General features: G+C 73.1%; 104 protein-coding genes and 8 tRNA genes (2 of these 112 cut by a window edge). 82 read left to right on the top strand and 30 right to left on the bottom strand.

What is annotated here, in order from left to right; translation table 11 throughout:
* Window positions 1-238, top strand: partial view of a helix-turn-helix domain-containing protein gene (locus K2224_RS23865; protein ID WP_221909896.1) — the 3' end only. It extends 326 nt beyond the left edge of the window; only the last 238 of its 564 coding nucleotides appear in the window; its start codon lies beyond the left edge, outside the window; its stop codon occupies window positions 236-238.
* Between the two features lie 275 nt (window positions 239-513).
* Here the strand turns inward: K2224_RS23865 and K2224_RS23860 are convergent, their stop codons facing one another.
* The 3 genes from K2224_RS23860 to K2224_RS23850 all read right to left on the bottom strand — a co-directional run bounded on the left by K2224_RS23860 (window position 514) and on the right by K2224_RS23850 (window position 3,652).
* Entirely contained in the window at window positions 514-1,224 is a 711-nt protein-coding gene (locus K2224_RS23860; RefSeq protein WP_221908549.1) for a gamma-glutamyl-gamma-aminobutyrate hydrolase family protein, read from the bottom strand.
* A gap of 37 nt (window positions 1,225-1,261) precedes the next feature.
* Window positions 1,262-2,734, bottom strand: a complete 1,473-nt coding sequence (gene eat, locus K2224_RS23855; protein ID WP_221908548.1) for an ethanolamine permease — start codon at window positions 2,732-2,734, stop codon at window positions 1,262-1,264.
* Window positions 2,735-2,920: 186 nt separating this feature from the next.
* Window positions 2,921-3,652 carry a FadR/GntR family transcriptional regulator gene (locus tag K2224_RS23850; RefSeq protein ID WP_221908547.1) on the bottom strand — a complete coding sequence of 244 codons (732 nt, stop codon included), beginning with the start codon at window positions 3,650-3,652 and terminating at the stop codon, window positions 2,921-2,923.
* 73 nt (window positions 3,653-3,725) lie between these two features.
* On the opposite strand from K2224_RS23850, the gene K2224_RS23845 reads away from it, so the two are divergent.
* The 4 genes from K2224_RS23845 to K2224_RS23830 all read left to right on the top strand — a co-directional run bounded on the left by K2224_RS23845 (window position 3,726) and on the right by K2224_RS23830 (window position 8,675).
* Window positions 3,726-5,093 (top strand): glutamine synthetase family protein, encoded by a 1,368-nt coding sequence (locus tag K2224_RS23845; RefSeq protein ID WP_221908546.1) that lies wholly within the window; start codon window positions 3,726-3,728, stop codon window positions 5,091-5,093.
* A gap of 9 nt (window positions 5,094-5,102) precedes the next feature.
* The gene (locus K2224_RS23840) at window positions 5,103-6,476 is read left to right on the top strand and encodes an aldehyde dehydrogenase (protein WP_221908545.1); all 1,374 of its coding nucleotides are present in this window, start codon (window positions 5,103-5,105) and stop codon (window positions 6,474-6,476) included.
* 35 nt (window positions 6,477-6,511) lie between these two features.
* Window positions 6,512-7,312 carry a 3-oxoacyl-ACP reductase gene (locus K2224_RS23835; RefSeq protein ID WP_221908544.1) on the top strand — a complete coding sequence of 267 codons (801 nt, stop codon included), beginning with the start codon at window positions 6,512-6,514 and terminating at the stop codon, window positions 7,310-7,312.
* 76 nt (window positions 7,313-7,388) lie between these two features.
* A complete protein-coding gene (locus tag K2224_RS23830) occupies window positions 7,389-8,675 on the top strand; it encodes a haloacid dehalogenase-like hydrolase (RefSeq protein WP_221908543.1) in 1,287 nt (428 codons plus the stop codon).
* Between the two features lie 52 nt (window positions 8,676-8,727).
* Here K2224_RS23830 and K2224_RS23825 read toward each other — a convergent pair whose 3' ends face one another.
* Window positions 8,728-9,951: an amino acid deaminase/aldolase gene (locus tag K2224_RS23825; RefSeq protein ID WP_221908542.1), complete on the bottom strand. Its 1,224-nt coding sequence runs from the start codon at window positions 9,949-9,951 to the stop codon at window positions 8,728-8,730.
* A 215-nt stretch (window positions 9,952-10,166) separates the two neighbouring features.
* Here K2224_RS23825 and K2224_RS23820 point away from each other — a divergent pair, with 215 nt between their 5' ends.
* The 4 genes from K2224_RS23820 (at window position 10,167) to K2224_RS23805 (ending at window position 14,466) form a co-directional block, all read left to right on the top strand.
* A complete protein-coding gene (locus K2224_RS23820; RefSeq protein WP_221908541.1) occupies window positions 10,167-11,507 on the top strand; it encodes a hypothetical protein in 1,341 nt (446 codons plus the stop codon).
* On the top strand, window positions 11,504-12,676 hold the full coding sequence (mycP, locus tag K2224_RS23815; protein ID WP_221908540.1) for a type VII secretion-associated serine protease mycosin: 1,173 nt from the start codon (window positions 11,504-11,506) through the stop codon (window positions 12,674-12,676). The genes K2224_RS23820 and mycP overlap by 4 nt, the downstream gene beginning before the upstream one ends.
* A 170-nt stretch (window positions 12,677-12,846) precedes the next feature.
* Entirely contained in the window at window positions 12,847-13,578 is a 732-nt protein-coding gene (locus K2224_RS23810) for an SseB family protein (protein ID WP_221908539.1), read from the top strand.
* A gap of 120 nt (window positions 13,579-13,698) precedes the next feature.
* A complete protein-coding gene (locus tag K2224_RS23805; RefSeq protein WP_221908538.1) occupies window positions 13,699-14,466 on the top strand; it encodes an MIP family channel protein in 768 nt (255 codons plus the stop codon).
* Window positions 14,467-14,564: 98 nt separating this feature from the next.
* On the opposite strand, the gene K2224_RS23800 is transcribed toward K2224_RS23805, so the two are convergent.
* Window positions 14,565-14,954 (bottom strand): DUF1844 domain-containing protein, encoded by a 390-nt coding sequence (locus K2224_RS23800; protein ID WP_018540167.1) that lies wholly within the window; start codon window positions 14,952-14,954, stop codon window positions 14,565-14,567.
* Between the two features lie 354 nt (window positions 14,955-15,308).
* On the opposite strand from K2224_RS23800, the gene infC reads away from it, so the two are divergent.
* From infC to K2224_RS23755, 9 genes are all read left to right on the top strand, one after another.
* Window positions 15,309-15,992, top strand: a complete 684-nt coding sequence (infC, locus tag K2224_RS23795) for a translation initiation factor IF-3 (protein WP_221908537.1) — start codon at window positions 15,309-15,311, stop codon at window positions 15,990-15,992.
* Window positions 15,993-16,115: 123 nt separating this feature from the next.
* Complete coding sequence (rpmI, locus tag K2224_RS23790) at window positions 16,116-16,310, top strand: 50S ribosomal protein L35 (RefSeq protein ID WP_016576627.1); 195 nt, start codon at window positions 16,116-16,118, stop codon at window positions 16,308-16,310.
* 106 nt (window positions 16,311-16,416) lie between these two features.
* On the top strand, window positions 16,417-16,803 hold the full coding sequence (gene rplT, locus K2224_RS23785; RefSeq protein ID WP_221908536.1) for a 50S ribosomal protein L20: 387 nt from the start codon (window positions 16,417-16,419) through the stop codon (window positions 16,801-16,803).
* 133 nt (window positions 16,804-16,936) lie between these two features.
* Window positions 16,937-17,800, top strand: coding sequence for an RNA methyltransferase (locus K2224_RS23780; RefSeq protein ID WP_221908535.1), 864 nt, complete (start codon window positions 16,937-16,939; stop codon window positions 17,798-17,800).
* Between the two features lie 74 nt (window positions 17,801-17,874).
* Window positions 17,875-18,990 carry a PAS domain-containing sensor histidine kinase gene (locus K2224_RS23775; RefSeq protein ID WP_221908534.1) on the top strand — a complete coding sequence of 372 codons (1,116 nt, stop codon included), beginning with the start codon at window positions 17,875-17,877 and terminating at the stop codon, window positions 18,988-18,990.
* 155 nt (window positions 18,991-19,145) lie between these two features.
* On the top strand, window positions 19,146-20,276 hold the full coding sequence (gene pheS, locus K2224_RS23770; protein WP_221908533.1) for a phenylalanine--tRNA ligase subunit alpha: 1,131 nt from the start codon (window positions 19,146-19,148) through the stop codon (window positions 20,274-20,276).
* On the top strand, window positions 20,276-22,801 hold the full coding sequence (gene pheT / locus K2224_RS23765; protein ID WP_221908532.1) for a phenylalanine--tRNA ligase subunit beta: 2,526 nt from the start codon (window positions 20,276-20,278) through the stop codon (window positions 22,799-22,801). Before pheS ends, pheT begins: the two co-directional genes overlap by 1 nt.
* A gap of 169 nt (window positions 22,802-22,970) precedes the next feature.
* Window positions 22,971-24,308, top strand: coding sequence for a transcriptional regulator (locus tag K2224_RS23760; protein WP_221908531.1), 1,338 nt, complete (start codon window positions 22,971-22,973; stop codon window positions 24,306-24,308).
* Between the two features lie 48 nt (window positions 24,309-24,356).
* Window positions 24,357-24,887 carry an NUDIX domain-containing protein gene (locus tag K2224_RS23755; protein ID WP_221908530.1) on the top strand — a complete coding sequence of 177 codons (531 nt, stop codon included), beginning with the start codon at window positions 24,357-24,359 and terminating at the stop codon, window positions 24,885-24,887.
* Window positions 24,888-24,899: 12 nt separating this feature from the next.
* Here the strand turns inward: K2224_RS23755 and K2224_RS23750 are convergent, their stop codons facing one another.
* Together K2224_RS23750 and K2224_RS23745 are read right to left on the bottom strand one after the other, a co-directional pair.
* Window positions 24,900-25,157 carry a hypothetical protein gene (locus tag K2224_RS23750; protein ID WP_221908529.1) on the bottom strand — a complete coding sequence of 86 codons (258 nt, stop codon included), beginning with the start codon at window positions 25,155-25,157 and terminating at the stop codon, window positions 24,900-24,902.
* A 341-nt stretch (window positions 25,158-25,498) separates the two neighbouring features.
* Window positions 25,499-26,368: a 3-hydroxybutyryl-CoA dehydrogenase gene (locus K2224_RS23745; RefSeq protein ID WP_221908528.1), complete on the bottom strand. Its 870-nt coding sequence runs from the start codon at window positions 26,366-26,368 to the stop codon at window positions 25,499-25,501.
* A gap of 159 nt (window positions 26,369-26,527) precedes the next feature.
* Between K2224_RS23745 and K2224_RS23740 the strand changes: the two genes are divergently transcribed.
* Window positions 26,528-27,745: a glycoside hydrolase family 10 protein gene (locus K2224_RS23740; protein WP_221908527.1), complete on the top strand. Its 1,218-nt coding sequence runs from the start codon at window positions 26,528-26,530 to the stop codon at window positions 27,743-27,745.
* A 63-nt stretch (window positions 27,746-27,808) separates the two neighbouring features.
* Here K2224_RS23740 and K2224_RS23735 read toward each other — a convergent pair whose 3' ends face one another.
* Together K2224_RS23735 and K2224_RS23730 are read right to left on the bottom strand one after the other, a co-directional pair.
* Window positions 27,809-28,018, bottom strand: coding sequence for a DUF1918 domain-containing protein (locus K2224_RS23735; RefSeq protein WP_221908526.1), 210 nt, complete (start codon window positions 28,016-28,018; stop codon window positions 27,809-27,811).
* Between the two features lie 200 nt (window positions 28,019-28,218).
* The gene (locus tag K2224_RS23730; protein WP_221908525.1) at window positions 28,219-29,169 is read right to left on the bottom strand and encodes a DMT family transporter; all 951 of its coding nucleotides are present in this window, start codon (window positions 29,167-29,169) and stop codon (window positions 28,219-28,221) included.
* Between K2224_RS23730 and K2224_RS23725 the strand changes: the two genes are divergently transcribed.
* Both K2224_RS23725 and K2224_RS23720 read left to right on the top strand, forming a co-directional pair.
* Window positions 29,168-30,634 carry a PLP-dependent aminotransferase family protein gene (locus K2224_RS23725; RefSeq protein WP_221908524.1) on the top strand — a complete coding sequence of 489 codons (1,467 nt, stop codon included), beginning with the start codon at window positions 29,168-29,170 and terminating at the stop codon, window positions 30,632-30,634. The genes K2224_RS23730 and K2224_RS23725 overlap by 2 nt on opposite strands.
* Before the next feature lie 69 nt (window positions 30,635-30,703).
* On the top strand, window positions 30,704-31,156 hold the full coding sequence (locus tag K2224_RS23720; protein ID WP_221908523.1) for a GNAT family N-acetyltransferase: 453 nt from the start codon (window positions 30,704-30,706) through the stop codon (window positions 31,154-31,156).
* 15 nt (window positions 31,157-31,171) lie between these two features.
* Here K2224_RS23720 and K2224_RS23715 read toward each other — a convergent pair whose 3' ends face one another.
* On the bottom strand, window positions 31,172-31,936 hold the full coding sequence (locus K2224_RS23715; RefSeq protein ID WP_221908522.1) for a helix-turn-helix transcriptional regulator: 765 nt from the start codon (window positions 31,934-31,936) through the stop codon (window positions 31,172-31,174).
* A 96-nt stretch (window positions 31,937-32,032) separates the two neighbouring features.
* Complete coding sequence (locus K2224_RS23710; RefSeq protein WP_221908521.1) at window positions 32,033-33,163, bottom strand: class I SAM-dependent methyltransferase; 1,131 nt, start codon at window positions 33,161-33,163, stop codon at window positions 32,033-32,035.
* 133 nt (window positions 33,164-33,296) lie between these two features.
* On the opposite strand from K2224_RS23710, the gene K2224_RS23705 reads away from it, so the two are divergent.
* The 10 genes from K2224_RS23705 to pstS all read left to right on the top strand — a co-directional run bounded on the left by K2224_RS23705 (window position 33,297) and on the right by pstS (window position 43,171).
* A complete protein-coding gene (locus K2224_RS23705; protein ID WP_221908520.1) occupies window positions 33,297-33,488 on the top strand; it encodes a DUF1059 domain-containing protein in 192 nt (63 codons plus the stop codon).
* A 190-nt stretch (window positions 33,489-33,678) separates the two neighbouring features.
* Entirely contained in the window at window positions 33,679-35,259 is a 1,581-nt protein-coding gene (locus tag K2224_RS23700; RefSeq protein WP_221908519.1) for a N,N-dimethylformamidase beta subunit family domain-containing protein, read from the top strand.
* Between the two features lie 67 nt (window positions 35,260-35,326).
* The gene (locus K2224_RS23695; RefSeq protein WP_221908518.1) at window positions 35,327-35,971 is read left to right on the top strand and encodes a TetR/AcrR family transcriptional regulator; all 645 of its coding nucleotides are present in this window, start codon (window positions 35,327-35,329) and stop codon (window positions 35,969-35,971) included.
* Window positions 35,968-36,681 carry a VC0807 family protein gene (locus tag K2224_RS23690; protein ID WP_221908517.1) on the top strand — a complete coding sequence of 238 codons (714 nt, stop codon included), beginning with the start codon at window positions 35,968-35,970 and terminating at the stop codon, window positions 36,679-36,681. The genes K2224_RS23695 and K2224_RS23690 overlap by 4 nt, the downstream gene beginning before the upstream one ends.
* Before the next feature lie 124 nt (window positions 36,682-36,805).
* A complete protein-coding gene (gene argC, locus K2224_RS23685; protein WP_221908516.1) occupies window positions 36,806-37,834 on the top strand; it encodes an N-acetyl-gamma-glutamyl-phosphate reductase in 1,029 nt (342 codons plus the stop codon).
* On the top strand, window positions 37,831-38,985 hold the full coding sequence (gene argJ / locus K2224_RS23680; protein ID WP_221908515.1) for a bifunctional glutamate N-acetyltransferase/amino-acid acetyltransferase ArgJ: 1,155 nt from the start codon (window positions 37,831-37,833) through the stop codon (window positions 38,983-38,985). Before argC ends, argJ begins: the two co-directional genes overlap by 4 nt.
* 64 nt (window positions 38,986-39,049) lie before the next feature.
* The gene (gene argB, locus K2224_RS23675; protein ID WP_221908514.1) at window positions 39,050-40,009 is read left to right on the top strand and encodes an acetylglutamate kinase; all 960 of its coding nucleotides are present in this window, start codon (window positions 39,050-39,052) and stop codon (window positions 40,007-40,009) included.
* Window positions 40,006-41,262, top strand: coding sequence for an acetylornithine transaminase (locus K2224_RS23670; protein WP_313904790.1), 1,257 nt, complete (start codon window positions 40,006-40,008; stop codon window positions 41,260-41,262). Before argB ends, K2224_RS23670 begins: the two co-directional genes overlap by 4 nt.
* Before the next feature lie 19 nt (window positions 41,263-41,281).
* Window positions 41,282-41,839: an arginine repressor gene (locus K2224_RS23665; protein ID WP_221908513.1), complete on the top strand. Its 558-nt coding sequence runs from the start codon at window positions 41,282-41,284 to the stop codon at window positions 41,837-41,839.
* Between the two features lie 186 nt (window positions 41,840-42,025).
* Window positions 42,026-43,171: a phosphate ABC transporter substrate-binding protein PstS gene (gene pstS / locus K2224_RS23660; RefSeq protein ID WP_221908512.1), complete on the top strand. Its 1,146-nt coding sequence runs from the start codon at window positions 42,026-42,028 to the stop codon at window positions 43,169-43,171.
* Window positions 43,172-43,239: 68 nt separating this feature from the next.
* On the opposite strand, the gene K2224_RS23655 is transcribed toward pstS, so the two are convergent.
* A tRNA-Pro gene (locus K2224_RS23655) sits at window positions 43,240-43,313 on the bottom strand.
* Window positions 43,314-43,458: 145 nt separating this feature from the next.
* On the opposite strand from K2224_RS23655, the gene K2224_RS23650 reads away from it, so the two are divergent.
* The 6 genes from K2224_RS23650 (at window position 43,459) to K2224_RS23625 (ending at window position 51,200) form a co-directional block, all read left to right on the top strand.
* Window positions 43,459-43,854 (top strand): DUF488 domain-containing protein, encoded by a 396-nt coding sequence (locus K2224_RS23650; protein WP_260692934.1) that lies wholly within the window; start codon window positions 43,459-43,461, stop codon window positions 43,852-43,854.
* Between the two features lie 84 nt (window positions 43,855-43,938).
* Window positions 43,939-45,156, top strand: coding sequence for an argininosuccinate synthase (locus K2224_RS23645; protein ID WP_221908511.1), 1,218 nt, complete (start codon window positions 43,939-43,941; stop codon window positions 45,154-45,156).
* A 61-nt stretch (window positions 45,157-45,217) separates the two neighbouring features.
* Window positions 45,218-46,648, top strand: coding sequence for an argininosuccinate lyase (gene argH, locus K2224_RS23640; protein ID WP_221908510.1), 1,431 nt, complete (start codon window positions 45,218-45,220; stop codon window positions 46,646-46,648).
* A gap of 124 nt (window positions 46,649-46,772) precedes the next feature.
* Entirely contained in the window at window positions 46,773-47,324 is a 552-nt protein-coding gene (locus K2224_RS23635) for a TetR/AcrR family transcriptional regulator (protein ID WP_221908509.1), read from the top strand.
* The gene (locus K2224_RS23630; protein WP_260692933.1) at window positions 47,321-48,964 is read left to right on the top strand and encodes an MFS transporter; all 1,644 of its coding nucleotides are present in this window, start codon (window positions 47,321-47,323) and stop codon (window positions 48,962-48,964) included. Before K2224_RS23635 ends, K2224_RS23630 begins: the two co-directional genes overlap by 4 nt.
* 265 nt (window positions 48,965-49,229) lie before the next feature.
* Window positions 49,230-51,200, top strand: a complete 1,971-nt coding sequence (locus K2224_RS23625) for a bifunctional UDP-sugar hydrolase/5'-nucleotidase (protein ID WP_221908508.1) — start codon at window positions 49,230-49,232, stop codon at window positions 51,198-51,200.
* Between the two features lie 96 nt (window positions 51,201-51,296).
* Here K2224_RS23625 and K2224_RS23620 read toward each other — a convergent pair whose 3' ends face one another.
* Window positions 51,297-51,965: a 1-acyl-sn-glycerol-3-phosphate acyltransferase gene (locus tag K2224_RS23620; RefSeq protein ID WP_221908507.1), complete on the bottom strand. Its 669-nt coding sequence runs from the start codon at window positions 51,963-51,965 to the stop codon at window positions 51,297-51,299.
* A gap of 317 nt (window positions 51,966-52,282) precedes the next feature.
* Between K2224_RS23620 and K2224_RS23615 the strand changes: the two genes are divergently transcribed.
* Entirely contained in the window at window positions 52,283-53,446 is a 1,164-nt protein-coding gene (locus K2224_RS23615; RefSeq protein ID WP_221908506.1) for a glycerophosphodiester phosphodiesterase, read from the top strand.
* Window positions 53,447-53,658: 212 nt separating this feature from the next.
* Window positions 53,659-54,147: a GNAT family N-acetyltransferase gene (locus tag K2224_RS23610; RefSeq protein ID WP_221908505.1), complete on the top strand. Its 489-nt coding sequence runs from the start codon at window positions 53,659-53,661 to the stop codon at window positions 54,145-54,147.
* A 52-nt stretch (window positions 54,148-54,199) separates the two neighbouring features.
* Here the strand turns inward: K2224_RS23610 and K2224_RS23605 are convergent, their stop codons facing one another.
* On the bottom strand, window positions 54,200-54,661 hold the full coding sequence (locus K2224_RS23605) for a hypothetical protein (RefSeq protein ID WP_221908504.1): 462 nt from the start codon (window positions 54,659-54,661) through the stop codon (window positions 54,200-54,202).
* On the bottom strand, window positions 54,654-55,022 hold the full coding sequence (locus K2224_RS23600) for a hypothetical protein (RefSeq protein WP_221908503.1): 369 nt from the start codon (window positions 55,020-55,022) through the stop codon (window positions 54,654-54,656). Before K2224_RS23600 ends, K2224_RS23605 begins: the two co-directional genes overlap by 8 nt.
* A gap of 642 nt (window positions 55,023-55,664) precedes the next feature.
* On the opposite strand from K2224_RS23600, the gene K2224_RS23595 reads away from it, so the two are divergent.
* The 8 genes from K2224_RS23595 (at window position 55,665) to K2224_RS23560 (ending at window position 67,335) form a co-directional block, all read left to right on the top strand.
* Complete coding sequence (locus tag K2224_RS23595) at window positions 55,665-56,717, top strand: methionine ABC transporter ATP-binding protein (RefSeq protein ID WP_221908502.1); 1,053 nt, start codon at window positions 55,665-55,667, stop codon at window positions 56,715-56,717.
* Window positions 56,714-57,448: a methionine ABC transporter permease gene (locus tag K2224_RS23590; RefSeq protein WP_221908501.1), complete on the top strand. Its 735-nt coding sequence runs from the start codon at window positions 56,714-56,716 to the stop codon at window positions 57,446-57,448. The genes K2224_RS23595 and K2224_RS23590 overlap by 4 nt, the downstream gene beginning before the upstream one ends.
* Before the next feature lie 101 nt (window positions 57,449-57,549).
* Window positions 57,550-58,398 carry a MetQ/NlpA family ABC transporter substrate-binding protein gene (locus K2224_RS23585; protein ID WP_221908500.1) on the top strand — a complete coding sequence of 283 codons (849 nt, stop codon included), beginning with the start codon at window positions 57,550-57,552 and terminating at the stop codon, window positions 58,396-58,398.
* Between the two features lie 213 nt (window positions 58,399-58,611).
* Complete coding sequence (locus K2224_RS23580) at window positions 58,612-59,247, top strand: GNAT family N-acetyltransferase (RefSeq protein ID WP_221908499.1); 636 nt, start codon at window positions 58,612-58,614, stop codon at window positions 59,245-59,247.
* Between the two features lie 172 nt (window positions 59,248-59,419).
* Window positions 59,420-60,649 (top strand): precorrin-6y C5,15-methyltransferase (decarboxylating) subunit CbiE, encoded by a 1,230-nt coding sequence (gene cbiE / locus K2224_RS23575; protein WP_221908498.1) that lies wholly within the window; start codon window positions 59,420-59,422, stop codon window positions 60,647-60,649.
* A gap of 235 nt (window positions 60,650-60,884) precedes the next feature.
* The gene (cobT, locus tag K2224_RS23570; protein WP_221908497.1) at window positions 60,885-64,901 is read left to right on the top strand and encodes a nicotinate-nucleotide--dimethylbenzimidazole phosphoribosyltransferase; all 4,017 of its coding nucleotides are present in this window, start codon (window positions 60,885-60,887) and stop codon (window positions 64,899-64,901) included.
* Window positions 64,902-65,075: 174 nt separating this feature from the next.
* Window positions 65,076-66,314, top strand: a complete 1,239-nt coding sequence (gene cobA, locus K2224_RS23565) for a uroporphyrinogen-III C-methyltransferase (protein ID WP_221908496.1) — start codon at window positions 65,076-65,078, stop codon at window positions 66,312-66,314.
* Window positions 66,315-66,381: 67 nt separating this feature from the next.
* On the top strand, window positions 66,382-67,335 hold the full coding sequence (locus tag K2224_RS23560; RefSeq protein ID WP_221908495.1) for an RNA methyltransferase: 954 nt from the start codon (window positions 66,382-66,384) through the stop codon (window positions 67,333-67,335).
* 146 nt (window positions 67,336-67,481) lie between these two features.
* Here K2224_RS23560 and K2224_RS23555 read toward each other — a convergent pair whose 3' ends face one another.
* A complete protein-coding gene (locus tag K2224_RS23555; protein ID WP_221908494.1) occupies window positions 67,482-68,834 on the bottom strand; it encodes a serine/threonine protein kinase in 1,353 nt (450 codons plus the stop codon).
* 610 nt (window positions 68,835-69,444) lie between these two features.
* Here K2224_RS23555 and K2224_RS23550 point away from each other — a divergent pair.
* The gene (locus tag K2224_RS23550; RefSeq protein ID WP_221908493.1) at window positions 69,445-69,654 is read left to right on the top strand and encodes a hypothetical protein; all 210 of its coding nucleotides are present in this window, start codon (window positions 69,445-69,447) and stop codon (window positions 69,652-69,654) included.
* A 223-nt stretch (window positions 69,655-69,877) separates the two neighbouring features.
* Here K2224_RS23550 and K2224_RS23545 read toward each other — a convergent pair.
* From K2224_RS23545 to K2224_RS23525, 5 genes are all read right to left on the bottom strand, one after another.
* A tRNA-Val gene (locus K2224_RS23545) sits at window positions 69,878-69,949 on the bottom strand.
* Between the two features lie 40 nt (window positions 69,950-69,989).
* Window positions 69,990-70,061 (bottom strand) — tRNA-Val (locus K2224_RS23540).
* Window positions 70,062-70,085: 24 nt separating this feature from the next.
* Window positions 70,086-70,157: transfer RNA gene (locus K2224_RS23535), tRNA-Val, on the bottom strand.
* A 1-nt stretch (window position 70,158) separates the two neighbouring features.
* A tRNA-Cys gene (locus K2224_RS23530) sits at window positions 70,159-70,232 on the bottom strand.
* Between the two features lie 40 nt (window positions 70,233-70,272).
* Window positions 70,273-70,345: transfer RNA gene (locus K2224_RS23525), tRNA-Gly, on the bottom strand.
* Between the two features lie 177 nt (window positions 70,346-70,522).
* On the opposite strand from K2224_RS23525, the gene K2224_RS23520 reads away from it, so the two are divergent.
* From K2224_RS23520 to K2224_RS23510, 3 genes are read left to right on the top strand one after another with little or no spacing between them, the layout of a single operon-like run.
* Window positions 70,523-71,593 carry a chorismate-binding protein gene (locus K2224_RS23520; RefSeq protein ID WP_221908492.1) on the top strand — a complete coding sequence of 357 codons (1,071 nt, stop codon included), beginning with the start codon at window positions 70,523-70,525 and terminating at the stop codon, window positions 71,591-71,593.
* On the top strand, window positions 71,590-72,414 hold the full coding sequence (locus tag K2224_RS23515; protein WP_221908491.1) for an aminotransferase class IV: 825 nt from the start codon (window positions 71,590-71,592) through the stop codon (window positions 72,412-72,414). Before K2224_RS23520 ends, K2224_RS23515 begins: the two co-directional genes overlap by 4 nt.
* A gap of 37 nt (window positions 72,415-72,451) precedes the next feature.
* Window positions 72,452-73,282: an N-acetyltransferase gene (locus tag K2224_RS23510; RefSeq protein WP_221908490.1), complete on the top strand. Its 831-nt coding sequence runs from the start codon at window positions 72,452-72,454 to the stop codon at window positions 73,280-73,282.
* Window positions 73,283-73,344: 62 nt separating this feature from the next.
* Here the strand turns inward: K2224_RS23510 and K2224_RS23505 are convergent, their stop codons facing one another.
* Complete coding sequence (locus K2224_RS23505) at window positions 73,345-73,896, bottom strand: DsbA family protein (protein ID WP_221908489.1); 552 nt, start codon at window positions 73,894-73,896, stop codon at window positions 73,345-73,347.
* A 173-nt stretch (window positions 73,897-74,069) separates the two neighbouring features.
* On the opposite strand from K2224_RS23505, the gene K2224_RS23500 reads away from it, so the two are divergent.
* On the top strand, window positions 74,070-74,516 hold the full coding sequence (locus K2224_RS23500; protein ID WP_221908488.1) for a hypothetical protein: 447 nt from the start codon (window positions 74,070-74,072) through the stop codon (window positions 74,514-74,516).
* A gap of 68 nt (window positions 74,517-74,584) precedes the next feature.
* Complete coding sequence (locus K2224_RS23495) at window positions 74,585-74,740, top strand: hypothetical protein (protein ID WP_018540225.1); 156 nt, start codon at window positions 74,585-74,587, stop codon at window positions 74,738-74,740.
* A 77-nt stretch (window positions 74,741-74,817) separates the two neighbouring features.
* Here K2224_RS23495 and K2224_RS23490 read toward each other — a convergent pair whose 3' ends face one another.
* Together K2224_RS23490 and K2224_RS23485 are read right to left on the bottom strand one after the other, a co-directional pair.
* Window positions 74,818-75,384: a CGNR zinc finger domain-containing protein gene (locus tag K2224_RS23490; protein WP_221908487.1), complete on the bottom strand. Its 567-nt coding sequence runs from the start codon at window positions 75,382-75,384 to the stop codon at window positions 74,818-74,820.
* A 224-nt stretch (window positions 75,385-75,608) separates the two neighbouring features.
* Window positions 75,609-76,022 (bottom strand): SsgA family sporulation/cell division regulator, encoded by a 414-nt coding sequence (locus tag K2224_RS23485; RefSeq protein WP_003959770.1) that lies wholly within the window; start codon window positions 76,020-76,022, stop codon window positions 75,609-75,611.
* A gap of 377 nt (window positions 76,023-76,399) precedes the next feature.
* Here K2224_RS23485 and K2224_RS23480 point away from each other — a divergent pair.
* The 3 genes from K2224_RS23480 to K2224_RS23470 all read left to right on the top strand — a co-directional run bounded on the left by K2224_RS23480 (window position 76,400) and on the right by K2224_RS23470 (window position 77,181).
* Window positions 76,400-76,471: transfer RNA gene (locus K2224_RS23480), tRNA-Val, on the top strand.
* An 86-nt stretch (window positions 76,472-76,557) separates the two neighbouring features.
* Window positions 76,558-77,028 (top strand): SRPBCC family protein, encoded by a 471-nt coding sequence (locus tag K2224_RS23475; RefSeq protein WP_221908486.1) that lies wholly within the window; start codon window positions 76,558-76,560, stop codon window positions 77,026-77,028.
* Between the two features lie 81 nt (window positions 77,029-77,109).
* Window positions 77,110-77,181 (top strand) — tRNA-Val (locus tag K2224_RS23470).
* 137 nt (window positions 77,182-77,318) lie between these two features.
* Here K2224_RS23470 and K2224_RS23465 read toward each other — a convergent pair.
* Window positions 77,319-78,044 (bottom strand): exonuclease domain-containing protein, encoded by a 726-nt coding sequence (locus K2224_RS23465; RefSeq protein WP_221909892.1) that lies wholly within the window; start codon window positions 78,042-78,044, stop codon window positions 77,319-77,321.
* 226 nt (window positions 78,045-78,270) lie between these two features.
* Between K2224_RS23465 and K2224_RS23460 the strand changes: the two genes are divergently transcribed.
* The 6 genes from K2224_RS23460 to K2224_RS23435 all read left to right on the top strand — a co-directional run bounded on the left by K2224_RS23460 (window position 78,271) and on the right by K2224_RS23435 (window position 85,027).
* Window positions 78,271-78,858: a DUF4365 domain-containing protein gene (locus tag K2224_RS23460; protein ID WP_221908485.1), complete on the top strand. Its 588-nt coding sequence runs from the start codon at window positions 78,271-78,273 to the stop codon at window positions 78,856-78,858.
* Entirely contained in the window at window positions 78,858-80,114 is a 1,257-nt protein-coding gene (locus K2224_RS23455; RefSeq protein ID WP_221908484.1) for a hypothetical protein, read from the top strand. Before K2224_RS23460 ends, K2224_RS23455 begins: the two co-directional genes overlap by 1 nt.
* A 103-nt stretch (window positions 80,115-80,217) precedes the next feature.
* Window positions 80,218-82,200: a threonine--tRNA ligase gene (gene thrS / locus K2224_RS23450; RefSeq protein ID WP_221908483.1), complete on the top strand. Its 1,983-nt coding sequence runs from the start codon at window positions 80,218-80,220 to the stop codon at window positions 82,198-82,200.
* 174 nt (window positions 82,201-82,374) lie between these two features.
* On the top strand, window positions 82,375-82,932 hold the full coding sequence (locus tag K2224_RS23445) for an HIT domain-containing protein (protein WP_221908482.1): 558 nt from the start codon (window positions 82,375-82,377) through the stop codon (window positions 82,930-82,932).
* A 116-nt stretch (window positions 82,933-83,048) separates the two neighbouring features.
* A complete protein-coding gene (locus K2224_RS23440) occupies window positions 83,049-83,831 on the top strand; it encodes a polysaccharide deacetylase family protein (RefSeq protein ID WP_221909891.1) in 783 nt (260 codons plus the stop codon).
* The gene (locus K2224_RS23435) at window positions 83,831-85,027 is read left to right on the top strand and encodes a YncE family protein (RefSeq protein WP_221908481.1); all 1,197 of its coding nucleotides are present in this window, start codon (window positions 83,831-83,833) and stop codon (window positions 85,025-85,027) included. The genes K2224_RS23440 and K2224_RS23435 overlap by 1 nt, the downstream gene beginning before the upstream one ends.
* Before the next feature lie 116 nt (window positions 85,028-85,143).
* Here the strand turns inward: K2224_RS23435 and K2224_RS23430 are convergent, their stop codons facing one another.
* Window positions 85,144-86,802 carry a hypothetical protein gene (locus K2224_RS23430; protein WP_221908480.1) on the bottom strand — a complete coding sequence of 553 codons (1,659 nt, stop codon included), beginning with the start codon at window positions 86,800-86,802 and terminating at the stop codon, window positions 85,144-85,146.
* A 184-nt stretch (window positions 86,803-86,986) separates the two neighbouring features.
* A complete protein-coding gene (locus tag K2224_RS23425; RefSeq protein ID WP_221908479.1) occupies window positions 86,987-89,185 on the bottom strand; it encodes an elongation factor G-like protein EF-G2 in 2,199 nt (732 codons plus the stop codon).
* 236 nt (window positions 89,186-89,421) lie between these two features.
* Here K2224_RS23425 and pgsA point away from each other — a divergent pair, with 236 nt between their 5' ends.
* From pgsA to K2224_RS23350, 15 genes are all read left to right on the top strand, one after another.
* Complete coding sequence (gene pgsA, locus K2224_RS23420) at window positions 89,422-90,075, top strand: phosphatidylinositol phosphate synthase (RefSeq protein ID WP_221908478.1); 654 nt, start codon at window positions 89,422-89,424, stop codon at window positions 90,073-90,075.
* Window positions 90,075-91,013, top strand: coding sequence for a phosphatidylinositol mannoside acyltransferase (locus tag K2224_RS23415; RefSeq protein ID WP_221908477.1), 939 nt, complete (start codon window positions 90,075-90,077; stop codon window positions 91,011-91,013). Before pgsA ends, K2224_RS23415 begins: the two co-directional genes overlap by 1 nt.
* A complete protein-coding gene (locus K2224_RS23410; protein ID WP_221908476.1) occupies window positions 91,010-92,170 on the top strand; it encodes a glycosyltransferase family 4 protein in 1,161 nt (386 codons plus the stop codon). The genes K2224_RS23415 and K2224_RS23410 overlap by 4 nt, the downstream gene beginning before the upstream one ends.
* 704 nt (window positions 92,171-92,874) lie before the next feature.
* Complete coding sequence (locus K2224_RS23405; protein WP_221908475.1) at window positions 92,875-93,420, top strand: hypothetical protein; 546 nt, start codon at window positions 92,875-92,877, stop codon at window positions 93,418-93,420.
* Window positions 93,421-93,566: 146 nt separating this feature from the next.
* Window positions 93,567-94,478 (top strand): pyridoxal 5'-phosphate synthase lyase subunit PdxS, encoded by a 912-nt coding sequence (gene pdxS / locus K2224_RS23400; RefSeq protein ID WP_018539801.1) that lies wholly within the window; start codon window positions 93,567-93,569, stop codon window positions 94,476-94,478.
* 14 nt (window positions 94,479-94,492) lie between these two features.
* A complete protein-coding gene (gene pdxT, locus K2224_RS23395; protein WP_221908474.1) occupies window positions 94,493-95,086 on the top strand; it encodes a pyridoxal 5'-phosphate synthase glutaminase subunit PdxT in 594 nt (197 codons plus the stop codon).
* Between the two features lie 63 nt (window positions 95,087-95,149).
* Window positions 95,150-95,902, top strand: a complete 753-nt coding sequence (locus tag K2224_RS23390) for a YebC/PmpR family DNA-binding transcriptional regulator (RefSeq protein ID WP_221908473.1) — start codon at window positions 95,150-95,152, stop codon at window positions 95,900-95,902.
* A 133-nt stretch (window positions 95,903-96,035) separates the two neighbouring features.
* Window positions 96,036-96,587 (top strand): crossover junction endodeoxyribonuclease RuvC, encoded by a 552-nt coding sequence (ruvC, locus tag K2224_RS23385; protein ID WP_221908472.1) that lies wholly within the window; start codon window positions 96,036-96,038, stop codon window positions 96,585-96,587.
* A complete protein-coding gene (gene ruvA, locus K2224_RS23380) occupies window positions 96,584-97,204 on the top strand; it encodes a Holliday junction branch migration protein RuvA (RefSeq protein ID WP_221908471.1) in 621 nt (206 codons plus the stop codon). Before ruvC ends, ruvA begins: the two co-directional genes overlap by 4 nt.
* 76 nt (window positions 97,205-97,280) lie before the next feature.
* Window positions 97,281-98,369 carry a Holliday junction branch migration DNA helicase RuvB gene (gene ruvB, locus K2224_RS23375; RefSeq protein WP_221908470.1) on the top strand — a complete coding sequence of 363 codons (1,089 nt, stop codon included), beginning with the start codon at window positions 97,281-97,283 and terminating at the stop codon, window positions 98,367-98,369.
* Between the two features lie 212 nt (window positions 98,370-98,581).
* Complete coding sequence (gene yajC, locus K2224_RS23370) at window positions 98,582-99,085, top strand: preprotein translocase subunit YajC (RefSeq protein ID WP_398199433.1); 504 nt, start codon at window positions 98,582-98,584, stop codon at window positions 99,083-99,085.
* Window positions 99,086-99,238: 153 nt separating this feature from the next.
* The gene (gene secD, locus K2224_RS23365) at window positions 99,239-100,987 is read left to right on the top strand and encodes a protein translocase subunit SecD (protein WP_221908468.1); all 1,749 of its coding nucleotides are present in this window, start codon (window positions 99,239-99,241) and stop codon (window positions 100,985-100,987) included.
* 1 nt (window position 100,988) lies between these two features.
* Complete coding sequence (secF, locus tag K2224_RS23360) at window positions 100,989-102,104, top strand: protein translocase subunit SecF (protein ID WP_221908467.1); 1,116 nt, start codon at window positions 100,989-100,991, stop codon at window positions 102,102-102,104.
* Window positions 102,101-102,649, top strand: a complete 549-nt coding sequence (locus tag K2224_RS23355; RefSeq protein WP_221908466.1) for an adenine phosphoribosyltransferase — start codon at window positions 102,101-102,103, stop codon at window positions 102,647-102,649. Before secF ends, K2224_RS23355 begins: the two co-directional genes overlap by 4 nt.
* Window positions 102,650-102,832: 183 nt before the next feature.
* Entirely contained in the window at window positions 102,833-105,373 is a 2,541-nt protein-coding gene (locus K2224_RS23350; RefSeq protein ID WP_221908465.1) for a bifunctional (p)ppGpp synthetase/guanosine-3',5'-bis(diphosphate) 3'-pyrophosphohydrolase, read from the top strand.
* A gap of 103 nt (window positions 105,374-105,476) precedes the next feature.
* On the opposite strand, the gene K2224_RS23345 is transcribed toward K2224_RS23350, so the two are convergent.
* Window positions 105,477-106,706: a DUF349 domain-containing protein gene (locus tag K2224_RS23345; protein ID WP_221908464.1), complete on the bottom strand. Its 1,230-nt coding sequence runs from the start codon at window positions 106,704-106,706 to the stop codon at window positions 105,477-105,479.
* Between the two features lie 239 nt (window positions 106,707-106,945).
* Window positions 106,946-107,767, bottom strand: coding sequence for a peptidylprolyl isomerase (locus K2224_RS23340; protein WP_221908463.1), 822 nt, complete (start codon window positions 107,765-107,767; stop codon window positions 106,946-106,948).
* A 231-nt stretch (window positions 107,768-107,998) separates the two neighbouring features.
* On the opposite strand from K2224_RS23340, the gene K2224_RS23335 reads away from it, so the two are divergent.
* The 4 genes from K2224_RS23335 to K2224_RS23320 all read left to right on the top strand — a co-directional run bounded on the left by K2224_RS23335 (window position 107,999) and on the right by K2224_RS23320 (window position 112,321).
* Window positions 107,999-108,715 (top strand): MBL fold metallo-hydrolase, encoded by a 717-nt coding sequence (locus K2224_RS23335; protein WP_221908462.1) that lies wholly within the window; start codon window positions 107,999-108,001, stop codon window positions 108,713-108,715.
* Window positions 108,716-108,727: 12 nt separating this feature from the next.
* A complete protein-coding gene (hisS, locus tag K2224_RS23330; protein ID WP_221908461.1) occupies window positions 108,728-109,990 on the top strand; it encodes a histidine--tRNA ligase in 1,263 nt (420 codons plus the stop codon).
* A gap of 209 nt (window positions 109,991-110,199) precedes the next feature.
* Entirely contained in the window at window positions 110,200-110,841 is a 642-nt protein-coding gene (locus K2224_RS23325; RefSeq protein WP_221908460.1) for a vitamin K epoxide reductase family protein, read from the top strand.
* A 121-nt stretch (window positions 110,842-110,962) separates the two neighbouring features.
* Complete coding sequence (locus K2224_RS23320; RefSeq protein WP_221908459.1) at window positions 110,963-112,321, top strand: replication-associated recombination protein A; 1,359 nt, start codon at window positions 110,963-110,965, stop codon at window positions 112,319-112,321.
* A gap of 22 nt (window positions 112,322-112,343) precedes the next feature.
* Here K2224_RS23320 and K2224_RS23315 read toward each other — a convergent pair whose 3' ends face one another.
* Window positions 112,344-113,138: a DUF2470 domain-containing protein gene (locus tag K2224_RS23315; protein WP_221909890.1), complete on the bottom strand. Its 795-nt coding sequence runs from the start codon at window positions 113,136-113,138 to the stop codon at window positions 112,344-112,346.
* A gap of 182 nt (window positions 113,139-113,320) precedes the next feature.
* Between K2224_RS23315 and rpsD the strand changes: the two genes are divergently transcribed.
* Window positions 113,321-113,481, top strand: the 5' portion of a protein-coding gene (gene rpsD / locus K2224_RS23310; RefSeq protein WP_221908458.1) for a 30S ribosomal protein S4. The gene runs 451 nt beyond the window's last position; 161 of the gene's 612 nt are visible here — the first part of the coding sequence; it begins with the start codon at window positions 113,321-113,323; its stop codon lies off the right edge, out of view.

The following is a 113,481-nucleotide window of genomic DNA, read 5'->3' as shown; positions in this document are numbered from 1 at the left end:
GCTGCACGCCCTGGAGTTCACCGGCCCGCACGGCTGGCAGCGGGAATTCCGGCACCCGCACGACGAGTTGATGTACGTCGTGGCGGGCGCGGTGGAGGCCGAGGCGGACGGCCGCCGCTATGAGCTCGCCCCGGGCGACACCCTCTACTGCTCCGGCGGGATCACCCACCGCTGGCGCGCACTGGCCCCGGACAGCCGGGTGCTGCTGGTGGGCGTGGCGGACGACTTCCGGGGCTGAGGGCCTGCGGCGCCGCGCGGGCTCGGCCGCCGTGCGCGGCCGGCGCGTCGGCGCGCGCGTCGTCCGTCCAGGCGGCGTCCGGGAAGACGGCCTCGTCGGAGTCGGATGCGGGGACGAGGGCGGCGAGCAGCTGCCGGGCTTCCTCGGCCTGCTCCACGGAGCGGGGCAGCATGCGCGCGGCGGAGCGCTCCGACCGGGACGGGTGACCGCGGGCCGGGGGCTGTGGGGAGAGGGCGCGGGGAGGGCGAGCCGCTCGCCGCCGGGCCGTCAGGGAATCACACGCCGGCCGGGGACGCCGCGCGGGCCGCGGCCACCAGGGCGTCCATCACCCGGGTGTCGTCGCCGGCCTCGGGGTGCCACTGCACCGCCAGCGCGAAGGCCGTGGCGCCCGGCAGCTCCACCGCCTCGACGGTGCCGTCCTCGGCGTAGGCCGAGGCCACCAGCCCACTGCCGAGCCGGTCCACGGCCTGGTGGTGGTAGGTCGGCACGGCCACCGGCTCCGGCAGCGCCGCGCCCAGCAGCGTGCCGGGCACCGGCTTGATCTCGTGCCGGGCGAAGACCCCGGGCGGGCCGGAGTGTCCGTCCAGGTGTTGGACGAGACTCCCGCCGAGTGCCACGTTCAGCAGTTGCAGTCCCCGGCAGATGCCCAGCAGCGGCACCCCGGCGGTCAACGCCGCCTCGATCAGGGCCAGTTCCCAGGCGTCCCGGTCGAGCGCGGGTGGGCCGGTGCGGGGGTGCGGCTCGGCACCGTAGCGCGCCGGGGCGATGTCGGCGCCCCCGGCGATCACCAGTCCGTCGAGCCGGGCGACGGTCGCCGCGGCGGTCTCCGGGTCGCCGGGCGGCAGCAGCGCGGCCAGCCCGCCCGAGCGCCGCACCAGGCGCGGATAGCCGGCCGGCAGCAGCGCGGCGGGCAGCGTCCACACCCCCCAACGGGCCTCTTCCTGGTAGGTGCTGATGCCGATGAGGGGTGGTTGCGGCTGGGACATCGGGTGGTCCTCCATGCGGTGCGGTGCGGTCCGGTGGTCAGTCGCGGGCGAGTTCGGCCTCGGCGGCGGCCAGCGCCGCGAACTCCTCCTCGGGCGCCGCGGCCACCAGCCGGTGACGGGAGTAGAAGGCGAAGTAGGCCAGGGCGACCCCGTAGACGCCGAGCGCGATGAACGCGGCCTCCTTGTCGACCAGGAACGTCGCCACCAGCGCCGAGCATGCCAGGACGAGGGCGACGGCGGAGGTCAGCATGCCGCCCGGCGTGCGGTACGGGCGGTGCAGACCGGGTTCGCGGCGGCGCAGCACGAGGTGCGAAAGGGCCATCAGCGCATAGGAGATGGTGGCCCCGAAGACCGCGACATTGAGCATCCGGGCGCCGTCGCCGGTCGCCGCGGCGAGCCCGAAGCCCAGCGCGCCGGGGACCAGCAGCCCCAGGTAGGGCGCCTTGCGACGGCTGGTCAGGGAGAGGAAGCGGGGCAGGTAGCCGGCCCGGGAGAGCGCGAACAGCTGCCGGGAGCCGGCGAAGATCAGGGAGAAGAAGGACGCCACCAGCCCGGCCAGCCCGGCGTAGTTGACGATCCGGCCGACCGTGGTCGGTGTGCCGTGCGGCTGGAGCGCCTGCACCAGCGGGTCGCCGACGGACTGGATGGCGGCCGAGCCGCGCGCCCCGGTCGCCGCGACGAAGGTGATCAGCGCGAGCAGCAGCAGGACGCCCATCGCCGCGGCCATCGCGCGGGGCAGCGAGCGGGCCGGGTCCTTGGTCTCCTCGGCGGCCAGCGGGACGCCCTCCACGCCGAGGAAGAACCACATCCCGAACGGGAACGCCGCCCAGATGCCCAGCACCCCGAACGGCAGCCACGAACTCGCCCCGAAGGCCCCGGACTTGACCGGGATGTCGTTGAGCGCGTCCACATGGAAGTCGCTGAGCGCGGCGACCGCGAAGACCAGCAGCGCGGCGACCGCGATCGCGGTGACGACCAGGCTGAACCGCAGTGCCTCGCCCACGCCCCACAGGTGGATGCCTATGAAGAGCGCGAAACAGGCGAGGTAGACGGGCCAGCCGGAGTGCAGCCCGAACAGCCCCAGCGACTCGACGTAGTCGCCGATGAAGATCGAGATCGCGGCCGGCGCCAGTACGTACTCGATCAGGATCGCGGTGCCGGTCAGGAAGCCGCCCCAGGTGCCCAGTGCCCGCCGGGCGAAGCCGTAGCCGCCGCCGGCGGTGGGCAGGATCGAGGCCAGTTCGGCCAGTGCGAAGACCAGGCAGGTGTACATCAGGCCCATCAGGACCGCGGCGATCGCCAGGCCGCCGAAGCCGCCCTGCGCCAGCCCGTTGTTCCAGCCCGAGAAGTCGCCGGAGACGACATAGGCCACCCCGAGGCCGGTCAGCAGCAGTGGGCCGGCGCTGCCCCGGCGCAGCGTCCGGCGCTCCAGATAGGCGTCGCCGTCCGGTGGGCCGTCACCGGGGGACGCGGCGTTCGCTGCGGTCTGCGCATGGGTGCTGTCGGCCATGTGCCGCTCCTGCCTTGCGGGGACAACCGGAGTAAAGGTTTAGCCGCATACCTTTGCCGTCCGGGTGGCTCAGCGCAAGACCCGGGCGCAAAACCCGGGTGTAAAACACTGGTTACGGGAAGGTGCAGAGCGGACGGCCCGGGACGTGCGGGGCGCCGGGCGGCAGGCGGAGTTCGACGACGGGGCCTATGCGACCGGGCCGGCCAGGAAGCCGCGCAGCAGCGCCGCGGTGCCGCAGCAGTGCTCCCGCATCACCTCGCGGGCCCCGTCGGCGTCGCCCTCCAGTACCGCCTCCACCAGCGCGGCGTGCTGGTTCTGCGAGTGCTCCAGGTTGCGCACCAGCAGCGGGATGCAGTCCAGCAGCTCGTTGACGCGGGCCCGGACGGCGGCGTACTGGGCGGCCAGCGACGGCGATCCGGACAGCTCGGCCAGGGTCAGGTGGAGCAGCGTGTCGCGCCGGCGGTAGTCGGCCAGCGGCGCGTCCTGGGTCGCCGCCAGCGCCTCGCGCAGCCGCTCGGCCTGCTCGTCCGACAGCCCGTGTGCGGCGCACAGCCCGGCCGCGCCGACCTCCAGCACCTCGCGGAAGCGGAGGACGTCCTCCACGTCGGTCCGGTCCACCCGGCGGAGCAGCTCCGCCTCGTCGGGGCCCTCGGTGCGGATCCGCACGAAGGTGCCGCCGTAGCGGCCGCGCCGGCTCTCCACCAGACCCTCGTCCTGGAGGACCTTGAGCACCTCGCGCAGGGTGACCCGGCTGATCTGCAGCCGCTCCGCCAACTCCCGCTCGGCGGGCAGCCGTTCGCCCTGCGGCACCAGCCCGAGCCGGACGATCTGGAGTATCTGCTCCAGGGCCTCCTCGAAGCCGTTGCCCGCCCGGACCGGCCGGAGCACCGGCGCCAGTCGGTCGGCCGCACCGTTCATCGGAACCCCTTCCCAATCAATGGTTCGTGTGCATACCTTATGACCTCCGGATGCAGCGACAGGAGGCACCACCGTGGCAGACCGCAGGCCCCCGCTCTCCGTCGAGGAGCTCACCGCCCTCGTCGACAACGGGGAGATCGACACTGTCGTCCTCGCCTTCACCGATATGCAAGGCAGGCTCCAGGGCAAGCGGTTCGCCGCCCGCTACTTCCTCGACACCGTCCTCGAACACGGCACGGAGGGCTGCAACTACCTCCTCGCCGTCGACGTCGACCTCAACACCGTCGACGGCTATGCGATGTCCTCGTGGGAGCGCGGCTACGGCGACTTCGCCATGCACGGCGACCCCGCCACCCTCCGCCGCACCCCCTGGAACCCGGGCACCGCCCTGATCACCGCCGACCTCGCCTGGCACGACGGCTCCCCGGTCGCCGCCTCGCCCCGGCAGATCCTGCGCCGCCAGCTCGACCGGCTGGCCGAGCGTGGCTGGACCGCCCATGCCGGCACCGAGCTGGAGTTCATGCTCTTCAAGGACTCCTACGAGGACGCCTGGTCACGCGGCTACCGCCAGATGACCCCGGCCAACCAGTGGAACGGCGACTACTCCGTCCTCGGCACCGGCCGGGTCGAGCCCGTCCTGCGCCGGATCCGCAACGAGATGGGCGCGGCCGGCATGACCGTCGAGTCCGCCAAGGGCGAGTGCAACCTCGGCCAGCACGAGATCGTGTTCGTCTACGACGAGGCGCTCACCACCTGCGACCAGCACAGCATCTACAAGACCGGCGCCAAGGAGATCGCCGCCCAGGAGGGCATGGCGCTCACCTTCATGGCCAAGTACGACGAGCGCGAGGGCAACTCCTGTCACATCCACCTCTCGCTCCAGGACGAGCAGGGCCGGCCGGTCCTGGCCGACGACAGCGCCCCCTACGGCATGTCGCGGACCATGCGCCACTTCCTCGCCGGCCAGCTCGCCGCGATGCGTGACTTCACGCTGCTCTACGCCCCCAACATCAACTCCTACAAGCGGTTCCGCCCCGGCTCCTTCGCGCCCACCGCCGTCGCCTGGGGCCCGGACAACCGCACCTGCGCCCTGCGGGTCGTCGGCCACGGCCGCTCCCACCGCCTGGAGAACCGCCTGCCCGGCGGCGATGTGAACCCCTATCTCGCGGTCGCCGGCATGGTCGCGGCCGGCCTCTACGGCATAGAGCACGAGCTGGAGCTCCCCGGCGCCACCACCGGCAACGCCTACACGGGGGATGCCGCACACGTCCCCACCACGCTGCGCGAGGCCGCCGAGCTGTGGGAGCGCAGCCCGATCGCCCGCGCCGCCTTCGGCGACGAGGTCGTCGACCACTACCGCCACATGGCCCGCGTCGAACAGGACGCCTACGACGCCGCCGTCACGGACTGGGAGCGGTACCGCTCCTTCGAGCGCATGTGAGGAACGCCCGTGTTGCAAGAGCTGACCATCCTCAACCCGGCGACCGAGGAGGTGGTGGCCACCGTCCCCACCACCTCGCCCGACGAGGTCGACGCGGCGGTCCGCCGGGCCGCGGCCGCCCAGGAGCGCTGGGCCGCGGTGGCCCCCGGCGACCGGGCCCGGCTGCTGCGCCGCTTCGCCGACGTCGTCGACGCGGCGGTCGAGCCGCTCGCCGAACTGGAACTGCGCGAGGCCGGCCACCCGTTGGGCAACGCCCGCTGGGAGGCGGGCAACGTCCGCGACCTGCTGCACTACGCGGCCGGGGGAGTGGAGCGCCTGACCGGCAGCCAGATCCCGGTGCCCGGCGGCCTGAACATCACCGTCCAGGAGCCGCTCGGCGTGGTCGCCGTCATCGCCCCCTGGAACTTCCCGATGCCGATCGCCGCGTGGGGCACCGCCCCCGCCCTGGCGGCCGGCAACGCCGTCCTCCTCAAGCCCGCCGAGACCACCCCGCTCACCGCGCTCCGGCTCGCCGAACTCGCCCTGGAGGCCGGGCTCCCCGAGGGCCTCTTCCAGGTCCTGCCGGGCGAGGGCCCGGTCACCGGCAGCGCACTGGTCGACCACCCCGGCGTCGCCAAGGTCGTCTTCACCGGCTCCACCGCGACCGGCCGCCGGATCGCCGCCCAGTGCGCCGCGCAGACCAAGCGGCTCACCCTCGAACTCGGCGGCAAGAGCCCCAACATCGTCTTCGCCGACGCCGACATCGAGGCCGCCGCGGCCGCCGCACCCGGATCGTTCCTCGACAACACCGGCCAGGACTGCTGCGCCCGCAGCCGCATCCTCGTCCAACGGAGCGTCTACGACCGGTTCCTGGAGCTGCTGGAGCCCGCCGTCAAGGCGTTCACCGCCGGCGACCCGGCCGACCCCGCCACCCGGATGGGCCCGCTGATCTCGGCCGCCCAGCGCGACCGGGTCCGCTCCTACGTCCCCGAGGACGCGCCGGCCGCCATCCGCGGCGAGGCCCCGTCCGGCAAGGGCTTCTGGTACCCGGCCACCGTCCTGGAAGGCCGCCCCGAGGACCGCACCGCCGTCGAGGAGATCTTCGGCCCGGTCGCCGTCGCCATCCCCTTCGACGACGAGGCCGACGCGATCCGGCTCGCCAACGCCACCGAATACGGCCTGGCCGGTTCCCTGTGGACCCGTGACGTGGGCCGGGCCCTGCGCGTCGCGCGGGCCGTCGCGGCCGGCAACCTCTCCGTCAACTCCCACAGCGCGGTGCGCTACTGGACCCCGTTCGGCGGCTTCAAGCAGTCCGGCCTCGGCCGCGAACTGGGCCCGGACGCGCTGGCCGCCTTCACCGAGACCAAGAACATCTTCATCGGCACCGAGCCGGCCGGCTCGTGACCCCGCACCGCAACAACCAGCACCGAGGAGAGCAAGTGACCGACCAGACCGCCGTGTGCCGCCGCCTCGTCGGCCGTACCGCCGTGATCACCGGAGCCGGCAGCGGCATCGGCCTGGCCACCGCCCGCCGACTGGCCTCCGAAGGCGCGAACGTCGTCTGCGCCGACATCGACGAGGCGGCCGGCAAGGCCGCCGCCGAGGAGGTCGGCGGCACCTTCGTCAAGGTCGACGTGACCGACTCCGACCAGGTCGAGGCGCTCTACCGGACCGCCTTCGAGACCTACGGCTCGATCGACGTCACCTTCAACAACGCCGGTATCTCGCCCCCCGACGACGACTCCATCCTCACCACCGGCCTGGACGCCTGGAAGCGCGTCCAGGAGGTCAACCTCACCTCGGTCTACCTCTGCTGCAAGCACGCCCTGCCCTACATGCAGCGCCAGTTCGCGCAGACCGGGCGCGGCGGCTCCATCGTCAACACCGCCTCCTTCGTGGCCGTGATGGGCGCCGCCACCTCGCAGATCAGCTACACGGCTTCCAAGGGCGGCGTGCTGGCGATGTCCCGCGAGCTGGGCGTGCAGTTCGCCCGCGAGGGCATCCGCGTCAACGCGCTCTGCCCGGGCCCCGTCAACACCCCGCTGCTGAAGGAGCTGTTCGCCAAGGACCCCGAGCGCGCCGCGCGCCGCCTGGTGCACGTCCCGGTCGGCCGGTTCGCCGAGCCCGAGGAGATCGCCGCCGCGGTCGCCTTCCTCGCCAGCGACGACTCCTCGTTCGTCAACGCCGCCGAATTCCTCGTCGACGGAGGCATCGCGGGCGCCTACGTCACCCCCCTGTAAGGTCCATGATCAACAGCGGGGCCGGCGCCACCGGGTGCCGGTCCCGCCGTGCTTCCCCCTTGACCACGGAGGACACATGACCGCGCCCCTCAGGCGGCTGCTCGCCCTCGGCCTCGCCGGCACCGCCGCCCTCACCGCCCTCACGGCCACCACGCCGGCCACCGCCGCCGCCCCCGGCAATGCGCCGAGCCGCGCCCGCTGCCCGCAGCTCTCCAAGGACCTGCCCTGGTACGGCGACAACCGCGCCAAGCTCCAGAAGATGATCGACGAACGCGGCACCTGTTCGGGGCACGGCGGCCCCCGCCCGGTCGCCGCCTTCGACTGGGACAACACCGTCGTCAAGAACGACATCTCCGACGCCACGCTGGCCTGGATGCTCCGGCACGACAAGCTGCCCCGGCCCACCAGCTGGCGGGACACCAGCCCCTGGCTCAGCCCCGCCGCCGACCGCGCGCTGACCCGGGCCTGCGGCACCGGCACCCCCGGCCGCCCGCTGCCCACCTCCCACAACACCGCCTGCGCCGACGAGATCATGGAGATCCGCGGCACGGCGAAGACCATGAGCGGCGCCGAGGCGTTCGCCGGCGACTGGAACCACCGCCGCACGGTCCCCGACTACGCCTGGATACCGCAGCTGTTCGCCGGCCTGAAGCCCGCCACCCTCACCGCGTACGCCAAGCGCGCCCGCGCCGAGAACCTCGCCGCGCCCGTCGGCGCCGTGCAGACCGTCGGCACCCACAAGCTGGCCGGCTACGTCCGCTACTACGACCAGCAGAAGGACCTGATCCGCACGCTCAAGCGGGCCGGCTTCGACGTCTACATCGTCTCCGCGTCCTCCGAGACCGTCGCCGAGGCGTGGTCCGGCGGCGTCGGGGTGGACGCCCGGCACACCCTCGGCATCCGCAGCCGCGTCCGCGACGGCCGGCTCACCACCACCATCGCCGGCTGCGGCGACGTCAAGGACGGCCGCGGCGAGGTCATCCCGTACATCGACGGCAAGCGCTGCTGGATCAATCAGGAGATCTTTGGCATCAAGGGCGCCGAGGCGTGGCGGAAGCAGGATCCGGCGCACCGCATCGCCCTCGGCGGCGGCGACGCCAACACCGACGTCACCTTCGTCGGCGACGCCACCGGCGCCCACCTGGCCATCAACCGCAACAAGGACGAGCTGATGTGCCGCGGCTACGACAACGCCGACGGCCGCTGGGTGGTCAACCCGATGTTCATCGACCCGCTGCCCCGGAAGTCCGGTGTCTACCCCTGCGCCACCAAGGGCTACACCCACACCGACGGCACGCTCGGCCCGGTCCGCCGCCCCGACGGCACCGTCGTCGCCGACCAGCGGGACCGGATCCACGGCTGACCCGGGCCTGTCGGACACCGAACGAGGGCCGCACCGCCGCCCCGTGACACCGTCACAGGAAGGTGCGGCCCTCGCCCCGGTACGTGGGCACCGTCGCCACCACCCGGTCGCCCTCGACCAGGTGCAGCTCCGCGAACCGCTCGCACAGCTCACCGGCCTTGGCGTGCCGGAACCACACCTTGTCGCCGACCGCCAGCCCGTCCGCCGCCGACCCCAGCAGCGGCGTCTGCACCTCGCCCGGCCCCTCCTGCGGGTCGTACCGCAGCCCCGCCGGCAGCCACGGCTCCGGCAGCCGGTCCGCACCGGCCACCCCCGACGCCGGATAGCCGCCGCCCAGCACCGTGACGACACCCGGCCCCGGCCGCCGCACCACCGGCTGGGCGAACAGCGCCGCCGGACGCCCGCGGAACGACCGGAAGTTGTCGAACAGCCGCGGGACGTACAGCCCCGAACCGGCCGCGATCTCCGTCACCGCCGCCTCCGCCGCGGTGTGCTGCACGCTCCCCGTCCCGCCGCCGTTGACGAACTCCAGCCGCGGTGCCACCGCCCGTACCGCCCGCACCGCCTCCCAGCGCCGCTGCGCCAGCTCCTTCCGGGCCGCCGCCTGCATCACCCGGATCGCCCGTGAGGACACCGGCTTCCCGGCGACCTCGTCGCCCACCCCCGCCACATGCCCCTCGTAGGCCATCAGCCCCACCAGCCGGAAACCGGGGCGCCCCACCACCGTCCGGGCCAGCGCGGCGAGCGCCTCCGGATCCCGCAGCGGCGACCGCCGCGCCCCGACCCGGACCTTCCCGCCCAGCAGCCGGTACGAGGTGTCCAGCTCCAGGCAGACTTGCACCTCCTCGCCGCGGCCCGGGCCGGCCGCCCGCGCGGCGTCGATCAGATCCAGCTGCGCGGGGTCGTCGACCGTCACCGTCACCGCCGCCGCCGGTGCGGCGTCCCCGGTCAGCTCCGCGAAGCCGTCCCGGTCCGCCGACGGATAGGCCAGCAGCACGTCCGGGAAGCCCGAGCGGGCCAGCCACAGCGACTCGGCGAGCGTGAAGCTCATGATCCCCGCGAAGCCCTCCCGGGCCAGCACCCGCTCCAGCAGCGCCCGGCAGCGCACCGACTTGCTGGCCACCCGGATCGGCTTCCCCTTCGAGCGGCGCACCAGATCGGCGGCGTTGGCGTCGAAGGCCGCCAGATCCACGACGGCCAGCGGCGCGTCGAGATCGGCGGTGGCCCGGTCGTAGGAGGCTTTGTCGGCATACGTGCCGGCGGAGTGCTGCGACATGGCCGCAGCCTGCCAGACGGTGCTACCGCGGGGTAAGGGGACGAACCGCGCCGGAAGCGGCGCCGGGGCGTCCAGGGGTTGGAGCACCGGGCGCGCCAGCCCTTACAGTGGCTCGACACCGCAACCAGCAGGTCAGCGGCGTGATGTCCGGATACGAGCCACCCTGCCCCGATTGCTTGTCGGGTCCGGGGCACACCGTGCGAGGGGGAGCGCTGGTGAGCGCCGACGCCGATTACGCCGATGCTCCGCGCATCCCACCCATACCCCCGCGCCCGCCCCGCCGCCCGCCCGGGCCCCCCGCCGACCTGGACCCGGAGACCACCGTCCTGCGCCCGGTCCCCGCCGACCCCGACGTCCCGCCGCCCGCGTCGCCGGCCGCCCCCTCGGCCACGCCCCCCGCCGCCCGTCGGCCGCTCCCCGCCGAGGGCCCCCGGACACCCCCCGCGAGCCCGGTCACCCCGCCGGCCCCCGCCGCCCCACCGGCCCCGAGCGCCCCGCCCGCGCCCCCGGCCCCGCCGGCCGCCCCGCCCCGCCCGCGCACGGAACCGCCGGCCGCCCCGCCGCCCCCCGCCGGCGCCCCCCGGTCGTTCCGCGACACCGCCGCCTTCCACCTCGCCAACAGCGGGGCCCAGTGGGACGCGCCCCATGACCGCGCCGCCAGCCCCCCGGCCCCGGCCGCTCCCACGCCCCCGGCCGCCCCCGCGACCCGGCCCGCCCCGGGCCGGCCCCCGGCCCCCGGCCGCCCCGCCGCGGCCGGCGCCGCCCCGCGCCGTTCGCCGGCCGACCGCCTGCCGGGCACCCGGGTCGTCGCCGCGGCCGCCTGCCTCGTCCTCGGCATCGGGCTGATGGTCGGCGCGGCCGCCGGCAGCTGGCTCACCGACGCCCCCGCCAAGGCCGTACCGACGCCCGAGGCCGCCTTCGCCAAGGGCCAGGACGCCTGGCGCAACACCCCCGTCGACACCCTCTTCCCCCGCACCGTCCAGGGCCTGGCCGCCGGCCCCGGCGGCGCCGACCGCAGCTGGATCCGGATCGCCGTCGCCCCCGACACCGACTGCGCCGCCGCCTACGAGGGCCCGCTCGCCAAGGAACTCGCCCCGGCCGGCTGCGCCCGTCTGCTGCGCGCCACCTACGTCGACGCCACCCGCACCGACGTCATCACCGTCGGCGCCCAGACCACCAAGGCCGACCGGGCCGGGATGATGAACCTCAACGCCCGCTTCAGCACCAACAACCTCGCCACCCGCAAGACCCTGATGCCGCTGCCGCTGGCCGCCCAGGGCACCCCCGCCGAGGACTTCGGCCCCGCCCAGCGCGCCAGCTGGACGGTGCGGATACTCACCGACATACCCGTCGTGGTCTACGCCGTCTCCGGTTTCGTCGACGGCCGCGAGATCACCGACCCGCAGCCCGCCGACGCCGCCGTCCAGCCCGGCACCGCCACCGCCCCCGCCGAATCCGGCCTCGGCCATGACGCCAAGGGCCTCGCGGACAAGATCAGCGCCACCTTCCGCACGGCGTCCGGCATCCCCACCCAACCCACGGAGGACCCGCAGTGATCAGGACCGCGCTGCGGGCCGCGACCCTCGCCCTGACCTCCGCCGCGCTGGCCGTCCTGCCCGCCCTGCCGGCCCGCGCGGACGCCATCCGCGCCCAGCAGTGGGGGCTGGCGGCCATCCACGCCCAGGAGGCATGGCAGACCACCAAGGGCGCCGGGATCACCGTCGCCGTCCTGGACACCGGAGTGGACGCCGACCACCCCGACCTCAAGGGCCAGGTGCTGCCCGAGAAGGACCTGATCGGCTTCGGCGCCCGCCCCGGCGACGACACCTGGGCCCAGCACGGCACCGGCATGGCCAGCGTCATCGCCGGCCACGGCCACGGCGCCGGCCGCTCCGACGGCATCCTCGGCGTCGCCCCCGAGGCCAGGATCCTGCCGGTCCGGGTGATCCTGGAGGACCACGACCCCGACCGGCGGCGGGCCCGCGACCAGCGGCCGGGCGCCCTCGCCGACGGCATCCGCTGGGCGGCCGACCACGGCGCCGACGTGATCAACATGTCGCTGGGCGACGACAGCGAGACCGCCCACCCCGACCCCCGTGAGGACGCCGCCATCCAGTACGCCCTCGGCAAGGGCATCCCCGTGGTCGCCTCGGCCGGCAACGGCGGCGAGAAGGGCGACCACGTCTCGTACCCCGCCGCCTACCCCGGCGTGATCGCCGCCACCGCCGTCACCCACCTGGACACCCGCGCCTCCTTCTCCACCCGCCACTGGTACGCCACGGTCAGCGCCCCCGGCGACGACATCCTCATGGCCGACCACGGCACCGGCTACGTCTCCGGCCTGGGCACCAGCCCCGCCGCCGCCTTCACCTCCGGCGCCATCGCCCTGATCCGCTCCGCCCACCGCGACCTCGGCCCCGCCCAGATCCGCACCCTGCTCACCAGCACCGCCCAGCACCGGCCCCAGGGCGGCCGCGACGACGACTACGGCGCCGGCCTCATCGACCCCGCCGCCGCCCTCAAGGCCGCCGCACACCTGGCCCCCACCCCCCAGAAGCCGGCCCCCGCCGCCTACCCCCACCGCTACTTCGGCCCCGGCCCGGCCCCCGACCCCGACGACGGCACCCCCGTCAACTGGCTCCCCTGGACCCTCGCCGCCACCGGCCTCACCCTCACCACCACCGCCTACTTCCTCTGGCGAAACCGCCCCACCAACCAGCACTGACCCACTCACCCAAGCCCCCACCCACCGGCTTTCCACCCACTCCCGGCACCGCACCCGACAGCCCCGCGCAGCGGCCCCGCGCCGCAGGCGCAAAAACGGCGGCGAACCCCTACGGCGGGGAGGCCGACGACGTGGGAAGCAAGCCAAGCGCAGCGGATACGCTCGGGCCCGTGCAGAAGAACATCCCGAACCCCGGCTTCGCCGACGACAACGGCTCCGCCGACCCCGCCCTCGCCGCGGCGCTCGCGGCGTACGCGACGGACCCCGGCACCGAACCGGACCTGCTCGCCGCCCTGGCGGACGCCCGCCTGCTCGTCCCGGTCGTCGCGGTCCTCGGCGAGGTCGAGACCGGCCCCGACGGGCTGCGCCGGGAGAAGACCAGCGACATGGCGGTGCCCACCCTCACCGCACCCGACGGCCGCCGCGCCCTCCCCGCCTTCACCTCCATGGACAGCCTGCGGCGCTGGCGGCCGGACGCCCGCCCGGTCGCGGTGCCGCTCCGCCAGGCGCTGCTGGCCGCCGCACACGAGCAGGCCGACACCGTCGTCCTCGACCTGGCCGGCCCGGTCACCTACCAGCTCACCGGCGCCGCCCTGCGCGCCCTCGCGGAGGGCCGGACCACCGCCGACCCGCTCGCCGACCCGGCCGTCACCGAAGCGCTGCGCACCCTCCTCGCGGCCGAGCCCGCGGTCCTGGTCGCCCGGCTGACGCCGTCCGCGGAGACCGACGGCACCCTCGCCCTCGGCCTGGCCGCCGACGCCGTCCCCGCCGAGACCGCCCAGCGTCTGGCCCAGGCCCTCGCCACCGACGAGACCCTGCGCGCCCGCCTCGTCCGCGGCCTCGACCTGGCCCTCCTCCCGCCCGGTGCCGACACCACCGGAGCCCCCCTCTACCAGCGCTGACCCCCGGGGACCCGAGCCCGTGGACTCCTCGTCGCCCGGTCGCCGCCCGCGTCGACGGGCGGCTTCGCCCTCCGGGCCGCACAATGCCAGGAGAGCTCAAGATCCACGCGAGGAGAGCCCATGGAGACCACGGAGACCCGCACGGTCGTGTCCGAGTTCCTCGGCACGCTGCTCCTGGTGTTCTTCGCCGTCGGCGCCGCGGTGCTGGCCGGCGAGTACATCGGCACCTTCGGCATCGCGCTGTCCTTCGGCTTCGTCATGCTGGCGCTTGCCTACGCGCTCGGCCCGATCTCGGGCTGCCACATCAACCCCGCGGTGACGCTCGGCATGCTGGTGGCCCGGCGCATCACGGTCCGCACGGCGGTCGAGTACTGGATCGCCCAGATCCTCGGCGGCATCGTCGGCGCGGCCCTGCTCTTCCTGGTCGCCAAGCAGGTGCCGGGCCTCCAGACCCACGCGGCCTTCGGCACGAACGGCTGGGGCGACCGCTCGGCGGTCCACATCAACCTCGGCGGCGCGTTCGTGGCCGAGATCGTGATGACCTTCCTGTTCGTCTTCGTGGTGCTCAGCGTGACCCACAAAGTGGCCGTGGTGGGCTTCGCCGGCCTGGCGATCGGTCTGGCCCTGGCCACCGTCCACCTCATCGGCATCCCGCTGGACGGCACCTCGGTGAACCCGGCCCGGAGCCTGGGCCCCGCCATCTTCGCGGGCGGCGCGGCCATCACCCAGGTGTGGCTGTTCCTCGTCGCGCCACTGATCGGCGGAGCGCTGGCTGCGGTGGTGCACCAGATCACCCACCCGCCCCAGGAGCCGGTGGTGATCGCCGACCGGGCGGCCCGCGGCGAGCCGAAGACCCCCGACGAGCCGGCCCCCGGCGGCCGCGTCTGAGGAGCACCGGAGCCGGCCCCGTACGCGGACGGGCCCCGGCCGGAACGCATCCGGCCGGGGCCCGTCGTGCTCTGCCGCGACTGCCCGCGCGGCGGTCGTCAGCCGTAGACCGGCCCGGTGAACTTCTCCCCGGGGCCCTGGCCCGGCTCGTCCGGCACCACCGACGCCTCACGGAAGGCGAGCTGCAGCGACTTCAGCCCGTCCCGCAGCGGTGCCGCGTGGTAGGAGCCGATCTCGGTGGCGCTGGCGGTGACCAGCCCGGCCAGCGCGTGGATGAGCTTGCGGGCCTCGTCCAGGTCCTTGTGGTCCGCGCCGTCCTCGGCGAGTCCGAGGTTGACCGCCGCCGAGCTCATCAGGTGCACCGCGACCGTGGTGATCACCTCGACCGCCGGCACCTCCGCGATGTCCCGGGTCATGGTCTCGAAGTCGGGCCGGGCCGCGCCGCCGGTCTCGGGGGCGGCCGGCTGCTGGGGGGTCTGCTCGCTCATGTGCTGGGGCTTCACTTCCTGGTGGCGGTCTCGCCCCCAGCCTATGGCCACCGTCCGGCGGGCCCGCGCCCGGGAGCGCGCCGCCCCGCCGCCGCCCCGCCGCGGGCCCCGGGCCGGTGCGGGCCGACGCGCGGAGTGGGGCCGCCCTCTTGACTCGTGTATCCTGGTGTTCCGACCGGCCGGACACGCATGTGACCGGCCCACAAGTGGAGGCTCCGATCTCCCACCCGACCAATCTCTGATTGGCGGGTCAACGGTCCGGCTGCGCCCCGCGGAGACTTCGCGGCGGTGCTCCTGAGCCACGTGGAGCCCCGCCTGTGTCCCGTCCGGGGCGTTTTTCGTGCGCCGGCGCGGTTGGTCACACCGAACAGACGTTACGCGGCAGTCCGCCAGGCCGTCGCGTGGTGCTACCGAGGAGGATCCATCAGCGCCGAGCCCCGCATCAACGACCGGATTCGCGTCCCCGAGGTGCGACTCGTCGGTCCCAGTGGCGAGCAGGTCGGCATTGTGCCGCTTGCCAAGGCCCTGGAGCTTGCGCAGGAGTACGACCTCGACCTGGTCGAGGTGGCGGCGAACGCCCGCCCGCCGGTCTGCAAGCTCATGGACTACGGAAAGTTCAAGTACGAGTCGGCCATGAAGGCCCGTGAGGCGCGCAAGAACCAGGCGCACACGGTCATCAAGGAGATGAAGCTCCGGCCGAAGATCGACCCGCACGACTACGACACCAAGAAGGGTCACGTCGTCCGGTTCCTCAAGCAGGGTGACAAGGTCAAGATCACGATCATGTTCCGTGGTCGCGAGCAGTCCCGCCCCGAGCTGGGCTTCCGACTGCTCCAGCGGCTCGCGGAGGACGTCCAGGACCTCGGCTTCATCGAGTCGAACCCGAAGCAGGACGGCCGGAACATGATCATGGTCCTCGGTCCGCACAAGAAGAAGACCGAGGCGATGGCCGAGGCCCGCGAGGCGCAGGCCGCCCGCAAGGCGGAGCGCCAGGGTGTGGCTCCCGCGGAGCCCACTGAGGAGCACGCCGAGGCGTGAGCTCTTGGGTGAGCTGCCCCGGATCCAGGCCGGGGCGCCAGCCCCGGAACAACCGACACATCTGACGCTCCCGCATGCCGGTCTCCGCCGGTGGGGGCGCCACTGACGAGGAGAGAACGGCGCATGCCGAAGAACAAGACGCACAGCGGTGCCAGCAAGCGCTTCAAGGTCACCGGCTCCGGCAAGGTGCTGCGCGAGCGCGCCGGCAAGCGCCACCTGCTCGAGCACAAGTCGTCCCGCGTGACGCGCCGCCTCACCGGCAACGCCGAGATGGCCCCGGGCGACGCCGCGAAGATCAAGAAGCTTCTCGGCAAGTGAGCCGGGGCGCTCCGCCGCACGGGCGGAGCGCGCCGACCCGACCGGGACCCACGTCGATTCGGGCCGTGTGACGAACAACCACGGCCCCGCTACAAGGAGTTAACAAGTGGCACGCGTCAAGCGGGCAGTCAACGCCCACAAGAAGCGCCGGGCGATCCTGGAGCAGGCCAGCGGCTACCGCGGTCAGCGCTCCCGCCTGTACCGCAAGGCCAAGGAGCAGGTGACCCACTCCTTCGTCTACAACTACAACGACCGCAAGAAGCGCAAGGGCGACTTCCGTCAGCTGTGGATCCAGCGCATCAACGCCGCTGCCCGCGCCAACGGCATGACCTACAACCGCTTCATCCAGGGTCTGAAGGCCGCCAACATCGAGGTGGACCGCAAGATCCTCGCCGACCTCGCCGTGAACGACGCCGGTGCGTTCGCCGCGCTGGTCGAGGCCGCGCAGAAGGCGCTGCCGAGCGACGTCAACGCCCCGAAGGCCGCCGCCTGAAGCGCAGCCTGACAGCGTTGTGACGTCGTGACGACGTCGTGATTGCGGACCCGCGGGCCCCGGCCTGCGGGTCCGCCGCGTTTGCGGACCCTTCCCCGAGCCCTCACCGAACGAAAGAAGCGAGCCGCCGTCCATGGGCACCCCCGAGCTGATCTCCCCGCGTTCCCCGCGAGTCGCCGACGCCCGGCGGCTGGCCCGGCGCCACTTCCGGGGCAAGGAACGCCGGTTCATCGCCGAGGGGCCGCAGGCCGTCCGGGAGGCCGTCGCGCACCGGACCGGCGGATCGCCCACCCTCGTCGAGCTGTTCGCCACCGTCGAGGCCGCCGAGCGGTACGCGGAGATCGTCGAGGCGGCCCGGGCGGCGGGCGCGCGGGTGCACCTCGCCGACGACCGGACCGTCGCGGACATCTCCCAGACCGTCACCCCGCAGGGGCTGGTGGGCGTCTGCCGGTTCCTGGATTCGCCGTTCGACGAGATCCTCGCCGCCCGCCCGCAGCTGGTCGCGGTGCTGGCCAACGTCCGCGACCCCGGCAACGCCGGCACGGTGCTGCGCTGCGCGGACGCCGCGGGCGCCGACGCGGTGGTGCTGACCGACGCCTCGGTGGACCTCTACAACCCCAAGTCGGTGCGGGCGTCGGTGGGTTCGCTGTTCCATCTGCCGGTGGCGGTGGGCGTGCCGGTGGAGCAGGTGGTGAGCGGGCTCCGGGGCGCCGGGGTGCGGATCCTGGCCGCGGACGGGGCCGGTGACCGCGATCTGGACGCCGAGCTGGACGCCGGCTCCATGGGCGGGCCGAGCGCCTGGGTCTTCGGCAACGAGGCGTGGGGGCTGCCCGAGGAGACCAGGGCGCTGGCCGACGCCGTCGTCCGGGTGCCCATCCACGGCAGGGCCGAGAGCCTCAACCTCGCGACCGCGGCCGCCGTGTGCCTGTACGCCTCCGCGCGCGCCCAGCGCACGCCGGGAGGGTGCCGCTCGACGTCACCCGCCGGAGGGGCGTAGGCGCGATCCCGGCGGTGGGTCCGGGCCGAGCTAGTAGTGTTGCCAGCTCCGGCCCGGAAGGGGGTAACACGGCGATGACGGCGAGGACTTCGGCACGTACTGCCACCGCTGGTGGCTGCCCGTCCGAGGCGGCCGGCGCGGAGCTGGGACTGACCCCCGACGACCTCCCGGACGGCCTGGTCGTCGCCGACGAGCACGGCCGGGTGATCTGCTTCAACGCCGCCGCCGCCCGGATCACCGGCATCGAGCCGCCGGCCGCGCTGGGCCGCCCGGTCGGGGACGCACTGCCGCTTCAGGACCTCGAAGGGCGCCGCTGGTGGCAGCTGACCGACCCGTACGGGGGACTCGCCATCCGCCGCGGCCAACCGGAGCGGAATCTGCTGCTGGGTGGGCGGGAGGTGCTGGTCTCCGCGCGGTACGTCCGCAGCCGGCCCACCGGTCCGGTGCGCCGGCTGGTGATCGCGCTGCGCGGCACCGAGGCCCGGCGGCGCACCGAGCTGAGTCACGCGGAGCTGATCGCCACCGTCGCCCACGAGCTGCGGTCGCCGCTGACCTCCGTCAAGGGCTTCACCGCGACCCTCCTCCAGAAGTGGGAACGTTTCACCGACGACCAGAAGCGGCTGATGCTGGAGACGGTGGACGCCGACGCCAACCGCGTCACCCGGCTGATCGCCGAGCTGCTGGACATCTCCCGGATCGACTCCGGGCGGCTGGAGGTCCGCCGGCAGCGGGTCGACATGATCGCCGCGGTCCGGCGGCACGTGCAGGCGCAGACCACCGCGGGCCAGCGGCCGGACCGCTTCCTGATCCGGATGCGGGAGCCGCTGCCCGATCTGTGGGCGGACCCGGACAAAGTGGACCAGGTGCTGGGGAACCTCCTGGAAAACGCGGTGCGCCACGGTGAGGGAACGGTCACCATCGAGGTGGGACCGGCGAAGGACACCGGCGGCGGAGAGGGGACGAGCGTCACCGTGAGCGACGAGGGTCCCGGCATCCCGGAGGAGTCGATGAGCCGTGTGTTCACCCGTTTCTGGCGGGGCAGCAAGCGCGGCGGCACCGGGCTGGGCCTCTATATCGTCAAGGGCATCGTCGAGGCCCACGGCGGCACGATCACGGTCGGCCGGGCCCCGGCCGGCGGCGCGCAGTTCCGATTCAGCCTGCCCGTCGCGGCTCCGGCCTTCATGGCCTGACGGAGATGGCGGCGGGCGCCCCGTAGGGGCTCGGACCTGCCGCGTCGGCCGTCCCCCTTAGACTTGACCTTTGGCACCTTTGGCGCACCAGCATCGCGGGCGAGCCGAGGCGACGCGAGCCAAGCCAAGCCAGTCCACCGGAAGCACGGGAAGAGATGTCCGCACCCAATAAGTCGTACGACCCTGTCGAGGTCGAAGCCCTGAAACCGGAAGAGATCGCCCGACGGGTCGACGAGGCGCTGGCCGCCATCGCCGCCGCGGGTGACCTCGACGCGCTCGCCCAGGCGAAGATCGCGCACACCGGTGGCACCTCGCCGCTCGCCCTCGCCAACCGCGAGATCGGCGCCCTCCCCCCGCAGGCCAAGGCGGACGCCGGCAAGCGCGTCGGCCAGGCCCGCGGCCGGGTGAGCCAGGCGCTCAAGGCCCGGCAGGAAGAGCTGGAGGCGGAGCGCGACGCCCGCGTCCTGGTCGAGGAGGCGGTGGACGTCACGCTGCCCTACGACCGGGTCGCGCCCGGCGCCCGGCACCCGCTGACCACCTTCATGGAGCGGGTCGCCGACGTGTTCGTCGCGATGGGCTACGAGGTCGCCGAGGGCCCCGAGGTCGAGGCCGAGTGGTTCAACTTCGACGCGCTGAACTTCGTGCCCGACCACCCGGCGCGCCAGATGCAGGACACCTTCTTCGTGAAGGCCAACGGCGCCCGGGCCGACTCGGCCGAGTCGGGCGTGGTGCTGCGCACCCACACCTCGCCGGTGCAGGCCCGCACGCTGGTCGACCGCGAGCCGCCGGTCTACGTCGTCTGCCCGGGGCGGGTCTACCGCACCGACGAGCTGGACGCCACGCACTCCCCGGTCTTCCACCAGATCGAGCTGCTCGCCGTCGACGAGGGCCTGACCATGGCGGACCTCAAGGGCACCCTGGACCACATGGTCCGGGCGCTGTTCGGTCCGGACATGAAGACCCGGCTGCGGCCCAACTACTTCCCGTTCACCGAGCCGTCCGCCGAGATGGACATGGTCTGCTACGTCTGCCGCGGCGCGTCCGTGGGCGACCCCGACCGGCCCTGCCGCACCTGCTCCAGCGAGGGCTGGATCGAGCTGGGCGGCTGCGGCATGGTCAACCCCAAGGTGCTGATCGCCTGCGGTGTCGACCCCGAGAAGTACAGCGGCTTCGCCTTCGGGTTCGGAATCGACCGGATGCTGATGTTCCGGCACAACGTGGAAGACATGCGCGACATGTTCGAGGGCGACGTCCGGTTCACCCGGCCGTTCGGGATGGAGATCTGATGCGGGTCCCGCTTTCTTGGCTGCGGGAATACGTCGACCTGCCGGCGACGACGACCGGCCGGGACGTACAGGAGAAGCTCATCGAGGTCGGCCTGGAGGTCGAGACCGTCGAGCGGCTCGGCGAGGGTCTGAGCGGCCCGCTGGTCGTCGGCCAGGTGCTGACCATCGAGGAGCTGGAGGGCTTCAAGAAGCCGATCCGCTTCTGCACGGTCGACGTCGGCCGGGCCAACGGCACCGGTGAGCCGCAGGAGATCGTCTGCGGTGCGCGGAACTTCGCGGTTGGCGACAAGGTCGTGGTCGTGCTCCCGGGCGCCGTGCTGCCCGGCGACTTCAAGATCGCCGCCCGTAAGACCTACGGCAAGAAGTCGCACGGCATGATCTGCTCCGGCGACGAGCTGGGCATGGGCGACGACGGCACGCACGGCATCATCGTGCTGCCGCCGGAGTACGAGGTCGGCACCGACGCGATCGAGCTGCTGGAGCTGCGCGACGAGGTGCTGGACATCGCCGTCACCCCGGACCGCGGCTACTGCCTGTCGATGCGCGGTGTGGCCCGCGAGGCGGCCATCGCGTTCGGGCTGCCGCTGCGCGACCCGGCGCTGCTGGACGTGGAGCCGCCGAACGCCGGCGGCTACCCGGTCCAGGTCGCCGACCCGATCGGCTGCGACCGCTTCACCGCGCGCACGGTGACCGGCCTGGAGCCGGAGGCCCGCACCCCGATCTGGATGCAGCGCCGGCTGCAGAAGGCCGGCATGCGGCCGGTCTCGCTCGCCGTGGACGTCACCAACTACGTGATGCTGGAGCTGGGACAGCCGCTGCACGCCTACGACCGCGCCACCGTCGAGGGCCCGATCGGCGTGCGCCGTGCCGCCCCCGGCGAGGAGCTGGTCACCCTGGACGGCACCAAGCGGGTGCTGGACGGCGAGGACCTGGTCATCACCGACGACCGCGGCCCGATCGGGCTGGCCGGTGTGATGGGCGGCGCCAACACCGAGATCGCCGCGCCGGCCGTCGACCCGGAGACCGGGCGGCTGCGCGGCACCACCGACGTGGTGATCGAGGCCGCGCACTTCGACGCGATCGCCATCGCCCGGACCGCCCGCCGCCACCGGCTGTCCTCCGAGGCCGCCAAGCGTTTCGAGCGCGGGGTCGATCCCGAGGCGGCCTCCGCGGCGGCCCAGCGGACCGTTGACCTGCTGGTGCTGCTCGCCGGCGGCACCGCCGAGGACGGCGTCACCGAGGTCGTCTCGCCGCGCGGGCCGCGGACGATCACCATCCCGGCGGACCACCCGGACAAGGTCGCCGGTGTGACCTACGGGCGGGAGACCGTCGTGCGCCGCCTTCAGCAGGTCGGCTGCGACGTCTACGGGCAGGACGAGCTGGTGGTCACGGTGCCGTCGTGGCGCCCCGACCTCGGCGACCCCAACGACCTGGCCGAGGAGGTCATCCGGCTGGAGGGCTACGAGAACCTGCCCTCCACGCTGCCGCTGCCGCCCGCCGGCCGTGGGCTGACGGAGCGTCAGCGCCTGCACCGCCGGGTCGGCCGGGCGCTGGCCGGCGCCGGCTACGTCGAGACGCTGAACTACCCGTTCACCGGCTCGGCCGTCCTGGACCAGCTCGGCATCGAGGCGGACGACCCGCGGCGGGACGCGGTCACCCTGGTGAACCCGCTCTCCGACGAGGAGCCGGACCTCCGCACCACCCTCGTCCCGGGGCTGCTGGCCGCGCTGCGCCGCAACTACGGGCGCGGCAACCACGACCTGGCGCTCTTCGAGACCGGTCCGGTGTTCCGGGCGACCGGCCAGGAGCAGCCGGCCCGCCGCCTGGTGGTCGACCGCCGGCCGACCGACGACGAGATCGCCTCGCTGGACGCCTCGCTGCCGCAGCAGCCGCGACGGGCCGCCGTGGTCCTCGCCGGTGCGCGTGAGCAGGCCGGCTGGTGGGGCGCGGGGTACCCGTCCGGGTGGGCCGACGCCATCGAGGCCGGCCGGGTCGTCGCCCGTGAGGCCGGCGTCGAGCTGATCGTCCGCCAGGACCAGCACGCCCCGTGGCACCCCGGCCGGTGCGCGGCGCTGCTCGCGCTGATCGACGGCGAGGAGGTGCTCGTCGGCAACGCCGGTGAGCTGCACCCGCGGGTCGTCAAGGCGATGGGCCTGCCGGAGCGCACCAGCGCGATGGAGATCGACCTGGACCGCCTGGAGCGGGCCGGGGCCGGTGCGCTGAAGGCGCCGCGGATCTCCACCTTCCCGGTCGCCACGCAGGACGTCGCGCTGGTCGTCGACGCCTCGGTGGCGGCGGCGGACGTCGAGGCCGCCCTGCGGGACGGCGCCGGCGAACTCCTGGAGTCGCTGCGGCTGTTCGACATCTTCACCGGCGAGCAGGTGGGCGCCGGCAGGAAGTCGCTGGCCTACGCCCTGCGGTTCCGCGCGCCGGACCGGACGCTGACGGCCGACGAGGCCACCGCGGCCCGGGACGCGGCGGTCGCCGTCGCGGTCGAGCGGGTGGGCGCCGTGCTGCGCGGCTGACCCGCGCGGCCCCGTGCCGGCTGTCGGGCCCCTGTCCACACTGGTGGGCGGGGGCCCGTCCCGTTTTCCGCCCCGTTTCCGGCCGCGGCCCCGGCCCGATTCGCACGGGGTGTGAACTCCCCCTGATTACGCTGGACTTACGGAGTCCGTACGTCCTTGGGGGCGAGGCATGGAGCCCAACACGCTGCTCGATGCGATCCTGGACGAGTCCGGCGTCTCGCACGCCGGACTCGCCGCGCGGATCAACCAGCTCGGACGGCGGCGCGGGCTCGCGCTGCGCTACGAGCACACCGCCGTGGCGCGGTGGCTCAAGGGGCAGCGGCCGCGGGGGCAGGTGCCGGACCTGATCTGCGAGATCCTCGGCGAGCGGCTGCACCGGCCGGTGAGCCTGGCCGACATCGGGCTCAGCGGGCCGGGGGCGCGGCAGGCGCCGGGGACCCCGTTGTCGGGGTTCGTGGAGCGGGCCACCGCGCTGTGGCGGTCCGACGAGCAGCAGCGGCCGCACGTGGTCGCGGCCCCCGCGCTCACCGGCACCTCGGCGATCATCCCCGTATGGGAGTGGGAGAACCCGCCGGAGGACTTCGACGTCTCGCGCGACGGGCTGACCCGGGTCGGGATGGCCGACATCGAGATGCTGCGGACGGCGCGGACCCACTACGAGCAGATGTACCGGAAGGCGGGTGGTATCGCTACCAGAGCACGCATCGTGCGGTTCCTCAACACCGAGGCGGCGCCGCTGCTGCGGGGCAGCTACAGCGACGCGACGGGACGTCAGCTGCACCGGGCGACCGGTGGGCTGGTGGCCGTGGCGGGCATCTGCGCGTACGACTCGGACGCTCTCGGGCTGGCCCAGCGCTACTTCCATCAGGCGCTGCGGCTGGCAAAGGCCAGCGGGGACCGCGGACTCGGCGCGTACATCATCGCGCTGTTGGTCAACCAGTCCCTCTTCGTACGGGAACACCGCCAGGCGGTCGCCTTCGCGGAGGCGGCCCTGCGCGCCGCGGGCGGACAGCTCACCCCGGCGCTCTCCGCCGACCTCTACGCCATGCAGGCCAAGGCGTACGCGCGGCTGGGCGACGGCACCGGCGCACTGGACCGCATCCGGCGGGCCGAGGCCGCGGCGGAGCGGATCCGCCCGGGGCTGGAGCCCGACGAGACCGGCTATGTGCAGCCGGGCCTGGTGAACGTACAAGTGGCGGAGGCGCTGCTCAGCCTCGGGGACCTGCGGGCCGCCCGGGAGCAGGCGGACGCCGCCGTGGACACCCCCGCACACGACCGCGGCCGGGTTCACCGGCTGGCCATGCTCACCCATATCGAGCTGCGCCAAGGGGATGCGGACCGGGCCGTGGCCAACGCCGCGGAGATGACGGAGCAGGCCCGGGGCATGGAGTCGCAACGCCTGCGGGACCGGCTGCGGGCGGTGCGCGAGCATCTGGCGGAGACCGGGAGCTCCGCGACGGACGAGGCTGCCGATCTCATCGACGAGGTGCTGCGCGTTCCGCTGTGACCGGGCTCGTGTCACCTTGCCGGCCCTCAAGCGGAAGGTGGCAGTTACGTGCGTTGGAACAATCTCAGCGAAAAGCCGGTCTACGCGAACCCCTGGTTCCGGGTCAATCTGGCCGATGTGGAACTCCCCGACGGCCGTCACCTGGATCACTTCCTGATCCGGATGCGGCCGGTGGCGGTGGCCACCGCGGTCAACGAGGCCAATGAGGTGCTGCTGCTGTGGCGGCACCGGTTCATCACCGACAGCTGGGGCTGGGAGCTGGCCGCCGGCGTGGTGGAGGACGGGGAGGATCCGGCCGCCGCGGCCGCGCGGGAGATGGAGGAGGAGACCGGGTGGCGACCCGGACCCCTCCAACACCTCCTCTCGGTGGAGCCGTCCAACGGCCTCACCGACGCGCGGCACCACATCTACTGGTCCGACCGGGCCGAGTACCTCGGCGCCCCGCAGGACGACTTCGAGTCGGACCGGCGGGAGTGGGTCGACCTCAAGCTGGTGCCCGACATGGTGGCGAGGGGGGAGGTGCCGGCCGCGAACATGGCCGCGGCCCTGCTGATGCTCCACCACATCCGGCTCGGCTGAGGCCGGCCGGCCTCAGTGCCCGGACGCCTGCCACAAGGCGGCCGCCCCCGCGGCGAGCCCGGCGAGTGCGGCGAGCGAGGGCAGCGGCCAGCGGCGGCTCTCCAACCGCGTGAGGCGGGCCTGGAGTTCGTCGGCGTCCCGCGTGTTCTGCTCGCAGCGCTGGGCCTGTAGCCGCAGCTGGCCGTCGACCTTGGCGGTGCGCACGTCGAGTAGGCGCCGCAGCTCCGCTAAGTCGGCGGCGAGAATGTCGGGGTCCCGGTGGGCGGTCACGTTCCGCTCCTCTTTCCTTCTCCTGGTGACGGTCGGGTGGATACCTCGACCAGTCAACTGCGCAGGGGTGTAAGGCGGGAGTGTGTGCGCCGGGGAGATACGGGTCAGTGGTTCACACCCCGTGCGAAGTGACGCAACGTGAGCGTTTCGCACGGGGTGTGAAGCGGGCGCGCCGAGTTGGCGCATTCACACGCTGTCATCAACGGGCGGAAGGGAGTTGACTCTAAGTACGGGGGCCGAAGCCGCCGGCGGTCGGGCGCCCGCCGGCCGGGTCCGCCCGCCGAACCATCCCCGAGCGGCGGGCGGACGGCCCCCGTTTCCCCCACCGCGGGGGAGGCGGCTCAGTAGGAGTAGAACCCCGACCCGCTCTTGCGGCCCAGCCGCCCCGCGTCCACCATCCGCTGGAGCAGCGGGGGAGCGGCGTACAGCGGCTCCTTGTACTCCTCGTACATCGACGCGGCGACCGAGGCGACGGTGTCCAGGCCGATCAGGTCGGAGAGCTTGAGCGGGCCCATCGGGTGGGCGCAGCCCATCTCCATGCCGTTGTCGATGTCCTCGCGGCTGGCCATGCCGGACTCGAACATCCGGATCGCGGAGAGCAGGTACGGGATGAGCAGGGCGTTCACCACGAAGCCGGAGCGGTCCTGGGCGCGGATGGCGTGCTTGCCGAGCACGTCCTGGACCAGCGACTCGGCGCGCTTGAGGGTCTCCTCGCCGGTGGTGAGTGCCGGGATCAGCTCGACGAGCTTCTGCACCGGCGCCGGGTTGAAGAAGTGGATGCCGATGACCTGGTCGGGCCGGGAGGTGGCGACCGCCAGCTTCACCAGGGGGATGGACGAGGTGTTGGACGCCAGGATCGCGTCCGGGCGGACCACCACCTGGTCGAGCACCTGGAAGATCTCGGTCTTGACCTGCTCGTTCTCCACCACGGCCTCGATGACGAGATCACGGTCGGCGAACTCGCCGAGGTCGGTGGTGAAGCTGAGCCGGCCGAGCGTGGTGTCGCGTTCGGCCACGGTGATCTTGCCGCGTTCGGCGGCCTTGCCGAGGGAGTTGGTCAGGCGGGTGCGCCCCAGCTCCAGTGCCTCGCCGGTGGTCTCCGCAACCTTGACGTCCAGCCCGGCGCGGGCGCACACCTCGGCGATGCCCGCGCCCATCTGGCCGCAGCCGACCACTCCGACGCGTGCAATGTCGGCGAATGAGTCCGTCACCTCGTGCCTTTCGCTGATCTTCAGGACCGGCGGTACGCCGTAAGGGTCCGACGCCCGCCTCGGCCCCGACGTTACTCCGCGAGGTGCTGGGACGAGGGCGCCGGGGCGGGCATTCTGAGCCTGCAACTCGGGACGAAACGGACGAGATGGGGGCTTTTCATGCACGGGATCACACGCCGCGCGTTCGGTGCGGCGACGCTGGGCGCGGCCGCCTGCCTGCTGGGCGCGGGCGCCCCGGAAGCGGTCGGCGCGCCCTCCGGGCGGGAGCTGCGCGGGATGTGGCTGGGGACGGTGGGCAACCTCGACTGGCCGTCCAGACCCGGCCTGGACCGCGGAACCCAACAGCGGGAACTGGCCAGGCTCCTGGACGTCGCCGTCGGCAGACGGCTGAACGCGGTGTTCTTCCAGGTGCGTCCGACGGCGGACGCGCTCTGGCCGTCGCCGTACGAACCCTGGGCCCAGTGCCTGACCGGCGTCCAGGGCCGCGATCCGGGCTGGGACCCGCTGGGCTTCGCGGTGCACGAGGCGCACCGGCGCGGACTGGCGCTGCACGCGTGGTTCAACCCGTACCGGGTGGCCAACCACACCGACCCCGGCCGGCTGGTGCCCTCGCACCCCGCCCGCCGCCACCCGGACTGGGTGCTGCCCTACGGCGGCAAGCTCTACTACAACCCCGGGCTGCCGGTGGTCCGGCGCTTCGTGCAGGACGCGATGCTGGACGCGGTGCGCCGCTACCCCGTCGACGGGGTGCACTTCGACGACTACTTCTACCCGTACCCGGTCGCCGGCCAGGCGTTCCACGACGACGCCGCCTACGAGGCGTACGGCGCGGACTTCGCCGGCCGCGCCGACTGGCGGCGGGACAACGTGGACCTGCTGATCCGGGAGATGGGGCGGCGGTTGCTGGCGGTGGACCGGCGGGTGCGCTTCGGCGTCAGCCCGTTCGCGGTCTGGCGCAACGCCGCGAGCGACCCGCGCGGCTCCCGGACCCAGGCGGGGGTGCAGACGTACGACGACCTCTACGCGGACACCCGGCGCTGGGTGCGGGAGGGCTGGATCGACTACATCGTGCCGCAGGTGTACTGGCCGCTGGGCTTCGCCGCCGCCGACTACGCGGAGCTGGTGCCCTGGTGGGCGCACACCGTGGCGGGCACCGGGGTCGACCTCTACATCGGGGAGGCGCTCTACAAGGTGGGCCGTACCGCGCGGCCCACCGCCTGGCGGGACCCGGCCGAACTCTCCCGCCATGTCTCCTTCGCCCGCCGCCACCGGGAGGTCGGCGGACACGTCTACTTCTCGGCCAAGGACGTGGTGCGGGACCCGCTGGGCGCGCTGTCCCGGGTCGCCGCTGACCACTACGGCGGCGCGCGGCGCTGATCGCGGCCGGTTCCGGGCAGGGGAGCGGCGGTGGCGGGCGGTCCGCCACCGCCGCGGGGTCCGTCAGCTGATGGTGTGGGGTCGGGTCGACTTGGGGTGCTGGACGACGCAGTCCGGGCCGGGCCACATGATCGTTTCGTGGCCGTCCTCGGCGCGGATGCGATAGGGCGGTTCGCCGTTGGTCCCCAGTACTTCCACGATCTCGACCATGTGATCGCCATGGCCGACGGTTCTGCCGTGCACCAGCAGCCGGTCGCCCGTATTCGCGTGCATCTGGGCTCCTCCCGCCTCGGGTGGCCGCCGACCGGGGCGGCCGACGCGGCGGCCGGGCGGTGGGACGGCCAGTGGACTGCGGGCCCGGGAACGGCCCGGACGGCTCTCCTGCCGTCGCCGCCAGTGTATGTCCGCACGCCCGGGGCGCACCCGGTGAGCCGGGCGGCACCCCGGGTCCGGGGCGTCCGCCGCCCGCGCGGTCAGGTCCGGGCCCGCTGGGTGACCACGATGCACCCCAGGACCGCCACCGCGGTCAGCGGCGCGGCCGGCGGCAGCCGCTCGCCGAGCAGCACCACCGACCAGACCAGGGTCAGCAGCGGCTGGGCGAGCTGCAACTGGCTGGCCCGGGAGACGCCGATGACGGCCATCCCGCGGTACCAGACCACCATGCCCAGGAACGTCGAGCCGGCCGCCAGCCACAGCAGTCCGGCCACCGCGTGGCCGGTCAGCCGCGGCGGCTCGGCGGACAGCGCCCACACCGCGCCCGGCAGGGTCACCGGCAACGCCAGCAGCAGCGCCCAGCCGATCACCTGCCAGCCCGGCATGTGGCGGGCCAGCCGGCCGCCCTCGGCGTAGCCCGCCGCGCACACCAGCAGCGCCGCGAAGAGACACAGGTCGCCGGTGCCCGGCGCGCCGCCGCTCTGCTGCACCGCGAAGGCGAGCACGGCCGCGGCGCCGACCAGCGCGGCGATCCAGAACGTACGGGACGGCCGGACCCCGGTGCGGACCACCGAGAAGGCGGCGGTGGCCAGCGGCAGCAGGCCGATCACCACCGCGGCGTGCGAGGTGGTGGAGGTCTTCAGCGCGAGGGTGGTCAGCAGCGGGAAGCCCAGCACCACGCCGCCGGCGACCACCGCGAGGCCGGCCCAGTGGCGGCGCTCGGGCACCCGGACCCGGCAGGCCGCCAGGCAGCCGCCGGCCAGGGCCGCGGCCAGCACGCTGCGCAGCATCACCACCGTCCAGGCGCCCATGCCCTCAAGGGCCCAGGCGGTCGCCGGGAAGGTCAGCGAGAAGGCGGCGACGCCGAGGGCGGCGAGGAGGGAGCCGGAGGCGCGGGCCGGGCGCGGTACGGCGGGGCCGGCGGCCGGAGCGGGCTCGGGGTCGGTGACCGCTATCGACGAGGAGGCGATAGCGCTATCGTTGGCTCTCATGCAAGAGCGTAGCAGTGGGTCAGGGTTGGCAGTGATCCTGCGAGAAGAGCTGAAGCGCTACTCTCCCGGAGAGAAGCTGCCATCGAGTCGTGCCCTGATCGAGCGGCACCGGGTCAGTCCGGTGACGGTCTCCCGGGCGCTGGCCGAGCTGGCCGCGGAGGGGCTGGTCGTCACCCGCCCCGGCGCCGGGGCGTTCCGGGCCGAGCCGAACCTGACGGCGCCGCGCCCGGCCGACACCTCCTGGCAGGAGATCGCGCTGAGCGCCGAACCGGCCGGCGACCAGGTGCCGCGCAGCGTCGACGCCTCCGGCGTGCTGGCCACCCTCGCCGTCCCCGGGCCCGGCGTCATCGAACTCAACGGTGGCTATCTCCCGTCCGCCCTCCAGCCCGAACGCGCCCTGGCCGCCGCGCTCGCCCGGGCCGGCCGGCGGCCCGGCGCCTGGAGCCGCCCGCCGGTCGACGGGGTGCCCGAGCTGCGCGCCTGGTTCGCGCGGGAGATCGGCGGCCCCGGCGGCCCGCTCTCCGCCAGCGACGTGCTGATCACCGCGGGCGGCCAGAGCGCCCTGACCGCCGCGCTGCGCGCCCTCGCCGCGCCCGGCGCCCCGGTCCTCGTCGAGTCGCCGACCTACCCCGGCACGCTGGCGGTCGCCCGGGCCGCGGGGCTCCGCCCGGTGCCGGTCCCGATGGACGCCGACGGGGTGCGCACCGATCTGCTCGCCGACGCCTTCCGGGCCAGCGGCGCCCGGCTGTTCGTCTGCCAGCCGCTGTTCCAGAACCCCTCCGGCGCGGTGCTGGCCGCCGGGCGCCGCCGGGAGGTGTTGCGGGTGGCCCGCGCGGCCGGCGCCTTCGTCGTCGAGGACGACTTCGCCCGGCTGCTGGGCCACGCCGACGCCCCGCCGCTGCCGCCGACCCTGCTCGCCGACGACCCGGACGGCACCGTGGTGCACGTCCGCTCGCTGACCAAGGCGACCTCGCCGAGCCTGCGGGTGGGCGCCCTGGCCGCCCGCGGCCCGGTGCTGGACCGGCTGCGCGCCATCCAGGTCGTCGACAGCTTCTTCGTCCCCGGCCCGCTCCAGGAGGCCGCGCTGGAGCTCGTCGGCTCGCCCGCCTGGAAGCGCCATCTGCGGGCGATCGCCGGGGAGTTGACGTCCCGTCGGCAGACCGTGCGGGCCGCCCTGCGGTGCGAGCTGCCGGCCCTCGACCCGGCGGCGCCCGGGCAGCACCCGGCGCTCGGCGGCTACCACCTCTGGCTGCGGCTGCCGGACGGCACCGACGAGGCGGCGCTGACCGCCGCCGCCCTGCGCGCGGGCGTCGCGGTGGCCGCCGGCCGCCCCTACTTCGCCGCCGAGCCGCCGGCCGCCCACCTCCGGCTGAGCTTCGCCTCGGCCGCCGGCGCCGCCGAACTGGCCGAGGGCGTCCGCCGGCTCCGGACCGCCTGCGACGAACTGGGCGTACCGGTGGCCTGACCCGGACGGAAGCGGCCGGGCCCGGCAACGCGTTCGACGCGGGCCCGCCCCTTCTGCCAGTCTCCCCGCATGACCGCCCGCGCCCTCGACGGCTACGAGATCTCCACCGACCCGGCCCGCCTGGACTCCGACCTGGTCCACGACTGGCTCGCCCGCGACTCCTACTGGGCGCTGGGCCGCACCCGCGCACACCACGACCGCGCCGTCGCCGGCTCGCTCAACTTCGGCCTGTACGAGGAGGGTTCGGGCCGCCAGGTCGGCTACGCCCGGGTCGTCACCGACCACGTCACCTTCGCCTGGCTCTGCGACGTCTACATCGCCCCCGGCGACCGCGGCAAGGGCCTGGGCACCGCCCTCGTCGAGGCCGTCGCCGAGCACCTCGCGCCGCACGGGCTGGCCCGGATCACCCTCGCGACCAAGGACGCCCACGGCGTCTACGAGAAGATCGGCTTCCGGCCGCTGACGGCGCCCGAGCAGTGGATGACGCTGGGGCTGCTCGACCCGGGCCCGGTCGGCCCCTGACCGGCGGGCGCCGGCCTACGGCGGGCCGCCGTCCGGTGGCCCGGCGTCCCGCGTCAGCCAGGCGTTGGCCGCCGCGACCCGGCCGCTCACCCGCAGCTTGGCGTAGGCGTGCTCCAGGTGCTTGTCGACCGTCCGGGGGCTGATCGCCAGCCGGTGCGCGATCTGCTGGTTCGTCAGGCCGTCGGCGAGCAGGCACAGCACCGCCGACTCGCGGCGGGTGACCAGTTCCCCGGCCGGTGCCGGGGCCGGCGGGGCGAGGCGGCCCAGGACCCGGCTGAGGCGGGAGCGCAGCAGTGTGGCGGCGGCCACGTCGGCGTCGGTGAAGTCGCTCGCCCGGTGGTCGCGGCTGACCACCACGGTGACCCGCCGCGGCACGTCCGCGGTGTAGCCCGCCGGGAAGGACATCGCCAGCTGCCGCTCGGCGCCGAAGGGCCGGTAGACGTCGGTGTAGAAGGGCAGCGCGTGGAACTCGCCGGTGGTCTGCAGGGACGAGCGGCGCAGCGGGGTGCCGCTGCCGATGCGGGTGTGCCGGACGAAGGAGTCGCAGTGCCACCCGCGGTCGAAGGCGTCCAGCACGTCCTGGGTCAGCAGGTCGTCCGGGAGGGTGCGCAGCGGATGGGCCGGGTCCGGCCGCGGCGACCAGATGACGCTGTCGCCGGGCAGCGCGCCGAGCAGCAACGGCAGCAGCGCCGGAACCAGTGCGTCCTCGTCCACGGCGTCGATCAGGAGGTCCACGACGGAGAGGATGCGTCGCAGTCCGGCCTCCGCGGCCGCGCTCATACCTCCAGCGTGCCCAGCGCCCCGGTGCGGGTCAAGGCGGGGGCCGCGGGGCCGCCCGGCCGGCCGGGGGAAGACCGGCCGGGGGCGTCGGGCGGGTCAGCGCCCGACGGCATAGACACGGTTGACCGGGCTCTGGGCCGCGAGCCGCCAGTGGTGCAGCCCGGCCGCTTCCGCGAGTTCCCGCAGCACCCGTTCGCCCGCGTGGTTCCCCAGCGCCTGCGGGCCGTGCTGGGCCGGCGCGGTCGGCAGACAGACGGCCACCGAGGCGGCGGTCAGCGTCCGGCCGACCGGGTTGATGTTCTCCTCGTCCCGCGCGGAGGCTCCCCCGGACTGCGTCCGGGAGGTACCCCCAGGCTCCACGACCATGCAGGTGCCGCCGTCGGCCAGGGCGTGCTCGGCGTGCCGGAGCGCGGCGCCCGGGTCGCCGATGTCGTGCAGGCAGCCGAAGAAGGTGATCAGGTCGAAGTCCTCGCCGGGGAAGTCGTCGGCGCCCGCGACCTCGAACGACACCCGGTCGGCCACGCCCTGCTCCGCCGCGATCCCGCGGGCCGCCACGACGGACGGCCGGTGGAAGTCGAAGCCGGTGAAGCGGGAGTTGGGGAACGCCCGCGCCATCAGCGCCGTGGAGTAGCCGAAGCCGCACCCGACGTCCGCCACCGTGCCGCCGCGCTCCAGCTTCTCCACCACGCCGTCCAGTGCGGCCAGCCACTCCGGCACCAGCGCCGCCGTGTAGCCGGGGCGGAAGAACTTCGCGGTGCCCTCGAACAGCGCCGGCGCGTGTTCCTCCCAGCCGATGCCCTCACCCGTGCGGAACGCCTCCAGGAGGCTGTCCTCGGTGGCGTACAGCGCCTGGAGCACGGTGAAGAAGCCGGCCGCGTAGCTGGGGAGTCCGGGGTCGGCGAGGACCGCGGCGTGCTCGTCCGGCAGCAGGTAGGTGTCGCCGTCCGACGCGTGGACGACGTACGCCCCGGCCACCTGGGCCGCCAGCCATCCCCGGACGTACCGCTCGACCAGGCCGGTGCGGGCGGCCAGTTCGGCGGAGGTCAGCGGGCCGGCGCCGGCCATCGCCCGGTACAGCCCGAGCCGGTCGCCGAGGGAGGTGCACAGGCCCGCGACCGCGGCGCCGGCGTCGGTGATCACCCGGTCCATGAACGCGTCCACCCGGTCCTGCCGGATGGCCCCGCCGTTCCCTGCGGCGCCCGGTGCGGCCGGCGCGGAGACCGCCATGGCCGTCACCTCCTCGCCCCATCTGACTCCACTGCACCAGCTCCGGCCGCCGCCGCGCCATACGCGGTTCCCCGTATACGCGCGGCGGGGCCGGCCCCGGTGGCCGACACTGGGAACGAGGAGGTGGTGGGTGATGCGCAAGATGATCGACTGCCGGGAACACCCCAGCGAGACGAACTGCAGCCTCGTCCTGATCGGCGAGGAGGAGGAAGTGCTCCGCGCCGCCACCGAGCACGCGATCTCCGTGCACGGCCACACGGACAGCCCCGAACTGCGCGAACAGCTCCGTAAATCCCTCCGGAACGAGATACCGCAGCCGGCCTGAGCCACCGGGGGAGCGGTGGGCGGTGCCCGGTCGTCCCGCGGGGCGGCCGGGCACCGCTGTGCCCGCCGGTACCCGCGTTCGGGCCCGCTGCGGTCGTCCGCCCGCGCCGCCCGGCGCAGGATCGTCCTGGGACGGACACCGACGAACACCGACGGGCACCAACCGGGAACGCACGGACGGGAGCGGACCGATGCCGGACGGCGCAGCGCACCGCGCGGGGGAGCACCGCGCCGACGACGACCCGCCGGGCCCCGGCCTGGACCGCCGGCACTTCCTCGGCGCCGCCACCGGCATCGCGGCCCTCGCCACCGGCCTGACCGGCTGCGGCTCCCCGGGCGACGCCCCGCGCGGCCACCGCCCCGCGGACCCGCTCACCGCCGAGCGCAGCCGCCCCGGCAGCCCCGACTGGCGGCTGCGCGCCACCGGCCCGCCCGACGCCGTCGAGGGCTACCCGGACCGGGTGAGCGTGCTGCCCGGCGAGGAGTTCGGCCTGCACGTCTCCACCACCGCACCCGGCTTCCGTGTCTCCGCCTACCGGGTCGGCTGGTACGGCGGCGCCCAGGCCCGGCTCGTGTGGCGCTCGGACCGGCTCGCCGGGCGGCCCGGCCCGCCCCCGCGGCTGCGCGCGGACACCCGCACCGTGGAGGCCGGCTGGCCGCGCACCACCACCGTCCGCACCGACGGCTGGCCGCCGGGCGCCTATCTGCTCCGCCTCGACGCCGACCAGGGCCATCAGCGGTACGTCCCGCTGATCGTCCGTTCGTCCGCCGCCACCGGCCGCACCGTCCTGATGCACGCGGTGACGACCTGGCAGGCGTACAACGCCTGGGGCGGCCGCAGCCTCTACCACGGCCCGGACGGCGCCTACGCCACCCGCTCGCTGGCGGTCGGCTTCGACCGTCCCTACGACGCCACCGGCGCCGAGAAGTTCCTGGTGTACGAGCGCGCCCTGGTGGTCCTCGCCGAACGGCTGGGCCTGCCCCTGGCCTACACCACCTCGGTGGACGTCCACCGCGACCCGGCCGCGCTGCACGGCGCCGCCGCGGTGCTCTCCCTCGGCCACGACGAGTACTGGACCCCGGAGCAGCGCGACCATGTCACCCGGGCCCGCGACACCGGCACCAACGTCGCCTTCCTCGGCGCCAACGCCTGCTTCCGCCGGGTCCGCCTAAACGCCGGCCCGGGCGGCCCGCTGCGCACCGTGACCTGCTACAAGACCGACTACCGCGACGACCCCCGGTTCGCCGACCACCAGGACCCGCCCACCCACGACTTCCGCGCCCCGCCCGCCGCCGACCCGGAGTCGTCCCTGACCGGCGTCTTCTACGAGGGCTACCCCACGGACGCGCCCTACGTCGTGCACGGCGCCGGCCACTGGCTCTTCGAGGGCACCGGCGTCCGCACCGGCGACGCCTTCCCGCACCTGGTCGGCGTGGAGTACGACCGGGTCACGCCGGAGGCCCCGACGCCCGCCGCCCTGGAGATCGTCGCGCACTCCCCACTGGTCTGCGGGGGCCGCGCCAGCCACGCCGACTCCGCCTACTACACGGTCCCCGGCGGTGCCGGCGTCTTCGCCACCGGCACCATGCGCTGGGTCGAGGCCCTCATGGCGGGCACTTCGGACGACGGCCGCGACCACGGCATGGACCGTCGTACCGGCGCCTTCGTCACCCGCACCACCGAGAACCTGCTGCGCGCCTTCGCCGCCGGCCCGGCGGCCCACCACCGCCCGGCGCCGCGGCCGAACGCCGGCCAGGTGTACGCCGGTTGAGCCCGGCGGCCGGTCGTGCCGGACGCCCCTCTTGCTCGGCCGAGCAAACCCGACTATCGTCTTGCTCATGCAAGCAAAGAACAGCTCGGGCAAGCAAAAGCCGGCGGGCAAGGCCAGGCCCTCCTTCACGGAGACCGGGCGCCGCGCGCAGATCGTCGCCGCGGCGATCGACGTCGTGGCCGAGGTCGGGTACCACCGGGCCTCGTTCGCGAAGATCGCGGAACGCGCCGGGCTGAGCAGCACCGGGATGATCTCGTACCACTTCGACGGGCGGGACGACCTGATGCGCGAACTCGTCGCCGAGGTCCTGCGGCTCGCGGAGGGGTACCTCCGGCCCCGCATCGAGGCCCACGAGAGCTACGCGGCCCGGCTGCGCGCCTCCATCGAGGGCAACCTCGACCTGTTCGCCGAGTATCCGAGCCACCTCTCGGCGATCACCGAGGTCCTCTCCAACCTCCGCGGCGGCGACCCCGGCATGGTCGCCTTCCTGGAGACCACGGAGGCCAACTTCGCCGTCCAGGTGGAGCAGCTGCGCAAGGCGCAACGCGCCGGCGAGTTCCGCGACTTCGACCCGTGGGTGATGGTGCGTGCGATCCGCGCCGCCATCGACGACGTGGTGCGCCGCGCCGGCCACGATCCCGAGCTCGACGTACGGGCCGCCGGCCGGGAGCTGGCGGACCTCTTCGACCACGCCACCAGGAGAACGTCATGACCACTGCCGACACGGGGGAGCACACCATGGCCACGCAACCGGTACCACGGCCCGGCGCGGACGAGCCCGCCGCGGCGGCCGCCCGGGCCCGTACGGCACGGCTGCGCCGGCGGCTCGCCGCCCAGCTGCTCTTCGAACTCGTCCTGCCGCTCGGCTCCTACTACGGGCTGCGCGCGGTCGGCCTGGATCAGTGGCTCGCGATGGCCGTCGGCGGCGTGCTGCTGCTGCCGTGGATCGTCCACGGCATGGTGCGGCAGCGCCGCGTGGAGGCGATGGCGGTGTTCACGCTGAGCCTGGTGGTGGTCGGCACGTTGCTGACGCTGGTCACCGGCAGCCCGCGGGTGATCATGATCCGGGACAGCTGGGTGACCGCCGCGATCGGCCTGTGGGTGCTCGGCACCCTGCTCACCCGGCGGCCGTTCATCATGACCGCCTCGCGCGGCATCGTCATCGCCAAGGTCGGCGAGGCCGGACTGGTCGAGTGGGAGGCGCGGTGGGACGCGGAGCCGAGGTTCCGTCACCACCTGCGGCTGGTCACGGCGGTGTGGGGAGCGGTCTTCCTGCTCGACGCGGTGCTGCGGGTGGTGCTGGCGTACACGATCCCGGTGGACGCCTTCCCGCTCGCCGGCACCGTGCTCTGGCTGGCGCTGCTCGGCACCCTGCTCACCTGGCACAACTGGTACATCACCCGCCACGGCATGAAGCTCTAGCCGGGCCGCCGGGGGCGCCCGAAGTCGATCCGTTCCGGCCGTTCCCGGCCATTGCGCGGAAGTCGTTGCATAAAACTGCTGCCATCCGTATAGTCATGCCATCGAGAAGGAGGATCCAGCGGTCATGACGGTACGAGCAGCAGTCGCCGGTGCGAGCGGATACGCGGGGGGCGAGCTCCTGCGCCTGCTCCTGGGGCACCCGGAGATCGAGATCGGCGCGGTGACCGGGCACACCAGCGCGGGGCAGCGTCTGGGCGCGCTCCAGCCGCACCTGGCCCCGCTCGCCGACCGCGAGCTGGCGGCCACCACGCCCGAGGCGCTGGCCGGCCACGACGTGGTGTTCCTGGCGCTGCCGCACGGCCGGTCCGCGGCGGTCGCCGAACAGCTCGGCCCCGAGGTGCTGGTGGTCGACTGCGGCGCGGACTTCCGGCTGAAGGACGCCGCCGACTGGACGGCGTTCTACGGCTCGCCGCACGCCGGCACCTGGCCGTACGGCCTCCCGGAACTGCCCGGCGGCCGCGCGGCGCTGGAGGGGTCCAAGCGCATCGCGGTCCCGGGTTGCTATCCCACCGCCGTCTCGCTCGCGCTCTTCCCGGCCTACGCCGCCGGCCTCGCCGAGCCGGAGGCCGTGATCGTCGCGGCGTCCGGCACCTCCGGCGCGGGCAAGGCCCTCAAGCCGCACCTGCTCGGCTCCGAGGTCATGGGCTCGATGAGTCCGTACGGCGTCGGCGGCGGGCACCGGCACACCCCGGAGATGATCCAGAACCTCAGCGCGGCGGCCGGCGAGCGGGTCACCGTGTCCTTCACCCCGACGCTGGCGCCGATGCCCCGCGGCATCCTCGCCACCTGCTCGGCGAAGGCCCGGCCCGGTGTGGACGCCGAGACGGTGCGCGCCGCGTACGAGAAGGCGCTGGCCGGCGAGCCGTTCGTCCGGCTGCTGCCCGAGGGACAGTGGCCGGCCACCGCCGCCGTGTACGGCTCCAACGCCGTCCAGATCCAGGTCGCCCTCGACCCGGCGGCCGGCCGGATCATCGCGATCAGCGCCCTCGACAACCTGACCAAGGGAACCGCGGGCGGCGCGGTCCAGAGCATGAACATCGCCCTCGGCCTCCCCGAGGACTTGGGACTTTCCACGATCGGAGTCGCACCGTGAGCGTGACGGCAGCGAAGGGCTTTCTCGCGGCGGGCGTCGCCGCCGGGATCAAGGAGAACGGCAACGCCGATCTCGCCCTGGTGGTCAACAGCGGGCCGCGCCTGGCCGCCGCCGGTGTGTTCACCTCGAACCGCGTCAAGGCGGCGCCGGTCCTGTGGACCGAGCAGGTCCTCAAGGGCGGCCGGGTCTCCGCGGTGATCCTCAACTCCGGTGGCGCCAACGCCTGTACGGGCCCGCTCGGCTTCCAGGACACCCACGCGACCGCGGAGAAGGTCGCCGAGGTGCTCGACGGCCACAGCGCCGGCGAGGTCGCGGTGGCCTCCACCGGCCTGATCGGCGTCCGGCTCCCCATGGACAAGCTGCTGCCCGGCGTCGAGAAGGCCGCGGCCGAACTCACCGGCCACGGCGGCGAGAAGGCCGCGATCGCCATCAAGACCACCGACAGCGTCCACAAGACCGCGCAGGTCACCAAGGACGGCTGGACGGTCGGCGGGATGGCCAAGGGCGCCGGCATGCTCGCTCCCGGCCTGGCCACCATGCTCGCGGTGCTGACCACCGACGCCGACGTGCCGGCCGGACAGCTGGACGCCGCGCTGCGCGCCGCCACCCGCGCCACCTTCGACCGGGTCGACTCCGACGGCTGCATGTCCACCAACGACACCGTGCTGCTGCTGGCCTCCGGCGCCTCCGGCGCCGTCCCGGACGAGGACGCGTTCGCCGAGGCGGTGCGCGAGGTCTGCGACGACCTGGCCCGGCAGCTGATCGGCGACGCCGAGGGCGCCAGCAAGGACATCCGCATCGAGGTCGTCAACGCCGCCAGTGAGGACGACGCGGTCGAGGTCGGCCGCTCCATCGCCCGCAACAACCTGCTCAAGTGCGCCATCCACGGCGAGGACCCCAACTGGGGCCGGGTGCTCTCCGCCATCGGCACCACCTCCGCCGCCTTCGAACCGGACCGGCTCAACGTCGCGATCAACGACGTCTGGGTCTGCAGGAACGGTTCGGTCGGCGAGGACCGGGAGCTGGTGGACATGCGCTACCGCGAGGTGCGGATCACCGCCGACCTCGCCGCCGGCACGGAGTCCGCGGTGATCTGGGCCAACGACCTCACCGCCGACTACGTCCACGAGAACAGCGCGTACTCCTCATGACCGGACCCGCCGCGCACCGGCGCGTACCGGACGGACACCCCACGGAGCGGAACGAGGCCGCCGCATGACCACCCGCAAGCACACCGCGCTCCCCAAGGCCCGCACCCTCATCGAGGCGCTGCCCTGGCTGACCCGCCACCACGGCAAGACGGTGGTGATCAAGTTCGGCGGCAACGCGATGGTGGACGACGAGCTCAAGCGCGCCTTCGCCCAGGACGTGGTCTTCCTGCGGCACGCCGGACTGCGCCCGGTCGTGGTCCACGGCGGCGGCCCGCAGATCAGCGCCCAGCTCGAACTCCTGGGCCTGGCCTCGGAGTTCAAGGCCGGCCTGCGGGTCACCTCGCCCGAGGCGATGAACGTCGTCCGGATGGTGCTGGCCGGCCAGGTCCAGCGCGAGCTGGTCGGCCTGCTCAACGAGCACGGCCCGCTCGCCGTCGGCATGACCGGCGAGGACGCCCGGCTGATGTCCGCCACCAAGCACTACGCGGACGTCGACGGCGAACGGGTCGACATCGGCCGGGTCGGCGAGATCACCGCCATCGACCCCGGCGCGGTGCGGGCGCTGCTGGACGACGGCCGGATCCCGGTGATCTCGTCGGTGGCCCGCAGCAGCGACGACGGCGACGCCTCCGGCGTCTTCAACGTCAACGCCGACACCGCCGCCGCCGCCCTGGCGGCCGCCCTCGGCGCGGAGACCCTGATGGTGCTCACCGACGTCGAGGGCCTCTACGAGGACTGGCCGAACAGCGACGAGGTGATCTCCCGGCTCACCGCGAGCCAGTTGGAGAAGCTGCTGCCCGACCTGGCCAGCGGCATGGTCCCGAAGATGCGGGGCTGTCTGCACGCCGTCCGCAACGGCGTGCGCAACGCCCGGGTCATCGACGGGCGGGTCCAGCACTCGATCCTGCTGGAGATCTTCACCGACGAGGGCATCGGCACGATGGTGGTCCCGGACCCGGTCCCGGTGCGGACCACCGACCCGCACGGCAACGACGTACACCACACCGCGGAGGGGACGGCATGAGCACCGGCACGGCGGCGGACACCCCGACCACCCAGGGCACGGCGAACGACCACGGCCCGGTCACCAACGAGGCACTGACCCGGCGCTGGCAGGGCGCCCTGATGCACAACTTCGGCACTCCCCGCATCCCGCTCGTCCGGGGCGAGGGCGTCACCGTCCACGACGCCGACGGCAGGACCTACCTCGACTTCCTCGGCGGGATCGCGGTCAACGCACTGGGCCACGCCCACCCCGCGGTGGTCCGCGCGGTCTCCGACCAGGTCGCCACCCTCGGCCATGTGTCGAACTTCTTCACCAGCGAGCCGACCGTGGCGCTCGCCGAGCGGCTGCTCGCGCTCGCCGGGCGGCCCGGCCGGGTCTACTTCTCCAACTCCGGCGCCGAGGCCAACGAGGCCGCCTTCAAGATCGGCCGGCTGACCGGCCGGACCCACATGGTCTCCACCGTCGGCGGCTTCCACGGCCGCACCATGGGCGCCCTGGCCCTCACCGGCCAGCCCGCCAAGCAGGACCCGTTCCGCCCGCTGCCCGGCGACGTCGACCACGTCCCGTACGGCGACGTGGCGGCGCTCCGGGCCGCGGTCACCACCGACACCGCCCTCGTCGTCCTGGAGCCCGTCCAGGGCGAGAACGGCGTGGTCGTCCCGCCGCCGGGCTACCTCCGGGCGGCCCGGGAGATCACCGCCGCCACCGGCACCCTGCTGGTCGTCGACGAGATCCAGACCGGCATCGGCCGCACCGGGCACTGGCTGGAGTCGGCGGCCCAGGGCGTCGACGCCGACATCGTCACCCTCGCCAAGGGCCTCGGCGGCGGCCTCCCCATCGGCGCCACCCTCGCCTTCGGGCCGGCCGCCGAGCTGCTCACCCCCGGCTCGCACGGTTCGACGTTCAGCGGCAACCCGGTCGTCTGCGCCGGCGCCCTGGCCGTCCTGGACACCATCGAGGCGGACGGCCTCCTCGACCACGTCCGGCGGGCCGGCGCGCGGCTGCACGCCGGAATCGAGGCCCTGGGGCACCCGTTGGTCGGCCAGGTCCGCGGCGCCGGCCTGCTCCTCGGTATCGTCTTGACCGGGCCCCTCGCGCCACAGGTTCAGCAGGCGGCCCAGGACGCGGGCCTTCTGGTCAACGCGGTCGCGCCGGACGTCATCCGGCTCGCCCCGCCCCTGATCGTCTCCGACGAGCAGGTGGAGACCTTCCTCCAGAAGCTCCCCGGGGTCCTTACGAGGGCCGAGGAATCGGCCGACGGGGAACGATGATCCGGAGACTGACGCAACGATGACCGAGCCGCAGGACACCGACTCGCCGCACAACAACGGCCCGGCCGTGCCGCAGACCCGCACCGCCCGCCACCGCCGGATCGTGGACATCCTCAACCGGCAGCCGGTCCGCTCCCAGAGCCAGCTCGCCAAGCTGCTCGCCGACGACGGGCTCTCCGTCACCCAGGCGACGCTCTCCCGCGACCTGGACGAACTGGGCGCGGTGAAGATCCGCAACACCGGCGGCGAGTTGATCTACGCGGTACCGAGCGAGGGCGGCGACCGCAAGCCGCGCGCCCCGCTCGGGGAGTCGGCCAAGGAGGAGCGGATGCGCCGCCTCGCCGGCGAACTCCTCATCTCCGCCGAGGCGTCCGCCAACCTCGTCGTCCTGCGCACCCCGCCGGGCGCCGCCCAGTTCCTGGCCTCGGCCATCGACCAGGCGGAGCTGCACGACATCCTCGGCACCATCGCCGGAGACGACACCCTCCTCCTCATCAGCCGCGCCCCGTCCGGCGGGCAGGCGCTCGCCGACCACCTGCTGCGGCTGGCCGAGAAGGAGGGCCGCGGGGCCCCGTAACCCGCCCGCCACGACCGTCACCCCCCGTGCGCGAACAACTGCATATAGTGACCGAGGGTCCGTCGACGGACCCCGTGCTCGCCGCCGCGCGAGCCGCCGCCGTACGGGCGGACGCCGCGGAAGCGCGGCCTCCGCACCCTCGACTGCGTCGGCCGGGGCCGGTCCGCAGGAAGGAGCACGGGAGTAGTGAATCCCCAGCGGAAGGCCGGGCGCGCCGGCGCCCTCGGGGCGGCCGCGGTGTGCGGCGCCCTCGTCCTGACGGCCTGCGGTTCGAGCGGTGGCGCAGGCCCCTCCCGCAGTCCGTCCGCCCCCGCGCAGAGCCCGTCGGCCACCGGCGCGTCCGGAATCGCCTGCGGCAAGGCGGCCACCCTGCACGCCTCCGGCTCGACGGCCCAGCAGTACGCGATGAAGTACTGGATCACCACGTACACCAGGGCCTGCCCCGGCACCACGATCAGCTACGACGGCAACGGCTCGGGGGCCGGTCAGGACGACTTCCTGAGCGGCCGCACCGCCTTCGCCGGCTCGGACTCCCCGCTCGGCGCCGACCAGGAGACGCGGTCGGAGAAGGTCTGCGCGGACGGCGGCCGTGCCATCCACCTGCCGATCGTCGGCGGCCCGATCGCGCTCGCCTTCCACCTCCCCGGCGTCGACCGGCTGGTCCTCGACGGCCCCACCCTCGCCAAGATCTTCGACGGAAAGATCACCCGGTGGAACGACCCGGCCGTCGCCCGGCTCAACAAGGACGCCAAGCTGCCCGACACCCCGATCCGGACGTTCCACCGCTCCGACTCCTCCGGCACGACGGACAACTTCACGGCGTATCTCGCCGCCGCCGGCCAGGGCGCCTGGCCGTATCCGCACGCCAAGGAGTGGCCGGCGCACGGCGGCGACGCGGCCAAGGGCTCCGCGGACCTCGCCGCCCAGGTGCAGCGCACCACCGGCGCCATCGGCTACGTCGAGCTGCCGTACGCGGTCGACCGGATGCTGCGCACGATCTCCGTCGACACCGGTGCGCCGACCCCCGCCGACCCCAACGTGACCTCCGCGTCCCACGCCATCGCCGGCGCCAAGACGGTCAACACCGGTCATGACGTCAGGCTCGACCTCGACTACGGCTCCAAGGTCCCCGGCGCCTACCCGATCGACGTGGTCACCTACGAGATCGTCTGCGACAAGGGCAACAGGCCGGAGACCTGGCCCGCCACCAAGGCGTTCCTGACGTACATCGCGAGCCGCAAGGGCCAGCAGAACCTGACCTTCCAGGGGTACGCGACGCTGCCGGCCGCGGTCGTGGACAAGGTCCGCGGCGAGATCGGCGCACTGCCCTGACGGCGGCCGCACAGCGCAAAGGCCCGCTGATCGGGATCTCTCCCGGATCAGCGGGCCTTTCGACACCGTCGGGACGACAGGATTTGAACCTGCGACCCCTTGACCCCCAGTCAAGTGCGCTACCAAGCTGCGCCACGTCCCGGTGCCGCGTTCCGACCGGAGAAGTCCCGGTCGGGGCGTGCAGACAGAAAAATACCCTGTCCGGGCCGTTGAATCCAAAGCGGGCCCCATTCCGGGTGCCGCCGGGCCTCCCGGAGGGCTCTCGGTGACCGTGTTTCGATGGAAAAATGGCGACAAAGATGCAGAAAACGAAGAAGGCGCACCCGTCGCGCACGATCGAGGTGCGGCGGGTGTACGACCCGCCGGATCCGGCGGACGGGACGCGGGTCCTGGTGGACCGGCTGTGGCCCCGGGGGCTGGCCAAGGAGGACGCGCGGCTCGCCGAGTGGTGCAAGGACGTGGCCCCGTCGTCCGAGCTGCGCAAGTGGTACGGGCACGAGGAGGGGCGGTTCGAGGAGTTCGCCGAGCGCTATCGGGGCGAGCTGGCCGAGGGGTCCGCGCGAGAGGCGCTGGGGCATCTGCGCGAGCTGGCGGCGGACGGCCCGCTGACGCTGCTGACGGCCACGAAAGAGGTGCCGCTGAGTCATGCGGCGGTGCTGAAGGAGGCGCTCCGAAAGCGCTGACCTGGGATTTCCATGTTCGTTGACGAAGCATACGGCCGAGTGCATAATTATGCCTAGCTGCGTATGCATCGTAAGGAGAGACCCATGACCGAGCGTGTCGTACTCGCCTACTCGGGCGGCCTTGACACCTCCGTCTGCATCGGCTGGATAGCCGAGGCGACGGGTGCGGAGGTCATCGCCGTCGCCGTGGACGTCGGCCAGGGCGGCGAGGACCTGGACGTCATCCGCAAGCGCGCGCTCGCCTGCGGTGCCGTGGAGGCCGAGGTCGCCGACGCCGAGGACGAGTTCGCCGAGGAGTACTGCCTCCCGGCGATCAAGGCCAACGCCCTCTACATGGACCGGTATCCGCTGGTCTCCGCGCTGTCCCGGCCGGTCATCGTCAAGCACCTGGTCGCCGCGGCCGCGAAGCACGGCGCGACCACGGTCGCCCATGGATGCACCGGCAAGGGGAACGACCAGGTCCGGTTCGAGGCCGGCATCGCCTCCCTCGCCCCCGGCCTGAAGTGCCTCGCCCCGGTCCGCGACTACGCGATGACCCGGGACCGCGCGATCGCCTTCTGCGAGGCCAAGGGCCTCCCGATCGCGACCACGAAGAAGTCGCCGTACTCCATCGACCAGAACGTCTTCGGGCGGGCCGTGGAGACCGGCTTCCTGGAGGACATCTGGAACGCGCCGGTCGAGGACGTCTACGAGTACACCCAGGACCCCGCCGCCCCGCGCGAGCCCGACGAGGTCGTCATCACCTTCGAGGCGGGCGTGCCGGTCGCCCTCGACGGGGTGCCGGTCACGGTCCTGGAGGCCGTCCGGCAGCTCAACGAGCGGGCCGGCGCGCAGGGCGTCGGCCGGATCGACCTGGTCGAGGACCGGCTGGTCGGCATCAAGTCCCGCGAGGTGTACGAGGCGCCGGGCGCGATCGCCCTGATCACCGCGCACCAGGAGCTGGAGAACGTCACCGTCGAGCGCGAACTGGCCCGCTACAAACGGCAGGTGGAGCAGCGCTGGGGCGAGCTGGTCTACGACGGCCTGTGGTTCTCGCCGCTCAAGCGGGCCCTGGACGGCTTCGTCGAGGAGGCCAACGCCACCGTCTCCGGCGACATCCGGATGACGCTGCACGGCGGCCGCGCGGTGGTCACCGGCCGGCGCTCCGAGCAGTCGCTGTACGACTTCGACCTCGCCACCTACGACACCGGCGACACGTTCGACCAGTCGCTCTCCAAGGGCTTCATCGAACTCTTCGGCATGTCGAGCAAAATCGCCGCGCGGCGTCACCTGGCCGCCGGAGCCCGACGCGACCTGGTGTAGTACACCGCAACCCCGCCGGCGGGCGGCCGGCCACCACCTCATCCACGGAGGAGCAGTACAAGTGAGCAACGGCAACACCGGTGACGTCCGGCTCTGGGGCGGACGGTTCGCGGACGGACCGGCCGAGGCCCTGGCGAAGCTGTCGGCCTCGGTGCACTTCGACTGGCGCCTGGCCCCGTACGACATCGCCGGCTCGCGCGCCCACGCCCGCGTGCTCAACAAGGCGGGCCTGCTCACCGAGGACGAGCTGGCGCGCATGCTCGACGGGCTGGACCGGCTCGAAGCCGACGTCGCCGCCGGCGAGTTCGTGGGCACCGTCGCCGACGAGGACGTGCACACCGCCCTGGAGCGCGGGCTGCTGGAGCGGCTCGGCCCGGACCTCGGCGGCAAGCTGCGGGCCGGCCGGTCCCGCAACGACCAGGTCGCCACGCTCTTCCGGATGTACCTGCGCGACCACGCCCGGATCGTCGGCGGGCTGCTCGCCGAGCTCCAGGAGGCGCTGATCGGCCTCGCCGAGGCGCACCCGGACGTCGCCATGCCGGGCCGTACCCACCTCCAGCACGCCCAGCCGGTGCTCTTCGCCCACCACGTGCTCGCCCACGTCCAGGCGCTGTCCCGGAACGCCGAGCGGCTGCGGCAGTGGGACGAGCGCACCGCGGTCTCGCCGTACGGGTCCGGTGCGCTGGCCGGCAGCAGCCTCGGCCTGGACCCGGAGGCGGTCGCCGCGGACCTCGGCTTCGAGCGCGGTTCGGCGGGCAACTCCATCGACGGCACGGCCGCGCGGGACTTCGTCGCGGAGTTCGCCTTCATCACCGCGATGATCGGGGTCGACCTGTCCCGGATCGCCGAGGAGGTGATCATCTGGAACACCAAGGAGTTCTCCTTCGTGACCCTGCACGACGCCTTCTCCACCGGCTCGTCGATCATGCCGCAGAAGAAGAACCCGGACATCGCGGAGCTGGCGCGGGGCAAGTCCGGGCGCCTGATCGGCAACCTGACGGGCCTGCTGGCGACGCTGAAGGCCCTGCCGCTGGCGTACAACCGCGACCTACAGGAGGACAAGGAGCCGGTCTTCGACTCCTGCGACCAACTGGAGGTGCTACTCCCGGCGTTCACCGGGATGATGGCCACCCTGACCGTCAACCGCGCGCGGATGGAGGAGCTGGCGCCGGCCGGCTTCTCGCTCGCCACCGACATCGCCGAGTGGCTGGTCAAGCAGGGCGTGCCGTTCCGGGTGGCGCACGAGGTGGCCGGCGCGTGCGTCAAGGAGTGCGAGGCGCAGGGCATCGAGCTGGACGAGCTCACCGACGAGCAGTTCGCCAAGATCTCCCCGCATCTGACGCCCGAGGTCCGCGGCGTCCTCGACGTCCCCGGCGCGCTCGCGGCGCGTGACGGCCGCGGCGGCACCGCGCCGTCGGCGGTGGCGGTGCAGCTCGCCGAGCTGCGGGCGGACCTGGTCCGGCAGCAGGAGTGGGCCGTGGCGAAGAAGTGACGGCGCCCGGCCGGCGCGGGGTGCGTCGGCCGGCGAGGGCGGTCTCCACTCGGAGGCCGCCCTTTTCCGTCTTTCGCCGGAAAAGGATGAGACGTTCGTGTCTCATTCGGGTACTCTGTGTCTCATGGCCGTAGACCGGGAACATGTACTCACAGAGGCCGCGGCGCTGCTCACCCGCCGCGCGACGACGTCGATGGACGAGATCGCGCGCGCCGCGGGCATCAGCCGGGCGACCCTGCACCGGCACTTCGCCGGCCGCGACGCGCTGATCCGCGCCCTGGAGGAGCACGGCATCGAGCGGTTCGCCCGGGCCATGGACGCCGCCCGGCTCGACGAGGGGGACGCCGCCGGGGCGCTGCGCCGGCTGGTCCGCGAGGCCGAGCCGGTGGCCGGCGTGCTGGCCTTCCTCTTCACCGAGAACCAGCTCTTCGAGAGCGGCCCGGTCAACGCCGGCTGGGCCCGGCTCGACGCCCGGCTCGCCGCGCTGTTCCGCCGCGGGCAGGAGGACGGCGACTTCCGGGTCGACCTCAGCTCGGTCTGGCTGACCGAGGCGTTCTACGGCCTCCTCGGCGCCGGCGCCTGGGCGGTGCACGAGGGCCGCCTCGCGCGCGGCGACCTCGACCACTCGATCGTCGAGCTGCTGCTCGGCGGCATCCGACGGAGCATGGAGAAATGAGCGAACCCATAGCCGCAAGGCAGGCCGGTCCGGCCTCAGGGCGGGCCGGTTCGGCCCATGTGGACGAACAGCCCCGACCGGGCCGCTGGCTGGCGCTCTCGGTCCTGGTCCTGGCGGTCCTGCTGGTCGCCGTCGACGCCACCGTCCTCGGGCTCGCCACCCCGTTCCTCAGCGAGGATCTGAAGCCGTCCGGCACCCAGTTGCTGTGGATCGGCGACGTCTACTCCTTCGTCATCGCCGGCCTGCTGGTCTCCATGGGCAGCCTCGGCGACCGGATCGGCCGGAAGAAGCTGCTGCTGATCGGCTCGGTGGCGTTCGGCGCACTGTCGGTGCTCGCGGCCTACGCGAGCACCCCGGAGATGATGATCGTCGCCCGGGCCCTCCAGGGCATGGCCGGTGCGACGCTGATGCCGTCCACGCTCGCGCTGATCCGCAACCTCTTCCACGACCCCAGGGAACGCAGCCTGGCGATCGGCATCTGGGGCGCCATGGCCTCCGCCGGTACGGCGGTCGGGCCGGTCCTCGGCGGCTTCCTGCTCGGCCACTTCTGGTGGGGCTCGGTCTTCCTGATCAACCTTCCGGTGATGGCGCTGCTGGTCGTCGTCGGCGCCAAGGTGATCCCGGAGTCCCGCAACCCGGACCCGGGCCCGTGGGACGTCCCCAGCGTCCTGCTGTCGCTGGTCGGCGTCGTCGGCGTCGTCTACGCCGTCAAGGAGGCGGCGGTGCACGGCCTGCGCTGGGACATCGGCCCGGCCGCCGTCATCGGTCTGCTCGCCCTGCTGCTGTTCGTCCGGCGCCAGCTCACCCTCGACTCGCCACTGCTGAACATGAAGCTCTTCCAGCACCGGGGCTTCTCCGGCGCGGTCCTGGCCGACCTGCTGACCATCCTCGGGCTGTCCGGACTGGTCTTCTTCCTCTCGCAGTTCCTCCAGATGGTGCAGATGCGCTCGCCGTTCGACGCCGGGCTGGTCGAACTCCCGGCCGCGGTCGGCGCGGTGGGCGCCGGACTGGCCGCCGGCTGGGTCGCCCGGCGGCTGTCGGTGCGGCTGGTGGTGGCCGGCGGCCTCGCGGTGGTCGGCCTCTCGCTCGCCGGCTGCACGGCCCTGCACGCCGACACCGGCACCCTCGCGCTGTGCATCATCCTCTTCGTCGTGGGCATCGGCGCCGGCTTCGCCTTCACGGTCACCGCCGACGTCATCCTCTCCAGCGTGCCCAAGGAGGAGGCCGGCGCCGCCTCCGCGGTCTCCGAGACCGCCTACGAACTCGGCGCCGCGCTCGGCATCGCCCTGCTGGGCTCCATCGTCACCAGCATCTACCAGGGCTTCGCCACCCCCGCAGGAGTCCCCGGACCCGCCGCCGACGCCGCCCGCGCCTCGCTCGGCGGTGCCGTGGACGCCGCCGCTCACCTCCCCGCCGAGCAGAGCGCCGCCCTGCTGAAGGCCGCTCAGGACTCCTTCGTCAGCGGCGTGGACACCGCGGCCGGCGTGGGCGCGGTGGTGCTGCTGGGCGCCGCGGTGGCCGCGTGGTTCCTGCTCCGCGGCCAGAAGCTGGCCGACAGCGCGCCGCCGCGGCCCGCGGAGGACGCGGAGGCCGCACCGGTGGCCGGCTCCACCGGCGGCGGTCCGGCCGAGCGCCGGTGACCGCCCCGCCGCTCCCGCCCGGGCACCCGTAAGGGCCCACCCGGCAGGCGAACGAGGGACACCGCCCCGCCCCCTGCCCCCGCCCAGGCGTGTCCCGTGGATCGCGACCGCGCGCACCGGCCATGATCCACAGGACACGCCCCTGGGGGCGACTGTCCCCTGCCGTTCACGCCCGGTACGCGTCGTGGTGGCCGGTTGTCCCGCGCGGCTCGTTTGACTCTCCCGTCGTCCCCCCAACGGTCGGACCCGCTCAGGAGAGTGACGAGTGCGCGACATCGGACGACGGTCCTTCGTAACCGCCGCGGGGGCGATGGCCACCGCCAGCGCGATCGGCAGCAACGCCTACGCCACCGGCCACGCCCGTGACGCCGCGACGGCCGACGAGTACGTCGACGTCCAGCTGCTCAACATCACCGATCTGCACGGCTATCTGCAGGGCGCCCCCGGCGCCAACTCCGTGATCACCGGCGCCGGCGGCAGGCGCTACACCGTCGGCGGCGTCGCCTACATGGCCGCCCACCTGGAGCGGCTGCGCGCCGGGCGGCGCAACTCCCTCTTCTTCGCCCCCGGCGACCTCTTCTCCGGCTGGGAGTTCGACGCCGCCTCCTTCGCCGACGAGCCGACGATCGAGGCCCTCAACGCGCTGGGCCTGGACTTCGCCTCGGCCGGCAACCACGAGTTCGACAAGTCGACGGTCTTCCTCCGCGAGCACATGGAGCGCGGCGAGCCGTTCCCGGAGGTCGGCCGGGACGTCTCCTTCACCGACTCCACCGGCCACCGCTTCCGCGGCGCGAACTTCCCCTACTACAGCGCCAACATGGTCCGGCACGACACCGGCCGGCGGGTGCTGCCGCCCTACAACATCGTCCACGTGGACGCCGGCCACGGCCGCCGGCTGCCGATCGGCTTCATCCACCTGACCGCCATCGGAACCGAGTCCTTCCCCGGCTCCTACCAGCCCGGACTGCGCACCCTGGACGAACTGGAGACCGCCAACCGCTGTGCGGCCGCCCTCAAGAGACGGGGCGTCAACGCGATCGTCCTCAGCATGCACGACGGCGCGGTCGCCGGCGGAGACTTCCAGAGCGGCAGCAACCCCTCCGGCCCGGCCTACGAACTGGCGCTTCGGGTCTCGCCCGACATCGACGCCATCGTCACCGGCCACTGGCACTGCGCCTTCACCATGATGCTGCCCGACCCCAAGGGCGAGCCCCGCCCGTTCGTCGAGGCCGGCTGCTACGGCCAGATCATCAACGAGATCAACCTGCGGCTGGACCCGTCCACCGGCAAGGTCGTCCGCGCCCTGACCACCTCCGTCAACCACCCCAACACCCGTGACGTGACGCCGGATCCGGAGCTGAAGTCGATCGCCGACTACTGGGCCGGCTACGGCGCCCGCCGTGCCCGCACCCGCATCGGCACCCAGACCGCCTCCTTCACCCGGCGCCGCAACGAGGTGGGGGAGTCCACCATGGGCAACCTCGTCGCCGACTGGGCGCTGTGGGCGGGCCGCCGGCCGCACGGCCCGATGGACGACCCCGGCGGGCACCGCAACGTCCCCGCCGAACTCGCCGTCATCGCGCTGGCCCCGCGGGTCGGCGCCGCGATCATCGCCGGGGACCTGGTACATGACGAAGCGTCAGGCGGCGCGGTCACCTTCGGACAGGCGTGGAGCGCGGTCGGCTACGGCGACCCGATCATGACCGTCACGGTCACCGGCCGGCAGATCCACGACGCCCTGGAACAGCAGTGGGCCCCGACCGCCGGCGGCGGCATCTCCTTCTCCCCGCTGGCCGTCTCCGGCAACGTCCGCTACACCTTCGACGCCTCCGGCCCGGCCGGGCACCGCATCGACCCCGACGAGATCCTCGTAGACGGCCGCCCGCTCGACGTCTCCCGCCGCTACCGCCTCGCCGCGCCCTCGTACACCCTCATCAACCAGGACGGGTTCAGCGCCTTCACCGGCTTCACCGAACCCGTCCGGCACGCCCGCGACTTCGAGAGCTTCATCGCCTACATCCGCACCAGACGCCGGCTCTCGCCGACCGAACCCGACCGCGTCACGGCCCGCAACGGCCACCTCCCCGGCGCCCGCGTCGGCTCCGTCGCCGAGCACCAGCAGCTCCTCCAGCTCGACGCGACCCTGTCGCCGCGCCCGGAGGTCGCCCTGCGCACCGCGCTGACCGGCGACGCCGAGGGCCAACGCGCGCCCGGCGGCTTCCAGGTGCCCTGCTGACCGGCCCGGCAGCGCCCGCGCCCGCCGGCCGGGCCGGGAACGGCGAGGGGCCCCGTCCGGCTGCGGACAGGGCCCCTTCGTCATGCGCGGGGAGGGTCAGGCGGCGCGGGCCTTGGTGGCGTAGACGTCCACGTACTCCTGGCCGGACAGCTCCATGACGTCGCTCATCACCTCGTCGGTGACCGCCCGCAGGACGTAGCGGTCGCGGTCCATGCCCTCGTAGCGCGAGAAGTCCAGCGGCTCACCGAACCGCACGGTCACCGGGGCGAGATGCGGGCGGCCCTTGCCGCCGGGCTGCACCTTGTCCGTGCCGATCATGGCGAACGGGACGACCGGGGCGCCGGTCATCAGCGCGAGCCGGGCGACACCGGTCCGGCCGCGGTACAGCCGGCCGTCGGGGGAGCGGGTGCCCTCCGGGTAGATGCCGAAGGCGTGGCCCTCGTCCAGGATCCGCCGGCCGGTCATCAGCGCCGCGACCCCGCCGTGCCCGCCGTCGCGGTCCACCGGGACCATGCCGGCGGTGGTGAAGAACCAGGCCATCAACCGGCCCTTGATCCCCTTGCCGGTGACGTACTCGTCCTTGCCGATGAAGAACACCGGGCGTTCGACCACCAGGCTCAGGAAGATCGAGTCGATGAACGTGACGTGGTTGCCGGCCATGATGACCGGGCCGGTCTCCGGGATCCGCTCGATGCCCTCGACCTTCGGGCGGAACAGGACACGCATCAGAAGTCCGAGGATCGCCTTCAGCACAATGCGGGACAACAGGGCCCTCCGGGTCGTGGTGGTCAGGTTCAGGGCGGCGCAGCGCTCCGCAGCCCAGGACCATACTCGCGGGTCACTACGGCGCGCACATCGGGTTCACCGGGCCGATACGCAGAGTTGACATGCGTTACTTCCATGTTCCGCGCGGTATCCCTGCACGTCTCGCCGACATCACCCGTCCGTGCTTACGATCAGTGCCGTCCCGGGAGAGGGGCGCACACGCCTCGCGGGACACCTTGATACACCGGAACGTCCTGGAACGCCCGGAACATCACCGGGCCGACCGGGGCACACGACGCAGAACGAGGAGCGCGGGCATGGAGAAGCGGCACGAACCGGGACGGCGGACGGTACTGGGAGCCGCGGCCCTGGGCGGAGCGGCGGTACTGGCCGGCGCGGGAGAGGCCCAGGCGGCCCCGGCGGGCCGGGCGAAGCGGCCGGCACCCGCCGGGCGGCCGGAGAAGCTGCCGGTCCCGCTGGTCGTCGGCCACCGGGGCGCCAGCGGCTACCGCCCCGAACACACCCTGGGCTCCTACGAACTGGCCCTCGCGATGGGCGCGGACGTCATCGAGGCCGGTGACCTCGTCCCCACCAAGGACGGGCACCTGATCCTGCGCCACGAGCCCGACATCAGCGGCACCACCGACGTCGCGCGGCACCCGGAGTTCGCCGGCCGCAAGACGACCAAGACCATCGACGGCAAGAAGATCACCGGCTGGTTCACCGAGGACTTCACGCTCGCCGAGATCAAGACGCTGCGCGCCACGGAGCGCATAGCGGACGTGCGCCAGCACAACACCCTCTACAACGGCGTCTGGCCCGTCCTCACCTTCGAAGAGGCCCTGCAGTGGGCCGAGAAGAAGGGGCGCGAGCGCGGCCGCCCGGTCTGGCTGCACATCGAGACCAAGCACCCCACCTACTTCCGCAAGCTGGGCCTGGGTCTGGAGGAGCGGCTCGCCAAGCTGCTGCGCCGCTACGGCCGGCACACCGCGCACGCCCCGAACTTCCTGCAGTCCTTCGAGCCCAGCAGCCTCAAGCGGCTCGGCGAACTCGGCGTGAAGTGCCCGAAGGTCGTCCTGCTGGACGAGCCCTCCGTCCGGCCCGCGGACTTCGTCGAGGCCGGCGACCCGCGCACCACCGCCGACCTGCTCAAGCCCGAGGGGCTCAAGTGGATCGCCGGCATCGCCCAGGGCATCGGCCCCTGGCTGCCGCAGATCATCGCGCAGGACGAGAAGGGCAAGCTCGGCAAGCCCACCACCCTGGTCCGTGACGCGCACGCCGCCGGACTGGTCGTCCACCCGTACACCGTGCGGAACGAGAACAGCTTCCTGCCGCTGGACTTCCAGGTCGGCAAGAACCCGGGCGACTACGGCAACTCGCTCGCGTACTTCAAGGCGCTCTTCGCCACCGGCATCGACGGCCTGTTCTCCGACAACCCGGACACCGCGGTGCTGGCCGCCCAGGAGTTCCGCCGGCACTGACGCCGCGCCTTGGGACCGGCGCCGTGCCACCCGCCCCCGTACTCATCTGAGTTGGGAATGTCACAGGGGAGCTTGGCGCCGGTCCGTTCCGCTTGTCCCCTATGCCCCCGCAGAATGCACCGGGCGGAGATTGCCGCTGCCGTATACCGGGGAGTCCGGAAGCGGACAGCGAACCGCAGCGCACATCGAACTGAATGGGGAGGCACACAGGCATGGGCACGAGCGTGACCATCTCGACGGCGACCGACGGCGAAGCCGAGCAGATCCTCAAACTCCAGTACCTCTGCTACCAGACCGAGGCCGCGCTCTACGACGACTACGGCATCGAGCCGCTGACCCAGACCCTGGACTCGCTGCGCGCCGAACTCGCCGAGGGCTGCGTCATGGTGGCCAGACTCGGCCAGGAGGTCGTCGGCTCGGTGCGCGGCACGGTCGACGCCGAGGGCACGGCCCGGATCGGCAAACTGATCGTGCACCCCCGGCTCCAGCGGCACGGGCTCGGCGGGCGGCTGCTGGCCGCCGTCGAGCAGCGGCTGGCGCAGGAGCGCTCCGCCACGCGCTACCGTCTCTTCACCGGCGACCGCAGCGAGGGCAACCTCCGGCTCTACCGCAGCCACGGCTACGCCCCCGTCGGCACCGAGCAGCTGACCCGCCGGCTCGCCCTGGTCACGCTGGAGAAGGAGCTGACCCCGGCCTCGTGACGCCGGACCGGGCCCGCACCGAAAGGCGGGCCCGGAGCTCCCACCGTGTGCGCTACGCCGCGGCCGCGCGGTTCCGGCGCAGCCACAGCAGCCCGGTGACCGGCAGCGCGATCGGGATGAAGAGGTACTCCATGCCGAAGTACGACCAGACCGTGGAGTCCGCGAACGCCGCCGGGTCCACCACCGTCCAGGCGCCGATGCCGATCACCCCGAGCAGCTCCAGCGCGCAGCAGACCACCGCCGCCCGGCGGGCCCCCTCGCCGCCGCGCACCAGCGAGACCGTGATGAAGCCGTAGACCAACGCGGAGACCGCCGACAGCACGTACGCCAGCGGGGCGCGGTCGAACTGGGCGATCAGCTGGTACAGCGAGCGGGACGCGGCGGCCACGGTGAACACGCCGTAGACGGTGACCAGCAACCGCCCGGGGCCCGCGCCCAGCCTCGTGACCGGATCCCGGTCGATGGTGTCCTCGGCGGCCCCGGCCGCCGCGGTCTTCGGGGCAGCCTCAGGCACTGCCGCCTCCCCAGATGTCGAAGAGCCGAACTTCCAGAACGGCCAGCACCACGGAGCCCGCGGCGACGGTGGCCGAACCCCACCGGGTCCGCTCGGAGAGCGACATGAACCCGGTCGCCGGGACGCACGCGGCCGCCCCGAGCAGATACGCCAGGAACAGCGCGGTCCCCTTGTCCGGGGACTGCCCGCGCGCCAACTGCACGAACGCGACGACCAGTTGGACCACGGCCAGCACGGACACCACGGCCATGCCGATGAAGTGCCAGTCCTTGGTGGGTTCGTTGCGGTACGCGGCGAAGCCGCACCAGGCGGCCAGCGCGAGAGCGGCCACGCCGACCGCGAGCGTCAGCGCGTCGATCACCGCGGCCTCCGGGCGGCGCGGCGGCCGCGCGCCGTGGGGTTGTGGGGCATGGGCCCGATGCTAATCGGCGCCGGGCCGGTCACCGCGCCCGGCCCCGTCCTCGCCCGCCGGCCGTGGTGTTGGCCACAGCCGCCCCCGCACCGGCGTGCCCCTCCGGTCGCCGGGCCCCGCCCGGCCGGTGGCATCGGCGCAGGCCACGCCCGCCCGCCCGAGATCATCCGGTCCGGCGGGCCGCGGTCCACGGGGCGGGCACCGCTGTCCGGTATGCGGACGGGCTTGATCGGGCCACGCCGCTGTCTGGTTTACTGGCCGCCATGACCACGACGAGCCGCCGCACCCCCGCGACCGAGGCGTTCACCGCGCCCGGTGCTCGTCGCATGTGTCGAATGTGTGACCGCTGAGGGCCCCCGCCTGTGCCTCGCGCCCCGAAGCGAGACCCTTCCCCCAAGCTCTGACGGAGCAGGGGGACCCCATCATGAGTCGAACGCCGCCCCCCGGCGCCATCGGCCGCCCCGCGTCACCGGAACCCGGAGCCGGGCCCCGCGCCCACCGCAGCTCCCCGTTTCCCCCCTGCCGCACTCGCCAGCATGCCCCGTGCCCGGTGGGCCAGCCACCGAGCACTCGACAGTGACGGAATTCCCTGTGATCACCACAACGGGCCTGACCAAGGTCTACCGGTCGGGAGGCCGCGAGGTCACCGCCCTGGACGGCGTCGACCTGCACGTCCGAGAGGGCGAGGTGTACGGCGTCATCGGCCAGAGCGGCGCCGGCAAGTCCACCCTCATCCGCTGCCTCAACCTCCTGGAGCGCCCCACCTCCGGCACGGTCACCGTCGCCGGCCAGGACCTCACCGCCCTCGGCGGACGGGGACTGCGCGCGGGCGCCGCCCTGCGCGCCGCGCGCAGCCACATCGGCATGGTCTTCCAGCACTTCAACCTGCTGTCCTCGCGCACCGTCCAGGACAACGTCGAACTGCCCCTGGAGATCCTCAAGGTCGGCCGCCACGACCGCGCCCGCAAGGCGCTGGAGCTGCTGGACCTGGTCGGCCTCGCCGACAAGGCCAAGGCGTACCCCGCCCAGCTCTCCGGCGGCCAGAAGCAGCGCGTCGGCATCGCCCGCGCCCTGGCCGGCGACCCCAAGGTGCTCCTCTCCGACGAGGCCACCAGCGCCCTCGACCCCGAGACCACCCGCTCCATCCTGACGCTGCTGCGCGACCTCAACCGGCAGCTGGGCCTGACCGTCGTCCTCATCACGCACGAGATGGACGTCGTCAAGACCATCTGCGACTCCGCCGCGCTGATGAAGGGCGGCCGGGTCGTCGAACACGGCACCGTCGCCGAACTCCTCGCCACCCCCGGCTCCGAGCTGGCCCGCGAGCTGTTCCCGGTCGGCGGCGAGCCCTCCGCCGAGGACCGCACCGTCGTCGACGTCACCTTCCACGGCGCGGCCGCCACCCGCCCGGTGATCTCGGAGCTGGCCCGCACCTACAACGTCGACATCTCCATCCTCGGCGCCGCCATGGACACCGTCGGCGGCAAGCAGGTCGGCCGGATGCGCATCGAGCTGCCCGGCCGCTTCGAGGACAACGTCGTCCCCATCGGCTTCCTGCGCGAGCAGGGCCTCCAGGTGGATATCGTCGGCGAGGACACCACCCCGGCGACCGCCGCCCCGCTCCGGAAGGAAGGTGCCCAGTGAGCTGGCACGACATGCAGCCGCTGCTCTCCGACGCCACCCTCGACACCCTCTTCATGGTGTGGTGGTCCACGTTCTACGCGGTCCTCGTCGGCATCCCCGTCGGCGTCCTGCTGCACCTGACCGACCGCGGCGCCATGCTCCAGAACGTCGTGGTCAACAAGGTCCTCGGCGCGATAGCGAACATCGGGCGGTCCTTCCCGTTCCTGATCCTGATCGTGGTGCTGATGCCGCTGACCCGCCTCCTGGTCGGCGTCGCCATCGGCCCGACCGGCGCGGTGGTCCCGCTCACCATCGCGGCCATCCCGTTCTTCGCCCGCCTCGTGGAGGCCGCACTGCGCGAGGTCGACCACGGGCTCGTCGAGGCGGCCCAGGCGATGGGCGGCGGCACCTGGACCGTCATCTTCAAGGTGCTGCTCCCGCAGGCGCTGCCCGCCCTGGTCGCCGCCGTCACCACCACCGTCATCACGCTGATCGGCTACTCGGCGATCGCCGGCGCGGTCGGCGGCGGCGGGCTGGGCGCCCTCGCCTACAACTACGGCTATCTCCGGTACGAGACCTCGCTCATGATCATCACCGTGGTCGAGCTGATCGTCATCGTCACCGTCGCCCAGCTCCTGGGCGATCTGATCGTCCGCCGGCTCGCCCGCCGCGGCGCCCGTGCCTCCTCCCTGCGGGTCGGCCTGCGCCGGGTCCGCAGCGAGGAGCCGGCCCCGGTCACCGAGGCCGCCTGACCCCCTGGACCACCCGCGTCACCCGCACCCCCAAGGCCCGGACCCTTTGCCGGGCGCAGCCCACACGGAACCCCCGTGTGCACAGGAAAGAGGCACTCTTCGTGCGCAACACCATCAAGATCACCGCGGCCATAGCCGCCGCCTCCGCCGTCGCCCTCGGCGCGAGCGCGTGCAGCGCCCCCTCCGACACCTCCGCGAGCAGCGACAAGAACGCCCCGCTCGTCATCGCCGCCAGCCCCACCCCGCACGCCACGATCCTCGACTACGTCAAGGAGAAGCTGGCGCCGCAGGCGGGCCTCAAGCTGGTCGTGAAGACCTTCAACGACTACAAGCTGCCCAACAAGGTCACCGACGACGGCGAGGTCGACGCCAACTTCTTCCAGCACAAGCCGTTCCTGGACACCTACAACAAGGAGAACGGCACCCACATCGTCCCGGTCGTCAACGTCGAGATCGAGCCGCTGGGGGTCTATTCCAAGAAGATCCACAAGCTCTCCGAGCTCAAGCCCGGCTCCACCGTCTCGGTCCCCAACGACCCGTCCAACGAGGGCCGCGCGCTCAAGCTGCTCGCCGACAACGGCGTCATCACCCTCAAGCCGGGCGTCGGCTCCGACGCCACGCTGACCGACGTCAAGGACAACAAGGGCATCAAGATCACCGAGCTGGAGGCCGCCCAGACCGCGCCCCACCTCACCGACGTCGACGCCGCCGTCATCAACGGCAACTTCGCCGTCGGCGCCAAGCTCAAGCCCTCCACCGACGCGCTGGCCCTGGAGAAGGCGAAGGGCAACCCCTACGCCAACTTCCTCGCCGTCAAGCAGGGCAAGGAGAACGACCCCCGGATCAAGAAGCTCGCCCAGCTCCTCAACTCCGACGAGGTCAAGAAGTTCATCGAGAACACCTACAAGGACGGCTCGGTCATCCCGGCCTTCGGCCCGGTCAAGAGCTGACGCCCCACCGCCCGGCCCCTGCGGGGGAGGGCGGGTACGGCCGACGGGCCCCGGCCGCGCCACCCGCGCGACCGGGGCCCCTGCGCGTGGCACGCCCACCTGCCGATGCTGCATGCTGGTGCATTCAAGACGGTCAGGACGGTTCCCGGCCTCGCGGAGCAAACGGCCCGCGACGCCCCGGAGCACCCCAGTCAACGGCGTTGGAGCATCGGCATGACATCCACCTTTCCGGACATCTCCCTCAGCACGGACCGGTTGGTGCTGCGCGCGCTCGACGAGGACGACATCCCCGCCCTGGCCGCGATGATGAACGACGAACTGGTCGCCGCCTGGACCGCGGTGCCCCAGCCCTTCACCGAGGACGCCGCCCGCAACTGGGTCACCCGCTACGCGCCCACCGAACGCATCGCCGGACGCGGCCTGGACCTCGCCGTCACCGAGTTCCTCACCCAGCGCCTGGTCGGCATCGTCCAGCTCGGCAACACCAACTGGCGGGTCCGCTCCACCGAGCTCTCCTACATCGTCGGCTCCTGGGCCCGCGGCGAGGGCTACGCCTCCGAGGCGGCCCTGGCCACCGCCCGCTGGCTCTTCCAGGACCAGAAGTTCGAGCGCCTGGAACTCCGCACCGCCGCCGGCAACACCGCCTCCCAGCAGGTCGCCCAGAAGATCGGCTGCATCAGCGAGGGAGTGCTCCGCAGCGCCTGCATAGCCCGGACCCGCGCGGACGACGGCACCTGGAGCGACCTCCGCACCGACCAGATCGTCTGGAGCCTGCTCCCCGAGGACCTCGACGGACTCCCCGACCAGACCGTCGGCGCGAGCGGCTTCGCCTACCCCGAGTGGAACTGACCCCCACAGCACCTCCCGGCCGCGGCCGCCGGGGTACCCTCGGCCTGCCGGACGGCGCCCGGGACCGTCCCGACCAGCGCGGACCGGCACCCCGCAGCACCCCCGGACGGCGGCCACCGCACCCGTCGACCGCCCCCCGGAACCGCACCTTCCCCCCAGGAGACTGACGAGCATGGCCGACCGGGTCACGGTGATCGGCTGGGACGGCTCTCCGCTGACCGCCGCCGGCCGCTCCGCCCTCGGTGCCGCGACCCTCGTCGCCGGCGCCGCCCACCACCTCGCGCTGCCCGAGGTCCCGCCGGCCGCCGAACGCATCCGGCTCGGCAGCGTCACCCTGGCCGCCCGCCGCATCGCCCAGCACCGCGGCACCGCCGTCGTCCTCGCCGACGGCGACCCCGGCTTCTTCGGCGTCGTCCGCACCCTGCGCGCCCCCGAATACGGCCTGGAGGTCGAGGTGGTGCCGGCCGTCTCCTCCGTCGCCGCCGCCTTCGCCCGGGCCGGTATGCCCTGGGACGACGCCCAGGTCGTCGTCGCCCACAGCCGCGACCTGCGCCGCGCGGTCAACGTCTGCCGCGCCCACACCAAGGTCGCGGTGCTCACCTCGCCCGGCGCCGGACCCGCCGAACTCGCCCTCCTCCTGGAAGGTGTGCACCGCACCTTCGTCATCTGCGAGGACCTCGGCACCGAACGGGAACAGGTGACGGTCCTCACATCCGACAAGGTCGCCGACCACGTCTGGCGCGACCCCAACGTCGTCATCGTCGTGGGCGGTTCGCCTTCCGGTGCCGCCGCCCAGGGCACCGGCTGGATGGCCGGAGCCCCCGTCAACAGGGCCGGCGATCCGACCGGCCCGCGCGGCTGGGGACTTCCCGGCCGGGCCTACGGCGGCGCCCTCGGCGAGGGCGAGTCCGTGCAGCTGCGCACCGCCCAACTCGCCCGCCTCGGGCCGCGGGTGGGCGACCTGGTCTGGGACATCGGCTCGGGCAGCGGCGCGGCCGCGGTGGAGGCCGCGCGGTTCGGCGCCGCGGTCATCGCGGTCGACGCCGACCCCGACGCCTGCGACCGCGCCGCCGCCCTGGCCCGCCGGCACGGCGTCCAACTCCAGGCCGTGCACGGCCGTGCGCCGCAGATCCTGGAGGACCTCCCGGAGCCCGACGTGGTCCGCATCGGCGTCGGGGGAGCGGACGTGGTCACCGCCTGCGCGGCCCGCCGCCCCGAGCGGATCGTCACCCACGCCGCGACCCGCGACGAGGCCGAGACGCTCGGCCGGGCACTCGCCGACGGCGGCTACGAAGTCGAGTGCGCGCTGCTGCAGTCCGTGGAACTCGACACTTCCGTTTGGGTCGAACGTGAACGCTCTGTGGTGTTTTTGCTGAGCGGCTATCGCGTTCCTCACCCGTGACCAGGAAGACCACCCGCGCGAGGTAGGCTGGCGGATCGTTGCGCCGCCGTTCCGCGTTCGGCTTCGTACGCCAATATCCGGAAAATGCCGTGGTTTTGGACGAAAATGAAGCACTTGGGTGCGGACGTGCCGGGAGACGTGCTCGCTCGTTCTCGCTATCGGGGCGTCGGTGCGCACCGGTCGACGCGTCGCACGAGCGCGTGGAAGGAGCACTAGCAGTGGGCGAGGGGTACGCATGACCGACACCGGCCAGGTCCCGGGTCAGGGACAGCCGGAGAACGCAGGCGGACACCGCGGGCAGCCGCAGGCCGTTCCCACCCCTGCCGACGCCGGACCCACCCAGCAACCGGGCGAGTACCCCTACCTCGGCCCGGCCGACGGCACCGTCGAGGACGACGACCTGCTGATGCCCGGCGCCCAGGGCGCCTGGAGCGAACAGGGCGCCCAGCAGCCGCCGCAGCCCGCCCAGCCGCAGGCCGTACCGCCGCAGCAGAGTGCGCCGTTCGACCCCGCCGCCGGCCACGCCCCGGCCGGCGACCACGAGACCGGCGGCCGGGACTCCGGTTCCGTCGACCTCGGCGCCGTCCGTGCCCAGCAGCCGGTCGTCCCCCAGCAGGCGCGCGCCCACGGTGCGGCCGCCCCGCGCCGCCCGCTCCACATGGGCCCGCCGGTCCCCGAGGCGACCGGCGGCGTGGTGCGTTCGCTGGCCGACCGGGGGCCCGCCGAGGCGCCCCAGCAGGCCGCCCGGCAGCCCGCCCCGCCGGCCGCTGGCCCCGAATACCTCGACGTCCCGCTCCCCGACGAGCAGACCGACGCCGTGCCGACCGACGCCGCCCGGCCGGTCGCGCCGCAGCCCGTCGGCGCACCGCCGGTCGACGCCGCGGCCGCCGCGGTGCAGGCCCAGGCCGCCCCCGCCCAGCCGCACCCCGAGGCCGTCGCCCCGGCGGCCGTGCGGCAGGAGCAGCAGCCCGTGGCGATGCCGTACGGCCGGCAGCCCTACGAAGGCCAGACGTACGCCGAGCAGTCCTACGGGGCCGCCGGCCAGGGCCCGTTGCCGGGCCCGCAGCTGGGCGAGATCCCGTCCCACACGCCGGCCCAGGCGCAGCCGTGGGGCGGCACACCCGTCCAGGCCGCGGTGCCCGTCGCGGAGCCGACCGCCGTGCCGGCCGCCCCGGTCCCCGAGGCCGGCGCGGAAGCGGTCGTGCCGGAGGCCCGGCCGCCCGCCCAGGACGGCGCACCGCCCGCCGAGCAGCCGCCCGCCGGACTGCCCACCGACCAGGCACCGGCCGGGCAGCCGCGGCCCGCGGCGGCGCCCGCCGAGGGCACGGTGGCCGACGAGGCCGTCGCCCCTGCCGCTCCCGTAGCCGCCGCTGTCGCGGAGCCGGGCGAGCCCGTCCAGGAGGCCGCGGCCCAGGCTCCGGCGCCGGAGGCCCCGGCCGAGCGGCCGCAGCCCGTCGACGTGGTGGCCACCGAGGCCGCGACGACCGAGGCCGCGGCAACTCCTGCCGCGGAGGCGGCCGTCCGGCAGCCCGCGCCCGAGCAGGCCGTCGCTCCGGACGCCGCGGTCGCGCAGCCGGCCGCCGAAGCCCCCGCCCCGGCCCAGGACGTCCCCGAGGCCGCGCCCGCGCAGCCCGAGGCGCCGGCGCAGGAGGACGCTCCCGCGACCCCCGAGGCCGCCGGCCGGCAGCCGGAGCAGGCGGCGGCCCCCGCAGAGGCGGTCCAGTCCCCGCAGGACACGGCCCAGCCCGCTGATGCTCAGCCGGCGCCCGACGCCCCGGCTCAGGCCCCGGCGGCGGACCAGCCGCAGGCCGCGACCCCCGCCGTACAGCCCGCCGCCCCCGAGGCCGCCCCGGCCGCCCCCGAGGCGCCGGCGGTGCAGCCCGAGCAGCCCGTCGCGGTCCAGCCCGCCGCCGAGGAGCCGGCCGCCGAGCCGCAGCCCGCCGAGGCCGCCGTGATCGCCCCGGCCGAGGGCACCACCGCCCCCGCAGCCGAGCACGCCCCCGCCGACGCCGCCACCGCCCCGCAGGCCGCCGACGCCCCGCCGGCCCCGGCGGAGGCGCCCCAGCAGCCCGTCATAGAGGCGGAGACGCAGCCGCAGGACACCGGAGCCCCGCAGGCCGCCGCTCCCGAGGACGCCGAGGCCCCGCAGCCCGCCCCGGAGGCGGAGGCCCCGCAGCCCGCCCCCGAGGGCGAGCAGCCCGCGCCTGCCGCCGCCGACGCCCAGGAGCACGCCGCCGAGCCGGCCGAGGCCCCGGCCCCGCCGGCCGCCGAGGAGGCCCCCGTCCACCCCGAGGCGGCGACCCCGCAGATCCCCGCCCAGGCGACCGCCGAGCCGGTGCCCGCCCCGCAGGAGTCCGCCGCCGACCCGGCACCGCAGGCCCCCGCGGCCACCGACGCCGCCCCGGCCGAGGCCGACGCCCTCCCGCACCAGCAGGACGACGCCCAGTTCGTCGAGCACGCCGAGGGCGACGACGCACACCCGGCCGAGTCCCCCGCCGCCGAGCCCGCGCCCACGACGGCCCCCGCGCCCGGCTACGACGACTCCGAGCGCGCCGCCGTCCACCGCGTCATCCGCGAACGCCGCGACATCCGCAACGGCTTCCGCCCCGACCCGATCCCCAACGACGTCCTGCTGCGCGTCCTGGAGGCGGCCCACACCGCCCCCAGCGTCGGCCACTCCCAGCCCTGGGACTTCGTCGTCATCCGGTCGGACGAGACCCGCGCCAAGATGCACGAGCTGGCCATGCGGCAGCGCGACGCCTACGCCAAGTCGCTGCCCAAGGCCCGCGCCAAGCAGTTCCGCGAGCTGAAGATCGAGGCCATCCTCGAAACGCCGGTGAACATCGTCGTCACCGCCGACCCCACCCGCGGCGGCCGGCACACCCTCGGCCGGCACACCCAGCCGCAGATGGCCCCGTACTCCTCCGCGCTCGCCGTCGAGAACCTCTGGCTGGCCGCCCGCGCCGAGGGCCTGGGCGTCGGCTGGGTCAGCTTCTTCGACGAGCGCGAGATGGTCCGCGAACTGGGCCTGCCCGAACACCTGGAGATCGTCGCCTACCTCTGCGTCGGCTACGTCGACGAGTTCCCGGACGAGCCCGAGCTGCTCCAGGCCGGCTGGTCCAAGCGCCGCCCGCTCTCCTGGGTCGTCCACGAGGAGACCTACGGCCGCCGCGCCCTGCCCGGCGAGGACCCGCACGACCTCGTCCAGGAGACCCTCGCCGGCATCCGCCCGCTGGACGCCAAGGCGCTCGGCGAGGCGTGGGAGCGGCAGAAGCGGATGACCAAGCCGGCCGGCGCGCTGGGCATGCTGGAGATCATCTCCGCGCAGCTGTGCGGCCTGTCCCGGAAGTGCCCGCCGCCCATCCCGGAGCCGGCCGCGGTCGCGATCTTCGCCGGCGACCACGGTGTGCACGCCCAGGGCGTGACCCCCTGGCCCCAGGAGGTCACCGGCCAGATGGTCGCCAACTTCCTGGGCGGGGGAGCGGTCTGCAACGCCTTCGCCAACCAGGTCGGCGCCGAGGTCTGCGTGGTCGACGTCGGCGTGGCCGGCGACCTGCCCGCCACCCCCGGCCTGCTGCCCCGCAAGGTCCGCCCCGGCACCGCCGACTTCACCCAGGGCCCGGCGATGACCCAGGACGAGGCCCTCAAGGCCATCGAGGTCGGCATCGAGACCGCCCGGGACCTCGTCGCGGCCGGCAACAAGGCGCTGCTGACGGGCGAGATGGGCATCGCCAACACCACCTCCTCGGCCGCCCTGATCGCCGTCTACACCGGCGTCGACCCGGCCGAGGTCACCGGTCGCGGCACCGGCATCAACGACGAGACGCACGCCCGCAAGGTCGAGGTCGTCCGCCGCGCCCTGGAGTTCCACCAGCCCGACCCGGCCGACCCGATCACCGTCCTCGCCGCCCTCGGCGGCCTGGAGCACGCGGCCATGATCGGTCTGATCCTCGGCGGCGCCTCGCTGCGCACGCCGGTGATCCTGGACGGCGTCAGCGCCGGCGCCGCCGCCCTGGTGGCCCGGGCCATCGCCCCCGAGGCGCTGGCGGCCTGCATCGCCGGCCACCGCAGCGCCGAACCGGGCCATGTCGCGGCCCTCAACAAGCTGGGCCTGCGCCCGCTGGTCGACCTCGACCTGCGGCTCGGCGAGGGCACCGGCGCACTGCTCGCGCTGCCCGTCGTGCAGAGCGCCGCCCGCGCGATGCACGAGGTCGCCACCTTCGACTCCGCCGGAGTCACCGAGAAGAGCTGACACCGGGCCGGCCCGAAGACCGGGCCGCCCCCGCATGACCCCCGGCCCGCAGCCTCATAGGCTGTGGGCCGGGGCGTACGTCCCGGCAGGGCCGTACCACCCCTCAGCCGCTCCGGTGCCGCAGCGACTGAACGGTCGTCGAACCCGCATCACCGCACAAGGAGCCACCCCGCCATGGCCGAACCCGTCGTCGAACCCGCTGCCTACCCCGTCGGACTGCGGCTGTCCGGCCGCCGTGTGGTCGTTCTGGGAGCGGGCCAGGTCGCCCAGCGCCGGCTCCCCGCACTCCTCGCCGCAGGCGCCGACGTCCTGCTGGTCTCCCCGTCCGCCACCGCCTCCGTCGAGGCGATGGTCGACGCCGGCGAACTCCGCTGGGAGCGCCGCCGCTACCGCCCCGGCGACCTCGACGGCGCCTGGTACGCGCTGATCTCCACCGACGACCCCGAGGCCAACGCCGCCGCCTCCCAGGAGGCCGAGGAGCGCCGCGTCTGGGCCGTCCGCTCCGACGACGCCGAGGCCGCCACCGCCTGGACGCCGGCCACCGGCCGCAGCGAGGGCGTCACGGTGGCCGTCCTCACCGGCCGCGACCCGCGCCGTTCCGCGGCCGTCCGCGACGCCATCGTCGAGGGCCTGCGCGACGGCAGCATCGCCGCCCCGCACCACCGCCGCCCGCACACCCCCGGTGTGGCGCTGGTCGGCGGCGGCCCCGGCGACCCCGACCTGATCACCGTTCGCGGCCGCCGCCTCCTCGCCGAGGCCGACGTCGTCATCGCCGACCGGCTCGGCCCGCGCGATCTGCTCGCCGAACTCCCGCCGCACGTCGAGGTCATCGACGCCGCCAAGATCCCCTACGGGCGGTTCATGGCCCAGGAGGCGATCAACAACGCCCTGATCGAGCACGCCAAGGCCGGCAAGGCCGTGGTCCGGCTCAAGGGCGGCGACCCGTTCGTCTTCGGCCGCGGCATGGAGGAGGCCCAGGCACTCGCCGACGCCGGCATCCCCTGCACCGTCGTCCCCGGCATCTCCAGCACCATCTCCGTCCCCGGCGCCGCCGGCATCCCCGTCACCCACCGCGGCGTCGCCCACGAGTTCACCGTCGTCAGTGGCCATGTCGCCCCCGACGACGAGCGCTCCCTGGTCGACTGGCCCGCACTGGCCGCGCTCCGCGGCACCCTCGTCGTCCTGATGGGCGTGGAGAACAGCGGCGCCATCGCCGCCAAGCTCATAGAGTGCGGCCGCCCCGCCGACACCCCCGCCGCCGTCGTCCAGGAGGGCACCACCGCCGCCCAGCGCCGCGTGGACGCCACCCTCGCCACCCTCGGCGAGACCGTACGCACCGAGGGCGTCCGCCCGCCGGCCGTCATCGTCATCGGCGACGTCGTCGGCCTCACCCCCGCCGCCCCGTCGCACTGACCGGAACCACCGACCGAAACCGCTTCCCGGCCCAGCCTCCTCGACACCGACAAGGCACTATCTCCCCGTGGCAGAAATCATCACCGTCGACGACCCGGACGACCCGCGGCTGGGCGACTACACCGGCCTCACCGACGTCGAGCTGCGGCGCCGCCGCGAACCGGCCGAAGGACTCTTCATCGCCGAGGGCGAGAAGGTCATCCGCCGCGCCCGGCACGCCGGCTACGAGATGCGCTCCATGCTGCTCTCGGCCAAGTGGGTCGACGTGATGCGGGACGTCATCGACGAGGTCCCGGCCCCGGTCTACGCCGTCAGCCCGGACCTCGCCGAGCGGGTGACGGGCTATCACGTGCACCGCGGCGCCCTCGCCTCCATGCAGCGCAAGCCGTTGCCGACGGCCGCCGAACTCCTCACCGGCGCCCGCCGGATCGCGGTCATGGAAGCGGTCAACGACCACACCAACATCGGTGCCATCTTCCGCAGCGCCGCCGCCCTGGGCATGGACGCGGTGCTGCTCTCCCCGGACTGCGCCGACCCGCTCTACCGCCGCTCGGTGAAGGTCTCCATGGGCGCGGTCTTCTCGGTCCCGTACGCCCGTCTGGAGACCTGGCCGCGGGACCTGGCCGTCGTCCGGGAGGCGGGTTTCAGCCTGCTCGCGCTGACCCCGGCCGACGGGGCCCGGGCCCTCGACGAGGTCGCCCCGCACACCCTCGAACGGGCCGCGCTGATGCTCGGCGCGGAGGGCGGCGGCCTGACCACGGGCGCCCTGCGCGCCGCCGACGAATGGGTCCGCATCCCCATGGCCCACGGCGTCGACTCCCTCAACGTCGGCGCCGCCGCCGCAGTCGCCTTCTACGCGGTCACCGCCACACCCCACACACCGGCCACGACACCGCCCACCGCCTCTCCCCAAACGCCGCCCACCGCTCCTCCCCACACGTCGGCCGCTGCTGCTCCCCACCCACCGGCCACCGCTCCTCCCCACACACCGGTCGCCGACCCGCCGCACACGCCGGAATAACCCCCCACCCACCCCACGTTGTGGCCCCGCAGGGGGCCCACGCACCCCCTAGGGAATCCGTTCCCCCACCCCCTAAGGCCCACCACCCGCCCCCTTCGGAGCCGCACGCACGGGAACGGCGCCCCTCACGCCCCGGCCGCGTACCCTCAGTGCCGCCGTGCCCCGCCACCGGCCGTACCACCGGCCGCGCTCCCGGCGTCATGCGACGCCACGCTCACCGGCCGCTCGCCGCCGAGCCCACGGGTCGGGCCCTGGCATCCCTGGGCCGCCGCGATCCCCAGCGCCACCAGCAACGTCACCACCACGAACACCACCACGCGCTGCCGCAGCAGCCGCCGGTCCGGACCCGGCCGCCGGCCGCCCGCACCCGTGCGCGGCGGCGTACGCGAACCGTTTCGCCCCGTGGGCCGCGAGGCCGGCCGCTGCCCGGTGGCCCGTCCACCGGTCCGCGCGGCGCCGCCCGACGACGCGGGACCCCGATCCCGCGCCGCCGCGTCCCGCGACCCCGCGGGCCGGGCCGGCCGCGGCGCGGACGTACCCCCCGTACCCCGCTCGGTCCGCTGACGCGCGTACTCCTCGGCGCGCCGCCCGGTCGGACGCTCCGCAGGCCGCCGCTCCGCGCGGCCCCAGCCGTCCTCGTCGCCCGGCGAGTTCTCCCACGCCCCGGCCGAGTGCCCGTGCGCCTCGCGGGCCGCGATCTCCTTCAGCCGCAGCGACAGCGACAGCGTGCTGGGCCGGTCCGCCGGGTCCTTGGCCAGGCATGACGCGAGCAGCGGCGCCAGCGCGTCCGGCACCCCGGCCAGCTGCGCCTCCTCGTGGACCACGCGGTAGAGCATGACCTCCGAACTGCCCTGCCCGAACGGCGAGTCCGCGGTGCAGGCGTACGCGAGGGTGGCGCCCAGCGAGAAGATGTCGGTGGCCGGCGTCACCGCCGCGCCGCGCACCTGCTCCGGTGCCAGGAAGCCGGGCGACCCGACGGCCGTTCCGACGTGCGTCAGCGTGCTGGCCCCGGTCGCCCAGGCGATCCCGAAGTCGATGATCCGCGGACCCTTGGGCGACAGCAGGATGTTGGACGGCTTCAGATCCCGGTGCACCACACCCGCGTCGTGGACGGCCAGCAGCCCCTCGGACAGCGCCGCCCCGATGGCGGCGACCTGCGCGGGGGAGAGCGGTCCCTCCTCGTTCACCTTGTCGTGCAGCGAGGGACCGGGGACGTACTGGGTCGCGAACCACGGACGGTCGGCGTCCAGGTCCGCCGCCACCAGCCGCGCCGTACAGCCGCCGCGGATCCGCCGGGCGGCCGAGACCTCGCGGGCGAACCGCGACCGGAACTCCTGATCCTCCGCCAGATCCGGCCGGATCACCTTCAATGCGACCCGCTGCCCGCGCTTGTCCGAGCCGAGGTAGACCACGCCCATCCCGCCCGCGCCGAGCCGGCGGTGCAGTCGGAACGATCCGACGACACGCGGGTCCTCGCGCCGGAGCCGCATCATCGCCATGTCCGTCCCCTGCCTGCGGTGGGGAGGCCCCACTCCGCTCAACCGTCTGACGTGGCACAGCTTACGGATTGACGGCTCGCTGTGCTGAGAGGCCGCGCATGCGTCGGCAACCGGATTACCGGTGGCCGCCCCGATCCCCGCCGCACGGAGGGAATTCGGCCCGCCCCCCGGCCCCGCTACCCGCACCGAGCCCCAATGATCCCTTCCCCAACGGACTTTGACGGAGCGAAAGGTGCGGAAACGGCGCGGGCCCCGTCTTGCGCGAGCCCCGCGCGACGGCCGGGACGGTCGTGCACACAGGAGATCCCCTAGTGATCGAAGTCACCGTTTCGGCATCCCCGCCCGCGGCGGACCTGTGTACCTCCCGCGCGCCGCATCCCCGCTCCTGGCGCCCCTCACGGGGATCTCTCCGGGTGCGGTCCCGCCTCTCTCCACCCAGGGGAGTACGCCGGGGCCCCGGCCGTCATCCTCCTGGAGGCCCGCCAAGCGGTACGACGGCATGACGCCCGGGCCCCCTCCGCGCGCCTAGGCTTGAGGTCAAGCGGCGGGCGCAGCACTCGTCCCCCGAGGTCAGACGCCCGCCGCCCTGGATCACGACGGGAGCGGGGCGATGGCGGAGAGCACGGGGCGGACGGCCCTCCGGACGCGGGGCCGCAGGGCTGGCACCGCGTTCGGCGGAAGCCGGCCCGCCGGTACCCGCCATCCCCTCATAGCGGTCGCCATGGTGCTGCCGCTGGCGGTCCTCCTGGCCGTGGTCTTCGGCGGCTGGGAGGCCGTCGTCACACAGGCGTCGTCCGTGGCCGGCATGCTGGGGCACTGAGCGGACGCCCCGGTCCCGGAAGAGCGGTCCGGGACGGCTGCCGGCCGAAACCCCGTGGGGACGGGGGTGCGGCGGACGGCACGAATGGCCGGGCATCTGGGGAGATGCCCGGCCATCTGGCTTTTTCCGGAACTTCCGGGCCGCACGGCGGAGTTGGCCGCCACGACGTTCGGACACAACGACAGAGGGCCGAAGCTGCTGCTCCGGCCCTCTGCCCTCGGTGTGGACGATACTGGGATTGAACCAGTGACCTCTTCCGTGTCAGGGAAGCGCTCTCCCGCTGAGCTAATCGTCCTCGGGTCCGCGGCTCTCGCAAGATCACCGCGGGTACTGCGTGCGCGATACTGGGATTGAACCAGTGACCTCTTCCGTGTCAGGGAAGCGCTCTCCCGCTGAGCTAATCGCGCGGGGACCTGGTGTGACCAGGTCAGTGGACGATACTGGGATTGAACCAGTGACCTCTTCCGTGTCAGGGAAGCGCTCTCCCGCTGAGCTAATCGTCCTTGGAGGTGGAGACGGGATTTGAACCCGTGTAGACGGCTTTGCAGGCCGTTGCCTCGCCTCTCGGCCACTCCACCAGGAGTGCGTGCAGGGGGTTCGGGATGATCCCCCACATCGAGCGGACGACGAGACTCGAACTCGCGACATCCACCTTGGCAAGGTGGTGCTCTACCAACTGAGCTACGTCCGCGGGAGGCTCTCCCAGACTACGTCGGGAAGCTCCCTGGCCTCCGGGGCGCTTCCGCGTCCCGGCGACGTGTTGAACTTTAGCGGATTCCGGGGCCAGTACAAAAACGCGTTTGTGCAGCGTGCTGCGCTGCTCGTTCGGGCCGGGCGATCGAGGGGGCCCCGCCATAGACTCACTGACGTGCACGACTTCGCTCCGATGGCCCGCTTCGGCGGCCTGATAGCCACCGACCTGCGCGATGTGACCAGCGATCCCGCGGCCCTGGACTCCGCCGGCTGGTGGGCGGTGACCGCCGACTTCGAGGGGGGAGTGGTCTGCGCCCGCTTCGCGGACGTACGCCCCGCCACGGCCGCGGACGCCCCCGCGCCCGGCGCCTGGCGCGGCCCCGCACCGGCGGACTGGCGCAGTTCCCTGGACCGCGCGGCCTATACGGACGGCGTCCGGCGCATCCGGGCCCACATCGCGGCCGGCACGGTCTACCAGGTCAACCTCTGCCGGGTATTGACCGCACCGCTGCCCGACCCGCTGTGCGCCGACGTGGACGCGCTCTCCGCCGTCCTGGCCCGCGGCAACCCCGCGCCCTACGCCGGAACGATTCGTCTGCCCGACCACGGCGTCGAGATCGCCACCGCCTCCCCGGAGCTCTTCCTGCGCCGCGACGACCGCACCGTGGAGTCCGGCCCCATCAAGGGCACCGGCTGCACCCCGGCGGACCTCTCGCAGAAGGACCGTGCGGAGAACGTGATGATCGTCGACCTGGTCCGCAACGACCTGGGGCGGGTCTGCGCCACCGGCTCGGTCACCGTCCCCGCCCTGTGTGCCGTGGAGGAACACCCCGGCCTCGTCCACCTCGTCTCCACCGTGCGCGGCGAACTGGCCGAGGCCCACGAGAAGACGGCGTGGGCCGATCTGCTCGGGGCCACCTTCCCGCCGGGGTCGGTCACCGGCGCCCCCAAGTCCAGCGCCCTGCGGATCATCGAGGAACTGGAGACCGCCCCACGGGGCCCCTACTGCGGCGGCATCGGGTGGGTGGACGCCGACCGCCGCACCGGCTGGCTCAACGTCGGCATCCGCACGTTCTGGATCGACCGTGCCGCCCCCGAGGGACCGGCGCTCCGCTTCGGCGCGGGCGCCGGGATCATCTGGGACTCGGATCCGGAGCGGGAGTGGGCCGAGACCGAGTTGAAGGCGCGCCGACTGCTCGCGGTAGCGTCCGGTGAGCACGAAGTGAGCGGAGGACCCAAGCGATGAAGATCTGGCTCGACGGGGAACTACGGGACGCCGACGGCGCCCGGGTCTCGGTCTTCGACCACGGCCTGACGGTCGGCGACGGGGTCTTCGAGACGCTCAAGGCCGAGCGGGGGCGCGCCTTCGCCCTCACCCGCCACCTGGAGCGCCTGGCCCACTCCGCCCGCGGGCTCGGACTGCCCGACCCCGACCTCGACGAGGTGCGGCGCGGCTGCGCGGCCGTCCTGGAGGCCAACCCGATGGCGCTGGGCCGGCTGCGGATCACCTACACCGGCGGCATCTCCCCGCTCGGATCGGACCGCGGCGAGGCCGGCCCGACCCTGGTCGTCGCGGCCTCCGAGGCCGGCCGCCGCCCGGACACCACCGCGGCCGTCACCGTCCCCTGGACCCGCAACGAACGCGGCGCCCTGACCGGCCTGAAGACCACCTCGTACGGCGAGAATGTCGTGGCCCTGGCCCGCGCGCGCGAACGGGGCGCCTCCGAGGCGCTGTTCGCCAACACCGTCGGCGCGCTCTGCGAGGGCACCGGCTCCAACGTCTTCGTCGTCCTCGACGGCGAACTGCACACCCCGCCGCTGCACTCCGGCTGCCTGGCCGGCATCACCCGCGCCCTGACCGTCGCCTGGGCCGGCGCCAAGGAGACCGACCTGCCGCTGGACGCCCTGGAGAGCGCCGAGGAGATCTTCCTGACCTCCACCCTGCGCGACGTCCAGGCCGTGACCCGGATCGACGGCCGCCAACTCGCCGACGAACCGGGCCCGGTGACCGCCGAGGCGATGCGGATCTTCGACCGGGAGTCGGCCGCGGACTTCGACCCGCGCTGAGGGTGACGGGCCCGCGGCGGGCGAGTAGAAAGTCCTCGTGACCACTACGCTGCGCCCCGCGGGCCCCGAAGTACGACACGACGACGGCCGCCGGTCCCGCCCCTACGACATCTGCGTCAACAGCCGCCGGGTCGGCGGGATCCAGCTGGCCACCGACGCCCGGTTCGGGCCCACCGCCGGCCGGATCGAGGCCCTGGGCGTGGCGGCCCCGGACCGGCACCGCGGCCGCGCCACGGTCGCCGCGCTGGCCGCCGAGGAGGTGCTGCGCGGCTGGGGCTGCCGGCAGATCGAACTGACCGTGCCCGCCGAGGCCGAGGCCGCGGTACGGCTCTCGGCGGCCCTGGGCTACACCGAACGCGGCCGCATCCTGTCCCGGGCCCTGACCCGCCCGGGCGGACTCCCCGACGGCAGCACCGACCGGCCGTTGGACGAGGCCGGGTACCCGGCCTGGCGGGAGGCCGCGATCGCCGAGCGGGTCGGGCACCAGACCGCCCAGGGGATGTCCCGGGAACGCGCCGAGGAGACCGTGCCCGCCGAGCACGACGCGTTGCTCCCCGAGGGCGCGGCCACCCCGGGCCATGTGCTGCGGGTCCTCGCCCACGAGGGCACCGACGTCGGCACGCTGTGGCTGGCCCTGCGGCTGCCCGGGCAGCCCGGCGGCTACGTCATGGACGTGCGGGTGGCGCCCGAGCACCGGGGCGAGGGGCACGGCCGCAGCCTGATGCTCGTCGCCGAGCGGGAGACCCTGGCCGCGGGCCGTTCCTCCCTGGCGCTCAACGTGCAGGCCGACAACGCCCCGGCGTTGGGCCTCTACCGCTCGCTGGGCTACCGGCCCACGGCGTACCGCCTGTGGAAGCCGATCCTCTGACGCGGTCCGCCGACCGGCCCGGTCTCCTGCGGGCCCGGCCGGAACCGCCGGGCCGTGACGGCTCAGCCCGCCGCGGTGTCCTGTCCGGCCAGCAGCCGGTCGGCGATCTCCTCGATCCGGGCCCGCAGGCCCTCCTGGCTCTTGCCGCCGTCCAGCCGCTCGCCGCCGATCTCGTACGTCGGGGTGCCGGTGACCCCGATCGCCTTGCCCTCGGCCTCGTCCGCGTCCACGGTCAGCAGGTGCCGGCCGTCGACCAGCGCGGTGTCGATCTCCTCGGCGTCCAGCCCGAGCTCCCCGGCGACGTCCAGCAGCACCCTCTCGCCGCGCCTGCCGAGCTCCTCGGCGCGCGCCAGCACCGCCTCGACGTACGGCCAGCCCCGGCCCTGTTCGGCCGCCTCCTCGGCGGCCTGGGCGGCCGCGTAGGCGTGCTTGTGCTTGGCCAGCGGGAAGTGCCGCAGCCTGATCTCCAGCCGGTCGCCGAAGCGCTCGCGCAGCGCCCGGACGTCGCTCAGGGCGGTGGTGCAGTCGGTGCACTGGAGGTCGCACCACACGTCGAGGACGGGACGGGCGGGGCTGACGGGGTTGGTGGGGCCGGAGGCGGCGGCGTCGTTCATGCGGCCAGTCTTCCAGCCCGTCGGCCTGGGGAAGAACCCGGACCTGCGGAGGAGGGCGACCCGGAGATCTCCCTGAGGTCCGGGCCGGGACATGGCCTGTGCAGGGCCGGAGGGGGCAGGATGGAGGGGAGCGCGGAACGCCCGCTCGCCCCTTCGACCGGCAGGAGGACCGGATGCTGACCTCGACGATCTGTGCCGCGGTCTCGGCAGCGGGCCTGGGCATCGCCGCGCTGACCGCCTATCGCAAGCGCTTCCTGGCCGCGACCCGGATCGCCGCCTTCGCTCTGATCCCGATCGGCCTGGCGATGACGCGACTCATCGACTGGGTCACCAGTCTCGTCCTCAATCCCACGGTCTGGGCCGGATTCGGGGTGCTGGCGCTCTCCGCGGTGCTGTTCATGATCAGCCGGCTGGCGGAGCGGCGCCGCGGGATACCGGGCCGCAAGGAGCGCCGGGCAGCGGCCGCCTCCGAGGCGCCGGCGGTGGCGCCGGCCGCCTCCGTGCCCTCCCTCGGTGCCGGCCGCAAGGCCCCCGGGAGCACGGCGGCCCCGGCCTCGGACAGTGCTCCGAAGGATGACTTCTCGGACATCGAAGCGATCCTGAAAAAGCACGGGATCTGATGAACTCCCGCTGCTGAGCGGCCCATTGCGGGTTCCGGGCCGATCATCTGCGCGATGATGCGCGCGAGATGAACGATGAGTGCGCCCTCGCCCAAGACGACGCCACGTCCCCCGAGCCCCGCGGTTGCCTGTTCGCGCTGTCCCAGCCGCCGCTGATGCTCTTCCTGGCCGTGATCGGCCTGCTGCTCCTCCTAGGCGCGGTACACGACCTGTACATCCTCTGACGCCCGGCACGGGTCGGTCCGGTCGCGGCGTACGGGCATCCGGCGCCCGCCGTGTGCCCGGCCCCGGCCGCCGTCGCTCAGCCCGCCGCTTCCCGCCGCCGGGCGCGGTACGCCGCGACGTGCAGCCGGTTCCCGCAGGTCCGGCTGTCGCAGTAGCGCCGCGAGCGGTTCCGGGAGAGGTCGACGAAGGCGTGCCGGCAGTCCGGTGCCTCGCAGCGCCGCAGCCGCTCGCGCTCCCCGGCGACGAGGATGAAGGCCAGCGCCATCCCGCCGTCCGCGGCCAGGTGCTCGGCGACCGAGGCGCCGGGTGCGAAGTAGTGGACGTGCCAGTTGTAGCCGTCGTGGTCGGTCAGCTGCGGGGTGGTGCCCGCCGAAGCCACCAGTGTGTTCAGCCGGGCGGCCGCGGTGCGGTCGTCGCCGGCCGCGAAGATCTCCGCGAAGCGCGCCCGGACGGCCCGCACGGCCGCCAGGTCGCCCGGCCCGAGGGAGCCCACGTCGCTGACCTGGTTGCGCCGGACGAACTCCGCGAGCGTCGCGAGGTCGGTCAGGCTGTCCGGGGCGCCGGGGGAGTCCCCCTCGGGCGCGGTGTTCAGCAGGTCGACGACCGCGTCCAGCGCGCACCGGGTGTCATGGGTGATCAGCACGGTTCCGCTCCCTGGCCGGGTGGGGTCGGCCGGTGCCGCCCCGGTGTCGTTGGCGAGTGGTCGCCGACTCTAGCGCCTGGGACAAGCCTCGGCGCCGTCCCCGCGGTGGTCCGCGGCGACGGCGCCGAAGTGTGCCGTGTGAACTTGTCGGTCCTGCGCCGTCTCCCCGAGTCGGACGGTCGCAAGCGTGAGCGGATGGATGCGGAAAGTGTGCGTACTGCGTCTCAGCTCTCCGCCAGGATGTGGGAGAGCTCGGTGTCGAGATCGAAGTGCCGGTGCTCCGTACCGGGCGGTACGGCGGCGTCCGTTCGCTTCAGGAAGGATTCCAGCGCCCGCGCCGGGGCCTCCAGGAGGGCTTCCCCCTCCGGGGAGCTCAGGGCGATGCAGACGACGCCCTGTCCGTGGCTCCGGGACGGCCAGACGCGGACGTCTCCGGTGCCCGTGGGCCGGTGCAGGCCCTCCGCGAGGAGGTCGCGGGCGAAGACCCACTCAACCGTTTCCTCGGCTCCGGTGTGGAAGGTGGCGTGCACGGCATACGGATCGGCCGTGTCATACCGCAGGCCCGCGGGTACAGGCAGTGAGGACTCGCTCGACACAACGAGGCGCAGGTGCAGCTCGCAGCTGACCGTGGTGTTCATAAGCGCCAGGGCCTTTCGCTCAGTGTGCGCTCGGGGATTCGCACGTCGGCGAAATCGACATGCCACCTACGGTGCCGTTGTAAACCCCTCTGCCGGTTTTGGGTGGCTTCAGATACCTCTTACGGCGGATTGCGTGATCGTCCCCGGCGGTATTTCGGCCAGCGGATCATGTCCGTTGCGTGGGCGGCACGAATACGCAGAGTAATGGAGCGGGGAGCGCTTCGCGATGATCTCCGTCGGCTCGGCGTGCCGGGCTCCTGGCCTCGGTGCACGGACGAGGGTGCGGGGCCGGCCGGTCCGTGCCGGCGCAAGATTGGCCGGGGCCGCCGCCGTGGTCGGGAGCGCCTCCGACGTGCGGTAATGTTGGCGGTGCGCCCGGGCGATTAGCTCAGTGGGAGAGCGCTTCGTTCACACCGAAGAGGTCACTGGTTCGAACCCAGTATCGCCCACCCCGGACGACGGCCCGGAGACTCAAGTCTCCGGGCCTTCGCGGTTGTTGGGCCTTTCCCGGGGCGTCGGGGCGCACACTGGGATCATGCCCGACACGTCACGCCGGCCGTGCCGTCTGCACCGCTACCGCTTCCGCAGCGTCTGGCTGCTGAACGCCCCGCCCACCGTCGTCTATGCGGTGCTGGAGCGGGTCGAGGCGTATCCCCGCTGGTGGCCGCAGGTGCGCGAGGTCGCCTCGCTCGACGAGCGCAGCGGTATCGCGCGCTTCCGGTCCTTCCTGCCGTACGACCTGGTCGTGGTGGCCAGCGAGACCCGGCGGGACCCGGGTGCCGGGGTGCTGGAAATCGGGATGCGCGGGGACCTGGCCGGCTGGGCGCGGTGGACGATCGTGCCCGGCGAGGGCGGCACCCGGGCGGTGTTCGAGCAGGACGTGGAGGTGCGCAAGCCGGGGTTGCGGCGCTGGGTGCTGCTGGGGCGGCCGCTGTTCCGGCTCAACCACGTGCTGATGATGCGGGCCGGGCGGCGCGGGCTGGCGGCCTGGCTGGCCCGTGGGTGAGGGTCCGGAACGGAATTTGATGGAAGGGCCTGGCGGCCTGTATTGTTCAGGTCGTTCGCGGGGGAAACCTCGCGGGGACCCGGGCGATTAGCTCAGTGGGAGAGCGCTTCGTTCACACCGAAGAGGTCACTGGTTCGAACCCAGTATCGCCCACCGGGATCATGAACCGGACCGTCGGAAGACGGTCCGGTTCTTTTTTTGTCGGTGTGCCGGCAGTGGCACTTCACGAACAGTCAATTCGGTTCGGTTGCAGCGGAGTTGGGAATTCCGCCGGAATTTCCGAGGGGGAATCAGGCCGCGGCGGGGAGTTCCGGTCGCAGGGGCCAGTGCGGGTCGACGGGCTCGGGGGTGCCGCTGCGGGCGAACCACGCCTGGAGGCCGCGGGCCTGGGCCGCGTGCCAGACCGCCTGCCGGGTGTGCAGCTCGGCGGGCTGAAGGCCCTCCAGCCGGGCGGCGAAGCGCCGGCCCAGCTCCCGGACCACCCGCAGCGCGGCCACCGCGTCCGCGGCCGCCTCATGGGCGTCGGTCAGCTCGATCTCGTAGTGCGCGCACAGGTCCGTGAGGGTGCGGCGGCCCTTGCGGTAGCGGTCCAGGTGCTTGTCCAGGACGCGGGGGTCGAGGACGTGCAGCGGGTGTGCGCCCAGATAGGCGTTCAGGGAGCTGGCGCGGTGGCGCTTCAACTCCCGCTCCAGCAGCGTCAGGTCGAACGGGGCGTTCATCACCACCAGCGGGCGGCCGGCCACCGCCTGGGCGGCCAGCGCGCGGGCCACCTCCTCCAGTACCGGTGCCGGCCAGCGGCCGTGCCGCGCGAGGTGATCGGCCGTCAGGCCGTGCACCGCCGTCGCGGCCTCCGGTATCTCCACCCCGGGGTTGACCAGCCAGCGGGTGATGCGCGGGGCGGCGCGCGGGGTCTCCTGGACGACCAGGGCGGCGGAGACGATGCGATCGCGCTCGACGTCGATGCCCGTCGTCTCGGTGTCGAAGGCGGCAAGTGGACCGTCATACCAGCGCGGCATCATCCAACTCCTCGCGGTCGTACGGGGGATGACGGTGCACGTCACCCGAGCTGGTGATACCCGGGGTGAGGACGGCTCGAACCGCCCTTGTTTGCGGGCCGCTTGACGCGGAGACAACCACAGAGGACGGGACGGCGCGCACCGCGCGGTCCGGCGGCTTCCCACGCCGGGCTCCGCCCCCGCCGCCCGGACACATCGATTCGGCACGGCCCGGAAGGCATCCGCGATGACCCTCGCGCAGCCCGAACCGGGCGGGCTGTCCCCCGCAAGCGGGCGGTACCCCCGGCCCTCCCTCACCCCGCGGCGCGGTGGCCTGGCCACCACCGCCTGCATGGAAACCCTCCAGGTGGGCTACCTGCACGCGGTCGCCGCCGCCTCCGGGTGCTCACTGGCACAGCCTTTCCCGGACAACGGAATCGACTGGCACGTCAGCCATGCCGCGCCCGGCCACACCGTCGACGACGAGGTGACCATCAAGGTGCAGCTCAAGTGCACCTACCAGACCGCCCCGCGCCCGCCCGGGCCCACCTTCGGCTTCACGCTCGACAACGACCACCTGGTCAAGCTGGCCCGCACTCCGGTGGCGGTGCACAAGATCCTCGTCGTGATGCTCGTCCCGCGGGATCCGGACGACTGGCTGCGGGCCGGGCACGACCACCTCGAACTGCGGCACTGCTGCTACTGGATCAACCTCGCCGGCCATCCGGTGACCGGCCGGCGCAGGACCACCGTGCGGATCCCGACCACGCGGATCTTCGACGACCGTGCGCTGCGCGAGATCATGACGCGGGTCGGGGCGGGAGGGAGACCCTGATGGACCGGCTGACCGACGACCACGGCCCGACCGACGACTACGGCCCCACCGACGATTACGGTGCGCCGCCGCCGGACCCCGCACGGCTCGATCCGGCGGTGCTCGGCGCCCTGCTGGCCCGGCACGGCTGGCGGCGCCGGGGCGCGGCGGTCGGCCGCTGCGCCCGCTGGACCCCACCGGACGGGGCGGCCGGCACCAGCCTGCTGGTGCCGCACGACCGCCGGTTCCCCGACAGCGCCGAGCTGCTGGCCGAGGCGCTGGCGGCGCTGGAGCGGAGCGCCGCGCCCTCGGCCCGCGAGGTGCTGGTCGGGCTGGCGGTGCCCAGCGACGAGGTCCGCTGGGAGCGCGAGGTCCCCGACGGCGGTCCCGGGACCGCGCACTGGGTGGCGCAGGAGCAGCTGCGCGGCGCGGCCCGCGCCCTGCTGACGGCCGGCGCGCTCGGCAGCTATGCCCGCGCCGGCTACTACGGCGCCCGGTACCAGCGGCGGGCCGCCGGCTTCCTGGGCGAGGTGCTGGTCGGTCCGGCCCCGGCCGGCCGCCGGCTGGCCGCGTTCGTCCCCGTCCGGGCCGGGCGCGGCGCGGTCGCCGGGCTCCAGCGGGCGCTGCACGCGGCCCGGGACGCCACCGACTACCAGCGGGCCACCGGCGGCATGGAGGCGTTCGACGCGGCGGTCGGGCTGGGCGTCTGCCACGAGCTGGCACAGGCGCTGATCGCGCTGGTGCGGGGGGCGGAGGGGGTGCGGATCACCATCGCCTGGTCGCCGGCGGCCGGCACCCCGGCCGGGTTCGCGGCCCGCCCGGAACCCGTCGAGTTCTCGCCCGGCGACCTTCCCGCGCTCCAGCAGGCCGCCCAGCGCTACGTCCGCGCCGAGCCGTCGCTGCCGGTGCGGGTGACCGGCACCGTCGTACGGCTGCGCCGGGAGCGGCCGGACGGCCCGGGGTCGGTGCGGCTGCGGGTGATCACGGGGGCGGACGTGGGGCAGGTGCGGGCGGCCCTGGGGGAGGACGACTACCGGATCGCCGGCCACGCGCACCTGGCCGGGCTGCCGATCCGGGTCAGCGGCCGACTGGAGCGCCGGGGCGGCTTCCGGCGGATCACCGGCGGCCGGGACGTCACCCCCGTACAGGTCGATCCGGCCGACCGGGACCGGCTGCTGAAGGCGCTCTGGACGGACCCCGCGGGGCCCGGGGGCACCGGGGACGGCGGATACGGCGAGGACGGCGAGGTGTGCGGCGGGCCGGCGGCGGATGCCTGAGCGGCCGGGGCGAAGCCGTTTCGCGGTGCGGTCCTGCGGCTCGGTACGATTCGGAGGCGCAGCAAACGCTGACGCGAGTGAAGACATGAGTCAGGAGAGACCGGTGTCAGACGTCCGTGTGACCGTCCAGCGTGATTCCGAGCGGGAAGAACGCGTGGTGACCACGGGCACTACGGCCGCCGACCTCTTCCAGGGCGAGCGCAGCGTGGTGGCCGCACGGGTGGCCGGTGAGCTGAAGGACCTCACCCACGAGCTGGCCGACGGCGACGAGGTCGAGCCCGTGGAGATCACCTCCGAGGACGGCCTGAACATCCTGCGGCACTCCACCGCGCACGTGATGGCCCAGGCCGTCCAGGAGCTCTTCCCCGAGGCCAAGCTCGGCATCGGCCCGCCGATCAAGGACGGCTTCTACTACGACTTCGACGTCGAGAAGCCCTTCCACCCCGACGATCTCAAGCGCATCGAGAAGAAGATGCAGGAGATCCAGAAGCGCGGCCAGAAGTTCGCCCGCCGCGTGGTGACCGACGAGGACGCCCGCGCCGAGCTGGCGGACGAGCCGTACAAGCTGGAGCTGATCGGCCTCAAGGGCTCCGCCGCGGACGCCGCCGAGGGCGCCTCCGCCGAGGTCGGCGCCGGCGAGCTGAGCATCTACGACAACCTCGACGCCAAGACCGGCGAGCTGTGCTGGAAGGACCTGTGCCGCGGGCCGCACCTGCCCAGCACCCGCGCCATCCCGGTCTTCAAGCTGATGCGGTCGGCCGCCGCCTACTGGCGCGGCAGCGAGAAGAACCCGCAGCTCCAGCGCATCTACGGCACCGCCTGGCCGACCAAGGACGAGCTCAAGGCGTACCTGGACTTCCTCGCCGAGGCCGAGAAGCGCGACCACCGCAAGCTCGGTGCCGAGCTGGACCTCTTCTCCATCCCGGAGGAGCTGGGCTCCGGCCTCGCGGTCTTCCACCCCAAGGGCGGTGTCGTCCGCCGGGTGATGGAGGACTACTCCCGCAAGCGGCACGAGCTGTCGGACTACGAGTTCGTGAACACCCCGCACATCACCAAGGAAGCCCTCTTCGAGACCTCGGGGCACCTGCCGAACTACGGCGAGGCGATGTTCCCGCCGCTGGAGTTCGACGGGCAGAACTACCGCCTCAAGGCGATGAACTGCCCCATGCACAACCTGATCTTCAAGGCCCGCGGCCGCTCGTACCGCGAACTCCCGCTGCGGCTCTTCGAGTTCGGCACGGTGTACCGCTACGAGAAGTCGGGCGTGGTGCACGGTCTGACCCGGGCCCGCGGCTTCACCCAGGACGACTCGCACATCTACTGCACCAAGGAGCAGATGCCGGACGAGCTGGACAGCCTGCTGACCTTCGTCCTGGACCTGCTGCGCGACTACGGCCTGAACGACTTCGAGCTGGAACTCTCCACCCGCGACCCGGAGTCCGACAAGTTCATCGGCGAGGACGCGGAGTGGGAGGAGGCCACCGAGGCGCTGCGCCAGGCGGCCGAGAAGCAGGGGCTGCCGCTGGTCCCGGACCCGGGCGGCGCCGCGTTCTACGGCCCGAAGATCTCGGTGCAGGCGAAGGACGCCATCGGCCGGTCCTGGCAGATGTCGACGATCCAGGTCGACTTCCAGCAGCCCGCCCGCTTCGGCCTGGAGTACACCGCGGCGGACGGCTCCAAGCAGCAGCCCGTCATGATCCACCGGGCGCTGTTCGGCTCCATCGAGCGGTTCTTCGCGGTGCTGCTGGAGCACTACGCGGGTGCCTTCCCGGCGTGGCTGGCCCCGGTGCAGGCCACCTGCATCCCGATCGGCGACGCCCACGTCCCGTACCTGGCGGAGTTCGCCGCGGAGGCGAAGGCCAAGGGGCTGCGGGTCGAGGTGGACTCCTCCTCGGACCGGATGCAGAAGAAGATCAGGAACGCTCAGCGCAGCAAGGTGCCGTTCATGATCCTCGCGGGTGATGAGGACATGGCGGCCGGGGCGGTGTCTTTCCGCTACCGCGACGGGTCGCAGGAGAACGGCATCCCGCGTGACGAGGCATTGCGGAAGCTCGTTGATGTGGTGGAGCGCCGGATTCAGCTGTGAGGTGTGCCCCGCGTAAGCGGGGGTGATCCGATTCGGAAGGCGCACAAGGCCAAGGTGCCGTTGTCCCCGCGTAAGCGGGGTTGGGCCCCGGGAGAGCATCCGCTCCCCGGGGCCTTCGCGCGGGGTGCCCGATGAGGCCCGCCCCAACGGCCCGCCGCCGAACGGCGAAGCAATATGCTGGCCCGTATGACAAGCGAGCCGGAACAGCAGATCGGAGTCGGGACCCAGGACGCCTTCCAGCGCCTGTGGACGCCCCACCGGATGGCCTACATCCAGGGGGAGAACAAGCCGAGCGGCCCGGGCGCCGACGACGGCTGTCCGTTCTGCACCATTCCCTCGAAGTCGGACGAGGACGGCCTCGTCGTCGCCCGCGGCAAGCGGGTGTACGCGGTGCTCAACCTCTATCCGTACAACGGCGGGCACCTCATGGTCGTCCCGTTCCGCCATGTCGCCGACTACACCGAGCTCGACGAGCGGGAGACCGCGGAGCTGGCGGACTTCACCAAGCGGGCGATGGTGGCGCTGCGCACCGCCTCCGGGGCGCACGGCTTCAACATCGGGATGAACCAGGGGAGCGTGGCCGGCGCCGGTATCGCCGCCCACCTCCACCAGCACGTCGTCCCCCGCTGGGGCGGTGACACCAACTTCATGCCGGTGGTCGGGCACACCAAGGTGCTGCCCCAACTCCTCGCCGACACCCGGTCGATGCTGGCCGCTGCCTGGCCGGAGTAGGCGCCGTGCACGCCGGGTGAACGGGGCGACACGCGCCCGGATGAATCGTATAAATCGCCCCGATTGGGAAATCTTGCCCCTCTAATGGGGTGGTGACCTCCCTGGATCGTCGCTCCGTGCTGCGCGCGGCCGCCTCGGCCGCGGCCGCCGGTGCGCTTGTGTCGGGCTGCGACCGGCAGCGGTCGGCGGACTCCGCCGCCACCGCCGCACGGGCCGCCGACGGACCGAGCCCCCAAGGGACGGGCCGGCCCGCGCCCGCCCGGCACCCCGCCGCCCGGCCGCCGACCCGTGCACCCGGCCTGCCCCCCGAGATCGACCACGGACCGCGGAACGGCCACGCGGTCGCCCTCACCTTCCACGGCCGGGGCGACCCCGGGCTGGCGAAGGCGCTGCTGGGCGAGGCCGAGCGGGCCGGTGCCCGGGTCACCGTGCTCGCGGTCGGCGACTGGCTCGACGAGCAGCCCGCGATGGCCCGCCGCGTCCTGGACGGCGGCCATGAGCTGGGCAACCACACCATGCACCACCGCAACATCTGCGCGCTGCCCGCCGACGCCGCCTACGCCGAGATCCGCCAGTGCGCCGACCGACTGCAAAAACTCACCGGCAGCATCGGCAGCTGGTTCCGCCCGTCGCAGACCCGGCGGGCCACCGGGCAGGTGATCCAGCTGGCCCGCCGGGCGGGCTACCCGCACGTCCTGTCGTACGACGTGGACTCCCTCGACGCGAACGACCCCGGTGCCCCGGCCGTCCAGCGCACGGTCCTGGACGGCATCCGCCCGGGGTCGGTCGTCAGTCTCCACCTCGGGCACGCCGGCACGGTGGCCGCGTTGCCCCCGATCCTCGACGGCCTCCGCCGGCGCGGTCTGCGCGCGGTGACGACAACGGAGCTAGTGACCTGATGGCTGACCGGAACCGTACCCACCCCCGCCCGACCGGCTCCCGCCCCGACCGCCGGGCGGCGCTGCTCCTCGCGGCCTGCGCCCTGATGGCGGCGGGCTGCGCCGGCGGCGGGGAGCAGTCCGCCTCGCAGCCCGCCGGACCCTCGCCCCACAAGGCCGTCGCCCAGGGCCTGCCCGGGATGCCGCCGCTGCTGGACCAGCACGACCTGTACGCCGCGGACCGGCCCAACCGGCTGGCGCCGCAGGTCAGGAACTACCCGTCGCGGATCTACGTGCCCAACACCGGCTCCGACACGGTCAGCGTCATCGATCCCAGGACGTACAAGGTGATCGAGACGATCCCGGTGGGCGTGCAGCCGCAGCACGTGGTGCCGTCCTGGGACATGAAGACGCTGTGGGTCAACAACAACCGGGGGCACGACCTCACCCCGATCGACCCGTCCACCGGCAAGGCCGGCAAGCCGGTCAAGGTCCACGACCCGTACAACCTCTACTTCACGCCGGACGGGAAGTACGCCGTGGTGATGGCGTCGATGGACCGGCAGCTGGTGTTCCGGGACCCGCACACCATGGAGATCCGCAAGACCCTGCCGGTCGACTGCGCGGGCGTCAACCACGCCGACTTCTCGCCGGACGGGAAGTACTTCATCGTCTCCTGCGAGTTCTCCGGCGAACTGCTCAAGGTCGACACCGCGAAGATGAAGGTGGTCGCCCAGCAGAAGCTGCCGTTCGAGGGCGCGATGCCGCAGGACGTGAAGATCTCGCCGGACGGCCGGACCTGGTACATCGCCGACATGATGGCCGACGGCGTGTGGATCCTGGACGGCGACGCCTTCGGCCGGCCGAAGCTGCTGCCGACCGGCAAGGGGACGCACGGCCTCTACGTCAGCCGCGACTCCCGCACCATGTACGTCTCCAACCGGGGCGAGGGCTCCGTCTCGCTGCTGGACTTCAGGACCGGGAAGCTCGTCGACAAGTGGCACATCCGCGGCGGCGGCAGCCCGGACATGGGCGGGGTCTCGGCGGACGGCAAGGTGCTGTGGCTGTCCGGGCGCTACAACTCCGAGGTGTACGCGCTCGACACCCGTACGGGGAAGACCCTGTCGAAGATCCGGGTGGGGGAGGGGCCGCACGGGCTGGCGGTCTATCCGCAGCCGGGGCGGTACTCGCTGGGGCACACCGGGATCTTCCGCTAGGCCCGCCGGGTCCGGCCGGCCCGCCGGGTCCGGTCGTTCCGGCCGGGGGACGGAAACGGGCGCGCGCCCGGCGGAAGCCGTGCGCGCGCCCGTCCGTGCGGTGCGCGGGGCGGTGCCTACGCGTTGTACTCGTCGGCCTTGTGCGGCTCGGCGCCCTGGACCATGCCGCTGAGGACCAGGGAGCGGTTGTCGAACCGCTCGGTGTTCACGCCGTGCTCCTTGAGGACGTTCAGCGCCGCGGCGTGCACCGCCCGCAGCACCGGGGTCGCGGCGCGCAGCGCGTCGTCGGCCATGAAGCGGTGGCGCCAGGGCTTGTCGGCCCAGACGTGGCGCAGGCCGAACGGCTCGGGGAGGGCGAGCTTGCCGCCGAGGAAGTCCAGCACCGGCGGGAACCACGTCAGCGGGGCGCGGGCGGCGAGCCGCACCACCTCCGACGGCTCGATCAGCGGCAGCGTCTGGGTCTTGGTCTCCCAGAACCGGACGACCTTGGCGACGTCCTTGGTCTTGGGCTCGGGCTTGCTGGTGAACAGGGAGTTGACCGGGCCGAGGGCGTAGCCGCTGACCTCGATGCGCAGCGTCTCGTGCAGCACGGTGACGGTGATCATCAGCGTGAGCACCAACTGGCCGTCCCACAGGACGAACTGGACGCCGAGGTAGTGGCGGTTGCCGGCGCCGAACTGCTGCTCGTTGCAGATCCGCTCTATCTCGTGGCCGCGGACCTCGTACCCGTCGACGTGGCTGCCGTCCGGGCGGGCGACGGCCTTGGCCTTCTCGCCCACCGGGGAGACGATCCAGTGGCGGACGGACGGCGGCTGCTGGAAGCCGCCGGTGTGCAGCGGGCTGCGCTCCAGCAGGCGCAGCCGGTCGTGGATCGCGCGGATGACGTCCCAGCTGCGGAACGGGTGGATGTCGGTGCCCTCCTGGGCGGGCCGGAGCTCCTCGGCCAGCTGCCAGCTGCCCCAGCGGGTGCCCATCCCGAGTATGCCCTTGGGGCCGGCGTAGAAGATGACGTTGCTGCGCTGCTCGGCGGAGACCTTGGCGAGGTTGTGCCGGAGGGTCTCGGCGGAGGTGTGGTCGGGGTTCTGCGGCACCGCCTCGGGGATCTTCGCGGCGACGCCGCCGCCCTCCAGCAGCCCCTTCCACGCCTCCCGCAGGGTCACCGCGGTCCGCTCGCAGATCTGCTTGGCCAGCCACCAGCCCACCATCGGGGCGATGACCATGCCGCGGGCGTACAGCGGCCAGAAGCCGGTGAACGGCAGCTTGACCATGAAGAACAGGCCGGCGCCGGCGAGCAGGGTCAGCATCGTGCCGCCCAGCAGGGAGATGCCGTTGCCCTCGCCGTCCTTGGAGAAGATCTTCCGGAGCTGGAAGGCGCCCAGCCAGAGCAGCACACCGGGCAGGAAGAGCAGCCCGCACACCACCATCAGGACCGTCAGCCGGGTGTCGCGCTGCTTGCGGATGCGGGTGGCCGACAGGCAGTGCTCGACGATCGTCTGCGGCTCGGTGCCGAAGGACTGGATCAGCGGTTTGCGGCCGCCGCCGAGCATCCGCACCTGCACCGCGCGGGAGAACGCCTCGCCGAGGTTGGGCGCGAACAGCGACAGTTTGGGCTTCTTGACCTCGGAGGTGCCGGAGTCGGAGTCCGCCTTGGAGATGTCGGTCAACGGGCTGTCGCGATAGGCGGCCGAGGCCAGGGCCTGGGTCGCCGCCGTCTGCCCGGCGCCCCCCGAGATGGGGACCTGCGCCCCCGGACTGAAGTCGAAGCCGTCCACCACTACCCGCCCCCATCACGCACGTATCCGCTGATGCGCTCTACCCGACTGCGCCGACGCGCACACCTGCCGGCCCGCCGTGCCCGCAGGTTGGCCCGGAACGCGCGGCGCGGCGGTGGAGTCCCAGCGTACCGCCGCCGCCCCGGCCCAAGTGGGCGGTCCGGGACGGCGGCTGACCGGCCGTTAACTAGGCGACGACCGCCTCCTGTTGGCGCACCTTGGCGGCGAGCTGGCCGGGCATCGGCTCGTGCCGCAGATAGCCGCGGCCGAAGCGGCCGGTGCCGTGCGAGAGCGAGCGCAGATCGACGGCGTAGCGGCCGATCTCGATCTCCGGCACCTCGGCGCGGACCAGGGTGCGGCCGGCGCCGGACTGCTCGGTGCCGACGACCCGTCCGCGGCGGCCGGAGAGGTCGCTGAGCACCGGGCCGACGTACTCGTCCGGCACCAGCACCTGCACGTCGGCGACCGGCTCCAGCAGGTCGACGGTGGTCTGCGCGGCGGCCTCCCGCAGGGCCAGCGCGCCCGCCGTCTGGAACGCGGCGTCCGAGGAGTCGACCGAGTGGGACTTGCCGTCGAGCAGGGTGACCCGGATGTCGACGAGCGGATACCCGGCGGCGATGCCGCGGGCGGCCTGGGCGCGGACGCCCTTCTCCACCGACGGGATGAACTGCCGGGGGACCGCGCCGCCGACGACCTTGTCGACGAACTCGATGCCGGAGCCGCCCGGCAGCGGCTCGACCTGGATCTCGCAGATCGCGAACTGGCCGTGGCCGCCGGACTGTTTGACGTGCCGGCCGCGGCCCGCGGCGGACCCGCCGAAGGTCTCCCGCAGCGCCACCTTGTGGTCGATGGTGTCGACCTGGACGCCGTAGCGGGAACGCAGCCGCTCCAGCGCCACGTCGGCGTGCGCCTCGCCCATGCACCACAGGACGACCTGGCGGGTGTCCTGGTTGTGCTCCAGGCGCATCGTGGGGTCCTCGGCGACCAGACGGGCCAGGCCCTGGGAGAGCTTGTCCTCGTCGGCCTTGCTGTGCGCCCGGATGGCGACCGGCAGCAGCGGGTCGGGCATCGCCCACGGCTCCATCAGCAGCGGGTCGTCCTTGGCGGACAGGGTGTCGCCGGTCTCGGCGCGGGTGAGCTTGGCCACGCAGGCCAGGTCGCCGGCGACGGCCCGGGGGAGCGGTCGCTGCTGCTTGCCGAAGGGCGCGGACAGCGCGCCGACCCGCTCGTCGACGTCGTGGTCCTCGTGACCGCGGTCCTCCAGGCCGTGGCCGGAGACGTGCACCGTCTCGTCGGGGCGCAGGGTGCCGGAGAAGACCCGGACCAGCGAGACCCGGCCGACGTACGGGTCGGAGGAGGTCTTGACCACCTCGGCGGCCAGCGGGCCCTCGGGGTCGCAGCTCAGGCTCTGCCGCGGCGAGCCGTCCGGGCCGGTCACCGCCGGCGCCTCACGCTCCGCCGGCGTCGGGAAACCGCCGGTGATCAGCTCCAGCAGCTCGACGGTGCCCAGCCCCTGCCGGGCGCCCCCGGTGGCCGGTGCGGCGGCCAGGACGGGGTGGAAGGAACCCCGGGAGACCGCGGTCTCCAGGTCGCCGACGAGCGTCTTGACGTCGATCTCCTCGCCCGCGAGATAGCGGTTCATGAGGGTCTCGTCCTCGCTCTCGGCGATGATCCCCTCGATGAGGCGGTTGCGGGCCGCCTCGATCAGCGGCAGCTCCTCGTCGGTGGGCGCGCGCTCGGTGCGCTCCCCGGAGGAGTAGTCGAAGACCCGCTGGGTGAGCAGGCCGATCAGGCCCTCGACGGGGGCGTGGCCGTCGGCGCCCGGGGTGCCGTACAGAGGGAGGTAGAGGGGCAGGACGGCGTCCACGTCGTCGCCCCCGAAGGTCACCGCGCAGCGCCGGGTCATCTCGTCGAAGTCGGCGCGGGCGGCCTCCAGGTGCGTCACCACCAGGGCGCGCGGCATGCCCACGGCCGCGCACTCGTCCCACACCATCCGGGTCGCGCCGGCCACGCCGTCCGCCGCCGAGACGACGAAAAGGGCCGCGTCCGCCGCGCGCAGACCGGCCCTGAGTTCCCCGACGAAATCCGCGTATCCGGGGGTGTCCAACAGATTGATCTTGATTCCGCCCCAGTCGACCGGGACGAGGGAGAGCTGTACGGAGCGTTGCTGCCGGTGCTCGATCTCGTCGTAGTCGGACAGGCTGCCGCCGTCCTCGACCCGGCCGGCCCGGTTGACCGCGCCGGATGCCAGCGCGAGCGCCTCGACCAGGGTCGTCTTTCCCGCTCCGCTGTGGCCGACCAGCACCACATTGCGCAGGTCCGCGGGCCGGTCGGCCGCCGGTGCCCTTCCGGCGGCTCCTGGGTTCGTACTCGACTTCTCGCTCATGTGTCTCGCCTCCAGGTCGACACTTTGCGGTGTTTCGAGCTTTCCACCGGGTTCATGATGCGTCCATACGTGGCGCGTCCGCCTCCCGCCGCCTGCGATCCGGCCGGACGCGCCGCGGGGCCCCGGGATGCACCCCGCGCCGCGATGCGTTCGCGGTGCCCCGTGGCCGCCTGGCTACGATGGGCCAGCCGGTGGCCCCTTGACCGCGCGGCCCGTATCGACCAACCGGGAAGGTCATGCTGAACAAGTACGCGCGTGCTTTCTTCACGCGTGTTCTCACACCGTTCGCCGCCCTGCTCATCCGTCTCGGGGTCAGCCCGGACGCGGTCACCCTCGTCGGGACCGGCGGTGTGGTGGCCGGCGCCCTGGTCTTCTACCCCCGGGGCGAGTTCTTCTGGGGCACGGTCGTCATCACGCTGTTCGTCTTCTCCGACCTGGTCGACGGCAACATGGCGCGGCAGCTGGGGCGGTCCAGCCGGTGGGGCGCTTTCCTGGACTCCACCCTCGACCGGGTCGCGGACTCGGCGATCTTCGGCGGGCTGGCCCTGTGGTACGCCGGGCGCGGCGACAGCCTGGCGCTCTGCGCGGTCGCGATCTTCTGCCTCGCCAGCGGCCAGGTCGTCTCGTACACCAAGGCGCGCGGCGAGGCCATCGGGCTGCCGGTGGCCGTCAACGGCCTGGTGGAGCGGGCCGAGCGGCTGGTCATCTCGCTGGTCGCCTGCGGGCTCTCCGGGCTGCACGCGTTCGGCGTGCCGGGCGTCCAGGTCCTGCTGCCGATCGCCCTGTGGGTGGTCGCCGTCGGCAGTGCCGTCACCCTCGGCCAGCGCGTGGTGACGGTCCGCCGGGAGTCGGCCGAGGCCGACGCCCTCGCACAAGGGGGGAACGGCTGATGGGCAGCCGCACACCGATCGACGTCGACAAGCTCACCGACGGCCTGTACGGCCTGGGCTGGAGCACCGTCAAGCGACTGCCCGAAGGCGTCGCGGTGCAGCTCGGCCGCCGGCTCGCGGACCTCGCCTGGCGGCGCCGCGGCAAGGGCGTCCAGCGCCTGGAGAGCAACCTCGCCCGGGTCGTCCCGGACGCCTCCCCGCAGCGGCTGGCGGCGCTCTCCCGGGCCGGGATGCGCTCCTACATGCGGTACTGGATGGAGTCCTTCCGGCTGCCGGTGTGGAGCCCGGAGCGGATAAAGGCCGGTTTCACACCCCAGGACGTGCACCACCTGGAGGACGGCCTCAAGAGCGGCCGCGGGGTGATCCTGGCCCTGCCCCACATGGGCAACTACGACCTGGCCGGTGTCTGGGTCACCACCAAGCTCGGCGTCCCGTTCACCACCGTCGCCGAGCGCCTGAAGCCGGAGTCCCTCTACGACCGGTTCGTCGCCTACCGCGAGGGCCTGGGCATGGAGGTGCTGCCGCACACCGGCGGCGCCGCGTTCGGCACGCTGGCCCGGCGGCTGCGCGCCGGCGGCCTGGTCTGCCTGGTCGCCGACCGCGACCTGTCCAGCTCCGGGCTGCCGGTGAAGTTCTTCGGCGAGGCCGCGAAGATGCCGGCCGGACCCGCGATGCTGGCCCTCCAGACCGGCGCGATGCTGCTGCCGGTCACCCTCTGGTACGACGACACCCCCATCATGCGCGGCCGGGTCCACCCGGAGATCGAGGTGCCGCAGACCGGCACCCGTACCGAGAAGGCCGCCCACATGACCCAGGACCTCGCCGACGCCTTCGCCTCCGGCATCGCCGACCACCCCGCGGACTGGCACATGCTCCAGCGGCTGTGGCTCGCCGACCTGGAGCCGCGCGGCGACGCCCCCGGAACGGAGCCCGCGTGAAGATCGGCATCGTCTGCCCGTACGCCTGGGACGTCCCCGGCGGCGTGCAGTTCCACATCCGAGATCTGGCCGAGCACCTGATCCGGCTCGGCCACGACGTCTCCGTCCTGGCCCCCGCCGACGACGAGACCCCGCTGCCGCCCTACGTCGTCCCGGCCGGCCGCGCCGTCCCCGTGCCCTACAACGGCTCGGTCGCCCGCCTGAACTTCGGCTTCCTCTCGGCCGCCCGGGTCCGCCGCTGGCTGCAGAACGGCGCCTTCGACGTCATCCACATCCACGAGCCCGCCTCGCCCTCCCTGGGCCTGCTCGCCTGCTGGGCGGCGCAGGGCCCGATCGTGGCCACCTTCCACACCTCCAACCCGCGCTCCCGCGCCATGATCGCCGCGTACCCGATCCTCCAGCCCGCCCTGGAGAAGATCAGCGCCCGGATCGCGGTCAGCGAGTACGCCCGCCGCACCCTGGTCGAGCACCTCGGCGGCGACGCGGTGGTGATCCCCAACGGCGTGGACGTCGACTTCTTCGCCCGGGCCGAGCCCGAGCCCGCGTGGCAGGGCCGCACCATCGGCTTCATCGGCCGGATCGACGAGCCCCGCAAGGGCCTGCCGATCCTGATGAAGGCGCTGCCCGCGATCCTCGCCGCGGTCCCCGACGCCCGGCTGCTGGTCGCCGGCCGCGGCGACCAGGACGAGGCGGTCGCCGGCCTGCCCGCCGAACTGCGCTCCCGGGTCGAGTTCCTCGGCATGGTCTCCGACGAGGACAAGGCGCGGCTGCTGCGCAGCGTGGACGTCTATGTCGCGCCCAACACCGGTGGCGAGTCCTTCGGCATCATCCTCGTGGAGGCGATGTCCGCCGGCGCGCCCGTACTGGCCAGCGATCTCGACGCGTTCGCCCAGGTCCTGGACCAGGGCGAGGCCGGCGAACTCTTCACCAACGAGAACGCGGACGCGCTCGCCGCCACCGCGATCCGCCTCCTGAACGCCCCCGACCGGCTGGCCGAACTCGGCGAACGCGGCGCCAAGCACGTACGTCGCTTCGACTGGTCGACGGTCGGCGCGGACATCCTCGCCGTCTACGAGACCGTGGCGGCCGGCGCCTCGGCCGTCGCGACGGACGAGCGGGTGGGGGTACGGGGGCGTCGGTGGCTGGCGAAGGGCTAAGCCCGAAGGGCAGCCCTTCCCACGTTGTCGGCTTTCCCGCCGTAGGGGTTCGCCTTTCTTGCGCCTGGCGGCGCTTCGCCCTTGCGCCTGCGGCGCATTGATTGTGTTGCCGGTCCGCTGCGCGGGGCCGGTCCGCTGCGCGGGGCGTTTCCGGCCCGCTTCGCGGGCGTTGCCGGTCCGCTGCGCGGGGCTGTTGGGTGCGGTGCCGGGCCGGAGGGGGTGGTGTGTCGGACTGCTGCGCTTTACGTCCGACACACCACCCCCTCCGGCCCGTCCCCTCCCGTGAGTGGTCATAAGACGGTGGGTAGGGGCTGAGCAGGCTGGTCCGCCAACGGTCGCTTGTCGAGGGCTGACGGTCACTCGTTGAGGGACGGCCGCCCATCAGTCCAGAGCCCGCAGGAGCCCGGCAACCGTTGCCCCGTCTATGGGTTTTCATGACCCACAACGGGAGGGGACGGGTCGGAGGGGCAGGGGGTGTGTCCGGACGTAAAGCGCAGCAGTCCGGACACACCCCCTGCCCCGGAGGCCCGTCACCGCACCCAACAGCCCCGCGCAGCGGACCAACAACGCCCGCGAAGCGGGCCGGAACAGCCCCCGCGCAGCGGACCGGCAACGCGCCGCCAGGCGCAAGCAAGGCGAACCCCTACGGCGGGAAAGCCGACAACGTGGGGGGCACCCCGCCGGAGGCGATAGCGTGACCGGCCGTGAGCACGTTTATTTGGATCGCTGCCGCGATCGTCCTCGTCGGCGTCTACCTGAGTTGGACGGCCGGTCGGCTCGACCGTCTGCATGCGCGGATCGACGCCGCGCGGGCCGCGTTGGACGCGCAGTTGTTGCGGCGGGCCTCGGTGGCGCAGGAGGTGGGGACCTCCGGGGTGCTCGATCCGGCGGCGTCGATCGTGCTCTACCAGGCCGCGCACGAGGCCCGGCAGGCTGCGGAGGACCACCGGGAGGTCGCGGAGAGCGAGTTGAGCCAGGCGCTCCGGGCCGTCTTCGAGGACGAGGAGCAGCTGGAGGCGGTGCGGGAGGCGCCGGGCGGGGAGCGCACGGTCGTGGAGCTGACGGCGGCGGTGCGCCGGGTGCCGATGGCGCGCCGGTTCCACAACGACGCGGTACGGGCCGCGCGGGCGGTGCGCCGCCACCGGCTGGTGCGCTATCTGCGGCTGGCCGGGCACGCGCCGTTCCCGATGGCCTTCGAGATGGACGACGAGCCGCCGGCCGTCCTGGACGACCGCTCGGCGGGGAACTGAGCGACCACAAGGCGGAAGCGGAACGTCCGGATTCCGAGATGATCGGTGTCGCAAGCCACCGGCCTCCAATTGGCCCTTTTCGCGAGGTACCGGCCAACGGTTGTGTGGGCGCCGAAGCGCAACCACCCGCACTGAGTGAGGTCAACGTGTCCAGCACGCCCACCACGCCCCAGACCCCCGAGACCGGAACCGCGCGCGTCAAGCGCGGTATGGCCGAGCAGCTCAAGGGCGGCGTGATCATGGACGTCGTCACGCCGGAAGAGGCGAAGATCGCCGAGGACGCCGGTGCCGTCGCCGTCATGGCCCTGGAGCGGGTCCCGGCCGACATCCGCAAGGACGGCGGCGTGGCCCGGATGTCCGACCCGGACATGATCGACGGCATCATCAACGCCGTCTCCATCCCGGTCATGGCGAAGTCGCGGATCGGCCACTTCGTCGAGGCGCAGGTGCTCCAGTCGCTCGGCGTGGACTACATCGACGAGTCCGAGGTCCTCACCCCGGCCGACGAGGTCAACCACTCCGACAAGTGGGCCTTCACCACCCCGTTCGTATGTGGTGCCACCAACCTGGGCGAGGCCTTGCGCCGTATCGCCGAGGGCGCCGCGATGATCCGCTCCAAGGGCGAGGCCGGCACCGGCAACGTCGTCGAGGCGGTCCGTCACCTGCGCCAGATCAAGGGCGAGATCGCCAAGCTGCGCGGCTGCGACCACAACGAGCTGTTCGCCGCCGCCAAGGAGCTGCGCGCCCCCTACGAGCTGGTCAAGGAGGTCGCCGAGCTGGGCAAGCTGCCCGTCGTGCTGTTCTCCGCCGGCGGTGTGGCCACCCCGGCCGACGCCGCGCTGATGCGTCAGCTCGGCGCCGAGGGCGTCTTCGTCGGCTCCGGCATCTTCAAGTCCGGCGACCCGGCCAAGCGCGCCGCCGCGATCGTGAAGGCCACCACCTTCTACGACGACCCGAAGGTCATCGCGGACGTCTCCCGCAACCTTGGCGAGGCCATGGTCGGCATCAACTGCGACACCCTCCCCGAGGCCGAGCGCTACGCCAACCGCGGCTGGTAAGGATCCGGAAACTGATGAGCACCACACCCACGATCGGTGTGCTGGCGCTCCAGGGCGACGTCCGCGAGCACCTCAAGGCGCTCGCGGACGCCGGCGCCCGGGGGCTGCCGGTCCGTCGCCCCGAGGAGCTCGCCGAGGTCGACGGCCTGGTGATACCGGGCGGCGAGTCCACCACCATGTCCAAGCTGGCGGTCGTGTTCGGCATGCTGGAGCCGCTGCGCGCGTTCGTCCGGGCGGGGCGGCCGGTCTACGGCACCTGCGCCGGCATGATCATGGTCGCCGACAAGCTGCTGGACGCCCGGGAGGACCAGGAGACGCTCGGCGGCATCGACATGATCGTGCGCCGCAACGCCTTCGGGCGGCAGAACGAGTCCTTCGAGGCGGCCGTCGAGGTCGCCGGGATCGACGGCGGGCCGGTGGAGGGCGTCTTCATCCGGGCCCCCTGGGTCGAGTCGGTCGGCGCCTCCGCGGACGTCCTGGCGACGTACGGTGGGCATACGGTGGCGGTGCGGCAGGGTAACGTCCTGGCCACGTCGTTCCATCCGGAGCTGACCGGCGATCACCGTATCCACGCGTTCTTCGTGGACATGGTGCGTGCGGGGGCCTGACGAGATCCCGGTAGGATCTGGGGCGATCGTTTCTGAAATGGGTTACGCGAAGGAGACAGGCGGATGTCCGGCCACTCTAAATGGGCTACGACGAAGCACAAGAAGGCCGTGATCGATGCCAAGCGCGGCAAGCTCTTCGCGAAGCTGATCAAGAACATCGAGGTCGCGGCGCGGATGGGCGGCGTCGATCTGGAAGGCAACCCGACGCTGTACGACGCCGTCCAGAAGGCGAAGAAGCAGTCGGTTCCGAACAAGAACATCGACTCCGCGATCAAGCGCGGTGGCGGTCTCGAAGCAGGCGGCGCCGACTACGAGACGATCATGTATGAGGGCTACGGCCCCAACGGCGTCGCCGTCCTGATCGAGTGCCTCACCGACAACCGCAACCGCGCCGCCTCCGACGTCCGCGTCGCGATGACCCGCAACGGCGGTTCGATGGCCGACCCGGGCTCGGTGTCCTACCTCTTCAACCGCAAGGGCGTGGTGATCGTCCCCAAGGGCGAGCTGAGCGAGGACGACGTCCTGGGCGCGGTCCTGGACGCCGGTGCCGAGGAGGTCAACGACCTCGGTGAGTCCTTCGAGGTGCTCAGCGAGGCCACCGACCTGGTGGCGGTGCGCACCGCGCTCCAGGAGGCCGGCATCGACTACGACTCGGCCGAGGCCAACTTCGTCCCGACCATGCAGGTCGAGCTGGAGGAAGAGGGCGCGCGCAAGATCTTCAAGCTGATCGACGCCCTGGAGGACAGCGACGACGTGCAGAACGTCTTCGCCAACTTCGACGTGTCCGACGACGTCATGGCCAAGGTCGACGCCTGACGGTCGCGGGCTTACCGGTCGCACGACGGGCCGGCGGGGACACACCCCGCCGGCCCGTCGGTTTGTCAGTGGCAGCCACTAACCTGCGGAACGTAAGGAACAGACGACCGAACGACGGCGAGGGGCGGGCCCGATGAAGGTGCTGGGGGTGGACCCGGGGCTGACGCGGTGCGGGGTCGGCGTGGTGGACGGGGTCGCGGGACGGCCGCTGACCATGGTCGGCGTCGGCGTCGTGCGCACGCCGGCGGACGCGGACGTCGCACACCGTCTGGTGCTCATCGAGCGCGGCATAGAGGAGTGGCTCGACACCCACCGCCCCGAATACGTCGCCGTGGAGCGGGTCTTCAGCCAGCACAACGTCCGTACGGTCATGGGCACCGCACAGGCCAGCGCGGTCGCCATGCTGTGCGCCGCCCGCCGCGGGCTGCCGGTCGCGCTGCACACCCCCAGCGAGGTCAAGGCCGCGGTCACCGGCTCCGGCCGGGCCGACAAGGCGCAGGTCGGCGCGATGGTCACCCGCCTGCTGCGGCTCGCCGCGCCGCCCAAGCCGGCCGACGCCGCCGACGCCCTCGCCCTGGCCATCTGTCACATCTGGCGCTCCCCCGCGGTCAACCGCCTCCAGCAGGCGCAGGCCGCGGCCCGCCGTACCTCCGTCCCCGCTCGCACGCCGAAGGGCACCCGATGATCGCCTTTGTCTCCGGCCCGGTCGCGGCCCTCGCACCGGACGCCGCCGTCGTCGAGGTCGGCGGTGTCGGCATGGCCGTCCAGTGCACGCCGAACACCCTCTCCGGCCTCCGCCTCGGCGAGCGCACCAAGCTCGCCACCTCCCTCGTGGTGCGCGAGGACTCCCTCACCCTCTACGGCTTCGCCGACGACGACGAGCGGCAGACCTTCGAGCTGCTGCAGACCGCCAGCGGCGTCGGCCCCCGGCTCGCCCAGGCGATGCTCGCGGTGCACTCGCCGGACGCGCTGCGGCTCGCGGTGTCCACGGGGGACGAGAAGGCGCTGACGGCCGTCCCGGGCATCGGCAAGAAGGGCGCGCAGAAGCTGCTGCTGGAGCTCAAGGACCGGCTCGGCGCGCCGGTCGGCGGTGCCCGTCCGCCCGCCGGGGCATCGGCGCCGGCCGGCTGGCGCGATCAGCTGCAGGCCGCGCTGGTCGGCCTGGGCTATGCCGCGAGGGAGGCCGACGAGGCGGTCGCCGCGGTGGCGCCGCAGGCCGAGGCGGCCGCCGCCGAGGGCGGCACGCCGCAGGTGCCGCAGCTGCTCAAGGCGGCCCTCCGGACCCTCAACCGGGCCCGATGACCCACGCGCCCCGGCGCCCCCGACCGTACGACCACGTAGGCGGCCCGGCCGCCCCGACCCCGCGAGGCATTCCGCAGTGAACTGGGACGACACCGCACCGTCCGCCGCCGAGGAGACCGCCGGCGCCCCGGCCGACCGGCTGGTGGCGGCCGACGCCGACGGCGAGGAGAACGCCGTCGAGGCCGCGCTGCGGCCCAAGGACCTGGACGAGTTCGTCGGCCAGGAGCGGGTCCGCGAGCAGCTCGACCTGGTGCTGAAGGCCGCCCGGGCCCGCGGCGCCACCGCCGACCATGTCCTGTTGTCCGGCGCGCCCGGTCTCGGCAAGACCACCCTCTCCATGATCATCGCGGCCGAGATGGGCGCCCCGATCCGGATCACCTCAGGGCCCGCCATCCAGCACGCCGGCGATCTGGCGGCGATCCTCTCCTCCCTCCAGGAGGGCGAGGTCCTCTTCCTCGACGAGATCCACCGGATGTCCCGGCCGGCCGAGGAGATGCTCTACATGGCGATGGAGGACTTCCGCGTCGACGTGATCGTCGGCAAGGGGCCCGGCGCCACCGCCATCCCGCTGGAGCTCCCGCCGTTCACGCTGGTCGGGGCCACGACCCGGGCGGGCCTGCTGCCGCCGCCGCTGCGCGACCGGTTCGGTTTCACCGGCCACATGGAGTTCTACGCCCCGGCCGAGCTCCAGCGCGTGATCCACCGCTCCGCCGGCCTGCTCGACGTGGCGATAGAGCCCGACGGCGCGGCCGAGATCGCCGGCCGCTCCCGTGGCACGCCCCGGATCGCCAACCGCCTGCTGCGCCGGGTCCGCGACTACGCCCAGGTCAAGGCCGACGGCGTGATCACCCGCGAGATCGCCGCACAGGCCCTGGGGGTCTACGAGGTCGACGCCCGCGGCCTGGACCGGCTCGACCGCGCGGTGCTCACCGCCCTGCTCAAGCTGTTCGGCGGCGGACCGGTGGGGCTGTCCACCCTGGCCGTCGCGGTGGGGGAGGAGCGCGAGACGGTCGAGGAGGTCGCCGAGCCGTTCCTGGTGCGGGAGGGCCTGCTCGCCCGCACGCCGCGTGGCCGGATCGCGACGCCTGCGGCCTGGGCGCACATGGAGCTGGTACCGCCGCAGGCCGTGGGCGGAGGCAGCCAGGCGGGCCTGTTCGAGGCGTGACGGCGCGGAGACTCGCCCGGTCAGGAACTGCGGTGCGATGCTGGGCGTTGTTCCTGTGGTGCGGACTCGCTTAGACTCCGCCGATGCCGTCCGTAGGGCCGGCATACCCACCCCCGCTATACGAGACCGCCGACAGCAGCGGTCGTGCGAAGGATTTCCGTCCCGTGCCCAATATCGTGACTCTCCTCCCCTTCATCGTCCTCATCGGGGCCATGTTCCTGATGACGCGGTCCGCCAAGAAGAAGCAGCAGGCGGCCCAGCAGATGCGCAATGAGATGCAGCCCGGCACCGGCGTCCGGACGATCGGCGGCATGTACGCCACCGTGAAGGAAATCCACGAGGACACCGTCCTCCTGGAGGTCGCTCCCGGTGTGCACGCCATCTACGCGAAGAACGCCATCGGCGCGGTGCTCGCGGACGAGGAGTACAACCGCATTCTGGACGGTGCCGACCCGGTCGTCTCCGAGGACCGCCCGGTCGTTCCGGACGACGTCTCGTCGCTGACCGGTGACGAGGCCGACAAGGCCACCGAAAAGGGTGACAAGGCCGGCACGATCGACCTGGGCAAGGCCGAGGCCGGCGAGGGCGCCGAGCCCACCGCCGAGAAGGCCGACAAGGCCGAGGACGACCAGGCCGGCAAGGCCGACAAGCCGGCGGCCGACGAGGCCGAGGCCGCCAAGGACGGCAAGAAGACCGGCGAGGCCGACGCGAAGTAGTCCGTTCCGCGGTGGGGACCGCGGCGCGCCCCCGATCGGGCGCACCGCGGTCCCCGGACGGTCTAGGCTCCGGCGGGGGCACGTCCCCACAAGACTTCGTGGCCGCTCGGCAGACATCCCAGGCCGAGGGGTTGGACAGGGAGAAACGACAAGGTGGCAGCACCGAAGAAGGGCCGCAGGGCGCCCGCGAACCAAGGGCATCCGGGGCGCACCCTGATCCTGGTCCTGATCGCGATGGCGGCGCTGGTCGGAGGCATGTTCTACTCCGGCACACTGACCCCACGACTGGGCATCGACCTCGCGGGCGGCACCAGCTTCACGCTGGCCGCGCAGAACCAGCCGGGCAAGCCCAACGCGATCAACGAGACCAACATGAACACCGCCGCCGGCATCATGGAGCGGCGGGTCAACGGTCTGGGTGTATCCGAGTCCGAGGTCCAGACGCAGGGCAGCAACCACATCATCGTGAACATCCCCAAGGGGACGGACGCGAAGCAGGCCCGCCAGCAGGTCGGTACCACCGCCCAGCTCGCGTTCCGGCCGGTGCTGACCACCGCCGCGGGTGCCAAGACCCCCGAGCCCAAGCCCAGCCCCTCCGCGAGCGGCAAGGCCGGCGAGAAGGCCACCGGCGGCAAGGGCTCCCAGCAGAGCGCCGCGCCGACCCCGAGCGCCAGCCCCACCACCAAGGGCCGCGCGGTCACCGATGCGCTGAAGAAACCGTCCGCCCCGCCGTCCGCCTCCGCCTCGGACAAGCCCTCGGCGCAGCAGACGCCGCCGGTCCCCGGTGGCGCGGACATCCCGCCCGCCCTGCAGAAGCAGTTCGCGGCACTGGACTGCTCCACCAAGGCGGGCCGTGCCCAGGCCGGTGAGCAGGCCGCCGGCGCCAAGCCCACCGATCCGGTCGTGGCCTGCAAGGACGACGGCGCCCAGAAGTACGTGCTCGGCCCGGTCGGCGTCGAGGGCACCGACGTCAAGGACGCCAAGGCGGTCTTCGACAGCCAGCAGGGCCAGGGCTGGATCGTCCAGATGGACTTCACCTCCGACGGCGGCAAGAAGTTCGCGGACGTCACCGGCAAGCTCGCCGCCAAGGCGCCGCCGCAGAACCAGTTCGCGATCGTGCTGGACGGCGCGGTGGTCTCCGACCCGCGCGTCAGCGAGCGGCTCAACGGCGGCAACGCCACGATCTCCGGCGGCTTCACCCAGCAGTCCGCCGAGGACCTCGGCAACATGCTGTCCTACGGCGCCCTGCCGCTCTCGTTCAAGATCGACGACGAGACCACGGTCACCGCGGCGCTCGGCGGCGAGCAGCTGCACGCCGGTCTGATCGCCGGCGCCATCGGCCTCGCGCTGGTCGTCGTCTACCTCGTCGCCTACTACCGCGGGCTGGCGCTGGTCGCGCTGGCGAGCCTCGGGGTCTCGGCGATCCTGACGTACACGATCATGACGTTGCTCGGTCCGGCCATCGGGTTCGCGCTGAACCTGCCGGCGGTCTGCGGCGCCATCGTCGCGATCGGTATCACCGCAGACTCGTTCATCGTCTACTTCGAGCGCATCCGGGACGAGATCCGCGAGGGCCGCACCCTGCGCCCGGCCGTCGAGCGCGGCTGGCCGCGGGCCCGGCGCACGATCCTGGTCTCCGACTTCGTGTCGTTCCTGGCCGCGGCGGTGCTGTTCACCGTCACCGTCGGCAAGGTGCAGGGCTTCGCGTTCACGCTGGGCCTGACCACCCTGCTCGACGTGGTCGTGGTCTTCCTCTTCACCAAGCCGCTGATGACGCTGCTGGCCCGGCGGAAGTTCTTCGCCGAGGGCCACCCGTGGTCCGGGCTCGATCCCAAGCGCCTGGGCGCCCGGCCGCCGCTGCGGCGCCGTCGCACCGCCCCCACCCAGACGAAGGAGGCGTGAGATGTCCAAGCTCGGCAACCTCGGCGCCCGGCTCTACCGCGGTGAGGTCGGCTACGACTTCATCGGCAAGCGGAAGATCTGGTACGGCATCTCGATCCTCATCACCATCACGGCCATCGTCGGCCTGGCGGTGCGGGGCCTGAACTTCGGCATCGAGTTCTCCGGCGGCGCGGTCTTCACCACCCCGAAGACCTCGGTCTCCACCTCGGAGGCCCAGCACCACGCCGAGTCGGCCGCACCCGGCCACCAGGCCATGGTGCAGAAGCTCGGCAACGGCACGCTGCGCGTCCAGATCAGCGGTCTGGACACCAAGCAGGCGCTGCCCGTCCAGGAGGAGATCGCCAAGGACCTCAAGGTCCCGGCCAAGGACGTCAACACCCAGCTGGTCGGCCCGAGTTGGGGCGAGCAGATCGCCGACAAGGCGTGGCTGGGCCTGGGGATCTTCATGGTCCTGGTGGTGCTCTATCTCGCCGTGGCCTTCGAGTGGCGGATGGCGGTCGCCGCACTGGTGGCGCTGATCCACGACCTGACGATCACCGTCGGTGTCTACGCCCTGATCGGCTTCGAGGTCACCCCGGGCACGGTCATCGGCCTGCTGACGATCCTCGGTTACTCGCTCTACGACACCGTCGTCGTCTTCGACAGCCTGAAGGAAGCCTCCAAGGACATCACCAAGCAGTCCCGCTTCACCTACAGCGAGATCGCCAACCGCAGCATCAACGGCACCCTGGTGCGCTCGATCAACACCACGGTCGTGGCGCTGCTGCCGGTCGCCGGTCTGCTCTTCGTCGGCGGCGGCGTGCTGGGCGCGGGCATGCTCAACGACATCTCGCTGGCCCTGTTCGTCGGTCTGGCCGCCGGTGCCTACTCCTCGATCTTCATCGCGACGCCGCTGGTCGCCGACCTGAAGAACGGTGAGCCGCAGATGAAGGCGCTGGCCAAGCGGGTCGCCGCCAAGCGGGCCTCGGCCGCAGCCAAGGAGGCGGCCCGCCAGGAGGAGACCGCGGAGTCGGAGGGCCCGGACGACGAGGCCGAGGGCGCCGCCGTCGTCGGCCCGCGCCCCCAGCCCGCGGCCCGCAACCGCGGCCGCGGACGCACCCCCGGGAAGCGCCGATGAGCACCTCCACCGAACTGCGCGAGCTGCTCCTCAGCCGGATCTCGGACGTCCCGGACTACCCGCAGCCGGGCGTGATGTTCAAGGACATCACCCCGCTGCTCGCCGACCCGGCCGCGTTCCGCGCGCTGACCGGCGCCTTCGTCGACCTGTGCGAGCGCTTCCGGGCGGACAAGGTCGTGGGCCTGGAGGCCCGCGGCTTCATCCTCGCCGCACCGGTCGCGGTGGCCGCCGGTATCGGCTTCGTCCCGGTCCGCAAGGCCGGCAAGCTGCCCGGCGCCACGCTCGGCCAGGCGTACGAGCTGGAGTACGGCAGCGCCGAGATCGAGATGCACGCCGACGCGCTGGCGCCCGGCGACCGGGTCCTGGTGATCGACGACGTGCTGGCCACCGGCGGCACCGCGGACGCCTCGCTACAGCTCATCCGGCGGGCCGGCGGCGAGGTGGCCGGCCTGGCGGTGCTGCTGGAGCTGGGCTTCCTGGACGGCCGGCAGCGGCTGGAGGCGGGCCTGAAGGGCGCTCCGCTGGAGGCCCTGATCACGGTCTGAGTCCGCCGCCGGCCTCGTCCGGCACTTCTGGCGACGGCGGGGGCATCCGGAACATTCCGGGTGCCCCCACCGCTGTGTCATGTACGGACCCCTGGCCGCGCGGCAGTCATGGCCATGGGCTCGATACCATGGCACCCCGGCCGCTTCGAGGCCCTGGGGTCCGTACCCGCATGAGGAGTGCCCTTGCCAGACGAGGCCCAGCCGCTCTCCCCCGGACCGCGTCCGACGGGAACCCCCGCCGTGCGTCCGGACGAGCCGAAGCCGCAGCCCGCGGCTTCCCCCGACGCGTCGAAGCCCGAGCGGCAGGGCGCGGCCGACGGCACCGCCGCGCCCACCGCGCCCCAGGCCCCCGCCGGCCGGTCCCGCCCGGCCCCCGTGCCGCAGTCGCCGGCCAAGCCGCTGCCGACCGCCCCGGGCGGCCGCTCCGGCTCGCCGAACCGCGTCCGGGCCCGGCTGGCCCGTCTGGGCGTCCAGCGCTCCAGCCCGTACAACCCCGTCCTGGAGCCGCTGCTGCGGGCCGTCCGCAGCAACGACCCCAAGATCGAGACCGCCACGCTGCGCCAGGTCGAGCGGGCCTACCAGGTCGCCGAGCGCTGGCACCGCGGCCAGAAGCGCAAGAGCGGCGACCCGTACATCACCCACCCGCTCGCGGTCACCACCATCCTCGCCGAGCTGGGCATGGACCCGGCGACGCTGATGGCCGGGCTGCTGCACGACACCGTCGAGGACACCGAGTACGGCCTCGACACCCTGCGCCGGGACTTCGGCGACCAGGTCGCGCTGCTGGTCGACGGCGTCACCAAGCTGGACAAGGTCAAGTTCGGCGAGGCCGCGCAGGCCGAGACGGTCCGCAAGATGGTCGTCGCCATGGCCAAGGACCCGCGCGTCCTGGTCATCAAGCTCGCCGACCGGCTCCACAACATGCGCACCATGCGCTACCTCAAGCGGGAGAAGCAGGAGAAGAAGGCCCGCGAGACCCTGGAGATCTACGCCCCGCTGGCGCACCGGCTGGGCATGAACACCATCAAGTGGGAGCTGGAGGACCTCGCCTTCGCGATCCTCTACCCCAAGATGTACGACGAGATCGTCCGGCTGGTCGCCGAGCGCGCGCCCAAACGCGACGAGTACCTCGCGATAGTGACCGACGAGGTCCAGGCCGATCTGCGGGCCGCCCGCATCAAGGCCACCGTCACCGGGCGCCCCAAGCACTACTACAGCGTCTACCAGAAGATGATCGTGCGCGGCCGCGACTTCGCCGAGATCTACGACCTGGTGGGCATCCGCGTCCTCGTTGACACCGTCCGGGACTGCTACGCGGCCCTGGGCACCATCCACGCGCGGTGGAATCCGGTCCCCGGCCGGTTCAAGGACTACATCGCGATGCCCAAGTTCAACATGTACCAGTCGCTGCACACGACGGTGATCGGCCCCAACGGCAAGCCCGTTGAGCTCCAGATCCGCACCTTCGACATGCACCGGCGCGCCGAGTACGGCATCGCCGCGCACTGGAAGTACAAGCAGGAGGCGGTCGCCGGCGCCTCCAAGGTGCGCACCGACGCGCCCAAGGGCACCGGCAAGGGCGCCGGCCAGGACACCGTCAACGACATGGCCTGGCTGCGGCAGTTGCTGGACTGGCAGAAGGAGACCGAGGACCCGGGCGAGTTCCTGGAGTCGCTGCGCTTCGACCTCTCCCGCAACGAGGTCTTCGTCTTCACGCCGAAGGGCGACGTGATAGCGCTGCCGGCCGGTGCCACCCCGGTCGACTTCGCCTACGCGGTGCACACCGAGGTCGGCCACCGCACCATAGGGGCGCGGGTCAACGGCCGCCTCGTCCCGCTCGAATCGACGCTGGACAACGGCGACTTGGTGGAGGTCTTCACCTCCAAGGCGCCCGGCGCGGGCCCGTCCCGCGACTGGCTGAGCTTCGTGAAGTCGCCGCGCGCCCGCAACAAGATCCGCGCATGGTTCTCCAAGGAGCGCCGCGACGAGGCCATCGAGCAGGGCAAGGACGCCATCGCCCGCGCGATGCGCAAGCAGAACCTCCCGATCCAGCGGATCCTGACCGGCGACTCCCTGGTCACCCTCGCGCACGAGATGCGCTACCCGGACATCTCCTCGCTCTACGCCGCCATCGGCGAGGGCCATGTCGCCGCGCAGGGCGTCGTCCAGAAGCTGGTGCAGGCGCTCGGCGGGCAGGACGAAGCCACCGAGGACATCGCCGAGTCGACGCCGATCCGGCCGCGCTCCAAGCGCCGCTCCAGCGCCGACCCGGGCGTGGTCGTCAAGGGCGTGGACGATGTGTGGGTCAAGCTGGCCCGCTGCTGTACGCCGGTGCCGGGCGACCCCATCATCGGCTTCGTCACCCGCGGCAGCGGCGTCTCGGTGCACCGCGCCGACTGCGTCAACGTGGACTCGCTCTCCCGGCAGCCGGAGCGGATCCTGGAGGTCGAGTGGGCGCCGACCCAGTCGTCGGTCTTCCTCGTCGCGATCCAGGTGGAGGCGCTGGACCGGTCCCGGCTGCTGTCGGACGTCACCCGGGTCCTCTCCGACCAGCACGTCAACATCCTCTCCGCGGCCGTGCAGACCTCCCGCGACCGGGTCGCCACCTCCCGCTTCACCTTCGAGATGGGCGATCCCAAGCACCTGGGCCATGTCCTCAAGGCGGTCCGGGGCGTGGAAGGGGTCTACGACGTCTACCGCGTGACCTCGGCCCGCCGGCCCTGAGCGCACCGGCACACGGGAACACACGCATACGGCCCGCCGGGAAAACCCGGCGGGCCGTATTCGTACCGCACTTCAGCCGCTCATCGGCTCAGGCGCAAAAAACTCAACCGCCGAACTCCTCAAGCCCCTTCAGGGCCTGGTCCAGCAGCGCCTTGCGGCCCTCCAGCTCGCGGCCGAGCTTGTCGGCCTTGGCGTCGTTGCCGGCCGCCCGGGCGGTGTCGATCTGCTTCTGCAGCTTGTCGACGGCGTCCTGGAGCTGGCCGGTCAGCCCCGCGGCGCGGGCCCGCGCCTCGGGGTTGGTCCGCCGCCACTCGGCCTCCTCGGCGTCCTGGATGGCCCGCTCCACGGCGTGCATCCGGCCCTCGATCTTGGGGCGGGCGTCCCGCGGCACATGGCCGATGGACTCCCACCGCTCGTTGATCCCCCGGAACGCGGCCCGGGCCGTCTTGAGGTCGGTGACCGGGAGCAGCTTCTCCGCCTCGGCGGCCAGCTCCTCCTTGCGGGTCAGGTTCTCCCGCTGCTCGGCGTCCCGCTCCGCGAAGACCTCGCCGCGCGCCTGGAAGAAGACGTCCTGGGCGCCGCGGAAGCGGTTCCACAGGTCGTCCTCGTGCTCGCGCTGGGCGCGGCCGGCGGCCTTCCACTCCTGCATCAGCTCGCGGTAGCGGGCGGCGGTGGCCCCCCAGTCCGTGGAGCCGGACAGCGACTCGGCCTCGGCGACCAGCTTCTCCTTGGCCTTGCGGGACTCCTCGCGCTGCGCGTCCAGCGAGGCGAAGTGCGCCTTGCGCCGCTTGGAGAACGCCGACCGGGCGTGCGAGAAGCGGTGCCACAGCTCGTCGTCGGTCTTGCGGTCCAGCCGCGGCAGGCCCTTCCAGGTGTCCACCAGCGACCGCAGCCGCTCGCCGGCCGCCCGCCACTGCTCGCTGGCCGCCAGCTCCTCGGCCTCGACGACCAGCTTCTCCTTGGCCTGCCGGGCCTCGTCGGTCTGCCGGGCCTTGGCCGCCTTGCGCTCCTCGCGCCGCGACTCGACCACACCGACCAGCGTGTCCAGCCGCTTGCCCAGCGCCTGCAGATCGCCCACCGCGTGGTGTTCGTCGACCTGCCGGCGCAGATGGTCGATGGCGGTCTGGGCGTCCTTCGCCGAGAGGTCGGTGGTCCTGACCCGTCGTTCCAGGAGGTCGATCTCGACGACCAGGCCCTCATACTTGCGCTCGAAGTAGGCGAGGGCCTCTTCGGGAGTGCCCGCCTGCCACGATCCGACGACCTGCTCGCCGTCGGCGGTACGCACGTACACGGTCCCCGTCTCATCGACGCGGCCCCATGGGTCGCTGCTCACAGCGCCTCCTCCACATGATGCCGGCCCGGGCGCGCAGCCCCCGGCATCGTCCACAGTTTCTGTCCGGCGGGCAGCGCCCGGCCGGTCCGACGGGCTGAATTGCGGTGAGGGTGGCAGGCCGTCGGAGCAGGCACCCTACACAACGCCAATCTAGGCGACCGGCGGTCGGCTGTCCGCATCCAGCACGACCGAAATTGCAGCGAGGACGACCGAATGCGCCCCCTCCCGGCCACCGCCGATCAGGATTTCCCGACCGTTGCCCTGTTGATGACGACGGTGGCGTTGGGAGCGGTGTTGCCGGTCTCCGGCTCGGGGTGCGAGCCGGCCTCGGCGATCTTCTTCAGCACGTCCATCCCGCCGGTGATCCGGCCGAACGGCGTGTAGTTCGGGGGCAGCTGGCTGTCCTGGTAGACGAGGAAGAACTGACTGCCGCCGGAGTTGCGGGTCTTGGGGTCCTTGCCGTCGTAGCGGTTGGCCATCGCGACCGTGCCCGCCGGGTACACATCGCCCTTGATCCGGGGGTCCTTGAGGTTCTCGTCGGGGAGGGTGTAGCCGGGCGTGCCCTCGCCGGTGCCCTTGGGGTCGCCGCACTGCAGGACGTAGATGTGCTGGTCGACCAGGCGGTGGCAGCGGCTGTGGTCGAAGTAGCCCTGGCCCGCCAGGAAGGCGAAGGAGTTGACGGTGTGCGGCGCCTCGGAAGCGTCCATGGTGAACGTGATCTGCCCGCAGGTGGTGGCCAGCCGGGCGGTGTACGACGCCGAGGCGTCGATCGTCAGCGCCGGCTCCTTCGGCCAGGTCTTCGTCGACGGTGTGCCCTTGGCGGGCCGGGCGCACGGGTCGGCCGGCGAGGGGGAGGCCGCGGCGTCGGTGCGGTCCGGCCCGCCGCCGAGGAGGGTGACCGAGGCGTAGGCGGTGGCGCCCGCCGCCAGGGCGACGGCCACGACGCCCGCGAGGATCACGTTGCGGCGCTTGGCCCGCCGCGTGGACTCGGCCCGCCGCTGCTGCTGGCGCGCGTGCTTCTCCCGGGCGAGCTCGCGCCGCCGCCGGTCCTTGCTGACCACCGGTCGCCTCCTTGTCCTCAAGCGTCGATCGCTGCCGTCGGGCCCGGTCGTCGCAACTCCCGCCCGCCGACGGTCCTCCGGGCGGGCGGCGGGTCCGGTGACAGGGCCCGGCCGTGGCCGTACCGTATACGGGTTCGCCCTGCCGGGAGTCCCGCCGGTAGGCTCTGGAGCTGCCGAGATGTTCCGGGCGCGGCCGCGCAGGCCCGCCCCCGCCGATCTTTAAGGACGAACGTGCTGATTGCCGGGTTCCCCGCCGGGGCCTGGGGCACCAACTGCTATCTGGTCGCCCCCGCCGCCGGCGAGGAGTGCGTGATCATCGATCCGGGCCACCAGGCGGCCCCGGGCGTCGAGGACGCGCTCCGGAAGCATCGGCTCAAGCCCGTCGCGGTGATCCTCACCCACGGCCACATCGACCACGTCGCGTCCGTCGTCCCGGTGTGCGGTGCGCACGACGTCCCCGCCTGGATCCACCCCGAGGACCGCTACATGATGAGCGACCCGGAGAAGGCCCTCGGCCGCTCCATCGGTCAGCGGCTCATGGGCGAGCTGACGGTGGGCGAGCCGGACGATGTCAAGGAGCTGGCCGACGGCGGCGTCCTGGAGCTGGCCGGGCTGGAGTTCTCGGTCGCGCACGCCCCGGGCCATACCAAGGGGTCGGTGACCTTCCGGATGCCCGAGCAGGCCGACATCCCGCCGGTCTTCTTCTCGGGCGACCTGTTGTTCGCCGGCTCCATCGGACGTACCGACATGCCGGGCGGCGACCACGCCGAGATCCTCCGGTCGCTGGCACGCGTGTGCCTGCCGCTGGAGGACGAGACCGTCGTCCTGTCCGGCCACGGCCCCCAGACCACCATCGGCCGCGAACGCGCCACCAACCCCTTCCTCCGGCAGGTGGCCGCCGGCCTCGGAGACGGCACCCCGACCGCCGCTCCGCGACGAGGATTGTGACGAGAACCTTCCGTGAGCACCTTTCAGGCACCCAAGGGCACCTACGACCTGATCCCGCCGAACTCCGCGACGTACCTCGCGGTGCGCGAGGCGATCGCCGCACCGCTGAGGAACTCCGGCTACGGCTACGTCGAGACGCCCGGCTTCGAGAACGTCGAGCTGTTCGCCCGCGGTGTCGGTGAGTCCACCGACATCGTCACCAAGGAGATGTACGCCTTCGAGACCAAGGGCGGCGACAAGCTCGCGCTGCGCCCCGAGGGCACCGCCTCCGTACTGCGCGCCGCGCTGGAGGCCAACCTCCACAAGGGCGGCAACCTCCCCGTCAAGCTCTGGTACTCCGGCTCGTACTACCGCTACGAGCGCCCGCAGAAGGGCCGCTACCGGCACTTCTCGCAGGTCGGTGCCGAGGCGATCGGCGCCGAGGACCCGGCGCTGGACGCCGAGCTGATCATCCTGGCCCACCAGGCGTACCGCTCGCTGGGCCTGCGCGACTTCCGCATCCTGCTGAACTCGCTCGGCGACAAGGAGTGCCGCCCCGTCTACCGCGCCGCGCTCCAGGAGTTCCTGCGCGGGCTCCAGCTGGACGAGGACACCCGCCGCCGGATCGAGATCAACCCGCTGCGGGTCCTGGACGACAAGCGCGAGGCCGTCCAGGAGCAGCTGATCGGCGCGCCGATGCTGCGCGACTACCTCTGCGAGGCGTGCAAGACCTACCACGAGCAGGTCCGCGAGCTGCTGACCGCGGCGGGTGTGGCCTTCGAGGACGACCCGAAGCTGGTCCGCGGCCTGGACTACTACACCCGCACCACCTTCGAGTTCGTCCACGACGGCCTGGGCTCGCAGTCCGCGGTGGGCGGCGGCGGCCGCTACGACGGCCTGTCGGAGATGATCGGCGGCCCCGCGCTGCCGTCCGTCGGCTGGGCGCTGGGCGTGGACCGCACGGTGCTGGCCCTGGAGGCCGAGGGCGTGACCCTCGACATTCCGGCCGCCACCTCCGTCTACGCCGTCCCGCTCGGCGAGGAGGCCCGCCGGGTGCTGTTCGGCAAGGTCACCGAGCTGCGGCTGGCCGGCGTCGCCACCGACTTCGCCTTCGGTGGCAAGGGCCTGAAGAACGCCATGAAGTCCGCCAACCGCTCCGGTGCGCGGCTGGCCCTGGTGGCCGGCGAGCGGGATCTGGCCGAGGGCGTGGTCCAGCTCAAGGACCTCACCAGCGGCGAGCAGACCCCGGTCGCGCTGGACGCGGTGGTCGAGGAGGTCCGGCGGGCGCTGGGCTGAGCCGGTCACGACGGACCACCCGGTCATGACGGACCACGAGGGGCCCGGACGGCAGCGCGCCGTCCGGGCCCCTCGCGTCAACGCCGGGCGCGAATCACCCCGGATCCGGGCACGACACCCCGGTCCCACAAGGAGGTGCGGCACAATGAAGGTTGCGGCCGGGCCCGCCGGCCGGGCGACACCTCCCACGGGACCGACGGAACGGCCATATGACGACGACAGCGCTTGACGACGTGTCCACCGACGACGACCACGTGAGCGCCGCGGAGCTCATCGGCTCCGGTCGCGCGCTGGCCCTGCTCCTGGTGATCACCGGCGCGCTCGGCGGACTGGCCGCCTGGGTCATCACGCTGGACAAGTTCGAGCTGCTCAAGGACCCGAACTTCAAGCCGGCCTGCAGCCTCAACCCGATCATCTCCTGCGGCAGCGTGATGCAGAGCAAGCAGGCGGAGGTCTTCGGCTTCCCCAACCCGATGGCCGGACTGGTCGGCTTCGGGGTGGTCGTCGCGATCGGCATGGCCCTGCTGGCGGGCGCCCGCTTCCGCCGCTGGTACTGGCTCGGGCTGAACGTCGGCACCGGCCTCGCCGCGGTCTTCTGCATGTGGCTGATGACCCAGTCGCTCTACGACATCAACGCGCTCTGCCTGTGGTGCACGCTGACCTGGTGCGTGACCGTCCTGATGTTCTGGTACACCACCGTGCACAACATCAAGCACGGCATCGTCCCGGTGCCCCGGGGACTGCGCAACGCGGTGCTGGAGTTCCACTGGGTCGTCCCGGTGCTCTGGTACGGCGTGATCGGGCTGCTGATCCTGACCCGCTGGTGGTCGTACTGGAGCAGCCTGCTCTGAAGCCCCGCAGCCGCCCGCGCTGCCCGCGGCAGCCCGGAGCCGTCCGGAAGCCGTCGCTCGCCCCGGTCCGCCACCTCGGCGGCCGGGGCGTTGTCAGTGGGGTGGCATAGGCTCCGTAGACGTGGAGCCCGACCTGTTCACCGCCGCCGCGGAAGACCGTCAGGAGAAGGACCCCGCGGGGTCCCCTCTCGCCGTACGCATGCGCCCCCGCACCCTCGACGAAGTCGTCGGCCAGCAGCATCTGCTCAAGCCCGGCTCGCCGCTGCGGCGGTTGGTGGGGGAGGGCAGCGGTGGACCGGCCGGCCCGTCGTCGGTGTTCCTGTGGGGCCCGCCCGGCATCGGCAAGACGACCCTGGCGTACGTCGTCAGCCAGGCGACCAACAAGCGCTTCGTCGAGCTCTCCGCGATCACCGCCGGCGTCAAGGAGGTCCGCGCGGTCATCGACGGCGCCCGCCGCGCCTCGGGGGGCTACGGCAAGGAGACCGTCCTCTTCCTCGACGAGATCCACCGCTTCAGCAAGGCCCAGCAGGACTCCCTGCTGCCCGCGGTGGAGAACCGCTGGGTCACGCTGATCGCCGCCACCACCGAGAACCCGTACTTCTCGGTGATCTCCCCGCTGCTCTCCCGCTCCCTGCTGCTGACCCTCGAACCGCTCACCGACGACGACCTGCGGGGCCTGCTGCACCGCGCGTTGACCGCCGAGCGCGGGCTCGGCGGGACGGTCGCCCTCCCCGAGGACACCGAGGCCCATCTGCTGCGGATCGCGGGCGGTGACGCCCGGCGGGCGCTGACGGCCCTGGAGGCCGGTGCCGGTTCCGCGCTGGCCAAGGGGGAGCAGGAGATCACCCTCCGGACGCTGGAGGAGGCGGTCGACCGCGCCGCGGTGAAGTACGACCGGGCCGGCGACCAGCACTACGACGTCGCCAGCGCACTGATCAAGTCCATCCGCGGTTCCGATGTGGACGCCGCGCTGCACTATCTGGCGCGGATGATCGAGGCGGGGGAGGACCCCCGGTTCATCGCCCGCCGCCTGATGATCTCGGCGAGCGAGGACATCGGCCTGGCCGATCCGTCGGCGCTGCAGACGGCGGTGGCCGCGGCCCAGGCGGTCGCCCTGATCGGCTTCCCCGAGGCCCGGATCACGCTGAGCCAGGCCACCATCGCGCTCGCCCTCGCCCCGAAGTCGAACGCCGCGTATCTGGCGATAGACGCCGCACTGGCTGACGTCCGCGCCGGCAAGGCCGGGCCGGTGCCCCCGCATCTGCGCGACAGTCACTACCAGGGCGCCCAGAAGCTGGGCCACGGCAAGGGCTACCAGTACCCGCACGACCTGCCGGGCGGCATCGCGGCCCAGCAGTACGCCCCCGACGCGGTGCACGGCACGCGCTACTACGCCCCCACCCGGCACGGCGCCGAGGCGCGCTACGCCGATGTCGCCGAGCGGGTCCGGGCCCGGCTGCGCGGCGAGAGCGGCGACTGACGGGGCCGGGTGCCGCGGCGGGTCAGCCGGCCGCGGCCTCGAAGAGGACGTGCATCGCCCGGCGCAGCTCGACTACGTCCCGGACGGGTTCGGGGAAGTCGAAGCGGGCGTCGAAGGTCCGCAGGACGCCGTCGGCCCCGCCGCCCCCCTGGGCCCGATCCCCGCTGCCGCGAACGAAGCGGACCCGCAGCCCGAAGCGGTCCAGGCCCACCGGCACGGCCTGGCCGCGCAGCCCGCAGACCTCGTCGCCGCGCTCGCCGAGCAGCGCGCACAGCCCCCGGACCTGCGCGGAGTGGGCGGCGTGCAGGTGCTGGAGGAGCTCCGCCTCGTGGGAGACCAGCGGGTCGGGCGCCGCGGCGGCGAACTCCTCCGGTTCGAAGGTCTCCGCGCCCCACAGGTCGTCCACCGCGCCCTCGCCGACCTCCAGGCGCAGCAGCATCCAGGCGGGCCGCCCGTACTGGCCCGGCGCGGGGTCCGGCGCCAGTGCCTCGCCGATGCCCAGCAGCTCGCCGACCGGGTGCCGCTCGGCGAGCAGCATCGCGGCCCGGGCCCGCTGTTCGTTCCGTACGGGGGTGAGCCAGCCGGCGACCCAGGCGCGGCCGCGGACTCGGTGCGGCACCGCGATCGGTGCCACATCCGTGATCTCCATCACGGCGGGCAGGTCGTCGTCCTGGGCGTGCGCGGCGGCCCGGGCGGCCGCGGAGTCCCCAGGAACCAGCAGCAGCACGTCTCCTTCGGGGGTCGCGGTCCGGCAGACGGGAGCCGAGAGGCCGGTCTCGTCCGGATCCTCGACTCCGGGGATGTCCAGCGACGCCATACCATGGGATTCGACGAGAGTTCGTACGCGCTCAGCCGCCGAGGGCCGCTGGGCGTCTTCCGTGGGACGCGGCTGACCCGTCCCGGTGCGGTCCGCGCCGGGCAGGTGGATCCCAGGTCGAAACATGCGTTCTCCTCGCGCTAAGGTAAGCCTCACCTAACTTACATGGAGGAACGTTCCACGTGAACCAGTCGCGTCCCAAGGTCAAGAAGTCCCGTGCGCTCGGCATCGCGCTGACGCCCAAGGCCGTCAAGTACTTCGAGGCCCGCCCCTACCCGCCCGGCGAGCACGGCCGTGGCCGCAAGCAGACCAGTGACTACAAGGTCCGACTGCTGGAGAAGCA

This window comes from Streptomyces sp. BHT-5-2, assembly GCF_019774615.1.
Classification (GTDB): Bacteria; Actinomycetota; Actinomycetes; order Streptomycetales; family Streptomycetaceae; genus Streptomyces.
This window is presented reverse-complemented; position numbering and strand designations above follow the sequence as displayed.

Excerpts from the sequence above, each read along its gene's own strand:
- K2224_RS23500 (WP_221908488.1), top strand. The coding sequence starts at position 74,070 with ATGCTGACCTCGACGATCTGTGCCGCGGTCTCGGCAGCGGGCCTGGGC.
- K2224_RS23805 (WP_221908538.1), top strand. The coding sequence starts at position 13,699 with ATGGAGACCACGGAGACCCGCACGGTCGTGTCCGAGTTCCTCGGCACG.
- K2224_RS23550 (WP_221908493.1), top strand. The coding sequence starts at position 69,445 with ATGGCGGAGAGCACGGGGCGGACGGCCCTCCGGACGCGGGGCCGCAGG.
- cobT (WP_221908497.1), top strand. The coding sequence starts at position 60,885 with ATGACCGACACCGGCCAGGTCCCGGGTCAGGGACAGCCGGAGAACGCA.
- K2224_RS23645 (WP_221908511.1), top strand. The coding sequence starts at position 43,939 with ATGACCGAGCGTGTCGTACTCGCCTACTCGGGCGGCCTTGACACCTCC.
- K2224_RS23515 (WP_221908491.1), top strand. The coding sequence starts at position 71,590 with ATGAAGATCTGGCTCGACGGGGAACTACGGGACGCCGACGGCGCCCGG.
- K2224_RS23690 (WP_221908517.1), top strand. The coding sequence starts at position 35,968 with ATGACCACTGCCGACACGGGGGAGCACACCATGGCCACGCAACCGGTA.
- K2224_RS23720 (WP_221908523.1), top strand. The coding sequence starts at position 30,704 with ATGACCGCCCGCGCCCTCGACGGCTACGAGATCTCCACCGACCCGGCC.
- K2224_RS23445 (WP_221908482.1), top strand. The coding sequence starts at position 82,375 with ATGCTGGCCCGTATGACAAGCGAGCCGGAACAGCAGATCGGAGTCGGG.
- K2224_RS23850 (WP_221908547.1), bottom strand. The coding sequence starts at position 3,652 with ATGAACGGTGCGGCCGACCGACTGGCGCCGGTGCTCCGGCCGGTCCGG.
- K2224_RS23390 (WP_221908473.1), top strand. The coding sequence starts at position 95,150 with ATGTCCGGCCACTCTAAATGGGCTACGACGAAGCACAAGAAGGCCGTG.
- K2224_RS23315 (WP_221909890.1), bottom strand. The coding sequence starts at position 113,138 with ATGGCGTCGCTGGACATCCCCGGAGTCGAGGATCCGGACGAGACCGGC.
- K2224_RS23355 (WP_221908466.1), top strand. The coding sequence starts at position 102,101 with ATGAGCACCTCCACCGAACTGCGCGAGCTGCTCCTCAGCCGGATCTCG.
- K2224_RS23615 (WP_221908506.1), top strand. The coding sequence starts at position 52,283 with ATGGAGAAGCGGCACGAACCGGGACGGCGGACGGTACTGGGAGCCGCG.
- K2224_RS23670 (WP_313904790.1), top strand. The coding sequence starts at position 40,006 with ATGAGCACCGGCACGGCGGCGGACACCCCGACCACCCAGGGCACGGCG.
- K2224_RS23780 (WP_221908535.1), top strand. The coding sequence starts at position 16,937 with ATGGGCACCCCCGAGCTGATCTCCCCGCGTTCCCCGCGAGTCGCCGAC.
- argC (WP_221908516.1), top strand. The coding sequence starts at position 36,806 with ATGACGGTACGAGCAGCAGTCGCCGGTGCGAGCGGATACGCGGGGGGC.
- K2224_RS23740 (WP_221908527.1), top strand. The coding sequence starts at position 26,528 with ATGCACGGGATCACACGCCGCGCGTTCGGTGCGGCGACGCTGGGCGCG.
- pgsA (WP_221908478.1), top strand. The coding sequence starts at position 89,422 with ATGCTGAACAAGTACGCGCGTGCTTTCTTCACGCGTGTTCTCACACCG.
- ruvC (WP_221908472.1), top strand. The coding sequence starts at position 96,036 with ATGAAGGTGCTGGGGGTGGACCCGGGGCTGACGCGGTGCGGGGTCGGC.
- K2224_RS23325 (WP_221908460.1), top strand. The coding sequence starts at position 110,200 with ATGACGACGACAGCGCTTGACGACGTGTCCACCGACGACGACCACGTG.
- K2224_RS23775 (WP_221908534.1), top strand. The coding sequence starts at position 17,875 with ATGACGGCGAGGACTTCGGCACGTACTGCCACCGCTGGTGGCTGCCCG.
- K2224_RS23860 (WP_221908549.1), bottom strand. The coding sequence starts at position 1,224 with ATGTCCCAGCCGCAACCACCCCTCATCGGCATCAGCACCTACCAGGAA.
- K2224_RS23710 (WP_221908521.1), bottom strand. The coding sequence starts at position 33,163 with ATGGCGGTCTCCGCGCCGGCCGCACCGGGCGCCGCAGGGAACGGCGGG.
- K2224_RS23610 (WP_221908505.1), top strand. The coding sequence starts at position 53,659 with ATGGGCACGAGCGTGACCATCTCGACGGCGACCGACGGCGAAGCCGAG.
- K2224_RS23465 (WP_221909892.1), bottom strand. The coding sequence starts at position 78,044 with ATGCCGCGCTGGTATGACGGTCCACTTGCCGCCTTCGACACCGAGACG.
- cbiE (WP_221908498.1), top strand. The coding sequence starts at position 59,420 with ATGGCCGACCGGGTCACGGTGATCGGCTGGGACGGCTCTCCGCTGACC.
- K2224_RS23650 (WP_260692934.1), top strand. The coding sequence starts at position 43,459 with ATGGCGACAAAGATGCAGAAAACGAAGAAGGCGCACCCGTCGCGCACG.
- K2224_RS23425 (WP_221908479.1), bottom strand. The coding sequence starts at position 89,185 with ATGAGCGAGAAGTCGAGTACGAACCCAGGAGCCGCCGGAAGGGCACCG.
- K2224_RS23635 (WP_221908509.1), top strand. The coding sequence starts at position 46,773 with ATGGCCGTAGACCGGGAACATGTACTCACAGAGGCCGCGGCGCTGCTC.
- eat (WP_221908548.1), bottom strand. The coding sequence starts at position 2,734 with ATGGCCGACAGCACCCATGCGCAGACCGCAGCGAACGCCGCGTCCCCC.
- secF (WP_221908467.1), top strand. The coding sequence starts at position 100,989 with ATGTCCAAGCTCGGCAACCTCGGCGCCCGGCTCTACCGCGGTGAGGTC.
- K2224_RS23460 (WP_221908485.1), top strand. The coding sequence starts at position 78,271 with ATGACCCTCGCGCAGCCCGAACCGGGCGGGCTGTCCCCCGCAAGCGGG.
- K2224_RS23830 (WP_221908543.1), top strand. The coding sequence starts at position 7,389 with ATGACCGCGCCCCTCAGGCGGCTGCTCGCCCTCGGCCTCGCCGGCACC.
- K2224_RS23455 (WP_221908484.1), top strand. The coding sequence starts at position 78,858 with ATGGACCGGCTGACCGACGACCACGGCCCGACCGACGACTACGGCCCC.
- argB (WP_221908514.1), top strand. The coding sequence starts at position 39,050 with ATGACCACCCGCAAGCACACCGCGCTCCCCAAGGCCCGCACCCTCATC.
- K2224_RS23735 (WP_221908526.1), bottom strand. The coding sequence starts at position 28,018 with ATGCACGCGAATACGGGCGACCGGCTGCTGGTGCACGGCAGAACCGTC.
- K2224_RS23825 (WP_221908542.1), bottom strand. The coding sequence starts at position 9,951 with ATGTCGCAGCACTCCGCCGGCACGTATGCCGACAAAGCCTCCTACGAC.
- K2224_RS23695 (WP_221908518.1), top strand. The coding sequence starts at position 35,327 with ATGCAAGCAAAGAACAGCTCGGGCAAGCAAAAGCCGGCGGGCAAGGCC.
- K2224_RS23580 (WP_221908499.1), top strand. The coding sequence starts at position 58,612 with ATGACATCCACCTTTCCGGACATCTCCCTCAGCACGGACCGGTTGGTG.
- yajC (WP_398199433.1), top strand. The coding sequence starts at position 98,582 with ATGTTCCTGATGACGCGGTCCGCCAAGAAGAAGCAGCAGGCGGCCCAG.
- K2224_RS23730 (WP_221908525.1), bottom strand. The coding sequence starts at position 29,169 with ATGAGAGCCAACGATAGCGCTATCGCCTCCTCGTCGATAGCGGTCACC.
- pdxT (WP_221908474.1), top strand. The coding sequence starts at position 94,493 with ATGAGCACCACACCCACGATCGGTGTGCTGGCGCTCCAGGGCGACGTC.
- K2224_RS23665 (WP_221908513.1), top strand. The coding sequence starts at position 41,282 with ATGACCGAGCCGCAGGACACCGACTCGCCGCACAACAACGGCCCGGCC.
- K2224_RS23715 (WP_221908522.1), bottom strand. The coding sequence starts at position 31,936 with ATGAGCGCGGCCGCGGAGGCCGGACTGCGACGCATCCTCTCCGTCGTG.
- pheT (WP_221908532.1), top strand. The coding sequence starts at position 20,276 with ATGCGGGTCCCGCTTTCTTGGCTGCGGGAATACGTCGACCTGCCGGCG.
- K2224_RS23700 (WP_221908519.1), top strand. The coding sequence starts at position 33,679 with ATGCCGGACGGCGCAGCGCACCGCGCGGGGGAGCACCGCGCCGACGAC.
- K2224_RS23705 (WP_221908520.1), top strand. The coding sequence starts at position 33,297 with ATGCGCAAGATGATCGACTGCCGGGAACACCCCAGCGAGACGAACTGC.
- K2224_RS23725 (WP_221908524.1), top strand. The coding sequence starts at position 29,168 with ATGCAAGAGCGTAGCAGTGGGTCAGGGTTGGCAGTGATCCTGCGAGAA.
- K2224_RS23435 (WP_221908481.1), top strand. The coding sequence starts at position 83,831 with ATGGCTGACCGGAACCGTACCCACCCCCGCCCGACCGGCTCCCGCCCC.
- K2224_RS23485 (WP_003959770.1), bottom strand. The coding sequence starts at position 76,022 with ATGAACACCACGGTCAGCTGCGAGCTGCACCTGCGCCTCGTTGTGTCG.
- K2224_RS23505 (WP_221908489.1), bottom strand. The coding sequence starts at position 73,896 with ATGAACGACGCCGCCGCCTCCGGCCCCACCAACCCCGTCAGCCCCGCC.
- K2224_RS23760 (WP_221908531.1), top strand. The coding sequence starts at position 22,971 with ATGGAGCCCAACACGCTGCTCGATGCGATCCTGGACGAGTCCGGCGTC.
- rpmI (WP_016576627.1), top strand. The coding sequence starts at position 16,116 with ATGCCGAAGAACAAGACGCACAGCGGTGCCAGCAAGCGCTTCAAGGTC.
- ruvA (WP_221908471.1), top strand. The coding sequence starts at position 96,584 with ATGATCGCCTTTGTCTCCGGCCCGGTCGCGGCCCTCGCACCGGACGCC.
- K2224_RS23800 (WP_018540167.1), bottom strand. The coding sequence starts at position 14,954 with ATGAGCGAGCAGACCCCCCAGCAGCCGGCCGCCCCCGAGACCGGCGGC.
- pheS (WP_221908533.1), top strand. The coding sequence starts at position 19,146 with ATGTCCGCACCCAATAAGTCGTACGACCCTGTCGAGGTCGAAGCCCTG.
- K2224_RS23475 (WP_221908486.1), top strand. The coding sequence starts at position 76,558 with ATGCCCGACACGTCACGCCGGCCGTGCCGTCTGCACCGCTACCGCTTC.
- cobA (WP_221908496.1), top strand. The coding sequence starts at position 65,076 with ATGGCCGAACCCGTCGTCGAACCCGCTGCCTACCCCGTCGGACTGCGG.
- K2224_RS23555 (WP_221908494.1), bottom strand. The coding sequence starts at position 68,834 with ATGGCGATGATGCGGCTCCGGCGCGAGGACCCGCGTGTCGTCGGATCG.
- K2224_RS23495 (WP_018540225.1), top strand. The coding sequence starts at position 74,585 with ATGAACGATGAGTGCGCCCTCGCCCAAGACGACGCCACGTCCCCCGAG.
- K2224_RS23415 (WP_221908477.1), top strand. The coding sequence starts at position 90,075 with ATGGGCAGCCGCACACCGATCGACGTCGACAAGCTCACCGACGGCCTG.
- K2224_RS23630 (WP_260692933.1), top strand. The coding sequence starts at position 47,321 with ATGAGCGAACCCATAGCCGCAAGGCAGGCCGGTCCGGCCTCAGGGCGG.